This window comes from Enterococcus sp. 125944 (assembly GCF_051909435.1).
GTDB lineage: Bacteria > Bacillota > Bacilli > Lactobacillales > Enterococcaceae > Enterococcus_D > Enterococcus_D gallinarum.
Window position 1 is genome coordinate 1 of sequence record NZ_JBQASY010000014.1, and the last position, 103,124, is coordinate 103,124.

General features: G+C 40.6%; 85 protein-coding genes, 1 tRNA gene, 2 pseudogenes and 1 riboswitch. Of the genes and pseudogenes, 65 read left to right on the forward strand and 23 right to left on the reverse strand.

All coding sequences use genetic code 11. The annotated features are described in order from the left end of the window. The 8 genes and pseudogenes from ACTFWY_RS12055 to ACTFWY_RS12090 form a co-directional block, all read left to right on the forward strand. Positions 1–1,787 (forward strand): annotated as a pseudogene (locus ACTFWY_RS12055) (phage tail tape measure protein); the annotation flags it as partial. Next, positions 1,784–2,503 (forward strand): hypothetical protein, encoded by a 720-nt coding sequence (locus ACTFWY_RS12060; protein WP_123836385.1) that lies wholly within the window; start codon positions 1,784–1,786, stop codon positions 2,501–2,503. The pseudogene ACTFWY_RS12055 and the gene ACTFWY_RS12060, both read left to right, overlap by 4 nt. After that, a complete protein-coding gene (locus tag ACTFWY_RS12065; protein WP_439939953.1) occupies positions 2,500–6,315 on the forward strand; it encodes a phage tail spike protein in 3,816 nt (1,271 codons plus the stop codon). The genes ACTFWY_RS12060 and ACTFWY_RS12065 overlap by 4 nt, the downstream gene beginning before the upstream one ends. Before the next feature lie 14 nt (positions 6,316–6,329). Next, a complete protein-coding gene (locus ACTFWY_RS12070) occupies positions 6,330–6,740 on the forward strand; it encodes a DUF1617 family protein (protein ID WP_311828221.1) in 411 nt (136 codons plus the stop codon). A 35-nt stretch (positions 6,741–6,775) separates the two neighbouring features. Continuing rightward, complete coding sequence (locus ACTFWY_RS12075; protein WP_171917418.1) at positions 6,776–7,051, forward strand: hypothetical protein; 276 nt, start codon at positions 6,776–6,778, stop codon at positions 7,049–7,051. Positions 7,052–7,084: 33 nt separating this feature from the next. Next, positions 7,085–7,315, forward strand: coding sequence for a hypothetical protein (locus tag ACTFWY_RS12080; RefSeq protein ID WP_113849465.1), 231 nt, complete (start codon positions 7,085–7,087; stop codon positions 7,313–7,315). Then, on the forward strand, positions 7,308–7,622 hold the full coding sequence (locus ACTFWY_RS12085) for a phage holin (protein ID WP_171917417.1): 315 nt from the start codon (positions 7,308–7,310) through the stop codon (positions 7,620–7,622). Before ACTFWY_RS12080 ends, ACTFWY_RS12085 begins: the two co-directional genes overlap by 8 nt. After that, positions 7,619–8,329 carry an NlpC/P60 family protein gene (locus ACTFWY_RS12090; protein ID WP_205223751.1) on the forward strand — a complete coding sequence of 237 codons (711 nt, stop codon included), beginning with the start codon at positions 7,619–7,621 and terminating at the stop codon, positions 8,327–8,329. The genes ACTFWY_RS12085 and ACTFWY_RS12090 overlap by 4 nt, the downstream gene beginning before the upstream one ends. A gap of 109 nt (positions 8,330–8,438) precedes the next feature. Here ACTFWY_RS12090 and ACTFWY_RS12095 read toward each other — a convergent pair whose 3' ends face one another. The 4 genes from ACTFWY_RS12095 to ACTFWY_RS12110 form a co-directional block, all read right to left on the reverse strand. Next, the gene (locus ACTFWY_RS12095; protein ID WP_113849466.1) at positions 8,439–8,804 is read right to left on the reverse strand and encodes a transcriptional regulator, BlaI/MecI/CopY family protein; all 366 of its coding nucleotides are present in this window, start codon (positions 8,802–8,804) and stop codon (positions 8,439–8,441) included. Positions 8,805–9,088: 284 nt separating this feature from the next. Beyond that, the gene (locus tag ACTFWY_RS12100) at positions 9,089–9,646 is read right to left on the reverse strand and encodes a GNAT family N-acetyltransferase (protein WP_137264352.1); all 558 of its coding nucleotides are present in this window, start codon (positions 9,644–9,646) and stop codon (positions 9,089–9,091) included. 17 nt (positions 9,647–9,663) lie between these two features. Next, a complete protein-coding gene (locus ACTFWY_RS12105) occupies positions 9,664–9,846 on the reverse strand; it encodes a hypothetical protein (protein ID WP_137264353.1) in 183 nt (60 codons plus the stop codon). Positions 9,847–10,486: 640 nt separating this feature from the next. Further along, a complete protein-coding gene (locus ACTFWY_RS12110) occupies positions 10,487–10,996 on the reverse strand; it encodes a Panacea domain-containing protein (protein ID WP_113849467.1) in 510 nt (169 codons plus the stop codon). Positions 10,997–11,284: 288 nt separating this feature from the next. Between ACTFWY_RS12110 and ACTFWY_RS12115 the strand changes: the two genes are divergently transcribed. Beyond that, on the forward strand, positions 11,285–11,536 hold the full coding sequence (locus ACTFWY_RS12115) for a hypothetical protein (protein WP_113849468.1): 252 nt from the start codon (positions 11,285–11,287) through the stop codon (positions 11,534–11,536). Positions 11,537–11,801: 265 nt separating this feature from the next. Beyond that, positions 11,802–11,875 (forward strand) — tRNA-Ile (locus ACTFWY_RS12120). Positions 11,876–12,652: 777 nt separating this feature from the next. On the opposite strand, the gene ACTFWY_RS12125 is transcribed toward ACTFWY_RS12120, so the two are convergent. Then, positions 12,653–13,387: an NADPH-dependent oxidoreductase gene (locus ACTFWY_RS12125; RefSeq protein ID WP_195957014.1), complete on the reverse strand. Its 735-nt coding sequence runs from the start codon at positions 13,385–13,387 to the stop codon at positions 12,653–12,655. A gap of 348 nt (positions 13,388–13,735) precedes the next feature. Here ACTFWY_RS12125 and ACTFWY_RS12130 point away from each other — a divergent pair, with 348 nt between their 5' ends. Continuing rightward, the gene (locus ACTFWY_RS12130) at positions 13,736–16,393 is read left to right on the forward strand and encodes a cation-translocating P-type ATPase (RefSeq protein WP_311828254.1); all 2,658 of its coding nucleotides are present in this window, start codon (positions 13,736–13,738) and stop codon (positions 16,391–16,393) included. Between the two features lie 96 nt (positions 16,394–16,489). On the opposite strand, the gene ACTFWY_RS12135 is transcribed toward ACTFWY_RS12130, so the two are convergent. From ACTFWY_RS12135 to ACTFWY_RS12155, 5 genes are read right to left on the reverse strand one after another with little or no spacing between them, the layout of a single operon-like run. Beyond that, positions 16,490–18,643 carry a DUF4129 domain-containing transglutaminase family protein gene (locus ACTFWY_RS12135; RefSeq protein WP_311828222.1) on the reverse strand — a complete coding sequence of 718 codons (2,154 nt, stop codon included), beginning with the start codon at positions 18,641–18,643 and terminating at the stop codon, positions 16,490–16,492. Continuing rightward, entirely contained in the window at positions 18,640–19,668 is a 1,029-nt protein-coding gene (locus ACTFWY_RS12140) for a DUF58 domain-containing protein (protein ID WP_439926967.1), read from the reverse strand. The genes ACTFWY_RS12135 and ACTFWY_RS12140 overlap by 4 nt, the downstream gene beginning before the upstream one ends. Further along, positions 19,668–20,606, reverse strand: a complete 939-nt coding sequence (locus ACTFWY_RS12145; RefSeq protein WP_003125938.1) for an AAA family ATPase — start codon at positions 20,604–20,606, stop codon at positions 19,668–19,670. The genes ACTFWY_RS12140 and ACTFWY_RS12145 overlap by 1 nt, the downstream gene beginning before the upstream one ends. Before the next feature lie 58 nt (positions 20,607–20,664). Next, positions 20,665–21,138, reverse strand: a complete 474-nt coding sequence (locus tag ACTFWY_RS12150; RefSeq protein ID WP_439926969.1) for a hypothetical protein — start codon at positions 21,136–21,138, stop codon at positions 20,665–20,667. Then, complete coding sequence (locus ACTFWY_RS12155) at positions 21,135–22,508, reverse strand: FAD/NAD(P)-binding protein (RefSeq protein WP_439926970.1); 1,374 nt, start codon at positions 22,506–22,508, stop codon at positions 21,135–21,137. Before ACTFWY_RS12155 ends, ACTFWY_RS12150 begins: the two co-directional genes overlap by 4 nt. A 292-nt stretch (positions 22,509–22,800) precedes the next feature. Between ACTFWY_RS12155 and ACTFWY_RS12160 the strand changes: the two genes are divergently transcribed. Beyond that, complete coding sequence (locus ACTFWY_RS12160) at positions 22,801–23,181, forward strand: VOC family protein (protein WP_003125943.1); 381 nt, start codon at positions 22,801–22,803, stop codon at positions 23,179–23,181. Positions 23,182–23,290: 109 nt separating this feature from the next. Here ACTFWY_RS12160 and ACTFWY_RS12165 read toward each other — a convergent pair whose 3' ends face one another. After that, positions 23,291–24,286 (reverse strand): ROK family protein, encoded by a 996-nt coding sequence (locus ACTFWY_RS12165; protein ID WP_311828225.1) that lies wholly within the window; start codon positions 24,284–24,286, stop codon positions 23,291–23,293. A gap of 166 nt (positions 24,287–24,452) precedes the next feature. Here ACTFWY_RS12165 and ACTFWY_RS12170 point away from each other — a divergent pair, with 166 nt between their 5' ends. Continuing rightward, the gene (locus ACTFWY_RS12170) at positions 24,453–25,262 is read left to right on the forward strand and encodes an HAD-IIB family hydrolase (RefSeq protein WP_311828226.1); all 810 of its coding nucleotides are present in this window, start codon (positions 24,453–24,455) and stop codon (positions 25,260–25,262) included. 10 nt (positions 25,263–25,272) lie between these two features. Here the strand turns inward: ACTFWY_RS12170 and ACTFWY_RS12175 are convergent, their stop codons facing one another. The 3 genes from ACTFWY_RS12175 to ACTFWY_RS12185 all read right to left on the reverse strand — a co-directional run bounded on the left by ACTFWY_RS12175 (position 25,273) and on the right by ACTFWY_RS12185 (position 28,788). Further along, on the reverse strand, positions 25,273–25,443 hold the full coding sequence (locus tag ACTFWY_RS12175; RefSeq protein ID WP_311828227.1) for a hypothetical protein: 171 nt from the start codon (positions 25,441–25,443) through the stop codon (positions 25,273–25,275). A 78-nt stretch (positions 25,444–25,521) separates the two neighbouring features. Next, entirely contained in the window at positions 25,522–27,699 is a 2,178-nt protein-coding gene (locus ACTFWY_RS12180) for a GH92 family glycosyl hydrolase (protein ID WP_311828228.1), read from the reverse strand. An 18-nt stretch (positions 27,700–27,717) separates the two neighbouring features. Then, on the reverse strand, positions 27,718–28,788 hold the full coding sequence (locus ACTFWY_RS12185; RefSeq protein ID WP_103299463.1) for a GntR family transcriptional regulator: 1,071 nt from the start codon (positions 28,786–28,788) through the stop codon (positions 27,718–27,720). 158 nt (positions 28,789–28,946) lie between these two features. Here ACTFWY_RS12185 and ACTFWY_RS12190 point away from each other — a divergent pair, with 158 nt between their 5' ends. The 15 genes from ACTFWY_RS12190 to ACTFWY_RS12260 all read left to right on the forward strand — a co-directional run bounded on the left by ACTFWY_RS12190 (position 28,947) and on the right by ACTFWY_RS12260 (position 48,904). Continuing rightward, positions 28,947–30,236, forward strand: a complete 1,290-nt coding sequence (locus ACTFWY_RS12190; RefSeq protein ID WP_113849476.1) for a glycoside hydrolase family 125 protein — start codon at positions 28,947–28,949, stop codon at positions 30,234–30,236. A 32-nt stretch (positions 30,237–30,268) separates the two neighbouring features. After that, positions 30,269–32,953 carry an alpha-mannosidase gene (locus ACTFWY_RS12195; protein ID WP_103299464.1) on the forward strand — a complete coding sequence of 895 codons (2,685 nt, stop codon included), beginning with the start codon at positions 30,269–30,271 and terminating at the stop codon, positions 32,951–32,953. Between the two features lie 5 nt (positions 32,954–32,958). Then, positions 32,959–33,816 carry an ROK family protein gene (locus tag ACTFWY_RS12200; RefSeq protein WP_005470873.1) on the forward strand — a complete coding sequence of 286 codons (858 nt, stop codon included), beginning with the start codon at positions 32,959–32,961 and terminating at the stop codon, positions 33,814–33,816. A 249-nt stretch (positions 33,817–34,065) separates the two neighbouring features. Continuing rightward, complete coding sequence (locus ACTFWY_RS12205) at positions 34,066–34,947, forward strand: ABC transporter permease (RefSeq protein ID WP_086269301.1); 882 nt, start codon at positions 34,066–34,068, stop codon at positions 34,945–34,947. Positions 34,948–34,960: 13 nt separating this feature from the next. Next, positions 34,961–35,881, forward strand: coding sequence for a carbohydrate ABC transporter permease (locus ACTFWY_RS12210; protein ID WP_003125954.1), 921 nt, complete (start codon positions 34,961–34,963; stop codon positions 35,879–35,881). 22 nt (positions 35,882–35,903) lie between these two features. Further along, complete coding sequence (locus ACTFWY_RS12215; RefSeq protein ID WP_003125956.1) at positions 35,904–37,376, forward strand: ABC transporter substrate-binding protein; 1,473 nt, start codon at positions 35,904–35,906, stop codon at positions 37,374–37,376. Between the two features lie 206 nt (positions 37,377–37,582). Further along, positions 37,583–38,203, forward strand: coding sequence for a YesL family protein (locus ACTFWY_RS12220; RefSeq protein ID WP_003125957.1), 621 nt, complete (start codon positions 37,583–37,585; stop codon positions 38,201–38,203). Continuing rightward, positions 38,196–39,941 (forward strand): sensor histidine kinase, encoded by a 1,746-nt coding sequence (locus tag ACTFWY_RS12225; protein ID WP_003125959.1) that lies wholly within the window; start codon positions 38,196–38,198, stop codon positions 39,939–39,941. Before ACTFWY_RS12220 ends, ACTFWY_RS12225 begins: the two co-directional genes overlap by 8 nt. Next, positions 39,925–41,415, forward strand: coding sequence for a response regulator transcription factor (locus tag ACTFWY_RS12230; protein ID WP_176333019.1), 1,491 nt, complete (start codon positions 39,925–39,927; stop codon positions 41,413–41,415). Before ACTFWY_RS12225 ends, ACTFWY_RS12230 begins: the two co-directional genes overlap by 17 nt. Positions 41,416–41,522: 107 nt before the next feature. Next, a complete protein-coding gene (locus ACTFWY_RS12235) occupies positions 41,523–42,107 on the forward strand; it encodes a YczE/YyaS/YitT family protein (RefSeq protein ID WP_003125961.1) in 585 nt (194 codons plus the stop codon). A 368-nt stretch (positions 42,108–42,475) separates the two neighbouring features. Continuing rightward, positions 42,476–43,687, forward strand: a complete 1,212-nt coding sequence (locus tag ACTFWY_RS12240; protein ID WP_029486566.1) for an MFS transporter — start codon at positions 42,476–42,478, stop codon at positions 43,685–43,687. A 113-nt stretch (positions 43,688–43,800) separates the two neighbouring features. Beyond that, positions 43,801–45,120, forward strand: a complete 1,320-nt coding sequence (locus ACTFWY_RS12245) for an APC family permease (protein WP_081131484.1) — start codon at positions 43,801–43,803, stop codon at positions 45,118–45,120. Further along, a complete protein-coding gene (locus tag ACTFWY_RS12250; RefSeq protein WP_113849478.1) occupies positions 45,117–46,082 on the forward strand; it encodes a D-2-hydroxyacid dehydrogenase in 966 nt (321 codons plus the stop codon). The genes ACTFWY_RS12245 and ACTFWY_RS12250 overlap by 4 nt, the downstream gene beginning before the upstream one ends. Before the next feature lie 340 nt (positions 46,083–46,422). Beyond that, positions 46,423–47,145: a metal ABC transporter ATP-binding protein gene (locus tag ACTFWY_RS12255; protein WP_439926976.1), complete on the forward strand. Its 723-nt coding sequence runs from the start codon at positions 46,423–46,425 to the stop codon at positions 47,143–47,145. 1 nt (position 47,146) lies between these two features. Then, entirely contained in the window at positions 47,147–48,904 is a 1,758-nt protein-coding gene (locus ACTFWY_RS12260) for a metal ABC transporter solute-binding protein, Zn/Mn family (protein ID WP_081131482.1), read from the forward strand. Between the two features lie 66 nt (positions 48,905–48,970). Here ACTFWY_RS12260 and ACTFWY_RS12265 read toward each other — a convergent pair whose 3' ends face one another. Both ACTFWY_RS12265 and ACTFWY_RS12270 read right to left on the reverse strand, forming a co-directional pair. Then, positions 48,971–49,831, reverse strand: coding sequence for a metallophosphoesterase (locus tag ACTFWY_RS12265; RefSeq protein WP_005470881.1), 861 nt, complete (start codon positions 49,829–49,831; stop codon positions 48,971–48,973). 360 nt (positions 49,832–50,191) lie between these two features. Continuing rightward, on the reverse strand, positions 50,192–50,872 hold the full coding sequence (locus ACTFWY_RS12270; protein ID WP_252711473.1) for a hypothetical protein: 681 nt from the start codon (positions 50,870–50,872) through the stop codon (positions 50,192–50,194). A 187-nt stretch (positions 50,873–51,059) separates the two neighbouring features. Between ACTFWY_RS12270 and ACTFWY_RS12275 the strand changes: the two genes are divergently transcribed. The 14 genes from ACTFWY_RS12275 to ACTFWY_RS12340 all read left to right on the forward strand — a co-directional run bounded on the left by ACTFWY_RS12275 (position 51,060) and on the right by ACTFWY_RS12340 (position 65,020). Continuing rightward, the gene (locus ACTFWY_RS12275) at positions 51,060–51,833 is read left to right on the forward strand and encodes a TatD family hydrolase (RefSeq protein WP_423118834.1); all 774 of its coding nucleotides are present in this window, start codon (positions 51,060–51,062) and stop codon (positions 51,831–51,833) included. Next, positions 51,823–52,398: a ribonuclease M5 gene (gene rnmV / locus ACTFWY_RS12280; protein WP_005470883.1), complete on the forward strand. Its 576-nt coding sequence runs from the start codon at positions 51,823–51,825 to the stop codon at positions 52,396–52,398. Before ACTFWY_RS12275 ends, rnmV begins: the two co-directional genes overlap by 11 nt. Then, positions 52,395–53,297: a 16S rRNA (adenine(1518)-N(6)/adenine(1519)-N(6))-dimethyltransferase RsmA gene (rsmA, locus tag ACTFWY_RS12285; protein ID WP_423118833.1), complete on the forward strand. Its 903-nt coding sequence runs from the start codon at positions 52,395–52,397 to the stop codon at positions 53,295–53,297. Before rnmV ends, rsmA begins: the two co-directional genes overlap by 4 nt. A 253-nt stretch (positions 53,298–53,550) precedes the next feature. Continuing rightward, positions 53,551–54,165 (forward strand): hypothetical protein, encoded by a 615-nt coding sequence (locus ACTFWY_RS12290; RefSeq protein ID WP_003125974.1) that lies wholly within the window; start codon positions 53,551–53,553, stop codon positions 54,163–54,165. Positions 54,166–54,379: 214 nt separating this feature from the next. Then, a complete protein-coding gene (locus tag ACTFWY_RS12295) occupies positions 54,380–55,150 on the forward strand; it encodes a C39 family peptidase (protein WP_373368121.1) in 771 nt (256 codons plus the stop codon). Positions 55,151–55,722: 572 nt separating this feature from the next. Then, a complete protein-coding gene (locus ACTFWY_RS12300) occupies positions 55,723–56,676 on the forward strand; it encodes a homoserine O-succinyltransferase (protein WP_170081274.1) in 954 nt (317 codons plus the stop codon). Between the two features lie 321 nt (positions 56,677–56,997). Beyond that, a complete protein-coding gene (locus tag ACTFWY_RS12305) occupies positions 56,998–58,089 on the forward strand; it encodes an aminotransferase class I/II-fold pyridoxal phosphate-dependent enzyme (RefSeq protein WP_081131476.1) in 1,092 nt (363 codons plus the stop codon). A gap of 266 nt (positions 58,090–58,355) precedes the next feature. Then, the gene (locus ACTFWY_RS12310; RefSeq protein ID WP_103299481.1) at positions 58,356–59,171 is read left to right on the forward strand and encodes a MetQ/NlpA family ABC transporter substrate-binding protein; all 816 of its coding nucleotides are present in this window, start codon (positions 58,356–58,358) and stop codon (positions 59,169–59,171) included. Between the two features lie 15 nt (positions 59,172–59,186). Then, positions 59,187–60,767, forward strand: a complete 1,581-nt coding sequence (locus tag ACTFWY_RS12315; protein ID WP_423118832.1) for an ABC transporter substrate-binding protein — start codon at positions 59,187–59,189, stop codon at positions 60,765–60,767. Positions 60,768–61,077: 310 nt separating this feature from the next. Continuing rightward, positions 61,078–62,025 carry an ABC transporter permease gene (locus ACTFWY_RS12320; RefSeq protein WP_439926979.1) on the forward strand — a complete coding sequence of 316 codons (948 nt, stop codon included), beginning with the start codon at positions 61,078–61,080 and terminating at the stop codon, positions 62,023–62,025. An 11-nt stretch (positions 62,026–62,036) separates the two neighbouring features. After that, the gene (locus ACTFWY_RS12325; RefSeq protein WP_003125985.1) at positions 62,037–62,867 is read left to right on the forward strand and encodes an ABC transporter permease; all 831 of its coding nucleotides are present in this window, start codon (positions 62,037–62,039) and stop codon (positions 62,865–62,867) included. A 5-nt stretch (positions 62,868–62,872) separates the two neighbouring features. After that, a complete protein-coding gene (locus ACTFWY_RS12330; protein ID WP_103299485.1) occupies positions 62,873–63,745 on the forward strand; it encodes an ABC transporter ATP-binding protein in 873 nt (290 codons plus the stop codon). Beyond that, positions 63,742–64,638 carry an ATP-binding cassette domain-containing protein gene (locus tag ACTFWY_RS12335; RefSeq protein WP_103299487.1) on the forward strand — a complete coding sequence of 299 codons (897 nt, stop codon included), beginning with the start codon at positions 63,742–63,744 and terminating at the stop codon, positions 64,636–64,638. Before ACTFWY_RS12330 ends, ACTFWY_RS12335 begins: the two co-directional genes overlap by 4 nt. Further along, a complete protein-coding gene (locus ACTFWY_RS12340; protein WP_060813947.1) occupies positions 64,628–65,020 on the forward strand; it encodes an OsmC family protein in 393 nt (130 codons plus the stop codon). The genes ACTFWY_RS12335 and ACTFWY_RS12340 overlap by 11 nt, the downstream gene beginning before the upstream one ends. A 68-nt stretch (positions 65,021–65,088) precedes the next feature. Here the strand turns inward: ACTFWY_RS12340 and ACTFWY_RS12345 are convergent, their stop codons facing one another. Beyond that, positions 65,089–65,745: a Crp/Fnr family transcriptional regulator gene (locus tag ACTFWY_RS12345; RefSeq protein WP_003125990.1), complete on the reverse strand. Its 657-nt coding sequence runs from the start codon at positions 65,743–65,745 to the stop codon at positions 65,089–65,091. 258 nt (positions 65,746–66,003) lie between these two features. Here ACTFWY_RS12345 and ACTFWY_RS12350 point away from each other — a divergent pair, with 258 nt between their 5' ends. From ACTFWY_RS12350 to ACTFWY_RS12365, 4 genes are all read left to right on the forward strand, one after another. Next, a complete protein-coding gene (locus tag ACTFWY_RS12350; RefSeq protein ID WP_113849489.1) occupies positions 66,004–67,227 on the forward strand; it encodes an MFS transporter in 1,224 nt (407 codons plus the stop codon). A gap of 20 nt (positions 67,228–67,247) precedes the next feature. Further along, positions 67,248–67,430 (forward strand): hypothetical protein, encoded by a 183-nt coding sequence (locus ACTFWY_RS12355; RefSeq protein WP_003125992.1) that lies wholly within the window; start codon positions 67,248–67,250, stop codon positions 67,428–67,430. 183 nt (positions 67,431–67,613) lie between these two features. After that, positions 67,614–67,712, forward strand: a riboswitch (THF riboswitch). A gap of 26 nt (positions 67,713–67,738) precedes the next feature. Then, a complete protein-coding gene (locus ACTFWY_RS12360) occupies positions 67,739–68,269 on the forward strand; it encodes a folate family ECF transporter S component (RefSeq protein WP_029486579.1) in 531 nt (176 codons plus the stop codon). 152 nt (positions 68,270–68,421) lie between these two features. Next, positions 68,422–69,606, forward strand: coding sequence for a glycoside hydrolase family 3 N-terminal domain-containing protein (locus ACTFWY_RS12365; protein WP_103299491.1), 1,185 nt, complete (start codon positions 68,422–68,424; stop codon positions 69,604–69,606). A 104-nt stretch (positions 69,607–69,710) separates the two neighbouring features. Here the strand turns inward: ACTFWY_RS12365 and ACTFWY_RS12370 are convergent, their stop codons facing one another. After that, on the reverse strand, positions 69,711–70,598 hold the full coding sequence (locus tag ACTFWY_RS12370; RefSeq protein WP_423118830.1) for an Rgg/GadR/MutR family transcriptional regulator: 888 nt from the start codon (positions 70,596–70,598) through the stop codon (positions 69,711–69,713). Between the two features lie 457 nt (positions 70,599–71,055). Further along, complete coding sequence (locus ACTFWY_RS12375) at positions 71,056–72,537, reverse strand: helix-turn-helix domain-containing protein (protein ID WP_439926982.1); 1,482 nt, start codon at positions 72,535–72,537, stop codon at positions 71,056–71,058. 777 nt (positions 72,538–73,314) lie between these two features. On the opposite strand from ACTFWY_RS12375, the gene ACTFWY_RS12380 reads away from it, so the two are divergent. Continuing rightward, a complete protein-coding gene (locus tag ACTFWY_RS12380; protein WP_423118788.1) occupies positions 73,315–74,361 on the forward strand; it encodes a hypothetical protein in 1,047 nt (348 codons plus the stop codon). 250 nt (positions 74,362–74,611) lie between these two features. On the opposite strand, the gene ACTFWY_RS12385 is transcribed toward ACTFWY_RS12380, so the two are convergent. Then, the gene (locus ACTFWY_RS12385; RefSeq protein ID WP_138372156.1) at positions 74,612–76,297 is read right to left on the reverse strand and encodes a sensor histidine kinase; all 1,686 of its coding nucleotides are present in this window, start codon (positions 76,295–76,297) and stop codon (positions 74,612–74,614) included. Next, on the reverse strand, positions 76,294–77,811 hold the full coding sequence (locus ACTFWY_RS12390; protein ID WP_423118787.1) for a response regulator transcription factor: 1,518 nt from the start codon (positions 77,809–77,811) through the stop codon (positions 76,294–76,296). The genes ACTFWY_RS12385 and ACTFWY_RS12390 overlap by 4 nt, the downstream gene beginning before the upstream one ends. Positions 77,812–77,979: 168 nt before the next feature. Between ACTFWY_RS12390 and ACTFWY_RS12395 the strand changes: the two genes are divergently transcribed. The 6 genes and pseudogenes from ACTFWY_RS12395 to ACTFWY_RS12420 all read left to right on the forward strand — a co-directional run bounded on the left by ACTFWY_RS12395 (position 77,980) and on the right by ACTFWY_RS12420 (position 84,184). Beyond that, positions 77,980–79,266 carry an ABC transporter substrate-binding protein gene (locus ACTFWY_RS12395; RefSeq protein ID WP_423118786.1) on the forward strand — a complete coding sequence of 429 codons (1,287 nt, stop codon included), beginning with the start codon at positions 77,980–77,982 and terminating at the stop codon, positions 79,264–79,266. 154 nt (positions 79,267–79,420) lie between these two features. After that, positions 79,421–80,296 (forward strand): carbohydrate ABC transporter permease, encoded by an 876-nt coding sequence (locus ACTFWY_RS12400; protein WP_021150076.1) that lies wholly within the window; start codon positions 79,421–79,423, stop codon positions 80,294–80,296. Next, positions 80,293–81,114, forward strand: a complete 822-nt coding sequence (locus ACTFWY_RS12405) for a carbohydrate ABC transporter permease (protein ID WP_138372152.1) — start codon at positions 80,293–80,295, stop codon at positions 81,112–81,114. Before ACTFWY_RS12400 ends, ACTFWY_RS12405 begins: the two co-directional genes overlap by 4 nt. A gap of 25 nt (positions 81,115–81,139) precedes the next feature. Beyond that, the gene (locus ACTFWY_RS12410; RefSeq protein WP_439926984.1) at positions 81,140–83,329 is read left to right on the forward strand and encodes an alpha-galactosidase; all 2,190 of its coding nucleotides are present in this window, start codon (positions 81,140–81,142) and stop codon (positions 83,327–83,329) included. 355 nt (positions 83,330–83,684) lie between these two features. Continuing rightward, positions 83,685–83,906: pseudogene (locus ACTFWY_RS12415) on the forward strand ((4Fe-4S)-binding protein). Between the two features lie 5 nt (positions 83,907–83,911). Then, entirely contained in the window at positions 83,912–84,184 is a 273-nt protein-coding gene (locus ACTFWY_RS12420) for a GNAT family N-acetyltransferase (protein ID WP_003126008.1), read from the forward strand. 78 nt (positions 84,185–84,262) lie between these two features. Here the strand turns inward: ACTFWY_RS12420 and ACTFWY_RS12425 are convergent, their stop codons facing one another. After that, on the reverse strand, positions 84,263–86,017 hold the full coding sequence (locus ACTFWY_RS12425; RefSeq protein WP_103299508.1) for an ABC transporter ATP-binding protein: 1,755 nt from the start codon (positions 86,015–86,017) through the stop codon (positions 84,263–84,265). Beyond that, a complete protein-coding gene (locus tag ACTFWY_RS12430) occupies positions 86,014–87,738 on the reverse strand; it encodes an ABC transporter ATP-binding protein (RefSeq protein WP_195957034.1) in 1,725 nt (574 codons plus the stop codon). Before ACTFWY_RS12430 ends, ACTFWY_RS12425 begins: the two co-directional genes overlap by 4 nt. 414 nt (positions 87,739–88,152) lie before the next feature. Here ACTFWY_RS12430 and ACTFWY_RS12435 point away from each other — a divergent pair, with 414 nt between their 5' ends. From ACTFWY_RS12435 to ACTFWY_RS12490, 12 genes are all read left to right on the forward strand, one after another. Further along, complete coding sequence (locus ACTFWY_RS12435) at positions 88,153–89,214, forward strand: LCP family protein (protein WP_081131461.1); 1,062 nt, start codon at positions 88,153–88,155, stop codon at positions 89,212–89,214. A 564-nt stretch (positions 89,215–89,778) separates the two neighbouring features. Next, on the forward strand, positions 89,779–91,191 hold the full coding sequence (arcD, locus tag ACTFWY_RS12440; protein ID WP_003126013.1) for an arginine-ornithine antiporter: 1,413 nt from the start codon (positions 89,779–89,781) through the stop codon (positions 91,189–91,191). Positions 91,192–91,202: 11 nt separating this feature from the next. Beyond that, a complete protein-coding gene (locus tag ACTFWY_RS12445) occupies positions 91,203–92,318 on the forward strand; it encodes an aminotransferase (protein WP_021150069.1) in 1,116 nt (371 codons plus the stop codon). Between the two features lie 42 nt (positions 92,319–92,360). After that, positions 92,361–93,584, forward strand: a complete 1,224-nt coding sequence (gene arcA / locus ACTFWY_RS12450) for an arginine deiminase (RefSeq protein WP_029486596.1) — start codon at positions 92,361–92,363, stop codon at positions 93,582–93,584. A 51-nt stretch (positions 93,585–93,635) separates the two neighbouring features. After that, positions 93,636–94,658, forward strand: a complete 1,023-nt coding sequence (gene argF / locus ACTFWY_RS12455) for an ornithine carbamoyltransferase (protein ID WP_171917423.1) — start codon at positions 93,636–93,638, stop codon at positions 94,656–94,658. 16 nt (positions 94,659–94,674) lie between these two features. After that, the gene (gene arcC / locus ACTFWY_RS12460) at positions 94,675–95,610 is read left to right on the forward strand and encodes a carbamate kinase (RefSeq protein ID WP_003126017.1); all 936 of its coding nucleotides are present in this window, start codon (positions 94,675–94,677) and stop codon (positions 95,608–95,610) included. Between the two features lie 23 nt (positions 95,611–95,633). Then, complete coding sequence (locus ACTFWY_RS12465) at positions 95,634–96,323, forward strand: Crp/Fnr family transcriptional regulator (protein WP_156232261.1); 690 nt, start codon at positions 95,634–95,636, stop codon at positions 96,321–96,323. 184 nt (positions 96,324–96,507) lie between these two features. Next, positions 96,508–96,969, forward strand: coding sequence for an arginine repressor (locus ACTFWY_RS12470; RefSeq protein ID WP_225585845.1), 462 nt, complete (start codon positions 96,508–96,510; stop codon positions 96,967–96,969). Positions 96,970–97,316: 347 nt separating this feature from the next. Continuing rightward, positions 97,317–98,261 (forward strand): cation diffusion facilitator family transporter, encoded by a 945-nt coding sequence (locus ACTFWY_RS12475; protein ID WP_439926986.1) that lies wholly within the window; start codon positions 97,317–97,319, stop codon positions 98,259–98,261. Between the two features lie 807 nt (positions 98,262–99,068). Beyond that, a complete protein-coding gene (locus tag ACTFWY_RS12480; RefSeq protein WP_208774924.1) occupies positions 99,069–101,723 on the forward strand; it encodes a cation-translocating P-type ATPase in 2,655 nt (884 codons plus the stop codon). Positions 101,724–101,867: 144 nt separating this feature from the next. Further along, complete coding sequence (locus ACTFWY_RS12485; RefSeq protein ID WP_081131456.1) at positions 101,868–102,269, forward strand: MarR family winged helix-turn-helix transcriptional regulator; 402 nt, start codon at positions 101,868–101,870, stop codon at positions 102,267–102,269. Between the two features lie 14 nt (positions 102,270–102,283). Beyond that, complete coding sequence (locus ACTFWY_RS12490; protein ID WP_257602233.1) at positions 102,284–102,922, forward strand: nitroreductase family protein; 639 nt, start codon at positions 102,284–102,286, stop codon at positions 102,920–102,922. Positions 102,923–103,124: the final 202 nt, after the last annotated feature.

Here is a 103,124-nt window from a genome sequence, read left to right on the forward strand (position 1 = left end):
CATTAATTGAAAGCAATAAACGTATTGTTGAGAACGCAAGAACATTATCATCTGAATTGGCAAAGAATGCTGAGGCAAATGCTGAGAAGATGGCTTGGACTGCTTCTGAAGTAAGTGCATCAGGCAAGAAAGCAGCACAGACATGGAATGACTTAGTCTTTGATGAAAAAACAAGTGAATTAAAATCCAATGTTCGTGAAACAGTCATTGAAGCAACCAAGGATTCAAAAACATGGAATGATTTAAAATTAGTTGTTCACGATGCAGATTTGGATTCAAATGCTAAAAAAGTAATTGGGGAAGCTGCGATTGTCAATGGATACTGGGATGGGATGGCTTGGGAAGATAAACAAGCTATTTTGGAAGATGAATTTAGCCAAACAATGTATAAGGCATTGGATGATTCAGGTAAATGGAATGAGTTAAGCATTGATGCCAAAACCGCGTTGTTATATTCAAATACTCCAGAAACAATGGCTGAAACTATGTTGAATTTAGGGTTGTGGGATGATTATCAACCTGAGATAAAGGATTTAGATGCTAAGAACTATAAATTTCTTACTACTCTGAGCGAGTCAGAAGACAAGTTGAAAAATTGGAATGACTTACCAGACGAAACAAAAGAGCTATATGCTGATAACTACGATTTCTTGACTAAGATTTATGAATCCGAAGATTCGTTTAATCGATGGAATCAACTACCGAACAGCGATAAAAAGTTGTTAGCTGATAATACTGATTTTCTCAATAAGATACTTACCTCTGAATCAAGTTGGAACCAATGGACGGCGCTACCTGAAGCGGAAAAGAAAATTTTAGCAGACAATTCCGACTTAATGACAAAAGTATTTTCTTCTCAAGAATCATATAGTGCGTGGTCAGCGTTGCCGGACAACGTAAAACATATGCTTGGGGATAATGTTGACTTAAAAGCAAAAATTGAGGATGGTACATTATCGCTGGCTGATTACCAAAAAATTGAACCGAAACTTAAACAATTACTTGGTGATGCAAGTGGAGTAAATAGTGCTTCTGCTAGTGGTCAAAACTCTTTAAATATGTTTAATAGAAATAACCCAGCCATGAAAAAATTATTGGGGAATTCATCTAGTGTTAGCAGCGCAACCAAAACAGGTGGAAGTGCGTTGAATATCTATTCGCGAAATAATCCAGCACGAAAATATTTAAAGGCAACGGATAATGCGAGTGGTCCCGCTTCACGAGCGACAGAGGGTGTTCGAGCTTTTAGGCAACAAAGAGACCATACCGTCACATTGACAAGTATTGTTAAAAATGTGACACAATGGATCACTGAAAAGATCTCTGGACATGCCACAGGAACAAATTTCCACAAAGGTGGACACATGATGGTCAATGACCAAAAAGGTCCGCTCTACAAAGAACTAATTGTTGAACCAGACGGCAATGCGTATATTCCAGAAGGTCGGAATGTCATTATTCCTAATGCGAAAAGAGGAACAAAAGTATACACCGCAAGACAAACAAAACAAATGATTCCACAGTATAAAAATGGTGTTGGAGTTCCTAGAGATGCTACATTGATTCGCAATTTGCAGTCTGTTCGCAATAGTGAAAGCACACAAACAATTACTGTTGATAATAGCGATTTAGTGCAATTGATGCGTCAAATGTTGAACGCAATCAGTCGTTTGACGCCAGAAATAAATGTGTATCCACAAAACTGGGATACTAAAAATGATATTCGGCGAACTGCGCAAGAATTGGCTTTATTAACTCAAATCGAAGGGAGAGGAGCATTAGAATGACCTATGGATATTTTGAAATTGACAATCAGAAGTCAAGTGATTTTGATTTGTATATCGATACAGAAATCTCTTTTGCCTCTCCTGAGGTCAAAGGTGAATTTGTCGAAGTAAGTGGCCAAGATGGTGAGCCGTTTTTGACAGATGGTAAGCTGAAAAATGTGCCGAAAAGTTTTCCGGCATACTTGATGCCTACGGAAGTATCTCAGCAGCAACGAGCAACAGATATATCTAATTGGCTTAAAAATAATGTGGGGTGGAAAGAGCTATTCTTTAGCGGAGACAAGGAATATATTTATCAAGCAATTTATACAGCTGAATATGAGGTAGAAGCGAATATTGTTGGATATGGGAAAACTATACTAACGTTTAACGTTAAGCCATACAAATTCCTCAAAACAGGACTAACTGAAGAAGTCTTGGCAACATCGATTACTAACCCTACTAATCGGATTTCACGACCTAAAATCACAATCAAAGGGACCGGCAATATTACGTTACAAATTGGCAAATCAACATACAATCTAAAGGATGTCGATAGCGGAGTGGTTATTGATGTATTGTACGATCAAGTGAAGTCTCTTGATGGTACTCGTCCACAGTGGAACAAGATCACTACTTATCCTTTGCCGGGGATCAATCCTGGCCTTAATAATGTGCTGACTACTGGATCAGTAACTGAGATGAAAATTGTTCCTCGCTGGGAGGTGATTGTGTGACCTATCCAATTTTGTATGAGGCAAACGAAATAGATTTTTTTAGTTTGGGTTTAGGTCCAATCAAAACAGCAACAGAAGCTTTTGTCACAGAAGAAAGAAATGGTACCTTTATTTTTGAAGCTAAAGTGTTAGTTGATGATGAAATCTATCCGTTGTTGCAAGAGAATCGAATTATCAAAGCTGACTCAAGTCCAACGCTAACTGATCAACGGTTCAGAATCAAACGGATTGTACCAAATCATGACGGACAAGCTAAAATCTACGCAGAACACGTTAGCTACTTGAGTCAAGAATTACCAATGAAGCCAGAAGTATTTATCAGTGGAAACGCAAGTGCAGCTTTAAATGCTTGGAAGTTAGCAATTTTAGACAACAATCCATTTATTGTGGACTCGGATATTGATACAAGCAACAAAACGAATTGGCGAATCGACAAAGTGGAAAATCCTCGACAAGCATTAGGTGGCGTGGAAGGTTCTATCTTAGATGTTTGGGGCGGTGAATATCGTTTTGACAACTATCACATTAGTTTGTTAAAGAAGCGTGGAACTACCGCCAACACTATTCTAGCATACGGTCGTAATATTACGGATTTTGAACAGGAACGTAATATCATGACGACTTATACAACAATTTATCCGTATGCTATTTATACGGATGACGATGAAAATGAACAAATAGTTACTATTGATGGATATGTAGTTGATTGCGAGAATATTAATGAATACCCAAACCGTAATGTGTTGCCAGTTGATTTTAGTAATAAATTTGAACATGATGAAGTTCCAACCAAGGTAAAACTAAAACAATTGGCTCAGGATTATATCAAAGATAATGATATTGGTATTCCAAAGACATCAATTAAGGTGTCTTTTTTGGATTTGGCACAGACCGCTGATTATGCTGATATTGCTACATTGGAGACTGTCGAGCTATGCGATGATGTTCGAGTATATTATGAAAAGTTAGGTGTAGACACGACTGCTAAAGTGATCAAAACAAAGTGGAATGTGTTGCGTGATGCCTATGATGAAATAGAAATCGGTGAAAAACGTACTACTTTATCATCGATCATAAATGACACTCAAACATCGATCAAAGAAATAGGAAATCAAATGGATTCAGCAATTACTGCTGCGAATGGAAAGAACATGATTTTCCATGGTCTCTTTGGTAAAAATGGTGAAGGAGAACCAACAGCAACACGTGTCGGGGATATGTGGTACAAACCAAGTGGTGAGGATATTGAATTTTATATTTGGGATGGAACTGTTTGGACATTCATTATGTCTACAGCGAAGTTTGATGAAATCGCTAATAAAGTGAGTGAGGTAGAAAGTGATACAAAACGAGCTGTTGAGAAAGCAAATAATATTCAAATCAATGTTAACCATCTTGTCTCTGATATTTCTGCGATGAATCGGGATATCAGTACAATCAGTTTTAAAGCAAGTGAAGCATATAGTAAGGTACGATCCGTAGAGGGCAAGACTGTTTCAATAGAAAAGTCAGTTGATGGTTTAAAAGGAAGGATCACGACAGTTGAGACTACATCAACAAGTACAACAAAGAAACTCAACGAGTTAGAAATCACAGTAGATGGGCAAAAGCAGACTCTTGCTACTATGCAAACGACAGCTAATAGTGCGTTAAGTAAAGCTAACGTTCTACAAACAACAGTTGATGGTGTAACCCAGACTTTGGCAAGTGTCGAACAATGGCAAAACAATTTTCAAGTTGGTGGTAGAAACTGGGTTAGTGAATCTGAATCTCCAAAATTTAGACCATATCAAGGTGCTTCAATTACTCATTCAATAGTTCAAGTTCCTGAATGGAATGCAAAAAATGCAGTTAGGCATGTTGTTACGGGCGGTACTGGTACAATTTGTGGTACTCTTCCCGGAAATATTATTACTTATGTTAAAAACAATACGAGCTATGTTCACTCTATATATGTTAAGAACAATGGAGACAAACGTATTAGGTTTAGTAATAATTTAGGTAAGACTGATTATGTTGAACCAGGTCAATCTAAACGTATTTCACTGGTAGCTAAACACCTTGAGAATTTAGCAGCAATGCAATTTGTACTATATCGATCCACGAATGCTGACAGCCTGGATTTTACCGTGTGGCGTGCTCAGATTGAAGAAGGAAATCAGTTGACTGACTGGTCTCCAGCACCTGAGGATAAGGCTCAAACAACAAAAGTTAACGAGATTGAAACAACAGTAGACGGCGTCAAAACTACAGTAACTTCTGTAAAAACGACTGCAGACTCAGCTCTCTCAAAAGCTACTCAAACTGAAACAACAGTGAGCGGCTTAAAGACAACTATTTCAAGTGTTCAGACTACAGCAAACTCAGCACTGACAAAAGCTACGCAGCTTGAAACTACTGCCAATGTTATTAGACAGACAGTTACAGAAATTCAAGGAAATATTACGGATATTACAAACAAATTTCCTAATCCAAACTTCAAAAAACAAGATCCAAAGCCAGCTGTTGAAGGAACAGGAATTCACATAGTTTATGATAGTCAAGGAATGACTATTAATAATAACGGAGGAGCAACAAGAAACAGAGCTTACTGGGGATCACCACCACTTTCCTTAGAAATTGGGAAAACGTACAATATTAAAATGTATGTAAATGTGGGGGTTAACTCTGGGAGGAAACCCATAGAGGTAGGAACGAGTGATGGAGAAAATTTTACGTTCTCTCTTCCTAATACTAATCCTGGATGGATATATGGAACAATTAAATTGACAAGATGGACTGGCTTGTCATTTTGGCTGCCACCAGCAACTACGATTAAGATTCGTCAGTTATATATTTATGAGGCAAATACAAATATTACTTCATCACAGATTACCCAACTATCAGATACAATTAATTTAAAAGTTTCTAAAAATGATGTTGTTAATCAAATCAATATATCTAATGAATCAATATTGATTGCTGGTAATAAGATTCACATTACAGGTCAGACATCAATTGATAATGGAGTGATCAAAACCGCTCAAATTGCGGATCTTTCAGTATCGACAGCTAGAATTGCGAACGCAGCAATTACTGATGCAAAAATTGCGTTTGTCGATGCTGCAAAAATTACAACGGGCTATCTTTCTGCACAACGGATTCAAGCTCGATCAATTACTGCAGATAAATTAGCAGTCAATGCGATTCAAGTTGGTTTTAATAATTATAGCCAGAATTTAAAGATAGATCCTTACACCCTAAGTTTCTTCAATAAAAATCAATTAAGTGGGAAGTTAACCAGTGAAGGAATGGAATTTTGGCATGGAACAAGAAAAATAGGAAGAATAGGTGAAAATTCAAAAATAGGAAATGAAACTATCCGTGGGATTGCAATGAACTTAGATCACGAGGGGGATTATATCTCATGGTCTTATCGAAAAGCTCAAAATGATAGTGCATTTACTTCTATGTTAATGCTTGATCCTCGTGGAAAATTTTCAGGAAAAGCAGGAATTCATATGGATGCAGATGTTCATATGATCAAAGTTAAGCCAGGAATTCCTAGTGCAAGAGAGTTTTTACGATTTGGTGTAGTGAATTATAATAATACCTTTTATTCTGCTCTATTAAACGATAGCGGAAAAAGTGGTGTAATGTTTGGTAGTGGTTATTTGTATCTTCTGCATAATAATGTTGTATTACCTGTGGAAGATATAAGAAATATTGTTCGTGCATTAAAAGGATTGGGCACATTACAACTGCCAACTTCTATTCGTACCTCTGGTCAAGGTAGTGGAACGGTAGCGTCTTTTAAAACAGTAAAATTATAAAAGGAGATAGGAGAATGAAAATTACATTGAAGAATAATGAGTTAGTACCAGCAATCAACTTTTTGGAATCTATCGAATTATCTACAAAAGATAGCCGACACCGAACAAAGTTGATAAAACGTATTCGAGAAGCGCTCATAGAACTTTCTGACGAGGAGAAGTCTTTGATGGAAAAATTCAATTTGCTTGATGAAAACGGTCAACTCAAAGATAGCAAAGAACAAGACATAAAAGATGTAGCTATATTTAATAAGGAACAAGCGATATTACTTAATGAAGAAGTTGTGATTGAGGGAGGGCTGTATGCCCGAAATTTTGATGAAATTCCACGCATTTTAGAGGAGTATGATGGAATGATATCTGGAAAAGATGCCGAGATCTACGATCGTTTATTAGATGAGTTTGAAAAGGAAGATATTAAGTAATCATCATTTTTTATAAAAATTTGGAGGGATGTATCATGGCATTAGAAGTAACAAAATCAGTTACTTTATCTGGACAATCAATCATTGATGAAAAAACAGTAGTATATCTTTCTGCAAGTGTTTCTACAGAAAGTATGGGGAATACGAATATTTCGCAAACTATCCAAGATGCTAAAAAGTATCGTGAAAATCGTACACAATGTCGAAAAGATATTCAAGCTTTCCAAGATAAAGTATACGAAGTAGAAGATCAATTAGCTACAGAATTAACAAAAGAAAAAGTGGAAGAATCAGATGAACTTAGTCAATAGACTGAGTTCTTTTTTATAGAAGAGGTGAATTCTATGCGTTTATTTGGTTTGTCGATTACCGAGTTTATTGCCATAGTAGGATTAATCGGAAGTATTCTCTTTGCTTTGATGAAGTTTCATCATGTATTTTCAAAATTAGAGGAAAGCCTACAGGAATTGAAAGATGCGGTAAATCGATTGAATAATCATGAGATTCGAATTACGCGATTAGAAGAACAAAATAAAACGATTTTTAAAAGTATTGGAGGAAGAAAACATGAATAAGATTAATTGGAAAGTAAGAATTCAGAGTAAAGTATTTGTGATCAGTCTTTTAGGACTGATTTTTTTATTACTACAACAAATCTTGTCAATTTTCGGTATTCAGTGGGACTACACTGTTTTAAATGAGCAATTAACTCAAATTATTAATACTATCTTTTTGTTATTGGCATTGATTGGTGTTGTTAAAGATCCTACTACAGAAGGTTTGTCAGATAGTGATCAGGCAATGACCTATGATAAACCCAAAAAAGACATTATTGATTCCGGAGATGGACAGGAGTTTACAGAACGGAGAGATAAAAAATGAGAGGAAGCATAAAAAAATTTATTGAACGCATGAACTATTGGTGCCAAACAGTTAGCCTTGGCTACGACCAAAGCAATCGGCAAGATTTCCGAGATGGTGGAGAAACGGATTGTTCTGCATTAGTGATTCATGCGTTGAAAGAAGCAGGCTTTGACACTGGATCAGCTACATATACCGGCAATATGCGCTCTAATCTGACAAAACGTGGCTGGAAAGTTATAGCAAACAATGGTCGACCTCAAGCAGGAGATATCTTGTTAAACGATGTAAACCATGTGGCAGTGTATATTGGCGGTGGAAAATTGGCGCAAGCATCGATTGATGAGAGAGGTCGAATCACAGGTGGTCGCGGTGGGGATCAGACAGGATGGGAAACCAATGTCCGCTCCTATTACAACTATCCGTGGAATTGTTATTTGCGTTACGTTGCCGCAACAACCAGCTCTAAGCAAGCCACAGGAGGATGGATTGCGGAAAAGGGGCATTTTAAATTGAATGCAGCAATCAAACTTCGAAAAGGTCCATCAACGAGTGATCGAGAAATTGCGATAATAGGCGCTGGTTCTGTGATCATTTACGATGCGTATAAAATCGATCCGAATGGTTACGTGTGGATTCGTCAAAAACGTGGAAATGGTTATGGCTATATGGCGACTGGAAGAAGTAAAAACGGAAGACGTATTGACTGTTGGGGAAGATTTTACTAAAATATTTTTTTACTTTTCCACATGAAAGAACCACACTCTTTTAAAGGGTGTGGTTCTTTTTACTTATAACTTTTTCTAAAATGACTCAGACAGTTTATTTGTGTTAGAATTAATAGGTTTTAACAATCCTTTTTCTTTCTTTTATAAGCTGTAGAAATTGATCTAAACGCGCATTGTCTTCTATCGAGTTTATCGTATAAGCGATCAATTTTTGTATCGCTTTTTCTCCATAATGCTCTTTTAAAAACTCAACAATAGAAAAACTAGGTACATAAGCTCTAGCTAAAACAGTGCGAGAGTATTTTACTTTATTTACTTCTAAATAGCCTTTTTTTAATAAGCCGGCAAGCGCAAGAGCAGTAGTATTGCTGTTTAAATCAGGTACTCTTTCTACTAATTCTGTCTTAGTTAATGCCTGATCAAACTTGAATAAATAAGTTAAAATTTGATATTCTGACTTTGTTAACTCTAACATACTATTCCACCTTTAGCTTTTTATTGATTTAAAATATTTTTTATTATACACCTAATAGCTGATTCTATGAATTCCCTTTCAATAAAAATTAAAAAATTATAGAAAACGATTCCAGTTTCTATTGAAAAAACTTATTTTGTGTTTTAAAATATGAGTATCTAAAAAGTGTTCATTTATTCTTCTTTCAAAATCGCCCACTCCGAAGAGTGGGTATTTTTTATAAACAAATAGCCCGCTTCGGCGGGCTTGTACATAATAAAAAAAGATATTCAAGGGAATATCTTTTAATCTTCGATAAAAAGCTGATTAGTTGTGTAGGCCATACTAATGTTACAATCTCTAGTTTCACCAGTTTTTTCAAATCCTATTTTTTTATAGAAATTCTGGACATCTTTTTCACTTTGAACTGTGATTAAGCATGAGCCAACATGAGGCAAAATTGTATATTTTATAAACGAAAAAATATAAAACATTAAATTGATACCATAATTCTGTTTTTGCAATTCTTTTTTTACAGCAAAATGATGAATTTGAATCCCTGGTATAGACTGTCGTTTTACAGGATTATCCCATTTTTTTAAATTTTTATGTATGTTTGACTTATTAGTAACCAGAACTCTATCAGTTGTTAAGGTGAAATACCCCACTAATTGTTTGTTACCTTTAATTTCCATAAAAAATAGAAAAGTTTTTGTAATGCCAAATAGTAAATCTTCTAGAGCATCATTTTTCAAGTAATCATCAATATGAGGTTTTCCACAAGAAAAAGCCTGTACTAAGGCTTTTTCTTCGTCATCAATGTTTGAAAGCTTCTTAATTTGTACTTCATTATCAATAAACATATGATTTTAGTAACCTCTTAGATTTTGTAAGATTTTCCATCGATATTGAGTGTTTTAATAGCATTCACTCTTTTTGCTGTTTTTTTTGCATTTTCATTTGTAAATTGTTTATCTTTGCCAAAAATACTATCCATAAATCGGTTATAGCTTTTAGAGTCAGTAAAAACCATTTCTGTACATTTGATAGATGTATTGGCCATATTATTTCTCCCCTTTCTATTGTATTAAGAATATCATCGGTAAAAAAAATAATCAATAATTTTTCATCGCCTAAAGACTACTTGTTGATTTTACTGAAAACGCTGATTTTTGATAAGATCGATATTGAAAAAATTCATTTTGTATTTTAAAATCTAATTACCCAATAAACAATTTTTTCATTAATCTCCTTTCAAGGAAGCCCACTCTTTGGAGTGGGTATTTTTTATAAACAAATAGCCCGCTTCGGCGGGCTTGTACATAATTTTAAAATAGAGTATTGATAAAAGTTAAATAGCAATCAATTACACGATTATAGGTATCTGGATATTCTAAATCTAAATGAACTGGTGCACTACAGTACATAGTTGAACTATTCAATGTCATCACTTTGTGAGTTCTGATGTATTGTTTAGGATATTGCATGTTTAGTCTAGGATGGTTATGAGTAGTTATTTCGACATCGTAATTTGGATTGATTCGATTTGAACAAGTTACTCTTGAAATAGGTAAACAAGTATAGTCACATTTACCATCTATATCTTCTTTCCCTATAACTAAAATAGGTCTAATACAACTTTTATTGCCTATATTTAACATGCTTGCACAAATAGTCCCTACTGGAATTTCGTGACGTCGCACCTATGTTAAAATCCTTTCGTGAGGAATTTCATCAAATTCATCTAAATACATATCATAGTTATAATCGTATACTCTAATGTTAGCTGCATCAAACTTTATATCATCAATAGATATATCAACATTGCCATTTTCATTTTCGTCTAGACCTTGCCTCGAATTTTTCCAAGAGGTTTCCTCATGCGTTAAATCTACCAATGATCGAGCAGTCATATTGCCGAATTCGTAGATTACACTTTCGATAATGAATTTTTCCTCAACTGTCAATTCGCCCTGAATTTCATTTGGAATGGTATTATGTTGAAAACATTTTCGTAACTCCGGAAGCACAGGACCTAAAATCCATCCTTTAAAACTTTCTTCAAAAAGGGGCTCGTTTTGTAGTGCTAAATGTTGTCTTTGAACGAGATACATTAATTTTTGTAATTTTAATTCACTATCGCCAAAGTCATGTCCGTAAATTTGTTTGTAAGACAGCAAAAGAAAGCTTGCAACATCCATAACTTTTGACATTTCAATTCCTCCTTTGTTTCACAAGTGTTCCACACCTTTATTATATATATCATATGACTAATAGTAAATTAAAATACGCAAGTTATACAAAAAATATATTTGTAAATCTTTCTAGAAAATAATTCCACCCCATCCTACTTCTGAGTGGGCATTTTTATTTATCTAACATGACATAAATACAGTAAAAATCATCATAAGAAAACCCTCACAAGTGCTAGTATTTCATTTGCAAATAAAAAGCATCGGGAGTACACTTTAGTTACCAAATACTTAAGGAGTGTGTCAATTATGTCAAACTATGAAGAAAAAGAAGCAAAAGCATTGGTCAAAATTGGAGAAGTATTGAACAAGTTAGACCGCGATTTAGAGGAACTAGATTCTCTAAATGATGATGCGAAGAAACATAGTATGAAGAAATGGATTGTAGAGAAAAAAGCAATGCATGAGATCAAAAAGATTGCGCACGAAGCAGGTAAGTATGAAAAGTATGATGAGAAAGAACTCCAAAAAGAGATTGAACACGTAGAACAATACATGTAATAAAAAACATGTTATTTTTAATACGAATATGTATTGAAAGAATAAAACGTGCGAGTTAAAATTTATGTACCAGTCCTTTCTGATTAACTCTCTGTTTACCCACTCTACGAGTGGGTATTATTGTTTCTTTAAAAGCTATAAAAAAACGTATATTTTAAAAAAACTGATATTGAAAAATATAATTTCACGTTTTAAAATATACTCAGCTGAGATTTTTTCATTAATCTCCTTTCAGGGAAGCCCACTCTTCTGAGTGGGTTGTTTCGTACCTTTAGCTCAGTTGGTCAGAGCAGACGGCTCATAACCGTCCGGTCGTAGGTTCGAATCCTACAAGGTACATAAAAACTCTTGCTCAGTTAGAGTTTTTATTTATCACTTTCTAGTGGTCTATTAATAGTATTTTTAGAATCATCTAAAGGGGATAGAAATACAAAACTTCATAACTATCTTTGTCTGTGAGTGAATAGAGCATATCAAAATCATAAATTTTGTCTTGATAAGTAAAATTACCGATTGCACTATAAACATTTTTGTACTCTTTACCAGTATCGGAGTTTTTATCATACGGCATACGGTACACTTTAAATGTATCATTAATAAAATTAACTTCCAAATTATCTATCTTATAGTGTTTTTTCAGAACATTCTCTGCAATTATTGAAGCCTCGGATCGTTCCTCATTGTCAGTTTTTTTCACTATTGAATTTGTCTCACTGTAATTTCTAGATTCTTCTGCTGAGTCGGAGTTAGTACAAGCGCTCAGAAATAAAACTGAAAGTAATAATCCAGCGACTAATTTTTTTCACTTTTATCCCTCAATTCATTTTTTCTTTTATTTTATTAAATATTCACAATTGATGTAAAGGTAAAAATAGTTTGTTTCAATCCATAAAAATGAAAAGCATTTTGTCCAGGAAATTTAGTGTGATTTTGGTGTGATAAAATAATATTTTTGGGTTTAATCGTTGATTTATTAACGTTTATATAGTTTTGCTATCTACCGTTTGGCAAAATAAAACAACTCGAAACACCTCATGAAGAACTTCTTCATGAGGTGTTTTTTTGATGGAGATAGTCTAGCGACCGATAACAAGGAGCAGGTGCTTGTTTTCGTACTTACTGTGTCAAAAAGCCTTGCCTTTTCAAAAATTTTTCTACGTCCGGACGGCGAGGTTCTTGGAAAAAGCCAGTCATTTTGGTTTGCCAATCCGTTTTTTGTTGATTGCTTCTCCGATGGGCATAGTAGTCCGCGGTAGTTTCATTGTAGCGAGCAACGAGGTCTTCGGTCAGGGGCTGATAGTGGTCGACACTTAACACAGCGGATTGCGGTAAGCGAACTTTCGGCTCATTTTTCGTTGCGGGATAACCGATAGTCAACCCAAACAATGGCAGTGTATACGGGGGCAGCTCCGTGAGTTCAGCGATACGGAACAAGTCATTCCGGATTCCGCCAATGTAACAGATTCCCAGACCTTGGGTTTCTGCAAAGGCTGCCATATTTTGAGCGGCGATGGTGGTATCTACAACCGAAACCAAGAGGGCTTCCATATTCGACAACCCATCACTAGGCAAATTTGCTTGCTGCAACAATTGATGGTGTTTATATAAATCTGCTACGAACAGATAAAAGACACCCGTCTGTGTGATATAGTGGGGAGCACCGGCGATTTTCTCGATTTCTGCCAATCTTTTAGGATCTTTGATCTCGATGATTGAATAGGCTTGAACGAAATTTGAACTTGAACCGCTTTGTGCTACTTTGACAAGTTGTTGCTTCATTTCTGCTGATAAAGACTTTTTTTGGAAGTCTCTAACCGATGTGTGACTTGTAAAAAAATCAATGGTTTCCATTATTGTTCCTCCTCTGTCACGCTTGTTACGCTGTAGATTAGTGTAACAGAAAAAAGAAGCTTTTTTCAAAAAAATATATCTGAGAAAAGACAAATTTGTGCATAAAGGTTGCTATCTTCAAAAAATTTCGTTATGATGATTCTACATTCTGATAAACCCTTAGGGGAGTAACCAGTGGCTTCGGCTGCGATAATATCAACAGTAAGTAAACTGGCGACAGTTTTCTGGTATTATATGAAATGGTGAGACCTAAGACAAGCATCCACTTGTCTTAGGTCTCTTTTTTTCTAAAAAAGGACTCATGCAAGGGATAGCAACTATGAAGGAGAGAAATCATTGGCAAAAGAAATGTATCAAAAAGAAATCACAGAGGTTATGAACGAGGTAAACAGCAGTCCATCTGGATTGTCCCAGCAAGAAGCGGCAAAGCGCTTAGAAAATGGCTTGAATCAGCTGAAAGAAGCTCCCAAAAAATCAAGTTTGATACTCTTTTTAGAAACCTTCAAAGATGCGATGGTGATCGTTTTGCTGATCGTGGCTATCGTTCAGATGATCATGGGCGCCCATGTTGAATCGATTGTCATTTTTGCTGTTTTGCTACTGAATTCGGTTGTTAGTGTCATCCAAACGAAAAAAGCAGAAGGATCGTTAGATGCATTGAAAAGCCTCTCGGCACCCAATGCAAATGTCATCCGAGATGGAAAGGAACAAACGGTACCGGCAAAAGAATTGGTAGTGGGTGATATCGTTATTCTAGAAGCAGGGGACTATGTACCTGCTGATGGCCGTCTGATTGAAGAAGGGGCATTGAAAGTCGATGAAGGAATGCTGACCGGTGAATCGACACCTGCTGAAAAAGAACTTGGGGTTATTGACCGCACAGCGCCTATTGGAGACCGCGATAACATGGTCTTTAGTGGAACGATCGTGACTTACGGCCGTGGACGTTTCATTGTGACTGCCACAGGAAATGTGACAGAAATCGGGCAAGTCGCTGGTTTATTAGAAAACACAGTGGAACACAAGACGCCATTACAACGCGGGCTGGATCGCTTCAGCAAAAAATTGAGCTTGGCGATCCTCGTTCTTTCCTTGATTATTTTAGGTGTCCAAGTTGCTCGGCTATTTTTAGGTGATGGGTCTGGCGATATGACCGCCGATCTAGTCAACGCTTTTATGTTTGCAGTCGCTGTTGCGGTGGCTGCTATTCCTGAAGCACTCCAATCGATCGTTACGATTGTTTTATCGATCGGTACCAAACAAATGGCTCGTCAACATGCGATCATTCGTAAGTTGCCGGCAGTTGAAACACTAGGATCTACTAGTATCGTTTGTACAGATAAAACAGGAACATTGACCCAAAATAAAATGACGGTCGTTGATTTTTATTTGCCAAATGGACAGATGGGTGAATTTTCTGAGAATCCTTCTGAATGGACATTGCCTGAACGTCGCTTGATCGAGATCAGTGTGCTTGCAAATGATGCGGCAATCAGTCCCGAAGGAGCTAAACTAGGAGATCCCACAGAGATTGCCTTTCTTGATTATACAGAAAAATTGAATCAACCGTATCGTGAGATTCGTCAACAATACCCGCGATTACAAGAATTGCCTTTTGATTCCGATCGGAAACTGATGTCCACATTGCATACCATTGATTCGGAACAACTCCTTTTGACAAAAGGGGGACCGGATATTGTGATCGGAAGAAGTACAAAGGTTCTTATCAATGACGAAATCGTTCCACTGACTGAGGAAATCAAACATCAGTTGCAGCATCAAAATGAAGAATTCTCTAAACGCGCGCTGCGGGTTTTGGCTTTTGCTTATCGTCCGCTGACAGTGTCTGAAGACGAAGAACTGCATTTAGGTCTCGAAGAAGAGTTGATCTTTGTTGGTTTGATGGCGATGATTGATCCCCCTCGGAAGGAAGTCAAGCAAGCCGTGGCAGACGCGAAATCGGCTGGCATCAAAACAGTGATGATCACTGGTGACCACAAAACGACGGCTGTGGCCATTGCTCAGGAGATCGGGATTGCGCAAGAAGGTGACTTAGCATTGACCGGTACAGAGCTTGATGCACTGTCGGAAGAAGAACTGACGAATCAATTGGAGAAAATCACTGTCTACGCCCGCGTCTCTCCTGAGAATAAAATCCGCATTGTGCGAGCATGGCAAGATAAAGGGAAAATCTCTGCTATGACCGGTGATGGCGTAAATGATGCACCAGCATTGAAGCAAGCGGATATCGGGATTGCGATGGGGACCGGAACGGACGTTGCAAAAGATGCAGCAGCAATGGTCTTGACAGATGACAACTTTGCTTCAATTATTCGAGCGGTAGAAGTTGGCCGCAATGTGTTTGATAATATCAAAAAGGCGATTTCTTATCTTTTTGCTGGTAACCTCGGCGCGATTATCGCCATTGTGTTTGCTTTAGTAATGGGCTGGGACAATCCATTTACAGCCTTGCAATTGCTGTTTATCAACTTAGTGAATGATTCGCTTCCTGCTATCGCTTTAGGGATGGAAAAAGCGGAACCAACTATCATGCAAAGAGAACCTAGAAATCCTGATGCTGGCATCTTTTCTGGTAAAACGCTGATCTCAGTTACTTATCGTGGGATCTTGATTGCGGCAGTGGTGATTATAGCGCAATGGATCGGGATGAATCAATCGCCGGAGTTAGGTGTTGCAATGGCATTCTCAACTTTGATCTGGAGCCGTACATTACAAACATTGCCTGCTCGTTCCAATACAGAGACTGCTTGGCAAGCTGGATTGTTTGCGAATAAAATGGTTTGGCTGGCGATCGTGGTTTGTGGTCTGCTTTATAGTGTGACATTGCTACCTGGAATTCGGGAAGTCTTTGCGATTCCAGAAACCTTTACAATGAACCATGTTGGGTTAAGCATAGCTATGGCAGCTGGTGCTGTCTTGATGATGGAAATCACAAAACTGATTATTTTAGCGGTACAATCTCGAGGGAACAACACGAACTCATGATACTTGCGGGAGTGTTTTCGCTAATCAGATGAACAAAATAAGAACCGAAGGCGCAGCATGCAGCACTGCGTCTTCGGTTCTTTTTCTTGCTTTCATTTAATGGACTTGATTGATTTTCTTTAATTGACTGATTTGCTGGGCGACATGAAGAATCAGCTGTTGTTGGCCGTCTATTGGTTTCCCACCGTAAAGATAATCTTCATAGGTTGCCGTCAGTTGGATAAAACTCCCGTGGAAAATAGGATAAACAGCTTCCAATCGGCTGGCGTACTCACTAAGAGGTTCCGAATCAGCATGGAAAAGAACTTTTGCTGCTTGTTTCATCAAGACAGGATAGGCGGTTGGTAATGGTTCGGAGCGAAAGCGAGCAATCAACCAGATGCGAATTCGGAAAAAGTAGCGGCGCAAAAGATACAGTAATCCCAAGAAAACCAAGCATGCGATACCTTGCAGAAAAGAACGGATCCATTGCCATGTTTCAGGTGAGAAAAGGTGTTCTTCTGCTGGCGCAACAGTTGCCGTCATTGTTGTGGAACTGCTGGTCTCACTACTGCTGCTGGTAGAAGACTCGCGACTAGAACTGCTCGTTTCAGGTAATACTTCAGAAGAGACAGTTGTTGTTTGCAATTCGGGACGATCAGGATTTTGAAAGTTCGGCGTCGGCTCAAACGGTACCCAGCCAAAACCGGCAAAATAGACTTCCGCCCACGAATGCGCGTTGCGGTTTCTCACGGTAAATGTTGTCAGGCCATTTTCAGTTTGAGCATCTCCTGGCGAAAAACCCTTGACCCAGCGCGCCGGAATATCGAGCGTTCGTAATAATACCACCATCGCAGTCGAGAAATTATCACAATAGCCAACTTTTGATTCAAACAAAAATTGATCGACATAGTCTTGTTCTTCTGCTGGATAGACGGCATCCGTTTTTGAATAACGGAATTCAATTGAATTTTTCAAGTGATTTTCAATGGCTGTGACTTGTTCGAAGATGGTACTTTGATCTTCTGTGATTGAGCGCGCAAGCTGCCGAATCCGAGCAGGAAGGTTCTCTGGTAATTGTGTATAGTCAACAGGAGTATCTGGCTGTTGCAGCGGCAAGGATTGCAATGTTACAGCGGCATAGTCCGCTGGCTGCCAAGCCAGTGAAACTTCAATCTGTTGTTGCGGCTCCATTAGATCGACTCGTTGAACCGCATCATCCACAATAAATCCAGTGGATCCTTCTTTAATAGTCAGTTGACTACTTCCATAGGGTAATGGCAAATAATCTCCCTGATTCTGCAAATAAAGCTGGACTGTTTCTTCTTTAAGATAATCTTGTTGATAATTATCATCTGCAATCCGCAGGGAATCAGGCACTGTTCGCAGATCTTCTTCTCGTATCGTGTTGATCCAACCCTTGCCAGAATAAAAATCTTTGCTTTCTACTCGCCAATAATGGCGGGTATCTTGTTGTGCTGTAAATAACACGGTATCATCGTCTAATAAAGGACCGCCTAATTGCCGATCATTTTCGCTAAAGCCTGTACGGGACCCGCTAGGTGCACCATGTTCTTCGATAAACTGATAAAAGCCGCGTTGATTCGCTTGTGTGCGTATACCAGTGGTAGCTGCTACCAAGTGATCGCGAATCGCGGTTCTTGGCAGCAGTGTTGCTCCAACCAACAGCAACGAACATAGCAGGGTGAGCCCCAGCCAGAACGACCATTCTCGTACTGTTTTCAGCTGTTGGGTTTTGATCAGGCTGCAAAGAACTCCGCAAAAACACACCCCCAACAAATGCCACGTTAGATTGAAATCATTAAAAATCACGACAGTCAGCAGATAGAGACACATTGCACCGTAGACAATATAAAAATGCTGAATGTAGATCGAGAACACAGCAAACAGAAGAATGCCGGTGACGATAATGGTCACTGCAACAAGTTCAGTGATATAACCGACTTTGCCAGCCAGAATCTCGCTGAGAGCTGTTTGCAAATCATAAAAATATCTTTGGAACCAAGTGAAGGAAAATCCTTCACCATAAGGAAAAAAGCGGTAAAGAGTGACAAACCAGCCTACGATGTAAAAAGGCAGACTGTAGCGAAGACGAGGACTTAAAATACTCACGAAGCAAATCAGAAAGGCGTACAGAAGCAACGTAGTTTGGTGCCCCAAGTGGTAGACTGCTAAAAACGGCAGTACCGTCAAAATGATCGCAATGTAAGTCAGAGCTCCGATTATGGCTTTTTTGATCAAAGGATTCATTCAGACACCTCTTTGTTCGACAGTCGTTGGATCAGGTCATGATACGTATAAACTTGCAGCATGTTGCTTGGCGTCAAGGATTCCAGATAGACTTCTAAGGATTGCGAGACAGCCGGTGTGATGATAATCACCTGACGCCCTGAGATTTTGGGCAATGGTTCTGGGACTGTGATAAATGGCTGAATCGCTGCGAAAGCTCCAGCATGGATTTGATAAGGAGAATCCAGGTCCTCGCCGATCAATAGTTGCTGAAAAGGCATCTTTTTAAGCAAGAGATTTTGGAGCGAAAAGAAGATCGCCAATGTGTCTTCAAAAGCAGGGTGAGATTCACCCCAAAACAACAAAGTCAACTCCTGTTGTTGTTCCGTTTCATGTTCTCGATAAATCAGTTCTTGCTGTTTACTGGAGAGCTTCCAGTCAATATGCTTTAATGAATCCCCTTGCTGATAGTTACGGTAGTTTCGAATGGTGAAATTTGATTCCCCGTAAGTATATTTTAGCGGCTTTTTTTCAAAAAGTGTCATCAAGGATAGGACCTCGGGTCGATATTCTGGCAAAATGAGGATTTCTTGTTGGATTTTCATTTGCCGCCTTTTTCTGAAGAATCCCCAAAGTTCCTGGCTTGTGAGGGTCAATGGCAGTCCATTATATGCTCCTCGAGCGGTAGGAAGCCACAGCACCTCTAAGCGGATGGATTCGCCCCGATAAAAAGTGAGCGTCTGTTCCTGATTTTGAAAGAGCAAAGACAGCTTTGGGATTGGCAACAGCGTTGGCCGATACTTGAAAACTTGCAGCGGCAAAGGCGTTTCTTTGTTTATTTGTGTTTGGATCGATTCTTCAAGAGTCACTTGGATTTTATTAAGGGAAGGCAGAATGAATAACAAGTCTGCTAGTACCAATAAAGTAACAAAAAAGAAGAGACTCCAACCTGCTTCATTATTGAAAACGATACAATAGCTTAGTAAAAGAAAATAAGTAACAAAAAATACCAGATATTTTCCGAATAACCGCTGTTTGCTCATCATCAGCGCCTCACTGGTACAGGAACGCGTTGGATCATTTGCTTCATGATCTCAGAGAGACTTTCCTGGCTGGCGGTAATCCCGCCTTTTAATAATAAGCGATGACCAAAAACGGCTGGCAAAATTCGTTGCAAGTCTTGCGGTGTCACATAGGTTCTTCCTTCGGTCAAAGCCAATGCTTTTGCCCCTTTCAAAAAGGCAATACCGCCACGAGGGCTGATGCCTAAATCAATGGCATTATGGTTGCGGCTAGCTTGGACCAGCTGCAGCGCATAGCGAGCAACTTGATTGTCCACGAAAACTTGATCGACCATTTGTTTCAATGCGGTAACTTCCTGCGAGGTCAATATTGTCTGAATTTGATTGAGGGATTGCTGGCGTTGTCCAATCAGTAAAGCAAGCTCATCTTGAAAAGCAGGGTAGCCAATGTGTAATCGAAACAAAAAACGATCCAGTTGTGCTTCCGGCAAAGGATAGGTTCCTTCATATTCGATTGGGTTTTGAGTCGCCAACACAAAGAAGTGAGGGCTTAGCGCGTAGGTTTGATTATCGATGGTCACGTGATTCTCAGACATTGCTTCCAATAATGCTGCTTGTGTACGAGGTGTTGTCCGATTGATTTCATCTGCTAATAACACAGAAGTAAAGATAGGTCCCGGTCGAAATTCAAATTGCTGGTTTTCTGAATTGAAGATCGATACACCTAAGATATCATTGGGCAAAAGATCTGGGGTAAACTGAACACGCTTATAGTCGCTTTGGATGGCTTTTGCCAATGATTTGACTAGCATCGTTTTCCCTACTCCGGGAATATCTTCAAACAAAACGTGACCACCTGCCAATAATGCCGCCACAGTTAATTGGATCACATCACGTTTTCCTAAAATCACTTTCTCGACTTCATTGATCAACGCATCGATCTTTTGTAGTTCATCTGCCATTTTTCAACCTCCTTGAGCCTTTTCTTTTATTGTATCGGTTTTTATTTGCAATCGCAATTTATTGAAGGCAGCTCCTATCTCCAAGAAGAGAACTAGTCAAGCAATGGGCAGCAATCTGATCTGCTTGTCGTAAATTAAAAGCATTGGTTCCCGGTTGTGCTGTGGCGGCGGTTAGCCAGTGAATGCCTTCTGTTGGGATACCAAAACAGTAAAGTCCTTCTTGAATCTGATCATTTGTATCAAGCAACTGGCTTGTGGCCGGATCAATCGCAATGGCACCTGTGTAAAACGGAGCCTCCTTAGGAATGTATAACTTATGAGGACTGGCAATGCCATCAGCTAGTAATTGTCTTAACAATGGATTAGCGGTACGACGAATATCCGTCGATTGAATCCGAGCTTCCAATATCTGCTTAGCGGCGTATCGTTGTTGGGGATAGCAGGCTGAATAGGCCACAAAGGTGCCGCTTTCTTCAACGATCATCTTTGGACCAAGAATCGTGACGATATCCGCTTCGATCAGTGCGATCAATTCACGAATGCGCTGAAGTGGGGGCCAATCGATAAAAAGGCGTTCAATGGAACGAAAGACTGCCAGAATTTTTCTTTTAATGCTTTTGGCGAAAACAATTGCTGATTAAGCATAAAGCGAACCGGATCACGCAAATCTTTTAACAATTCAAACATACTACTGATCGGACTTGTTAAATTTCCTTTGGCCGCTTCTGTAACATCCCAAGTAAGATAGGTCATCAGAAAGTCGCGAACCGATTGGCTTTCTTTTCTTTTGTAAGGATCGAAGATATAGCGCCAGTCCAACCAATTTTGGCGAGGAATTTGGAAGTCTGTCAAAACATCGGCGGCGCCATTTTGGCGGACAAATTGTTCAGTAAAAGCCGCTTGATCATCTTCAGACTCTTGAGACAGCCAGCGTTGATAATAAACAAGTTCCATTTCTTTCTGCAAATAAAAGAAAAACTCAGTGGACTGATCTTGCCCTTTCGCTTGCCAAGAGCGGAGTCGTTCCGTTGTCAAGAAGCGAGGCAGAATCTGTTCTGTTGGATGTTTCTGATTGGCTCCTCGTGCGTGGTATGGCAAACCTCTTCCTGATCCGGCAATGATTGTTGGTTCATTGCCAGAAGGAATGTAGCGAAGGCGATCAGAACCAATAAAGACACCGCCGCGATCAGTGGTCAAACGGGTGACATAATCAAAGAACGCCAATCCTAGACCTCGGAGAATAACGTGTTCTCCGCCTTTAACTTTATTAAAATCGACATCCGCTGCATTCTGAGGCGGAGAATACAAAAAGCCTTTTTGGCGGGCGAATTCGTTTAATCGATCTTCTTCTTCAGTGAGCGAGACTTGATGATGCCCAACTGCCAGAATCACTCGGTCCGATTGAAGAGAATGCCTGTCTGTTTTTAGTAAATAGTGCGTTTGTTTCGGTATTAGGCCAATGGCGTTTTCCTGCAAATACGTGAATGTGATGAATGGGGGCAATGTTTCAACCAATTGCTGATAAAACCATTTCTGATACAGCCCGTATAATGCGCGAGAACAATGACCGTCAGGATCCAACTTGTCAATTTCTGATACCAGTGAGGGCTGATTTTTTTTAGCAAAATTCCTACCGTCTTTTTTTGCCCATTCGTAAAGACTGGGACCGGGGTTGATCGGGCCGCCAGTTTCTAGCGTTTCGTCAGTAAAAAGGGTGACTTGACTGGTCACAGAATTGAGTAGCAAACTTTGCGGTTGATTCGTTTGCCAAATAGCGCCTCCAGGGGGATAGGGATCAATCAATGTGAGAGATAGGGACTGCTGATTGATACTTGCTTGAGCAATCAACCTTTCACATAGTGACAGTCCTCGTGGTCCAGCACCGATGATTGCGATGTTCATTTTCATTCCTCCTTCGCAAACTGGAGAATCTTTTTTGATCGATGACTTATTTTCTTTCACTTTAGAGAAATTTTTGAGGAACTGCAACTATTGCGACTGGTTTCAGAAAAACCATTCAAGTAATGGCTTAAAATAAGAGGAAATAAGAAGAAAGAGGATTGCTCTGTGATAGGAATAAAATTGCTGGAAAGAAGAAACTTCGATACAATGAATAAGAGAAGAATTTGGATGTGCATGATTAAAGGACAAGTAAAGTGGATTCTTTTCATAAAAAAGCGAAAAGAGGGATACAATGTTTGTGGAACACATTGCCATTTGGGTTCGTGATCTAGAAAAAATGGCCGAATTTTATGAAACGTATTTTGGTGCCCAACGTTCTGAAAAATATCACAACACCAAGACTGGGTTTCAATCTTATTTTTTGCGTTTTGATTCTGGCAGTCGTATCGAATTAACGACAAAGCAGCATCTTCACCCTGGTGGAACAGATACACTGGGTTACACGCACTTAGCGATGGCTCTGAAAAGCCAAGCGGAAGTGGATGCTTATGCCCAACGTTTTGTTTCAGATGGCTTTCCTCTGCTGAGCGGTCCCCGCACAACAGGGGATGGTTATTATGAAGCGGTGATCCAAGATCCTGAAGGGAATTTGATCGAAATTACTGTTGCGTAAACAAAAAACGAACGGTGATCCCCTGATTTGGCGTAACTTTTCGCCTGCAAAAAGGAGAGATCTACTCGTTCGTTTTTTTGGCGCAACTCCCAATGCCCAACGGAAAGGTTTAGCAAGATAGATCGTAGGGGGTATTGCGGAAAAGCAGCCAGTGCATACCCAAGATCATGGCTTGGTCGAAGTCGTGAACAAAGGTATATACAGGATGATTCGGCTGTTTGGTAATAAAAGGGTCGTGAGTGATAGCCGCTAGCAAGTCTTCTTCTATTGCTGCTGTACTGGCAAAAACAAAGCGATCAGGAGCAAAAGCAGCATTATAAAAAGGCACTAAAGCAGATAAGCGGGTCACCAATTCTTGAGTACTTTTTGGAGCACCTTTGTCGATAAAGCCGGGTAAGTATTTTGCTTCTCCAGCAAGCGCATTTTGGCCTTCTAACAGAGAAGCATTGAAGATCAACGTGATCCCTGGCATGCTGTTTTCGGGATTATAAATACCTACGATGTTTTCCGAGAGAGAAATCTGCTTGGCGATACAATGGCCAACGGTCAGCAAATGGGCATCATTTTGATAAAAGCAAGGAATAGGCGTAATCTCCTTGAATAACTGGTCAAGATCCCATCCATCAAACTTTTCATACCAGCTGGAAGTCACGACACCCTCACTGATTTTTCCTGGCAACAGCACAGCGATCTGTTCGACATCAGCGAAAGCTTCGATAGATTGTCGGACAAGATTCTGAAAGGCTGTCGGTGTGATCTCGGAAAAAGCTTGGTGCTGCGCAGCTAAGATCGTTCCTTTCAAATCGATGTGGTAGCTTCTCAACTCCAATTGACGATTTACTTCTATCAAAGCGAGCAACAATGATTTTGAGTACTTATAGTTAAAGCAATATTCGATAGCTGGGCGCCCAATCTCTCTTTGAACGAGCTTGCCTTTCGTTACCATTCCCTTTGAAACAAGATCTTTTAATAAAGAATTGATCGTCACCATGCTGATGCCGGTCTCTTTTACCAGATCGGATGCAAAAGAGGTCCCTTTTTGAAACAATTCTTTTAAGACGACTTGAATATTCTGGTGGCGAATCAAGTTTTTATTGGCAGACATGTTATTGCCTCCTTTAGTGAACCTGGTTTATTAAGTATAGCGATGAAGCGCAGCAATGTAAAGAAAGTTCCTAAAGCGATTGACGGTTTTCAGTTAAATAAGTATATTTAATTAAGGTAGTTAAATAAATAGAGCGGCAGCGACGCGGCGAAGGATGTGGAATGAGATGATCAAACTGATCATTACAGATTTAGATGGAACATTTTTAAATAGCCAGGGGGTCTTTGATCAAACCTATTTTGACAAAGTCAGCCAGATGATGGAACAAAGAGGGATAGCCTTTGCCGCTTGTACTGGCAAGCAGTGCGAGCGCGTAGAAGAACTGTTTGGGGATCAAGCAGCGAAAATCTGGATATTAGGGGATAGTGCCACACGAATCAAACATCAAGGAGGCTATGTTTTTGAATCCTTACTCCCAAATGCATTGGGGCAGCGTTTGATCCAACGATTAGAAAAAATAGCAGATGACCATGTGATCATTGCTTGTACCCCAACAGCCGCTTATATCAAGGAAACGACAACGGAAGAAAATGCAGCCCGGGTTCGAGGTTCTTATCGTGTTGTCAAAACGGTCACCAGTTATAGTGAGATCCAAGAAGACTTCGTGAAAGTGACGGTATATGATCCTAAGTTACGTTGTTTCGATAGCGTCAAGCAGCTGTCTTCTTTTGCAGCAGATGCCTACATCGTTGCTTCAGAAGCTGCGTGGATCGATATCACTAATCAAGGTGTCCATAAAGGGACAACAGTAGCCCAATTACAGAATTTGCTGGCAGTGAGTCCCCAAGAAACGATGGTCTTTGGGGATGGATTGAATGACAGCGAATTAATGGCCGCTGGCACCTACAGCTTTGCAATGAAAAATGCTTTTGAGGAAATCAAGGAAGCTGCAGCTTTTGTGACCCGCTCCAATGATGAAAATGGTGTGCTGCGAACCATTGAACTGATTTTGGCGTTACAGGAATCTAAGCATTGATCTAATCGATTTAGGCTATCGGTTCATTGATTGATAGCTGCAAAAGAGCAACCAGCAAAAAAAAGGTCTGCAACATAAGTTCTTCAACAAACTGACTATCTGAAGGTTGTTGTAATTGTCCTGCGGTCAGCAGGGTATCTCCATAAGGGGGAAATACCTCGCGCAATTCAATTACTGTCATTCAGATAGTTTAGTTTGGTTGATCCTTATGTCGCAACCTTTTTTTCTTTCGGTATTGCTCGTTCTTTAAAAAAGGTACCTACCGATTTTCATTATGGTCTTCATTCGACTCTTGACTATGCGACAGACTATAAGGATAAGCTTGCGCTGACCAAGTCTTACTGCGGGGAACGATGCCTAGAGTATAGCGGATCGTCGAACCAGCGATCAGTTCATCATGAGTAAAGAACAACCGAGAGTGTTGTTTACCATTTAGAGTCACATTGTCGATAAATTGCTGCTGCGGCTGATTTGGCGTGCTGTGGATTTTAAGTTCTTTTCCATTCGACAAAAAGAGTGTCGCTTCGTCAAGCAAAGGCATCCCCAAAACGTATTCGCCGGTACCAGGAGTGACAGGATAGAAACCTAATGCGTTAAAAACATACCAACCGGACATGCTGCCATTGTCCTCATCTCCAGGATACCCTTTTGGAGAATCATCGAAACATTGGGTCAGCAATTGTTTAATCAATGGTTGTGCCATTTCTGGTTTGCCAATGTAACTAAAGAGATAAGGATAGTGGAAACTAGGCTGATTCGAGATAGCTAACTGACCAAAATCCAAGGCCGCCATTTCACTCATTTCATGAATCTCAAAACCGTAGCCCTCGGTAGTATAATGGGGAGCTTGATTGCACAAATCCACCAGTTTTTGTTCAAAGGATTGTTTGCCGCCATGAGCTGCGATCAGGCCAGCAAAATCATGGAACACAGCAAAGCTACTTTGCCACGCACTCCCTTCTGCATAATCACGACCCCAACGATAGGAATCAAAATCCGTCCGAAAATCACCGGCTTTGTCTTTTGCTCGCATAAAGCCTGTTTCTGAATCAAAGATCGCTAAATAGTTTTTTGCTTGCTGCTGATAGTAGCTTGCTTCAGGGTCAGCCAGAGAACTTGCCACTTGGGCAATGCAAAAATCACTGTAACAATAATCAAGGGTATGATTGACAGATTCATGGTACTCACTAGGAACATAGCCGTATTTCAAGTAATCGGCAGTTCCTTGCCGGCCGTAATTTGGATTTGGACTCTGAATGGAGGCTGCTTTCTTCATAGCTGTTAAGAACTCTGGCATCAAGTCAGGTCGAATTCCTTTGACGCAGGCATCAGCGATCACAGCATCGATCAATGTACCTGGCATCAGCCCTCGCTCATCAGGTGATAACCATTTTGGCAAGAATCCGCTTTCTTTAAAGCTGTTCAAAAATCCTTCCAACATATCTTCTAGCTGCTCGACCGCAATCAGAGAAAAGAGTGGGTAGACTGTTTTGTAAGTATCCCAGAAACCATTGTTTGTATAAAGCGGTCCTGGTTTGATGGTCTTGGCAAGTGTATCGTAATGGATTTTTTGACCAGATTGATCTCGTTCATAAAAAGTCTGCGGGAATAAAAACAACCGATAAAAATTATGATAAAAAGTTGAAACTTGTTTTGGATCGTGGTGCTTGATATCTATTCGATTCAAGTAGTTTTCCCATGATTGCTGCGCATTAGACAAGTAGTCAGCTGTTGTTTGATCCAACTCACGGCTGAGATTCAGAAAGGCTTGCTGAGAACTTAAAAAGGATGTCCCAAAACGGATCGTTTGCTGATTTTTTTCTTCAAAACGAATCACCACAAAGCCATTTTCTCCTGATAATTCCCCTTCAATCGCATGAACAGCTGTTTCAAAACGCAAGATGAAGTGAAAAGCAAAGTCATTGTCTTCACAGCCAGAGTAATTGATGACCTGTCCTTTGACGGTCTGTTCGTCGACTTGCTGCAGCTGATAGCGCCCAGGCAAAGAGATTCCTAAGCCAGGATCAGTCACTGCACCATCTAGAGCCAGAATGCCTCCGTACATGCTTGGGATCAATGTTGTAGTGAGTTGGTAGCGTTGGCTTTTCACTTGTAAACAAGCTGGATTGAAGACACTTTCTTCTGGACGATAGGAACTTTGGGCATGAAATAGTGTATTTTCTGATAACTTCCCATTAATAGGCAAAAAAGTAAGGTGACTAAAATCGCCCATCCAAGGGCTTGGCTGATGGGTCAGTCGAAATCCTTGAAACGTACGGTCTTCAGGATGGAACCACCAACTTCCACGTTGGTCGCTTGTTTGAGGGGCAAAATAGTTCATGCCAAACGGAACCCCTGTATAAGGGAGACAGTTGCCGTGAGAAAAGCTGTATTGATTATCTGTCCCATGCCTCGTATCGATCATTGTTACTTTCATTTTGTTTGCTCCTTTATGTCATTGTTTTTGGTCAATTGTTGAATCTCTGACAACTAAAGTGACTGCGACTTTCTGATTCGCTGTTGCAGACTCATCTTCTTTGGCGAGCGTAGATAAGTCGGCAGCAGTTGACTGAATCAACTGTACTAATTTTGTACCAGCCAAACGACCCAACTCGGCAAAATTTTGTTTTACAGTGCTGAGAGGTGGATCCACCAATGCAGCCGCTTGAATGTCATCGAAGCCGATCACAGCAAACTCTTTTGGAACCTGAACCCCAACTTGTTTCAATTGGCGCATCAATTCGATGGCGACAAGATCATTCTCGCAGACAGCCCCAGTCAACTGATTCTCTTGAATATAACTAACAGCTGATGACAAAAGTGCCTGAGGATCATCAAGTTTTGTTCGAAAAGACGACTGTTGCTTTTTTAATTGATCCACATAGCCTAGATAACGTTGGCGGACAGACTGTGGATGGTGACGTTCACCAAAAATATAGCCAATGCGTTGATGACCTTGTGCCAAAAGATGTTCAGTCGCTAACTGTCCTCCTTCAAAGTTGTCTGCCAAAACAGCTGGGAATGAGAACTCATGCAGTGCTTTATCAAGTGTGACGACAGGGAACCCTTGTGAAGCCAGTTCGAAAAGCAGATCATAATTTGAATTCGTGTTGTTAGCGTAGTAGATCATTCCGTCAAATTCTTCTGTCAAAGCTTCGGCCGTGGTTTGCTCCAGATAATCAACAGGTGTCAGCATCAATTCGAATCCCTGTTCCTGCATGACTGGATAGATGCCTTCCGTAAAATTGCCAAGGGAAAGGTCATTCGCGAAGGGTAAAATAAACAGCACTTTCCCCTTTGATTGTGGTTGGATCGGTCTACGAACAAAACTGCCACTTCCTTGAATACGATAGATCAGCTGATTTTGTTCCAATTCAGTTAAGGCTCGCTTGGAGGTGATGCGACTCACTTGGTATTTCTCTGACAATTCCTTTTCAGTAGGGACACGGCTTTCCGGAGCTAACTCACCGCTTTGAATCTGCTCATACAATTCGTGATAAATTTTTTTGTATAATGGTTCTTTCATGAGTTGATCTCCTTTTTTTTTTGATATATCATATTCACAGGATAGCATATTCGTTCAAAATTGAAAATAGAGTTTTGTCAAATTGCACTAGACAATGCTGAGAAACATCGTTATACTGAATTCGTAAAATGATATATCAAATTTAGGACGGTGACCAAATGGCTTATCAAGAAATACCAAATTCAGTTGCAAACTTTATGCAGGAAATAACCGAACGTTGCGGAAGTGAACATGCGGATTGGGCAAAAAACTTCAATGCTGCTTTTGCTAACACATTGTTGACAACGGTCAAACGCCATGAAGATGGCACAACATTTCTACTGACAGGGGACATTCCGGCGATGTGGTTGCGAGACTCAACCGCGCAGGTACGACCTTATTTAGTAATTGCCAAGGAAGATGAAGAGCTGGCAGCGATGATCAGCGGATTAGTCAAGAAGCAATTTTTTTATATCAATATCGACCCTTATGCCAATGCCTTTAATGAAGCAGCAAATGGCGCCGGGCATCAAAGCGATTTGACAGAGATGAATGATTGGATCTGGGAACGAAAATATGAGATCGATTCTTTGTGTTATCCCATTCAATTGGCGTACCTGTTGTATAAGAATACTGGCAGAACAGATCAGTTTAATGACGATTTTGTGGGCGGTATCAAAAAAGCCCTTCATGTTTTTGCCACGGAACAAAATCATCAAGAATCTCCTTATCGCTTTGAGAGAGAAACATGGCGTAAAGAAGATACCTTAATCAATGACGGGAAAGGAGCGCCTGTCGTACCAACTGGTATGACCTGGTCGGGATTTCGTCCCAGTGACGATGCATGTGCTTATGGTTATCTGGTTCCTTCGAATATGTTTGCTGTAGTGGTTTTAGGCTACATTGTTGAGATTTTTAGTTCTATCTTGAATGAACCAGCGATTGTTACTCAAGCAAAACAGCTCCGATCAGAGATCCAAGCAGGGATCGATGCGTTTGGCAAAACCACCAATCAAGCGGGTCAAACGATCTATGCCTATGAAGTCGATGGTCAAGGCAATGCCACTGTGATGGATGATAGCAACGTACCGAATTTGATTGCCGCCCCTTATTTAGGTTACGGATCAGATCAAGATGAAACCTATTTAGCCACACGCAAAACGTTGCTCAGTTCCGAAAATCCTTACTTCTATGAAGGAAAATATGCGAAGGGGATCGGAAGCTCTCATACACCAGAAAACTATGTGTGGCCGATCGCGATGGCAATGGAAGGCATGACGACACCAGATAAGGCGGAGAAAGAACGAATCCTCAATCAATTAGTTGCAACCGATGCTGGCACCCATTTGATGCATGAAGGATTCGATGTGGATGATCCGACGAAATATACCCGGGAATGGTTCTCATGGGCCAATATGATGTTTTGTGAGCTTGTCATGGATTACTTTGATATTCGAGTAGAAAAATAAGCATCTCCGGCAAAAACGAGAGGAGTTAGACAATGAAAAAACAAATTTATATCGTATCTCATAGTCATTGGGATCGTGAGTGGTATATGCCTTATGAGCAACACCATATGCGCTTGATTGAATTGATGGATGATCTATTGGAATTGTTTGAGAAAGATCCTGAGTTCCACAGTTTTCATTTAGATGGTCAGACCATTATCCTAGATGATTATTTGGAAGTTCGTCCGGAAAAGCGGGCAGCGGTCAAACGAGCAATTGATCAAGGAAAATTACAAATTGGTCCCTTTTATATTCTTCAAGATGACTTTTTGATTAGTTCAGAGTCCAATACCCGCAACATGTTGATTGGGATGGCTGAAAGCAAAAAATGGGGAACACCCGTCATGCTGGGCTATTTCCCGGATACATTCGGGAATATGGGCCAAACACCGCAAATGATGAAGCAAGCCAACTTACACAGTGCAGCTTTTGGTCGAGGAGTTAAGCCAATCGGGTTTGATAACGAAGTTTTACCGGATGATCAGTTTACCTCCCAATACTCAGAAATGAATTGGCGAGGTCCAGATGGCAGTGAGATCTTTGGTCTACTTTTTGCCAATTGGTATTCCAATGGCAATGAGATTCCGGTTGATCGGGAAGAAGCACACCAGTTTTGGACCCAAAAATTGCAAGATGTTGAGAAATTTGGTTCGACAAATCATTACTTGATGATGAATGGGGTGGATCATCAGCCTGTCCAAAAAAATATCAGTGAAGCGATCCGCTTAGCGAATGAATTGTTCCCTGATTATGAATTCAAGCATGCTGGGTTCACAGAGTACCTTGCAGCAGTTCAAGCGGATTTGCCAGCAGACCTTGGGACCGTGAGCGGCGAATTGACAAGTCAAGAGACAGACGGCTGGTATACGCTAGCCAACACGGCCTCCTCGCGGGTTTATTTGAAACAATGGAATACGCGCGTCTCACGTCAATTGGAAAATGTGGCTGAACCATTAGCAACGATGGCGTATGAGGTAACGAAGAAGTATCCCCACGATGTGCTGGACCACGCTTGGAAACTGTTGATGCAAAATCATCCTCATGACAGTATTTGTGGCTGTTCGGTGGACGAAGTGCATCGGGAGATGATGCCGCGGTTTGAAAAAGCCAATGAAATCGGCAAATATGTCGCTGATGAAGCAGTAGCACAGTTGCTAAATGCCATCGATACTTCCGCTTTTCCAAAAGAAAGCCGACCATTTGTAGTCTTTAATACCTCAGGGACGACACGTTCGGGCATCGTTGAAGTGGAAGTAGAACTGAGCCGGAAAACATTCCGAGAAGGGCTTCCTAGCCGGTTATATCAAGAGTTGCAGCAACAGCCTAAAGGTTCTTACCAAATCATTGATTCTGAAGGAAAGATCTTACCGGCAAAAATCAGCGAAGAAGAAGTGCTTTTTGACTATGAATTACCGAAAGACGCTTTTCGGATTCCTTTTATGAAGCGTTTTGTCAATGTACAAGTCCAAGTGGATCAAATGCCGGAATTTTCATGGCAGACCTTTGCACTGATTGAGGCTGACAAGCCACAAGTAGCATCTACGACAGAAAAAATCGTTTCAGCAGATGGTCGTGTTTTAGAAAACGCGTTTGTCCAAGCAACGATCACTTCAAACGGCAGTCTGACCATCAAAGAAAAAGCAACCGGGAAAGAATTGACGGATTTATTGGTTTTTGAAGATGTTGGCGATATCGGCAATGAGTATATTTTCAAACAACCTGAAGGGGACCGCGCCATTTACTCAACAGCTTTTCCTCATCAAATTGAGGTCATCGCAAATTCTGCTCTTTATGGCGTCGTTAAAGTAACGCAGATGATGCAAATTCCAGTATCGGCTGATGAGCAATTACTTGAAGAACAAAAAGCAGTCGTCGATTTCCGTTTCCGTAAAGCACAAAGGGTGCAACAAACAGTGCCATTTACCTTGGAAACAGAAATTCGCTTGGACTGCAACAGTAAACGAATCAGTTTTAAAACGACAGTGAACAACCAAAGCAAAGACCACCGGTTACGGGCGCTTTTCCCTACGGGTATCCATACGGATCAACATGAAGCTGATAGTATCTATGAAGCAGTTAGAAGGCCGAATCAAGTCTCTAGTCATTGGCAAAATCCGACAAATCCACAGCATCAACACGCATTTGTTAATTTACATGAGGAAGATTTCGGCGTCACAGTTTCCAATACTGGTTTAAATGAATACGAGATCGTAGAAGACAAAATTTGTTTGACATTGTTACGATGCACAGGAGAACTTGGCGATTGGGGCTATTTCCCAACACCAGAAGCGCAATGTATCGGTAAGCATACGTTTGAGTACGGGATTGAGTTGCATGCTCAAGCCAACGAACGCTACGAAACCTATCGACAAGCACAAGCAGCTCAAGTGCCTTGGATCGCCCGGCAAACAGCCATCCACTCAGGTCTATTAGAAAAACAGTCACAATTCGTGGAAGCCAATGGCGCTACAGTGGCGATCACGGCTCTTAAACGTCGTCGCCAAGATGACTTGCTCGTTCTAAGAGGGTACAATCTTGCCGATACAGCAACACCTTTTGTCGCGAAGAAAGAAAAGACAGATCGTTGCCTGCTTAATTTGTTGGAAGAAGAACAGCCTCAATCAGTCGGAGAAACACTGGCTGCTTATGAAATTCGAACAATCGGTTTGAAGGAGTGAAAAAGATGTTTTATGGTGCAATTGAAGCCGGTGGAACAAAAATGAATTGTGCGGTCGCTGATGAACGATCTATCATTGATGAGTGCTCACTACCTACGACGACACCAGAGGAAACGATGGCTGCTATTTTTGCTTTTTTTGATAAGTACACCTTAGCCACCATGGGGGTAGGATCATTTGGTCCGATTGGGATCGATCCTCAACAAGAAACGTATGGCAAAATCTTAGCAACACCCAAAAAAGGCTGGCAGCAGTTTGATTTTTTAGGGACTTTGAAAAAACGGTATCCCGCCACTCGTTTTGCCTGGACGACAGATGTCAATGCTGCGGCTTTTGGGGAACTGAAACAAGGTGCAGCACAAGGAATGCGCAGCTGCGTGTATCTAACTATTGGCACTGGTATTGGAGCTGGAATCGTAATCAATGAGGAAATCTTCCAAGGCGCAGGTCATCCGGAAGTTGGACATACTTTTGTGAAACGGCATCCGCAGGACGATTATGTCGGCACCTGTCCCTATCACAAAGATTGTCTGGAAGGGTTAGCAGCTGGTCCCTCACTGGAAGCACGGACAGGTATCAAAGGACAACATTTGCCAAAAGATCATGAGATTTGGGATTTACAAGCCTTTTATATTGGGCAAGCACTTGTGAATATCACTTTGACAGTTGCCCCTGATCGAATTGTATTAGGAGGCGGAGTGATGAACCAACCGCATCTTTTGACGAAAATCCACGATCAGTTTACTGAGCAAATGGCTGGTTACATGGAAACACCGACAGTCACAGAATACATTGTTGCTTGGGGGCTGCCGAACAAAAGCGGCATTATTGGCAGTCTGTTATTAGGAAAAGAAGCTCAATAAAAAAAGTAAAACAAGCAGCAATACGTGCTGCTTGTTTTTTTTGTGAAGAAAAATCGTCTTTTGATCGATGGGGAAAATCATACAAAAGATAATAGAAAAGACAAAATCTTTAATTTGTTTCTTTTTACCTTTAGTTTGTTCCTTAATTATTCACAATGAAAGCGTTATTCTTATAGCAGAAGGAGTTGATCAAATGTGAAGAAAAAGGGATTTTGGAAAAATGTGTGGCAATTTAAAGCACTTATCTTAATGGCACTTCCCGGTGTCATTTGGTTCATCTTTTTTTTCTATATTCCAGTATTTGTCAATGTCGTTGCATTCAAAGATTTTCGTCTTTCACCAGACGGATTTTTTGCCAGTCTGCAACAGAGCCCGTGGGTCGGGTTTGATAATTTCAAATTTTTATTTGCATCAAATGATGCTTGGCTGATCACTAGAAATACATTGCTTTACAATATCGTGTTTCTAGCATTCAATCTATTTTTTGCCATCGCCTTTGCGATCGTGATGAGTGAATTGCGGAACAAGCGATTGGTCAAAGTGTATCATACCATGTCATTGCTGCCTTATTTTCTTTCATGGGTAGTTATTTCCTATTTTGTCTATGCCTTTTTGAGCCCTGACAAGGGAATTATCAATCAATGGATCACCAACATGGGTGGTGAAGGAATCAACTGGTATGCCGATCCAAAATGGTGGCCATTTATCTTTGTTTTCATGAACGTCTGGAAGAGCTTGGGCTACAACAGTATCATTTATTACGCATCGGTGATGGGTATCGATCAAACCTATTATGAAGCAGCGATGGTGGACGGGGCCAATAAATGGCAGCAAATCAAAAACGTGACACTGCCGCAATTATTGCCGATGATCTCTGTCTTATTGATTTTGAATATCGGCGGGATCTTCCGGGCCGACTTTGGTCTATTCTACCAAGTTCCTCGCAACTCAGGTGCATTGTATCAAGTTTCTTCCGTTTTAGATACCTACATCTATAATGGCTTGACGGCCACAGGTGACTTTGGCATGACTGCTGCCGCCGGACTTTATCAATCCGTAGTGGGTATGTGCTTGCTCTTAGCTGCCAACTTAGTGGTACGTAAATTAGAACCAGATTCAGCATTATTCTAAGGAGGATGGACGAATGAAAAAGAAAGTAGCAAAGGTCGAAGTCCGTTCCTTTAATCCAACGGTCAACCTGATTTTCAATATTGTTTTGGCGCTATTTGCCTTTTCTTGTGTCTTACCATTTTTATTTGTAATTGCAATTTCTCTGACGAGTGAAACCTCGCTAGCTGAGAATGGCTACCGCTTTTGGCCCGGTGAATTTTCTTTTGCCGCCTATAGCTATCTCTTTAGTGGCGCCATGAGCAGTAAGATTTTTCAAGCATTTGGGATCTCCGTCTTTATCACCGTCTTCGGGACAGTCATCAATGCAACGATGACTTCATTGTATGCCTATGTGATTTCTCGTTCCAATTTCCCATTTCGGCGATTCTTTACGCTCTTTGCGTTGGTAACGATGCTTTTTGCCCCAGGAATGGTAGCCAATTACCTAGTAATGGTTAATTTGATTCAATTAAAAGATACGATTTGGGCATTGATTTTACCGATTGCATTAGGTCCTTTCAATATTTTAGTGATGCGGACTTTCTTCAAGAAGACTGTGCCAGACAGTATTATTGAGTCAGCTCGGATCGATGGTGCCAGCGAAATGAAGATTTTCATCTCGATCGTCTTACCATTAGCGGTTCCAGGAATCGCTACGATCAGTTTATTTGCGGCACTTGGTTACTGGAATGATTGGTTCAATGCATTGTTATACATTCAAAAGGATTCACTAGTGCCGTTACAAGCACTATTGATGCGGATTCAATCGAACTTGGATTATTTAGCTAAAAGTACCGGTATGGCTGCTCAAGTTCAAGGTGGATTGGCCGCATTGCCAAACGAGACTGCTCGGATGGCAATCGTTGTAGTAGCAACATTACCAATTGCCATTACTTACCCATTTTTCCAACGATATTTCGTGGGTGGCTTGACAATTGGCGGTGTCAAAGAATAATAAGGATATAGGAGGAAAACAAATGAAATCGTGGAAAAAAACAATGTTTGCAGGATTCGCTTCAGCAATGCTGTTGAGCTTAGCTGCTTGCGGGTCAAACGGGGAGTCGTCGGATTCTGATTCTAATAGTGCGGATGGCGTAACGACTTTGTTGATGTATCAAGTCGGGGACAAACCAGAGAACTTTGATCAATTGATGGAGATCGCCAACAAACGGATCGAGGAAAAAATCAATGCACGGATCGACCTACAGTACATCGGCTGGGGCGATTGGGATCAAAAAATGAGTACGATCATTTCTTCTGGCGAGAACTATGATATCTCTTTTGCATCTAATTTTGTGGCAAATGCCCAAAAAGGAGCATATGCGGATCTGACCGACCTCGCACCAAAATATGCTAAGGAAGCTTATGATCAATTAGATGAAGCATATATCAAAGGCAACACCATCGATGGGAAGCTGTATGCCTTTCCTGTTAATGGAAACGTGTATGCGCAACAAGTATTGACATTCAACAAACAATATCTCGATAAATACGACATTGATATCAGCAATATCAATTCTTATGCTGATGCAGAAGATGCCTTGAAAAAATTCCATGAGAAGGAACCGAATATTGCCAGCTTCGCAATTGGTCAAACCTTCAACATTTCAGGGAACTATGACTATGTCATGGGGAAAGACTATCCATTTGCGGTCAAACTTGACGGAGACACTACAAAAATCATCAACCCATATGAAGATGACGAACAAATGGCAAACTTGAAATTGATGCACAAATGGTATAAAGAAGGATTGATCCCAACAGATGCCGCAACCAATACCACTGGCTATCCATTAGAAGGAAATACTTGGTTTATGCGTGAAGAAACCCAAGGACCAATGGATTACGGCGATACAATTTTGAACAATGCTGCCGGTCACGAATTGATTTCTCGTCCGCTTACCAAACAATTGAAATCAACAGGGCAAGCCCAAATGGCGAACTTTGTGGTGGCAAATGTTTCTAAAAACAAAGAAAAAGCTGTCGAATTCCTTGGTTTGTTAAACAGCGACCCTGAATTGTTGAATGGACTTGTCTGGGGTGTTGAAGGAGAAGCATGGGAAAAAGTGGAAGGGCAAGATAACAAAATCAAATTGTTGGATGGCTACAAACCAAACACTCACATGGCGGCATGGAATACTGGGAACAATATGATCTTGTATACGCAAGAATCGATCACTGATGAAATGATCAAAGAACGTGACGAAAACATTGCTAAAGCCGAAGAATCACCAATTTTAGGTTTCAACTTTAAAACAGATAGTGTGAAGACTGAAATCACCAACATCGCCAATGTGATGAATCGTTACAAAGCAAGTCTAGCAACAGGGACCATTGATCCAGAAGAAAATGTGCCAAAACTAGTGGAAGAATTGAAAACAGCTGGTTGGGACAAAGTTCGTGATGAAATGCAAAAACAATTCGACGAATACCGTGAATCTGGAAAATAATTAGTTAAAATAAGCGGAGCAACTGCGCGTAGGAGCAGATGAGGAGTAGCCGATGAATGATTTCGTCACTCCTCATTTGTTGTACATAATAGAATAAGATAGAATAAGCGGCGATAAGCGACAGAAAAAGTAAAGACTCGCATTTTGAGAAGTGACAAAAAAACGCTATAATAAAACGGGCAAATACCAAGAGGGGATGAGGAAGAATGAAAGAGACAACAAGTGGAGGATTAGTGAAGGCTTTTCGTCTGATTTGGGCGGTCATTAAACTGAATCTTTTCTTCGTATTGTTTACAATGATGGGCGCAGTTTTGTTTGGGGTTGGTCCGGCATTTCAAACCATCAGTGATTTGATCGAAGAAGAGGGCTTATCTTACGAGGACCAAACGTTTAGGAAGGCCTTTCGCTGTTGGAAGCAAAACTTTTGGCGAGCCAACGCCCGTTTTTATTTATTTTTCGGTTTGCTAGCGATCGCAGCGTATAATTTGTATCTTTCCAGTCAGATTCAAGGACTACTGTGGCTGATGATCGACTTTTTGCTAGTAGTAGTAAGTGGTCTCTTGGTTTTACTGTATTTGTATAGTTTATTGTTTGAATCAATTTATGAAACCTCTTTATTGAATACGATCAAACTGGCATTTGTCAGTTTATTTCTAAATTTTGGCACCTTCGCTAAAGTCATTTTTGGTCTCGTAGGTATTTTGGTGTTTACTTGGAGCATGAAAGGATTGTTTTTATTTGGTACCTTCAGTTTGATCTTATTATGGGTCCATTCTGCTTCCCGGAAAGACCGTGCATTGATCGATGGAAAACTGCAATATGAATAAACGAATCTTAGCCCTTTTCAAGCGTGACTTCCTGATCAATCAATTGATGCAGCTTTATAGTGCCTTGTTGATTCTGATTTCGATTTTGATCATGTTAGGGTTGAGTGTCTATACGGGTGTGGATCGGTTTCGGATGAGTAATCGACTCGTCGATGCAACAAGCACGTATTTAGATACATATATCCAAGAGCGTAATACGATTGTTTCTGAAGTATTAGGAGAATTCACCAGTTCGGATGCCACCTTTGAATCATTGCGCAACTATTTACAGTTATCGATCGCCGATTATTTTTCCTATAGTAATGATATGTTTCGACAATCAGGACAAAATATTTATCTGCCGAATATCCTTTACCGTTTGATCAGCAGTCATCCTGACATTGAAGAAATCATCGTTCAATTGGATGAAAGCAAAGAATATTTAGTTGCTACACCAGACAGACCTTACGGAGAGAAACTGCGGGGCGACCAGATCCAATTGAAAAATCGCCTATATTTTGCGCGGTCGATCGCACAACCGAGTAATTTTGCGCAACCAATGGGACAAGTGTTTGTGGTGTTTAATGAAGAAAACGTATTAGCTAATCGTAGTGATGAAAATAGAGAACACGGTATCAAAAGTTTCATATACACAAGCAGTGGACAGCGTCTCTATAAAGATGCACCGAATCTGAATCAGGCGATGATCGACAAAATCGATCAAGCAATGGCCAATAATCAAAAAGAGATCGTGCCGAAATTGTCCCATGATTTTTACATAAAAAAACAAGGGAATATCAACGGAGAAATCACGCTGGTTTTACTAGATAAGCAAGTGATTTGGCGGGATGTCCTAAATTATACATTGTTGATTTTTGGTTGCGGTACGCTGATTCTTTTTGTGCTGCTATTGATTTTGCATCGTACGTTCAAGCGTTACACCCAGCAGGTCAAACAGATCGTTCAAGCAACCCAAAAAGTCAGTCACGGAGATTTTAATGAGCGTATTGATACCACGGGGGTTCAACAAGAATTAAAAACAATCGCCGAGGCGATCAATCAAATGACAGGCAGTATCAATGACTACATTGAGGACATCTATACCCTGGAAATCAAGCAGCGGGATGCGGATATGCGGGCATTGCAGGCTCAGATCAATCCTCATTTTTTATACAATACACTCGAATACATTCGGATGTACGCATTGAGCCGCCAGCAGGAAGAATTAGCGGATGTCGTATACGCTTTTTCGGCACTTTTGCGCAACAATACGACACAGGAAAAGATCAAAACATTGGCAGAAGAAGTGACGTTTTGTGAGAAATACGTTTACTTGTATCAAATGAGGTATCCGGATAAAATCGCCTATCACGTAACTATCGAAGAAGATCTGAAACATCTGCTCTTGCCTAAGTTCACTTTGCAACCTTTAGTAGAAAATTATTTTGTGCATGGAATCGACTATCAGCGAAATGATAATGCCATCAGTATCAAAGCCTTCCGACAAAATGGCAAGATTCTTTTGCAAGTACGGGACAACGGAAAAGGAGCAGATCCAGAGCAATTAGCGATGATCCGCCAAGAGCTTGCAGATGACCGAGTCGTCGTACAAACATCCATAGGCATGAAAAATGTTCATGAACGATTAAGGGGGATGTTTGGCGATCATTATCAGATGGAAGTTGAATCTGAAAAAAATCACGGATTCAAGATTTCCATTGCGATCGATGAGGAGATGTTGAATGATGAGTTTATATAAAGCCATGTTTGTGGACGATGAGTACATGATTCTAGAAGGCCTAAAGATGATCATTCCTTGGCAAGAATTAGGCTTTGAAGTCGTTCACACAGCTAAAAGCGCTTCTGAAGCGTTGGAATATTTAGAAACACAAGCCATTGATCTACTGATCACTGATATTCGCATGCCGGAAATGAATGGGATTGATATGATCGCTAAAGCACAGGCAAAAGGCAATACCTTTTTTTCCATCATCTTATCTGGTTACCAAGAATTTGCATTTGTGAAGCAAGGCATGCAGTTAGGAGTCCGAAATTATCTCGTTAAGCCAGTCAACAAGGTCGAACTCTATGAAAGTGTGCAGGCAATTGCGGAGGAACTGGCACATCAGCAACGAATCGATGAACAAAATGACTTGTATCGAGAATCCAGCTTGTTGCTTTGGCTGAATGATGAATTAAATGAAAGTGAGTACCACTTATTATTGGAACAGTCCACACAACCCATCCATCCGCCTTATACGATTCTACAGCTGACAGGGACACCTGAAATCTTAGAAAATGGGTTTCGTTTTTTTGTCGAAAAAGAACAGCCATTGCTACTGCCAGGACGATTGGGAGAGAATCAGTTGCTGATCGTTTTTTATGGTGAACGTCAACGTCTCTGGTGTCTGCTCAAAGAACTGTCAGCGATTCTAGCAGGAAATTGGCAATTGGTGGTCAGTGAAACGATCAATGAATGGGAAAACTTATACAAAGGGTATGAGAAAATCAAGCAAGTCCAATCACTGCAGACCTTTTATCCGGATTTGCTGCTTAATGAACAAATCATTCAAGTCGATATCTTAGACCGCAACGAAGCGCTACCTTTTCTCTCTTTCAATAAAGCATTGACGATCGGGGATACAAAAACCGTTCAAGATGAATTAGACAAAATCTTTTCAAGTCTCGAGGGGATGCAGGCTGACCCTGAGCATGTCCGTTACGTAGCCTTTCTATTATTCAATGATATTTACCGCCAGTTCCCTGTTTTGACTAGAGAAAATTATGATCGCATCATCACTCGGATTCGAGCATCGAATACGATCCAGGTACTGCGGCAACTCTTCAACGAGATTTTGCAGTTGGCCAAAGACCAGCCTCAGCAAAAGCGTTATTCTGAGATTGTTCAAAAAGCGGTTGGCATGATTGAAGAGCACTATACGCAAGAGCTGACGGTTAAATCGGCTGCCGAAGCTCTGCATGTTAGTGTAGTCTATCTGGGACAAGTGTTCAAAAAAGAAACGGAATTAAGCTTTAATCAATACGTCAATTTTATTCGGATCAAAAAAGCTCAGCAGCTTCTGCTGCATACGGGACAAACAATTAATGAGATTGCCGATGCGATCGGATACAATAATACGAATTATTTTTCAAAGATGTTCAAGAAATTGAATGGTCTGACGCCAAAAGAATTTCGAGAGAAGTATGAGCAAAGTTACGAATCACTGGATTGACCGCTTGAAGGGTTTTTTAGACAGATAAAAGAAATAGTAGTAATCTCTGAAACGGCAAGGTACACTAAGAGAGTCTAGAAAACTAAATTGGAAAAGAGAGTGATGTCGTGAAAAAAATTTGGCAAATCTTGTTAGGTACGTGTTTGATTGCGTTAGCAATTTCATTGCTGATCACTGCCCATCAGGGGTATGATACGATCAGTACATTTTTGCTGGGAATCTTGAATTATGTGTCTGTTCCGTTTTGGATCGCCAGTCTATGTTTTAATCTGGTCGTCTTATTGATCGTAGCTATTTTCGATCGCCAGGAGCTTGGAATCGGCAGTTATATCAATGGGATCGGTCTTGGTTTGCTGATTGGGATTTTTGAGCCGGTTATGGATAAGATTTTTGTTCATTTGCCATTCTATTCTTGGTTGGCGATTTTCATCGCCCCCATCTTGTTCGGCGTTGGGGCAGGGATCTATGTCTCTTCAAATCAAGGATCAGCAGCATTAGAAGCACTAACTGCGCTGATTTATAAACGTACAAAGCTGACCCAAAAGACGATCCGGATCGGCTTGGATGCAGCGATGGTCTTGATTGGCTTTGGTTTGGGTGCCAATGTCGGTATCGGTACATTGCTCTGTATCATCTTTATTGGACCAATTTTTGAAGCCACAGTCAAAATGCTGGCAGCACATTCCAACTAATCTGCTGTCTCGGAAAAGCGCAAGTATAATCCTTTTCGGACAACTTATTCAAAATAAAAGAACTGTTGGACAGAATTAGTACAACGACCAAGGATCTTCAGCCAGTAGAGATCTTCAATCGTTGTGTTTCAAAAAAAAAACGATATTTCCAGATTGCTGAAATCGGCAGGGGAGATTCGTTTTTTTTTATGATACTAGCACTTATCACCACTAGCTTTATTGAGATCTGACTTGCAATACCAGTAGGGAGCATTTTTCAACTGATAATACACCAAAAAAGAGAACATACTCTAGCAATTTGAATAGCATTTTCCATGGCGATTGTGAAAGTTCTCTTGCTATACTAAACAAATCTGGAGGAGGTAAAAATGAAAAATTATCAACGAACGATCATTGCTTGCTTTGCTGGGTATATTGTTCAAGCAATCATCAATAACTTTGCACCTTTATTATTTTTGACATTTCAAACACAGTATCAGATTCCGCTAAGTCAAATCACGCTTTTGGTTACATTTAATTTTCTAACGCAGCTGGGTGTGGACTTTGCAGCGATCTTTTTTGTCGATCGGATTGGTTATCGTATCTCGATTGTCGCGGCGCATTTTTTTGCGGCTGTAGGATTGATTGGGTTGGCTGTTTTTCCACTTATCTTTCCGACCCCTTTTACCGGTTTATTGACGGCAGTCTTCCTCTATGCAATTGGTGGCGGACTTCTGGAAGTATTAGTGAGCCCAATCGTCGAAGCTTGTCCAACCCCGAATAAAGAAAAAACCATGAGTATGCTGCATTCGTTTTATTGTTGGGGATATGTTGGGGTCGTCTTAGTCTCAACACTCTTTTTCTTTGTCTTCGGTATTGCTCGTTGGCCATTTCTTACATTGATCTGGGCTATTTTGCCGCTGGTCAATTTGGTTGTTTTTACTCAAGTTCCATTAGCACCAATCGTAGCAGAAGGCGAAGTAGGACTGAAGAATCGTGAACTGTTCTCATTGAAAAGCTTTTGGCTGTTTCTAGTCATGATGGTCTGTGCCGGGGCAAGTGAACAATCAGTTAGTCAATGGGCATCCACTTTTGCAGAGCAAGGACTTGGTGTGTCCAAAACGGTCGGTGATCTTGCGGGTCCAATGTTGTTTGCGATCATGATGGGACTTGCTCGTCTGTATTATGGGAAATTTGGCGAACGTATCGATCTACGGAAATTTATGTTTGCAAGCTTATTGCTATGCTTGGTGGCGTATTTGCTGATCGGGTTATCAAGTGTCCCAATTCTAGGCTTTATCGGTTGTGGATTGAGTGGATTTGCTGTCGGTATATTGTGGCCGGGAATTTTTAGTTTAACGACAAAATACATTCGTAATGGAGGTACAGCAATGTTTGCTTACCTAGCCTTAGCGGGTGATTTAGGTTGTTCATTGGGACCTTCATTGGTCGGTTTGTTGGCAGAAGGCAGCGACAAAGGTTTGCAGCAAGGAATTTTGGGAGCGGGGATCTTTCCTTTGATCTTGTTGCTTGCAGTTTTCTTAGTGAAACGAATGCACCAAAGGCGTACACAAGTTTTGGTTTCAACAGTAAATAAATAAAAGGGATAGCTGTTGAAAAGCAGCTGTTTTTTTGTGGTCCAAACGAATCACTCTAGCCAACAAAGCATCTATCCGCTATACTTTGATTTAGTCAAAAAAAGGAGCGTGAGTATTTGAAGAGTCAACTAAAGAAAGAAATCACTTTTTTCGGAGCACTTTCGACAGTCATGGGAACTGTGATTGGAGCCGGGGTGTTCTTTAAAGCGGCTGCAGTGGTCCAACATACGCAATCCTCTGGCTTAACATTGCTTGTGTGGTTGATTGCGGGCTGTTTGACGATCTGTGGCGGACTAACGGTAGCGGAGCTAGCAACAGCAATACCAGAAACTGGTGGTCCTATTCGTTACATTGAACGAATTTACGGGAAATTGCCTTCTTTCTTGCTAGGATGGGCTCAAAGCATTATTTATTTCCCTGCCAATATAGCAGCGTTGAGTATTATTTTTGCCACTCAGTGTTTGAATCTGTTTCATTTGCCCGCAAGTTATCTCTTGCCGCTATCGTTGATCACCGGTACCAGTGTTAGTTTGATCAATCTATTAGGGACAAAAACCGCCGCAGGCGTACAGTCATTTACATTATCAATCAAATTGATTCCCATCGCATTGATCGTTTTAGTGGGATTGATGACACCAGGACGAGTGTCAGTCTCGGTAATCAATTTTTCTACAACAAGTGATGGTTCGATCATCGCAGGAATCAGCAGTGCATTACTAGCGACTCTCTTCGCTTATGATGGCTGGTTAGGTGTTGGAAATATTGCTGGTGAAATGAAGCGGCCGGAAAAGGATCTTCCGAAAGCGATTATCTTTGGATTAAGTTTTGTAACCTTGGTTTATCTCCTGATCAATCTTGTTTTCTTGAAAACATTGCCCTTAGAACAGATTGCTGGAAACTTAAATAGTGCTTCAGAAACCGCATTGCAGTTATTTGGTGATTTTGGGGGCAAACTAGTGACGATTGGTATTTTGATTTCAGTTTATGGCGCACTCAATGGGTATACGATGACCGGATTGCGGGTGCCTTATGCCATGGCACTCGAGAATGAAGTTCCATTCAGTTCGACCTTTGTTAAATTAACAAATAAAACCAAGGCTCCTTATGCGGCGGTTTTTTTCCAATTGGCAATTGCGTGTTTAATGATGTTGTTGGGTAGTTTTGATCTCTTAACGGATATGTTGATTTTTGTGATGTGGTTTTTTAGTGTGTTATTGTTTGTAGGTGTGATCTTGTTAAGAAAAAAAGCACCTGAGCTCAATCGTCCATACAAGGTTCCGTTGTACCCGATCACACCGATCATTGCTCTTTTAGGGGGCGGATTCATTTTAATAATGACGATACTTACGGCCCCTGTGCTTGCATTGATCGGTATTTTGATCACCTGTTTAGGGATTCCAGTCTTTTATTTCCAACAGAGAGGAGCAAAAAAATGAAAATTGTTGTTTTAGACGGCTATGCGTTGAATCCAGGAGATTTAGATTGGCAGCCATTAGCTGGATTAGGGGAAATCACGATTTATGATCGCACTTCCTATACAGATACGAAGGAGATCATTGAGCGAATCGGCAAAGCAACGGCTGTTTTTACGAACAAAACGCCCCTTACAAAGGAAATACTACAAGCATGCCCTAACATCGATTATATCGGCGTGCTGGCAACTGGCTACAATGTTGTGGATTTACAAGCTGCAGCATCTCAAGGGATTACCGTCACAAATATTCCCAGCTATAGTACGAATTCAGTAGCGCAAGCTACATTTGCTTTATTACTTGAGGTAACGAATCAAGTAGGGCGGCACAACCAATCCGTCCATCAAGGAGATTGGCAAAACAGTCCCGATTTCTCTTATTGGCAAACGCCACTGACTGAAATTGCCAACAAGACGATCGGTTTGATCGGCTATGGTGCGATTGCTCAGGCAGTCGCTGAAATTGCTCATGCGTTTCAAATGAAGGTCATCTATTACAATCATCGACCAAAAACGCCGCAGGCTGAATGGGCAGAACAAGTTTCGTTGGAGAGACTCTTTCAACAAGCAGATGTGATCAGTCTCCATGTACCGCAATTTCCCGATACTGAGAGGATGATTGACGCCCGTGCATTGTCTCAAATGAAAAAGGATGTTATCTTGATCAACACTGCTCGCGGTGGATTACTAGATGAACAAGCGGTAGCAGAAGCGTTGTCATCTGGACAAGTTGCTGCTCTGGCAGCTGATGTCGTTTCGAAAGAACCAATCACGGCTGACAATCCATTGTTGCATGCGCCTAACTGCTATTTGACGCCGCATATTGCGTGGGCACCATTAGAGACCCGGCAACGATTGCTAGCTATCGCTGTCTCAAATTATAAGCATTTCTTAGAGAATCAACCAGTCAACGTAGTATCTGAGTAGTGACGAGTATATTGCCGACAATTGGTACTCCAGGTTGATTCTTCATCACAAATTTTGAAAAAAACAGCGAATGCTGATTAGAAAGTTTTCTTTTAAAAAGTTTCCCTCAAAGGAGTGGAAACTTTTTTTGTTTGGTCACACTAAAAGTAACGGCGAATGAATAAAACGATCTGCTAGGGGCAAGGAAGTTGAAGGGACACTTTATTTTTTCTTATTGGATTTTATTTGTGTAAAAAATCCCTTGCATTCAACAGGAGAATCGGTATAATTGGAAATAAGTTAGGCATACCTAAAAAATAAATAAACGATACTTTAACATAAATGTAAAGGAGCGCAAACTATGATCACATTTTCAAAAATTTCCGCCAGCTATGATGGGAAAAATCAAGCTGTCTCTGGAGTATCTTTCTGTGTTGATAAGCCGGCCATTGTAGGGATCATCGGACCGAATGGTGCGGGAAAATCTACCTTCATCAAAGCTGCACTGCAGCTGATCCCTTCTGAAGGACATGTCACATCGAATGGAATGGCACTCAATAAGTTCCAAAAAAAGATAGCCTACGTGGAACAAAAGACTGCAGTCGATTATACATTTCCGATTACAGTAAAAGAAGTGGTGTCATTAGGACTCTATCCGCAGCTTTCTCTGTTTCAACGAATAACGGCCAAAGATTGGCAGAAAGTCGCCGCTGCATTGGAGTCTGTCCAAATGGCTGACTTTGCTGAACGGCAGATCGGCGAACTATCTGGCGGTCAGTCCCAAAGAGTATTGATCGCTCGCACATTACTGCAAGAAGCGGAATTTATTTTTTTAGATGAACCATTTGTAGGAATCGATGCGATGAGTGAAGCAATTATTGTAGGACTTCTGCGTGAATTTCGCCAACAAGGAAAGACAATTTTTATTGTTCATCATGATTTAGGCAAAGTGACTGAATACTTCGATGAACTAGTGATGATGAATCAGCATTTAATCGCATATGGTCCGACGACGACTGTTTTTACTGAAACAAATTTGAAAGAAACATTCGGCGATACGATCATCGTGAAAGGAGGGGCTTAAGATGATTAGTCAGTTTATTGATGGATTAGTTCATTACCATTTTCTGCAAAATGCCTTGATCACCGCCGTAGCGATCGGTGTTGTTGCAGGGGTGATTGGTTGTTTTATTATTTTGCGGGGAATGTCATTGATGGGAGATGCCATTTCTCACGCCGTACTTCCCGGAGTAGCATTATCCTATATTTTAGGGGTGAACTTTTTTGTCGGAGCAATTTTCTTTGGTGTTCTTGCATCGATCATTATCACCTATATTTCTAACAATAGTTTGATCAAAAGTGATACGGCGATCGGGATCACCTTCAGCTCCTTTTTAGCTTTGGGAGTTATCTTGATTGGCGTAGCTAACAGTTCTACGGATTTGTTTCATATCTTATTCGGAAATGTGCTCGCAGTCCAAGAGGGGGATAAATGGGTCACGATTGCGATTGCTTTACTGGTCATTGCACTGATTATGATCTTCTTTCGGCCATTGCTGATCACTTCTTTTGATCCGATGATGGCAAAAGCTTTTGGAATGAATGTACAGGTATATCATTACTTGTTGATGCTGCTTTTGACATTAGTTTCCGTTACTGCGATGCAAAGTGTCGGTACGATCTTGATTGTAGCTTTGCTGGTTACGCCAGCAGCAACTGCTTATTTATTTACAAAACGCCTTAGCCATATGATGGTGATTGCAGGGATTCTAGGCGGTGCTTCTTCTGTGATTGGGTTATTTATCGGTTATTCCTTTAATATTGCAGCCGGATCAAGCATTGTCCTCACTGCAGCTGTTTTGTTTGTCTTAGGATTTCTCTTTTCACCAAAACAACAAACGAGTCCTGCCAAACGCTGGCTGACCACGGCAATGGTTTCTGCTGCCGCTGTTGCAGGAGGATTCTTGATTTATCAGCAAGCAGAGCAGGCGGCAACCGTTGATGACAAATTAAATGTTGTAGTGACCAATTCGATTTTAGCAGATATGACCAAAAACATCGCCGGGGACAAAATCAATCTCCACAGCATCGTTCCTGTAGGGCGTGACCCTCATGAATATGAACCACTGTCAGAAGATGTCCAAAAAGCCACTGATGCAGACATTCTATTTTATAATGGCTTGAATTTAGAGACGGGCGGCAACGGCTGGTTTACTAAATTAATGAACAACGCCAACAAAAAAGCGGGTGAAGATTATTTTGCCGTCAGTGATGGCGTGGAAGTCCTGTATCTATCGGATGATGCTGATCATACAAAGGCAGATCCTCATGCATGGCTTAATTTGGAAAATGGGATGATCTATGCGCGAAATATCGCCCAACAATTGAGTAAGAAAGATCCTGCAAATCAGGGGGTCTATCAAGAAAACTTGGAACACTATCTGCAGCAGCTTTCCGAATTAGACCAACAAGCGAAAGATAATTTTGCTTCAATTCCTGAAGAAAAGAAATTGATCGTGACAAGTGAAGGCGCCTTTAAGTACTTTTCGAAGGCCTATGGTGTGCCATCCGCTTATATCTGGGAAATCAACACCGAAGAAGAAGGAACGCCTGCTCAGATCAAGAATTTAGTCGACCAATTGCAAGCATCGGCAGTTCCTTCATTGTTTGTCGAGAGTAGCGTTAATACTCGCCCAATGCAAAGCGTGTCTCGGGATTCAGGTATTCCGATCTACGGCACTGTCTTTACAGACTCCATCGCTGAACCTGGACAAGATGGCGATAGTTATTATGCGATGATGAAGTGGAATTTGGAGACGATCTATAACGGATTACGCCAATAACGAAAACAAGCTCTTAAGTATCCTAACTATCCAAATGAAGATAGGAGGATCACTTAAGAGCTTGTTTTAGGCTACAGCATGTTTTTCGGCGGGCACGAGATGATAGTATGTGATTTCTGGCGGCACAGCAAAGCGCGCTGGAATCGCCGTGGTCCCCACACCATTGGACACACTTAGAAGTGTGTTCGCGGCCAAAAGATAGAGACCATCTGTGTATTTGAGGGCGCCTTTCGTTTTCGCACGATAAAAGGGCACACGAATCTGGCCCCCATGGCTGTGACCGGATAGAACGAGATCATAGTCACGAATGTTGTCTACTCGAGAGACATAGTCAGGTTCATGGATCAAGAGAATCTGCCATTCTGCTAATGTTGGCTCGTAATGGTAGTGGGCACTTTTGCTTGCACTATCGATCCCTACGATATTCATCGAGGTTTTCTCATCAGAGCCAAATACAGATTCATTGTCCAACAAGGTGAAATTGGCGTTTTCATACACTTCATTCACAAAATATTGCCCATCATTCAAATGATCATGATTTCCTAACACAGCGATTTTCCCCATTGGCGCATTCAATTTCTTTAACTTTTCAATGAGGCGGCTGGTTGAACGGTGAGGCCACTTACGGTAATTGTCGATCAAGTCACCCGTGATGATGATCAAATCAGGTTTGTTTAAGATCGTGGAACGGATGATACGATTGATGCGTTGCGGTTTGAACCAACGAGAAAAGTGTAGATCACTGATATGTGCGACTACTACATTCTGTTCATTTTGATAAAGATCATAGGCTTTGGAAATATCAAGGACCGTTTGCTTTTCTTTTTTGATCAAATAATGCCGCTGTTTTAATCGGCGCGGCTCAATAATAAAGGCGTAAAAAAGCAAGCCCACAAGGAAGGAAAAGATAAAAATGAAGGTCAGCATAGCGGGTCTCCTTTTTTGTTTAGCTAACTAATAGCATAGTAGATTCACCCCAAAAAAGCAATCAAACAAAAGACATTCAGTAAAAAATTTTTTCCTTTTTTTTATTGATTTTCAAAATATAAAAAAACAAATCCTCTTTTTCTATTGTTTTTGTTTAACGATGAAAATATCCAGCTTAGATAACAAGAGCAGCAGTCAAGCACATCTTAAATAATAGGCGAAGGGCTCCTGCATTGCAGAAGCCCTTTGTAGGAAGTCTAAGTGTTCATGTCCGCGTCCTTTTCCACTAGGCATGGATCTTAAATGTTGGCAAATCAGTTTCAATGTCAGCGTGGAATCAAGTTTTAGGTTCCGCAAAAATCATTTGTTTCGCAGTCGTTGTAATCGGCGTCCTTTCTTTGAAGGAATCAATGCAGTCAAACAATCATAAGGAGTGGTGATCAGTCGCCAAGCAACTGCTTTACTAGAGGCAAACTGATAATTTCGCTTAAACAAAAGATGCCCGCTGATCAAGGCAAAAATAACCGCTGCAATCATGATCCATTGATCATCGAATGTTGTAAAATGATGAATCGCTGTGATCAAGAAAGGGTAGCTGTAAAAGTACACGGCTGTAAAAATAAAGGTCAAGTTTCTTGTCAACTGCCTGAGAGTGAGCAGAAAGAAAAGCGCTGAAAGCAACAAACCAAGAGGAGGAAAGAGTGTCACTAGAAACGAATAGACAACTCCCCAGAGAATCATTCCAGGACCTTTGACTAGTGCTGCAATGACAAAAACAAATAAAAGAAATAAGAGCTGTTGGGTAAATGTGGCTACAGTCACTAAACTAAATAGAATCAGTAAGAACCAGTGAGAAAATGTCGCGGTTTGATCTTTGGCAATCGGCTTTTGCTGCAATTTAAGCCAGTTAGCAAAACTTGGGAAATCTTTTTGGAAGTTTTGTTGAAAATCCCCGTTAAATTGTTGATGAGCATTTTGCTGACGATAATAGTGATAGCGTTGCCGTAAAGTACATTTTGTAAATGGTTTTGATTTTTCCATCTTTTCACCTCCGAATCTGATGGATCATAGGTCTATTATAATCGACTGGCTTTTTTTCTCCCTCCACCTTTGGGCTGATTTTTCTTGATTGCTGAAAACTTTCTTTAGCAAATGAAAAAACAAGAAGGATTCGTTTCTTAAAGCCGCAAAATATGCTAGAGTATAGAGGAAACAAGGAGGAAGTTTTATGATTTTTGATTCACATACGCATTTAAATGCAGAACAATTTAATGAAGAGATTCCCGAAACGATTGCCAGAGCTCACGAGCTAGGAGTAACGAAAATGGCAGTTGTCGGATTTGATCAACCTACGATTGAAAAGTCATTGGCATTAAGTCAAGAATATGATGGGATATACAGTATCATTGGATGGCATCCAACAGAAGCGGGATCTTACACAAAAGAGATTGAGGCATTCATCCAAGAGCGCCTGACACAACCCAAAGTTGTAGCTTTAGGAGAAATTGGATTGGACTATCATTGGATGGAAGATCCAAAAGAGGTACAATCGGCTGTCTTTCGTCGGCAAATCGCGATCGCTAAAGAGATGCATTTACCTATCAGTATTCATACCCGAGAAGCGATCGAAGACACGTACCAGATTTTAAAAGAAGAAAAAATCACTGATATCGGCGGCATCATGCATAGTTTCAGTGGTGATGGCGAATGGGCAAAGCGCTTTTTGGATCTAGGTATGCACATTTCATTTAGTGGTGTAGTGACCTTCAAAAAGGTGTTGGATGTCCAAGAAGCTGCGCAAGTGGTTCCGATCGATCGTCTATTAGTGGAAACTGATGCACCTTATCTTGCGCCAATGCCTTACCGAGGAAAACGTAATGAACCAGGGTATACCCGCTATGTAGTCGAAAAAATCGCGGAACTGCGTCAGATGTCTTTTGAGGAAGTCGCCAAGCAAACGTATATCAATGCTGAGAAGTTGTTCAACCTTTATGAAGGATAGATGGAGAATCGAAGAGATCATTGTCGTCGAAGGGAAAGACGATACGCGCCGATTGCAAGAAGTGTTTGATGTCGATACGATTGAAACGATCGGATCAGCGATTGACGAAACCATCTTAAGTCAAATTGAACATGCCCAAGAGACTCGTGGCGTGATCGTTTTTACAGACCCTGATTTTTCAGGTGAAAAAATTCGTAAAATCATAATGGAAGCTGTCCCGGCTGCCCAACATGCCTTTTTGCCTCGAAGCCAAGCTGCACCAAAGAAAAAGGGCAGTTTAGGAGTGGAACACGCTAGTGATGAAGCGCTTAGAGAAGCACTTCGCAAAGTCGTCACGCCAGTCAGTCAGCAAGATGAAGACGAGAGTGAGAAAATTTCTCGTCAAGTTTTAGCAAGCTATGGGCTGATTGCTGGTGAGCAAGCACGAGCAAAACGGGAAAAACTCGGAGATGTTTTACGAATCGGTTATACGAATGCCAAACAGTTGGAAAAACGTCTTGCCATGTTTCGTATTACTGAAACAGAATTGGCTGAAGCAATGAAGATAGTGGAGGAAGAATTGTGAAAGAACAAAGGGATATTGCAACCCCATCAAGAACGAAAGAAATATTAGCAAAACATGGCTTTACCTTCAAAAAGAGCCTGGGGCAGAATTTCTTGACTGAACCTAATATTTTGCGCAAAATCGTTGCGACTGCTGCAATCGATGATCAAACAAATGTGATAGAAGTCGGACCGGGGATCGGCGCTCTGACCGAGCAATTGGCGAAACATGCGCGTCAAGTCCTGGCTTTTGAGATTGATGACCGTTTGATTCCAGTTTTACAAGATACATTGGCTCCTTATTCGAACATTCAAGTGATTCATCAAGATGTTTTACAAGCAGACTTGTCTACAATGATCAGAGAAGCTTTTACCGATGAACGGCCAATCAAAGTCGTAGCGAATCTTCCTTACTATATTACGACGCCGATCATGATGCATTTCTTAGAATCACAGGCACCAATCCAAGAAATGGTTGTCATGATGCAAAAAGAAGTGGCTGACCGTATTTCAGCTGTTCCAGGAACGAAAGCGTATGGCTCTTTATCGATCGCTGTCCAATACTACATGGAAGCAGAGCTTGCTTTTATTGTCCCTAAGACGGTTTTTGTGCCCCAACCAAATGTGGATTCCGCAATCTTGAAGCTGACTCGTCGTGCAACTCCTGCGGTTGAAGTAACAGATGAAAAAGAATTCTTCAAGTTGACGAAGGCGGCCTTCCAATTACGACGGAAAACGTTGTGGAATAACCTGCAGAATTCCTATGGAAAAGATGAAAAAACGAAAGAATGGCTTAAAGCGAGTTTAGCTACCAGTGAAATTGATCCAACTCGTCGCGGAGAGACATTGTCATTAGCAGAATTCGCACGTTTGAGCAATGAAATGCTGGCGCACAAAAAGGGACTTGAAATAAATGAATAATGAAACAGCAGGGGCTGTGGCATAAGTGAGGCAACAAACTGAATATCTGAAGGAAAGGGGAAAGGACCTATTCCAACCGTATCGTTGGTTCAAGGGGCACTTTTAACAGAATTCGCTACCTTATCTCCTTCAGGTATTTTTGTCTGTTCATACTTAGGTCATCGTCCTGTTTTTTGTGTCTTGACACCTTGGTGTTTTCAAGCTACAATGAGCGAGATAAATGTGTCAAGACACATTGAAGGAGGAATTATTCATGAAGAAACATTCAGTACGTCATTTAACGATTGCAGCACTTTTGATTGGTATGGGAATCGTTATTCCAATGGTGATGCCCAAGATCGTCATCGGGCCGGCTTCCTTTACTTTAGCTAGCCATGTGCCATTGTTTGTGGCGATGTTCTTTTCACCAGGGATGGCGATAGCAGTAGCTTTAGGTACCACATTTGGCTTTTTTATCACATTACCGCCGATCATTGCTTTGCGGGCATTGTCACACGTTGTTTTTGCCGTGATCGGGGCATTTTATTTACAAAAAAATCCAAGTATTTTATTAAAGAACGGCAAGCCAACATTATTCAATGCTCGTTTTCAAGCCTTTAATCTTGTGATTGGCCTTATCCATTCTATTGTGGAAATGCTTGTTGTAGCTGTTTTCTATTTTACCGGCAATGTACCAGGCACCGCGTTTGATGGCAATTTTTACTACTTCTTGTTTGTCTTGATGGGTATCGGTGGCTTGATCCATAGTTTGATAGATTATAATTTAGCCTATTTTGTTGCAGGAGCACTAAGCAAACAGTTCGATATTCGTTCCTTTTCAAGCGCAAAAAAACTATTACTAGGAAAAAAGAAACAAGTCCTTTCTTGATTTAGACAACAAATACAAAGCGTAATGGTAAATGCTAAGGGAACTTTCTCCATGTTCTCTTAGCTTCTTTTTATGCTCATTTAGGGATGGTCTAAATCATTGGATTCAACGCTTTGAGAAGCATTGTTTTCCTAAATTATGGTTCTAAAACATAAATTCTTTTCGTTCCTTTGACATTCAAGGTATAATAGTCAAAGAAGAAAGGAGTAAACTGATGAAAAAGAAAAGCATTCGTTTGCTTTTAGGTCTGCTCACCTTTAGTTTGTTCTTTATCTTGCTTTTCTATGATAAAGCTGGAGCAACTCCTTATGTGAAGAAGCAAGAACAAGCGGCACAATCGGTGACTTCGATATCAGGACTGGATCTGACTGCAGAAAAAGAAGAGCCCGTGATTCGATTAGATGTACCATTGGAAAGCCAATTTGATCCAGAATATTTAGGGAATGGCTGTGAAGTCACTGCTTTATCCATGCTGTTGAATTTCTACGGATATGATACAAATAAAAATGAGCTGGCTGCCAAATTAGACTATGTCCCTGTTTACGCAGATGAAACTCATCGAGGAGACCCACGAGAAGGTTTTGTAGGGAATATTTATGGCGGCGATGGAGCAATGGGGGTTGCGGTAGAACCAATCGCCAAAGTTGCGAGCCAGATGGTAGGGGCATCCTATCAAGTGGTAAGTGGTCGAGGCAAATCTTTTGATGAGATTATTGAAGTTTTGGAGCAGGGCACGCCTATCTGGATGATTGCTACCCTTGAATTGCAAGTACCAACCAATGCTGATTTTTTTGAGTGGCCGACGCAATCGGGAATGATCTACGAAACGACATTGATCCATTCCGTTGTTATTACTGGAATAGATGGAGACAAAATGTATGTCAACGATCCTTATGGCTACAAGGATCGTGAAGTTTCACGAGATGATCTGCAAGAAATCTATGAACAAATGGATCAACAATATCTCTATCTTTCAGAGAAATAAGCCAAAGTCTTAAAAGCGGATTGACATTGAATGGAAGAACGATTATAATTCTTAGAAATTACAAATAGAGATGAAACGTTGAAGAGAAGAGTAAGCGCTACGTTGAAGGTACAGAGACTCCGGTTGGTGAAAAAGGAGACATGAGACAGGCGTTGAAGATGAGCTCTGAGTTTTTATTTGGTTCACGCCAAATAGACGGTATGCGCTCGATAACGCGCCAAGTATCATTGGTACTGTTGAGGTGCACGCCTGCAAAGGCAGCACGAATTAGGGTGGTAACACGAGTCAGTCGTCCCTTTTATCGTTATTGTAACGATAAAAGGGACGACTTTTTGCTGTGAATCACTGCGACTGACATGCAAAGCATGGCAGAGCAGATGATGAACAGTACTAGGGGACCGAAGGGAACGTAGTCACCACGTCTCGAATCACTGCGACTGACATGCAAAGCATGGCATGCAAGTCACACTGAACCAACCATGTTCAGAAGCAATGATAGGTGAAACCACGAGAAACGATAAGGTAATAAAAAGTAAATGTTCATAGGAGTCGATTGAAAAAGGAGTGAGAAGATGCCAATCATCATCCCCAAAGAATTACCGGCAGCAGCTATTTTGCAGCACAACATTTTTGCTTTACAACAAGAGCGAGCTATCAAACAAGAAATTCGCCCTTTGAAAATTGCGATCGTCAACTTGATGCCGCAAAAAATCACTACAGAAAATCAATTGTTGCAGCTTTTGTCCCAAAGTCCTTTGCAAATCGAAGTAACATTATTGAAAATGCAGCAACATGAAAGTAAAAATACTAGCTCGACTCATCTAGACAAGTTTTATGTCGCATTTAAGGCAGTCAGTGAGGAACGTTTCGATGCCTTGATCATTACAGGAGCACCAGTCGAAAAAATGCCTTTTGAAATGATTGATTATTGGCAGGAACTTCAGGAAGTCATGGCTTGGAGTCAAACAAATTGCACATCGGTATTGCATATCTGCTGGGGAGCACAAGCTGGGCTGTACTATCATTATGGTATCGAAAAAGTGCTTCATAAGCAAAAACTTTTTGGTATTTTTGAACAGCGAGTGATCGAGGCTCATCCGCTGATACGAGGGTTTAATGATTCCTTCATGATGCCCCATTCTCGTTATACGGGGATCAATGAGGCGCAGCTGCAACTTGCACCTCTGAATGTGCTTGTTACAGGAATAGAGACCGGTCCAGCACTCTTAGTTTCCCATGACCATAAAAATAGTTTTCTTTTAGGGCATTTGGAATACTATACAGAAACGTTGAAAGAAGAATATTTGCGAGATAAAGCCAAAGGGCTCAAAACGGCACTCCCCAAAAATTATTTTTCCGACCAGCAAGGAACGGTCATCAATCGCTGGCGAGGGCATGCGTCCTTGTTTTTCAGTAACTGGATCCACGAAACCTACCAGCGCACGCCCTATGATTTACAGATTCTGCCAACGCGTACTGGTTATTATATAGGTAATGAATGGGAGGGCGGACATAGGCGGCAGTGACTTTAGTCAATGTTTTTTTCAGTGAAACAAAAGAGCGCTAGACAAAGAAGGTTGATCTGAAAAGCCCGCTAGTTTTAAACCAGCGACTGCTGTACTCATTTACTGCTACCCTCCATCAATGGTCAGGTTTTCCACAGCGAATGATCAAAACAGCTCATTTTGCTTCATTGTTTCACAAAAGGCTATGATTGCTTCATTCAACTCATCAACGAACAATTTGGCAGTTAAGGCAACTAGTTTCACTACTATCGTCAGAATCTTGCGACAACGGCTTTATCCCTCTTCATCGAGCACACTAAACAAAGAAAGGAAAATACGATTATGACTGTTGATATGACGACTTTTTTAGCACAACTAGGCAATCGTTCGGATCAAGCGACGGGAGCTGTCAGTGCACCAATCTATCTCTCTACCACCTATGCGCATCCTGAATTAGGTCAAAGTACCGGTTATGATTATACACGTACCAAAAACCCGACGAGAGAGCTATTAGAATCCGGGCTGGCTACCTTAGAAAATGGCGCTCGAGGAATCGTCACGAGCTCAGGTATGAGTGCGATCGCATTGATTTTTGAACTTTTCCCAAGCGGCAGTGAATTTCTCGTATCAAGAGATTTATATGGGGGTAGTTATCGTTTTTTTGAAGAGTTACAAGCGCGCCAGATTGCTTATTTTCATTATTTCAATACGCTAAACGAACTTGAAGAACAAATCAGTTCAACGATTGCGGCGGTCTTTTTAGAAACTCCGACAAATCCATTGATGACAGAAATCGATGTGTCTGCGGTCGCCGAGATCGCGCATCAAGTCAATGCTTTACTCATCGTTGACAATACTTTTTTGACACCATTGAGACAAAAACCGTTGGAACTAGGCGCAGACCTCGTTCTTCATTCTGGGACCAAGTTCCTGACAGGTCACAATGATATTTTGGCTGGTGTGATCATTGCAAAAGAAGTCTCCCTTGGTGAACGCTTGACCTATCTTGCCAATACCACTGGCCCAACTTTAAGCAGCTTCGACTGTTGGTTGTTCATTCGCAGTTTAAAAACGTTGCCGTTACGGTTTGAAAGACAAGAGCAAAACGCAAAAGAAATCGCTGCGTTTTTAAAACGCCAACCAGCAATCAAAGACGTACTGTATCCTGGTGTAGGAGGTATGATCAGTCTTCGGTTAAAGGAGGCAGTGAAAGTCCGTTCATTTTTGAAGGAACTCTCAATTTTTACATTTGCTGAAAGTTTGGGCGGAGTTGAAAGTCTCATCACTTATCCTACGACGCAGACACATGCAGATATCCCTAAAGAGTTACGGGAGTCCTATGGTTTGACGCCGGATCTCTTGCGGCTCTCTATTGGGATCGAGAATAGTCAGGACTTGATTGCGGATCTTACGCAGGCATTGTCTTACATCTAAAAAAACCCCTTTTTGCGAGTACTATAGAAAGATATAGCGCAAGTCTTTACTAGAGTTTCTTTATTGACAGTTTTTGGTGTATAAGATAAAGTTACACTACATATGAATAGTTAGTCCGATGATCAACTGACTACAGCAGGAAATGTAAAGTTGTAGTTAAGTACTAAGTATTCTATCCAGTCATTGCGTCTATTTGCGACAATCACAAGAAAGGGATCGTTGCTTCTGTAGGCTTCGCTCAAAGGGGGAAAAAGGGGAAGAAAAAAATGAAAATAAGTTGGAAAAAATGGGTTAGCGTATTTTTAGGCGTATTGGTTTTTGCTTTGGCAGGCTGCAGCAAACCTGCCTCAGAGGCAACTACAGTAAAGCTTGGGGTTGTTGGAGAGCAAAATGAAGCTTGGGAATATGTTCAGGAACAATTGTTGGAAAAAGAGCAAATCAATCTACAGCTCGTTAAATTTACTGATTATCGTCAGCCCATCCTGGCACTAGAGGACGGTTCGATTGATCTGCACGCAGCCTTGACAGAGATTTTTATGGATAATGTCAATCAGGAAAGCGGATATTCCAATACAACGATTGCTTATACCACACTCAATCCACTGGGGATTTATTCAGACAAAATCAAAGACATTGCTGAATTGGCTGATGGTGCTACTGTCGCGTTACCAAATGACGTTTCAAATGAGAGCCGCGCATTATTGTTGCTGCAGACGGCCGGGGTGATCACATTGGATCAATCAAAAGGTCTGCTGCCAACGACGAATGATATCACCGATAACCCGAAGCAGCTGACGTTCAAGTTGCTGGATGCCAATCAGACCGCGCGAGCAATAACGGATGTCGATATTTCATTGATTAACAATGGGATGGCTGTTGATGCCGGATTTGTGCCAACAGAAGATGCGATTTTCTTAGAGCCTGTCGCAGATTCGTCCAAACCTTATTACAATGTGATCGCGGCCCGAGCGGAGGAAAAAGAAAATCAGACGTATCAGACGATCATTGAGTATTATCAAACAGATGAAGTCAAAGAAATTATTGATAAAGTAACAAAAAAATCAAGTATACCTGTATGGTAAGAAAGTAGGAGAACGATGAAAAATTGGAAAAAAGGATTGATTGGGACAGCGATTATCAGTATAGGTTTATTCTTAGCTGCGTGCTCCTCATCCAGTACACAAGATTCAACAACAAAAACTTCAACTCAAGCAGGAGATAAAGAAACGTTCACATATGCGATCAGCGGTGATCCAACGTCAACGAATCCAATCAATACGAGTGACCGTTGGGGGCTGACTGTCACCAACATGATCTATTCTCCTTTAGTGATTGTTGAAGCGGATGGAACAACCCAAAATGCACTAGCAGATTCCGTTGAGCCAGCTGAGGATGGCTTGTCCTTGACGGTTCATTTGAAAAAAGATGTGAAATGGTCAGATGGCGAAGCCTTTACCGCAGAGGATGTTGTTTTTACTTATGAACAAAAAGTGAAAAAAGAAAACGGCAATGCAGATGCGTTATGGGTAGATGGAAAACCGGTCAGCATTGAAAAAGTTGATGATTATACAGTGAAGTTTGTGTTACCTTCTGCAAGTGCAGCGGCATTAAATAATATCGCAACTGAAACGTATATCATTCCTGAACATATTTATAAAGATGTGACTGATTTTTCTGTTAGCGAATTGCCTGAAACCCCCGTAGGAACAGGGCCTTACAAATTAAAGGAATACAAGCGCGGCGAATATTTTACTTTTGAAGCCAATGAAAACTATTACGGCGGCGAAGCAGCAATCAAAAATGTGACGTTGCGGATCATTGAAAGTACTGATACGGCTAAAGTCGCTTTACAAAAAGGCGAAGTAGATGCGGCAGTTGTCTTGCCTTCTGATATTGAAGATTTGGATGAATCAATGATCTCAGTATATCCGTATACTGAAAATCGGGTTGGTTATCTAGGATTGAATACTCATTCTGATGCCCTCAAAGATGTCAAAGTAAGACAAGCGGTTCTTTATGCTTTGAACAAAAATGAAATGAATCAGGCAGCGTATTTGAGTGATGAATATTATGATACGCCATATTCTTTCTTGCCACCGAACAATCCTTACGCGACCGAAGACGTGGAAAAATATGAAACAAATGTGGAAAAAGCCAAAGAACTTTTGCAAGAAGCGGGTGTATCCAATCTCCAACTGAATCTAGCATTTACTTCAACGGATCCTGCACAAACGATTCAGGCAACATTGATTCAACAACAATTACAGCAAGCAGGTATCAACGTTTCATTGGAAGGCGGCGATGGAACAGCGATCTTTACAGAATTGAAAAAAGCCGGTTCGACAAAATACAATTTATTTTTAGGCGGTTATATCATGGGAAATGACCCAGATCTTTATGGTATGCTTTTCAAAACGGATGGCAGCTCAAATTATTTCCAAACACAGAACAAAACTACCGATAATTTGTTTGCTAAAGCAGCGGTCGAGTTAGATGAAACAAAACGGAAAGAGTTATATGACCAGCTGCAACAAGCCATTGCCGATGATGCTCGAATCTATCCTATCGTAGATAATAAAAAGATTTTAGCCGTCAACAATCGCATTGCCAATGTCGAAGAAGCTGGCTTGATTCCAATCTACACATTTGAAGATATGTCAAAATTGACGATCAAGTAACATGAATGGTTGTGACAGAAGTCAAAGAAAGACGGAAAACATAGACGGATTCGCCTTCTTTAAAGTTGGCGGATCTGCACCAAGAAGTTGGGCTGTGCCCTAAGTAACATCCAGATGAAAATGCCTGAAATGGTTGAGATAGAGGTAGACGCTGAAGGTACAACCGCTCTTGTATGACAGGAGCCATCTCAAGTTTCTTCGGATATCAGTTGGATGAAATACTTAGGTTCTTGCTCCTCTGGTGCATGCGATTTGTTATCTGTCTAGCTGCCTTCTGTCATGATTTTTTTTGAGAGAAAGAAGGGAAACTATGTTCCGATATATTATGAAGCGAGTATTGCAGGCTATTCCTCTGCTATTCGTTATTTCATTCATCGTTTTTTCACTGATTCATATCGCACCTTATGATGTGATCGATTCAATCACAACGCCAAATATGACACAAGAGCAAATTGATCTGTTGCGGCAACGCTATGGATTGGATCAACCATTTCTAGTGCAATACTTTCTATGGATCAAAAACATCCTTACAGGGAACTTGGGATTTTCATTAGTATCCCAGAACAGTATCGCACAAGAATTAGCGGTCAGAATCCCTAATACGATTCGACTGGTTCTGCCAGCGTATCTGACTGCATTGTTGTTAGCAATTTTACTCGGACTGTTGGCGGCAGCAAACAAGGGAAAAGTATGGGATCGTCTGATCGACGGTATCGCTTCTTTAGGAATCGCGGTGCCTACATTCTGGTTTGCAATGATTTTGATTTATCTTTTTGGGTATCGGCTGAATCTGTTTTCTATCATTGGGATGTATACTGTTGGAAAAGAAGGAGATTTCAACGATTTTCTGCAACATTTTATTTTACCTTATGCAACACTGACGGTCGCTTTTTTCCCAGAATTAACTCGGTACATTCGCGCCTCAGCTACGCAACAAGTATCAGAAGATTATGTCGTTGTACAGCAGGCATTTCACGCTACGAAATGGCAGATTTTTAGCCGTCATATCAGTCGCAATGTGTTGATCCCGATCGTGACGCAAATTGGTTTGGCACTGCCAATGCTGGTCACAGGAGCAATCATTACAGAAACCATCTATGGCTGGCCAGGGGTCGGTCCTTATTTGATGAGTGCTACGAAAAGTTTGGACTATCCCGTGATCATGGCAATCATGTTGCTGTCAGCGACCTTAGTTATTTTAGGCAATCTATTGGCGGATGTTCTTTATTCGATTGTTGATCCAAGAATACGTAAATGAGGGAATCGTTCATGAAACGATTGAAGAAAATCAGAAAGGCGATTTTCTCTTCTCCAGTTTACGCCTTTTCTTTTATCTTTTTGACGTTGCTGATTTTGTTGTCATTAGCGGCACCTTTGATTCCAATCGATCCGAATGCGACGGATGTCAGCAATATGTCCCAAGCACCTAGCTGGGCCCATCTGTTCGGAACGGATGAAGTTGGACGAGACTATTTCATTCGAGTTGTCTACGGCGGTCGGGTCTCGTTATTAGTGGGAGTACTAGCGATGATTACAGCGACATTGATCGGCACGATGGTCGGTTTAGCTGCTGGATACTTTGGCGGTTGGGTGGACAGTCTTTTGATGCGTCTTGTTGATGTCTTGTCTTCCATTCCTTGGTTGGTATTAGTGATTGTTTTAAGTGTCTTTCTGCGTCCGGGATTGACGACGATCATTATTGTGATTGGCGGCTTTTCGTGGATGAATATCGCTCGTCTGATTCGGGGAGAAACACTTGCTGCGAAAGAAAGAGAATATGTTGTCTATGGTAAGTTTATTGGTCGGACATCCTTTAGTATTATTTTCCGCCATATTTTTCCAGCAGTTTTACCTACGCTGATCGTGGCAGCTTCTGCCAGCATCTCAGGAGCGATCATGACAGAATCTGCGTTGAGTTTTTTGGGAATGGGAATCCAACAGCCAATGGCTTCTTGGGGGAGTTTGCTGCAAAATGCCCAAAGCAGTTTGCAACGAGCCCCTTATATGGCAATTCTGCCCGGCTTATTCGTGATTTTTACCATCTATTCATTTAATAATCTGGGGGACATGATCAAACGTGTCTTGCAGCGGGAGGTGTAGCAAGCATGACAGAGCCATTACTGACGGTGAAAAACTTAAATGTGTTTTTTCATAGAAAACAAGGAGATCAGCAGCTGCTGAAAGAAATCGACCTAGTCATTCCTAAAGGACAAGTCGTGGGGATCGTCGGTGAATCAGGCAGTGGCAAGAGTATGACGATGAAAAGCGTGATGGGGATCTTACCAGAAAATATCTCCGACTCCTTTGACTCGTTTGTTTTTGAAGGCAAACCAGTTGTTGATCGCAGCAAATTACCGCTAGCCATGATTTTTCAAGATCCAATGACATCATTGAACCCTTTGCGAACCATTGGGTATCACTTGATTGAAGTCATTCGCAGACATCAGAAGATGTCAAAAAAAGCTGCGCAAACAATTGCCATTGCGGAGTTGAACAAGGTAGGGATCCCCCTTCCTGAACAGCGGATGAAGCAGTATCCCCATGAATTATCAGGGGGGATGCGGCAGCGGGTCATGATCGCTATGGCACTGTTGGCACAGCCGAAGTTGCTGATTGCAGATGAACCAACGACTGCATTAGATGTAACGATTCAAGCTCAGATCTTGGCATTGATCAAGCAATTGCAGCGAGCAGAGAACCTTTCGGTCGTTCTGGTGACCCATGATTTTGGGGTTGTCGCTGGCATGTGTGATTTTATCAAGGTGATGTACCAAGGAAGAGTGGTAGAGGAAGGGACTACTGAAGAAATTTTCTATCAACCTCAGCATCTCTATACGAAGCAACTGCTCGAGGCCGCCCACTTAGGGGATAAAGAAGAAACAGTTGTCTTTGACTATCAGGAAGAACTTCCTGATGTGTTACACGTTCGGGAAATCTCTGAGACGCATCGTGTTTGGGAAGGAGGGGCAAGCAATTGAAGGAATTGATACGAGTCGAAGAGGCCAGCAAAACGTTTCGAAGCAAAAACTGGCGTGGGGTAGTGACAGAAGTGCGCGCAGTAGAGAATGTTAGTTTGACGATCCATCGGGGCGAAACTCTAGGCCTTGTAGGAGAATCAGGCAGTGGTAAAACAACATTAGGCCGTAGTATTTTGAATCTGGAAACTTTATCTGCAGGCAAAGTTTTTTTTGAGGGACAAGAGCTGGCAAGTTTGTCACCAGAGGAACAAAAGAAACGCTATCAGCAGATGCAAGTAATTTTTCAAGATCCTTATTCTGCGTTGAATCCACGAATGACTGCTTTGGAGTTAGTGATGGAGCCTTTACTGAAAGAAACGAAAGACGCTGCACGAGCAAAGGCTAAAGAGATACTTGCGATCGTTGGAATCAAAGGAGAGGACATCCATAAATTTCCTCGGAATTTCAGTGGTGGACAACGTCAACGGATCGGGATTGCTCGAGCAGTCGTTAATCGACCAGCCTTTGTCTTGTGTGATGAACCAACTTCTGCATTAGATGTGTCGATTCAAGCGCAGATCATTCAATTACTTCTAAAGCTGCAAAAAGAATTTTCATTGTCCTATTTATTTATTTCCCATGATTTATCCGTGATCCGTCATATCAGTGACCGCACCGCAGTCATGTATCAAGGAAAATTGGTTGAATTGGCGCCAACAAAACGACTCTTTGAAAGCCCTCAGCATCCTTATACAAAGAAACTATTGGCAGCAGCACCAATCGCTGATCCAATTCTGGCTCGAGCAGCAATGGATCAGAAAGACATCCAAGAAACGATCACTTTAAGTCCTCTTTTTGAATGGATAGAAGTAGAAAAAGAACATTATGTAAGGAGAGAAAAAAATGACAGTTGAAACCTTAACACTGGTTCAAGGAAAAGATAAATTAGAATTACCACAGCAAAATGGCAACTGGGTCTTGGCTCGAGAACTAGGATACTCACCGGTTCAGATGCTTGTAACTGCAGCCGCAGCTTGTGGCGGTTATGTGTATACTTCTGTTTTGGAAAATTCTCATGTGCCTGCTGAGATTGAAAAAATCGAAGTCAGTTATACGAGAGATTCTACGAAGAAAGCAGAGCCGATCTCTTCGATCCAGATCGATTTTTATGCGCGGATTTCAGCGGAATATCAAGAAAAAGCCATTCGCTGTCTCAAACTCGTTTCTCCGAATTGTCCAGTCATCCAATCATTAGATCCAACGATCACGGTAGCAGAAACAGTTCATTTCATTTAATTCAAACAACACAAAACACGTTAAACAAAAAGGCAGCTAGTCAAAAGAAATTCGACTAGCTGCCTTTTTTAATAAATAATATTTTCGCGAATTGACCCGATATCTAAAACCAATAGTTTCCGGTCTTGAGTTTTGATAGCACCGCTTTCTCTCAACCGCTGCATCATTCGATTGACACTACTTGCTGAAGTGATACCGCAAAAGCGGGCGATTTCCTCATTGGTTACCTCAAAATCAATCAAGGTTCCTTCACCCACTGGTACCCCAAAGGTTTCGTATAATTCATTCAATTGTGTACAGACCGCACCAAATTTGCCATTCATCAGCATTTGCTGCATTTTTTTCATGGAGTACATTAGATTTTTGCGATAGTACTCTTTGACATAATCTTGTAACGCCCGATTTTGATTGACATCTGTCCAGAATTGATCGCGCACGATCTTATATAATTCGGCTTCTTCTGACTCGACACGCACATTGAAGGGCGCTTCGACTTCTTGTGAAGATTCATCTTTAAAAAGAGAAACAATATCGAAATCATTCATATAGCGCAAATTGAATTCACGCCCCTCATGAGTGACGACACTTGTCTTGATGATCCCTTTTTTCAAAATATAGACATAACGATCAGGGATTCCTTCATACGTCAAATAACTTCTTTTTTTACGTATGACTACTGGAATATTATTTTGTTCTAAATAGTCCATTAATAGCTGTTTTACCAAACAAAGCACTCCTCTTATTCCTATAGTGTTTCCTTTTCAATGAACAGTCACATTCGCCAAATCTGGGTGAATATTCTTTTTTAATTAAAGAACATTCTAACTCAAAAAGCAATAACAAATGTTAATGTATTATGTTTTTGCGTTTTTTCAGCAACAAAAGCGAATTTGCGCTCTTGAAATATCAGGTATAGTTAGACCTGTCATCTGAGAAAGAGGATGATGAAACAAAGAAACAATAAAAAAGGAGCAAAACACGACATGTCAGAACAGGAGCAACAAACAGAAAAACTATGGAACAAAGGTTTTATTACTATTACATTGATTAATTTTATTGTTTTTCTGGTCTATTATTGTTTTGTCGTCATCACGGCAAAGTTTGCTACGCAAGAATTAGGGGCTTCCGCTGCACAAGCTGGGTTTGCAGCAGGGATCTATATTATAGGAACATTGATTGCCCGCTTGTATATTGGTAAGGTATTGGAGCTAGTTGGACGAAAAGCCATCTTACGTTGGGGAATGATTTTTTATGTCATAACTACGGCGGCTTATTTGATTTCATCGAATATCATGATTTTGGATGGTGTCCGTTTCTTGAATGGTTTCGCCTATGGAGCAGTGTCTACAGCGGCAAATGCAATTGTTACAGCGTACATCCCCTCTTCAAAACATGGAGAAGGAATCAACTACTATGGATTAAGCACGAGTTTAGCAGCTGCTGTCGGTCCATTTATCGGAATGCTGCTGTTACCCTCTTTTGGTTTTGATTTTATTATCCTATTAGCAACTGCTCTTTCGATAGTAACAGCCATTGCTTGTTTCGCTTTCCCAGTGAAAAATATTTCCTTAACACCAGAACACCGAGCAGAACTAAAGAAATGGTCATTCAGCAGTTTTGTTGAGCCAAAAGTCTTGTTTATTTCAGGTCTGGCCTTTTTGATTGGGTTGTCTTATTCCAGTGTATTAGGTTTCCTTTCTATCTATGCTGGAAATCTTGGCCTAGAAACCGCAGGCGCATTCTTCTTTGTTGTTTATGCATTATCCGTAACCTTCACTCGACCAATGACAGGTCGCTTGTTTGATCGTCGTGGTGCAGATGCAGTGATGTATCCAAGTTTTATCTTCTTGACATTAGGATTGTTCTTGTTGAGTATTACTGGCAATAGCTTGATGCTGTTGATTTCTGGCTGTTTTGTTGGACTTGGCTATGGTACATTCATGTCTAATGGACAAGCCGTATGTCTAAAAGAAGTCGATTCTCATCGGATCGGTGTTGCACTTTCTACTTATTTCATTGGTCTAGACTTAGGATTAGGTGTCGGTCCTTATGCATTAGGTAGCTTAAACGGGATGTTTAATTATTCTCAAATCTATATCATTTGCGGAGTGATTCCAGTCGTTGTTATTGTACTGTACAAATTCTTTTATAAAACCAAAAAAGTCGTCGAAAGCGCCGCTATTTCAGAACGTTCGAGAGAAGACTAAAGACAAGGAGTGTAGGAATAATGGACAGCAATCAATTGATTTTAGAAGCACTGAAAAATTTGGTAAACAATGTCAATGAATTGAACAAAGAAATCCATTCGATGGAAGAAGTAAATCAACGTTTGACGATCGAGCAAGTTGAGATTGCTCACGAATTGAAAAACATCAAGCGTGTGTTGATCAACGATAATATCATTGGCTGATCAACGTTAATCAAAGTGGCAGAGCAGTAGTATTGGGTTCCACTACTGCTCTGCCTTAATTTTTGCCCAAGATACGGCAAAAAAAACGAACGATTCTTAAAAAACAGCTGTCATTAAAGGGACTAAAATTGAAGACCACTAGAATCTGTGCTATAGTTTGTCTGGGTAGAGATACCTAAATAAATCAGAGTAGGAAATAAAGCGTTAAGTGCCGAAAGGATGGGATGTTGCCTTTTGGACGAAGAACGATTCGTTCGCGGTTTTATTTTCGCATTCGCTGCATGAATTTGTAGCAGCTCTAAAAGGAGATGCTCGTTATGAAAAGAAAAGTCGACGCACACATGATCGCGGTCATGGGGCTTTTGATTGCCCTGATGGTGGTCTTGTCGCAAATCTTGGGGTTTGAAACAGCCTATTTGAAACTCACCTTCACTTTTGTTCCTGAGTTGATTATGGGGATGCTTTTTGGGCCATTCTGGACTGCTGTAGGGGCTTCGGTCGCTGATATAGCAGGAATGATTTTATTCCCTAAATCCGCTTATTTCTTCGGATTTACGATCAATGCATTCGTAGGTGGGTTGATCTACGGTTACTTTTTTTATAGAAAGGAAGTAACTTGGAAACGGGCAGCAACAGTGGTCTTGCTGAATACCCTTCTGATCACATTGATTTTGACACCGATCTGGTTGGCAATGATGCTGAATATTCCATTAACAAGCTGGGCAATTTGGTCGGCTCGATTGATGAAAGCTGTTATCATGTTTCCTATTCAGACAGTTTTGATCTACTTTGTTGGGCGCGCAGTGCCCTATAAACGCTTGACTCGGCGTTTTACCTAATCATTTTAGCAACAAAAAAAGAATAAAAAACAAACATCCATTAAAGCGAACAGTACACTTGAGTGTGTCGTGTTCGCTTTTTTTACCTTAAAAGGCATGCTAAAATAGGCTGATGTAAAATAAGACGAGGAATTGATGAACTGGAGGAATTTATGAATAAAAAAGGAATCCTTATGGGTGGCTTTATTTTGCTTCTGTTGCTCATTATAGGAGGAATGAAGTGGCTGATGGACCAACAGTCAAATGGGGAAGAACCGACAAACGCTTCACAAACAACGTCAACAAGTTCTCTAAGTACCGAGTCGAGTATTCCCGAACAATCAACTGAGGAGGAAACGACGATTGATAAGCGGATTGACCAAATGAGTCTAGAAGAAAAAGTCGGGCAACTATTTTTTGTACGAGTGCCTGAAATCAATCAAGTCGAAGATATACAAACCTATCATTTAGGCGGCTATGTCTTATTCGGACGTGATACGGAGAATGAGACAGCTGAGACGTTGAAGCAAAAGATTGCTGATTATCAGCAAGCCAGTTCCATACCTTTGCTGATCGGAATGGACGAAGAAGGGGGAACTGTCACTCGAATCAGTCGCAACCCTGCATTGGTACAAACACCATTTTTATCCCCTCAGCAACTTTACCAACAAGGGGGCTGGCAAGCAATTGAAGAAGATACTGCTCAAAAGGCAGCTATTTTCCACGAATATGGCATTTCTACCGGTCTGTTTCCGGTCGCCGATGTATCCACTGACCCTAATTCATTTATCTATGATCGGACCATAGGTTTAGATGCAGCAGGAACCAGTGAATTTGTTCGTAGAAACATTGCCGTTTTAAAAGAGAATCGGATTGGTTCGACATTGAAGCATTTTCCGGGTTACGGCAATAACCGTGATTCACATGTAGAGATCGTTACCGATGATCGTCCGTTAGAAGAGTTGGAAACGAATGATTTCTTACCTTTTGAAGCCGGGATCAAAGCAGGAGCTGACAGTATTTTAGTCTCACATAATATTGTCACAAGTATTGATGACAGCGCACCAGCCTCTATCTCGAAGCCTGTCCATGAATTATTGAGGAAGCAGCTGGGGTTCAAAGGAGTAATCATGACGGATGACATGGATATGGCGGGTCTAGCTGACTTTATTTCTCAATCAGAAGCAGGGCTGAGAGCATTAGAAGCAGGGAACGATTTAGTGATGTCATCTACCTATCAGCAACAGATCCCAGTGATTGTGGATGCTGTCAGAAGTGGTAATTATCCGGAAGCAGCCATCGATGCTTCCGTCAAACGAGTACTTGAATGGAAAGCTTCCATTGGATTAATCAATTAAAGAAAACGATCTGAAAGACACTTTTTTCTGCTAACAAGTATTGGCGCAGAAAGAAGACTTTCAGATCGTTTTTTTATCCTATACAGATTTTTCCGGCAGCAACATTATAAAAAAGGTTCTTCAGATGGTGCCACTGTCAAAAGGACTTTGGTTGCTAATTCTGATAGTTCAGCAGCGTAGGCAGATTGACCTAAAAAGTGTAGGATCTCAATTGCTTTTGTGATTGTTTGTTTTCCAGTTTCGATTTCACCATGGAAGATCGCGATGATCCCTTCGAAATAGCGGATCATCAATCGAATCCGGTCGTTATCCAATGGAATATTTTTGGTCATATAAAACAAAATTTGTTTAAGATGATCGATCTGATTGCGGTCAATGAAAAGAAAGGCAGCGTTAGTCAACAACTTAGAATAAATATGATAATTGAGACTAAGCAAATTATTATAAAATTCCTGCTTGTTTAGTTGCTCGATTTGAAACAAAATATATTCGTCCGTGAAAAGAAACATTAGATTTGCAAATATGGTAATCTCAAATTTTCCCCAGGTTTCTATTTTGTCGAGGTAGCTCTTTATCGCTGCCTCGATTTTTTCTGTTTCATCGATGGTATGTAGAAAACCCTTTTTCTTTAGGATCAAATAGTACTGGCTATAAAGAAGATAGTAGAAAAAGTCTTGTGTTTCTTGGTAGGTTGTTTTTGACTCGTCAATCAAGATTGCTAGCTGATCATAATCATGTTGGTAATAAGCATTGTGAAATTGTTTCGAGAGTTGCTTCTTTTCATTTAATTGATTGTTTGTCAAATGATACTCAAATTCTTCGAGAGTCACATTCAAGCGATCAAGGTATTTGTAAAGAATATCAAAAGCAATTCGATGACCTTTTTGTTCAAAAGTAGCTAACGTGCTCCGCTCAGATATATCGGCTGCTAACTTTCTTTGGGAAAGATTACGTTCAGTACGTAACTTTTTCAGTAATAGATTGGCTTCCAAAAAAGCACCTCCTAAATGCACCTAGAAAATAGGTGGACGAAAAAATAGTCCAAATCAACTATAGTACTATTTTCCAATTAAACTGAAGGAAAGTCAATTAAAGGAGGAAAAGAAAATGTTTCAATTATTTGGGTTTCCATGGGAAGTTGTTGAAAATATGATCAACATTTTTTCTTTCTTACGCTAAAAGTTCGTTCAGTAAATCTGATCAACATCAGATTTCAGTAACGCAAAAATAGGTGGTTTCTAGTAATAATTTACTATTTGCTCCTCCAAGGTCGTTGACCTCTCCCCAAAGTCCTGCTTAGCAGGCATTCCAGGCTGTCGATCTTAGGAGGAAACAGGAACTTGAAGTAGGAAAAAGCAGGAAAACAGCGATTTCTGCTTTTTCCTATGTTTAAATCAAGAATGATAGACAGAAAACCAGTGGCATTCCAAAAAGGAAGCCACTGGTTTTTTAGTTTATCGAAAAGTCGTTGATTGTCAGATATTCCTCCCATAAAGCGTCAAATAATGGCGACAACTCTTTTAGAGTCTCAGTTTCTTCCATGACATAAGCAGGATACTCAATTGCTGGCAACAATCTATTTGCTGGAACGATGTAATAGTCAAAGTCTTTTTCGTGGTTTCTTACGATATCATAGTCAACAAATTGAATTTGATCTAATAAAAAACTGATTTGCTGAATGGCTGATAAATTCAATGAAGGAATGATTCCCACCTGTAATTTTTGTAAATGATGCTGTTGATAAAACGGATATATGAAAAAAGTCAGATAGTCTAGGACTAGCGATTTGGCTTTTTTGAGCCATTCATAACCAACACGTCGAGTGTATTTTGTCAAAAATGGACGAATCTTTTTCTGTAGATTTGTAAATCCTTTCTTTTGAAAGGATAGATTCAACTCATTTTGAGACCAAAAATCAATCAATAGGCCATTGTTTGCATAAAAAATATACAGAATAATGAAGCTATCTTTTTGAATTTCAGAAAATACTTCTTCATCAAAAGGGATCCCAACGATTTCCGGTAATAATACGTGACTAAAATCAGCCATAAACTCATGAAAAATAGGATCATCTTCTTTGATCTGTTCATAGAAATCACAAAGTAGAGCAGCTCTTTCTGGTGTTGGCTCAGCGAAACGGACTAGAAAGAACAGCATTCCTTTGACATAATTGATCTGATAAGTTACTTGTTTTTCGTCAGTCATAAATGCCGTAAAATAATTTTCTAGGGGATGGTTCATCTCTGAAAATAATTTTTCAAAACCATTGATTGGGTTAAGCAAATAGCCTTGTTCGAATCGAAGTTTGGATACAAATAAAATGACTAAGATCAGTCGTTGGTTAACAGGAGAAAACTTTTGTAATGCTAATTCGTTGATCAAAACCGTTTGATCACTGAAGTCCGTTAAGTAATCCGCTTCTAATGGTGAGTTCTCTAGATAAGTTAAAATTTGAACGTAAAATGAACGGATATTGATTTCATTTCCAGTCAGTTTCAACTGAGAAACATTCAAATGGATTTCTTTTCCCAATAAATAAGTCTTCAGTGGTTTAAGTGCCCGGGTGATCGTTGAATGACTGACAAAATGAACAGTTGAAAAATCATTGATGGTCATTTCCGGGTTCATGATCGATGTAAGTAGAAGTTGGAAAGCAAGGCTTTCCTGAATCAAATACTTCTGATAAAGTGAATAGGAAAGTGGTTCTTCTAATGAACGAACCTTGAAACCTTTTTCACATAACGAAACTTGGTAAAGCGTTGAAAACTCTTGTTGCATTTCCTCTATGAGTGGTGCTATCCCGTGATAAGACAAGCCCAGATGCTCGGCGATTTTACTGATATTGATTGGTTGATTGGTATTCTCATTTAAATAAGTCAAAATTGCTAATTTTTTCTTTGCATGATTGGTGAGTAACAGATCTTCAAACATAATCATCCTCCTTTTAAAAATATTATCATAAATATTATTTAATAATAAATCAAAAATGTAAGTTTGAGATGCCAATTTTTGATTAAAAAAGTTCTTCTTTTGTCGTGTTGTGTAATTAAATAATCTCGGTGTAAAATTATCATTGGATTTTATGTGAAGAAAATCGCTATTCAAAAATAGCAGATTTTCTCTTTTTTTTATGCGTTTTTTTAGAGTAAAAGAATCACTATAGAATAATTATTCGGTCTTTAAATATATGTACGTAATTAATAAACGAACGATATAAGAAGATTTTTTGTTTTTAAAATAACACATAATACCTGTTCCTACAAGTTAAAAAACAGTGACAAGTGCGTGTACTTATTTTTATCCATGTGATTTCAGTAAATAGACGATGCTGATCCTTAGGAAATCCTACATGCTGAACTTAGAAAAAGGCGGTACAAAAGCTTTTTGACGATTATTCTTAGCGAACAAGAGAGATGTTAGTTGTGCTTTTTTTGTTTACATGGAAATAATCTGAAAAATTGTTGTCCATTTAGGAGTGAGAATGGTTAGGAGACAATTGAGAATGGCGTGGGTTTCTTCAAAAACGATTATTTTTATTATCTTTCACGAAATGGTGACAAAACCTAATAAATATAAGTTGAAAAGCTAGTGCTGATGAATAGAAAAACAAATGTATTTTTACTTCTGGGCGAGGGATAAGTCGTCTTGATTGATAAAAAAACGTAGGGTTGTTAGACTGGTTTTAGAGGAAAAAAAGGAGGACGTAAAATGAAACACGGATTTAGAGATTATTTAGGAGCAAATGAGCGGGAGGCCGGTTATAACTTATCTTGGGGCTCAATTTTCGCAGGAGTCGTGACGTTTATTGCATTATTCATGACATTTTCATTAATCGGCTCAGCGATCGGCTTTGGAATGGTAGAACCTACTTCAAACAACCCGCTGGATGGTGTGGGAACAGGCTTGATGATTTGGACTGTTGTGACACTGATTCTTTCATTATTCGGCGCAGGATTTGTTTCTGGTGTAGCAGCTAGACGCGTTGGTTTGGTACATGGATTTCTTACTTGGGCAACCAGTATGATCGTTACGATCGTTATGTTATCATATTTAACGATTGGGGCTTTTTCTGTAGTTGGTTCACTATTGGGCAATATCGCTTCAGCTGTCGGAAGTGGCGTAGAGAATGTCGCATCGGGAACAGCAGATGTCGCATCAAAAGCCTTTGATGAAATTACAGGAAACATGGGAGATATTGATACAGATCAATTGCAAGCGGACGTCCGCGACGTATTAAAAGACACTGACGTTCCTGAATTACAGCCAAACTATTTGCAAGATCAAGTTTCTGATGCAACGAGTGATATTACCGATGCAGGTAAGAAAATCGCTACGGATCCAAATAAAGCAGACGAAATCATCGATGATCTTTCAACAAAATTACAAGATCGGGCAACGAAAATCAGCGATTCCGTTGATGAAGATGCCATTTCAAATGCGGTAGCAAAAAATACCGATCTAAATCAACAAGAAGCACAAGAAGCTACCCAAAATATTGTCAATGGGTTGCAAAAAGCTTCTGACGAAGCACAACAGCAAATTGAAACAGCACAACAAAATCTTGAACAAGCAAAACAAGATATCGATCAAGCAGTCAAAGATGCGCGTAAAAAAGCTGATGAAGTAAGTGATGCAACTGCTAAAGCATCAATTTGGGGCTTTGTAGCAATGGTCTTAGGACTAGTTCTAACATCGATCGGCGGCATGGTCGGAGCGAACTTAGTCAAAACTGCCGATCATGAAAATCGGATCTAAAGGAAAAAGGCAAACACGAAAATAGTAGTGAGTGACCAATCATCGATGCAGTATCTCCATGGGAGACGGATCATTGATGGTTGGTTTTTGTATCAACAAGTCATTGCCTCCAATGGTGAAAACTTAAACGATTACTATCAAAATATATCCAACCATAAGCCCTCTGAAGAAGCTGTTTTTCTAAAAGTTGAGAAAAATAGCCGGAGTGCTAATGGTTGGATTTTTTATGTTCTTTCAATAGTTATACTGCTTACTGGTTTGGTAGTAATAGGCGTACAGTAGTTCCTTCATTGACGCGAGAGACAACGGTCAAGCCATATTTTTCCCCGTAGAGTAACTTGATTCTTTGATCGATATTCTCCAATCCGATACCAGAATAATGTTCGATCGACTGATTCTTATTCAACGAGGATGCTTCATCAAAGCCGATACCTGTATCAATGATTTCGATGATTAGCCCTGATTTACTGATGCGAGAAAAGATTTGAATATAGCCTTTTTCTTCTTCAGGAAACGCATGCAGATAAGCATTTTCGATGATTGGCTGCAAGATCATTTTAGGAACCAAACAATTTTCACATTCTTCTGCGGAGAAGATCGTTGATTGAATCCGGTCACCATAGCGAACGTTCATCAGGATCAGATATTCTTCTACGATGGCTAGTTCATCCTTTAATGGAACGATCTCTTTGCGGTTGAATGTATGGCGAAGCAATTGAACGAAACTATCGATGGCTTGAGTTGCTTTCTCTTGTTCATTTTGCCAAATCAAAAATTTGATTGCTGTTAGTGTATTATAAACAAAATGGGGTTGAATCTGCATCTGTAAGGAACGGATCTCAAATTTGCGTTTTTCCGCTTCGGTGATCATCAAATGGTCGACATAGGATTCTAAATCCTCCAGCATCAAATTATAGGCACGACCTAGTTCTTGCGTTTCATACGTGCCATTGATTGAGACTTTATTGCTGAAATCACCTTGTGTGACTGCCGGCAGCTTGTCGATCAATTGATAGATAGGTTGTGTGATTGTTCGAATGATCCAGAAAGCGAACAGACTAAAAAGCAAAATACTAAGAAAAGCGATCAGTACGGCTGGTTTGATCAGATTCATATTGCGTACTAAATGAGATTCATCTAGCAGATCATAAAATGTGAATTGATAAGAATAAAGAGGCATTTGATTAACAGAATCATTTTTCACTTCGATCATTGCTGGATCAAAAGCTGTTCCTAATTTTTGTTCTTCAGAAGTGGACAAGATCTGTCCTTGATCATTGACCACGTAGATGGTATGCAATGTTGTGTCTAACAACTGCCGATAAATAGAAGAAAAATCAGATTCTTTCAAAAAAATCAATGCGTAACCGAATAAAGCATCGTCTTTCATTAATTTCCGCACGTACATCAGTCCTGGTGAATGGCTCGTAGAAGTGCTCAACCCTTGCTCCAGAAAATAGTATTGACTAATAGCCTCATTTTCATTGATTTGCTGCGTAAATTCACTTGCCAAAAAAGTTTCAACCGACTGGTTTCGGACAGCATCATTTTGAAAGAATGATCGTCCGTTCGTTCCAATCAATACCAAGTTGGAAGGAATCGTTTGAAAAAGCGAGCGAGTATCTTTCAACTGTTCATTGAGTTCTAAAATCGTTCTTCCCTGATTTAGCTGTCCTTTTAAATAATTTTCTACGGCTTTACTCTCATCGACGACATCAAAAATACGATTGATATTCTCATTCAAGCGCTCATAATCTTCCTGGATCTTATCCAAAAGCAAGCGGTTCGAGCTCTGATACGAAGCCACATAAGCATCTTTGGACCGTCCATAGATAACGATCACTGTCAGTAAACAAACACTGATTACTCCTACCACAACAAACAAAAAGATTCGGCTGAACAATTCATTTTTTTTGAGCCACTGTTGGATTCTCATAATTGGTTCAACCGCCGATACTTAGAAGGAGTGACTTGAAATTCTTTTTTAAAGATTCGAGAAAAATAGCTGATATCGGAATAACCAACTGCTTCACTGATTTCTGACAAATTCAACTCAGATTGGGTCAGCAACTCTTTGGCTTTTTCTAGACGTGTATTTTTTAGATAATCAGAGAAACTCATTTTTAATTTTGAAGAAAGGAAAGCTGACAAGTAGGTATAACTAAAGTGGAACGTTTCTGCCAACTCAGATAGTGAGAGGCTCTTCATATAATTGTCTTGAATAAAGCGCTGGATCGAGACCAGTAAGTCATCTTCATCCATAGGGGAAAGAGTCGTCAATTGCAGACGTATCTCATCGATCGTTGACAATAACAAATCGGAAAAATCTTCTAAATACAAGACATGACCGATCTCATGGAGAAATTCCGCTCGCAAGCGACTAAAGCGGGAAGCTGTTGGAAATTCTTCTTCTAAACGGGACAACAGCGTATAAAAAATACTGCTGGCCTGCTGCTTCAGAAAGTTAGGATCGACATTTGATAGAATCATCTCATTGAAATAGTCTTCGATACGTGTAATCCCCAATAAAAAATTATTGTCTAATAATGCCCGTAAAAATTTTTTTGTATCAAAACGATCACTTTCCATATACAAAAAAAGCTCTTGTTCCAAGACAAGCCGCTGCTGCTTATAAAAAAAAGATTGTTCACGACTTTTATCTTTTAGAGTCAGAAAAGCCGAACGCAAGTCTTCAATCGATTCAAACGGGCATCCAAGGGTAAAAAAGGCATTCGGTTCGGTATAGTTCAACTGGTCCAAACAATTTTTCAAAGAAGCAAAAAAATCACTTTCTTCTGCGTAACTGATCAATAGTCCCGCATCATTATTACTGGTCTTGAACGCCAATGTTTTCAAGCGAGAATTCGATTGCGAAAATTCTGTCAATGCATGAAAAAGCTGTTCAGTAGAACGAAAATAACTGACATTCGTATAAAGAAAACATAGTTGCTGTTTCATAGCTATTTCAAGATAGTCAGCAAAAGGAGTAAGTGGTTCTTCATACCCAGCCAGATAGCGATTCAAAGATTCTTGTAATGGGACCTCAGCGGTTATTTGGCGGGTATCAGATTTTTTTTCGCGGATGGTGTTTAGGGCTTTCAGCAACAAAGCAGGCGTCAATGTTGGCTTTAGCAAGTAATCAATGGCACCGTTCTTAAAAGACTGACTGACATAGTGAAAATCATCATAACTGCTCAATACCAGAAAATGGATAGATGGGTATTGTTGTTGAATGATGGTTGTTAATTGGATGCCGTCCATTTGCGGCATTTTTAAATCTGTGATCACGATCTCTGGCTGTAATTGCTGGATCAGGGTTAGAGCCTCCTGTCCGTTTGCTGCATCTCCTAGCAAGCGAAAACCTTCTTGCTCCCAACGAATCATATGTTTTAAACCATCACGAATAGTGGTCTCGTCATCCACAAGCAAGACTGTATGTAAATGATGCATGGTATCCCCCCTATTTCTTTATTCTAGTATAAACGCTTTCATAAAAGAAAGGTATTGGTAAAAATTTTCTATTTTTGGACTATTTTAGTAAGCTCTTCCACGCGTATTGTATCCGTTTACAACTCCAGTGTATAGTAAAAATGTAATTAAAAGGAAAGAGGGAGAAAAATGAAAAAATTGCTTGCATCACTTGTGACTGCCGCTACTGTATTGACATTGACAGCTTGTGGCAGCAACAACGAAAGTACTGGTGACACTGGAGGTTCTTCTGATAAGGTTACAGTTTGGGCTTGGGATGAGACTTTCAATATCAAAGCTGTCAATGAAGCGAAAAAGGTTTACGAAAACAAGGATGTTGATGTGGAAGTAGTGACCATGTCACAGGATGACATCGTTCAAAAGTTGAACACTAGTCTAGCATCAGGCAATACGGATGGCTTGCCAAATATCGTTTTGATCGAAGACTATCGTATTCAAGGCTATTTATCTTCCTATCCGGATGCTTTCAGCGACTTAACTGATATTGTCAATGAAGATGACTTTTCCAGCTACAAATTCGCCGTCAACAAAATCGATGATGTGATCTACGGTGTACCTTTTGATAGTGGGGTAGCAGGGCTGTTTTATCGTACAGATTATTTAGCAGATGCAGGATATGAAGCTGCTGATCTCCAAGATATTACCTGGGATGACTTTATTCAAATTGCCAAAGATGTCAAGGAGAAAACGGGACATGCCATGATGTCTCTGGATCCAAGCGATTTGGGATTGGCACGGATCATCATGCAGTCAGCTGGTGAATGGTATACCGGTGAAGACGGCACCACAGTAACGATTAAAGACAACGAATCATTCAAAGCCGGCTTGAATGTATTGGCGACACTACTGAATGAAGGATTAGTTGAACAAGTCTCTGATTGGGATGGCGGCGTCAATGCAGTCCAATCCGGAAATGTTGCTGCAGCACCAACAGGCGCTTGGTATTCTAGTACGATTCAAGGGGCTGAAGATCAAAGCGGCAAATGGGCGATTGCATCGATTCCGGCACTAGCTGGTGGCAATTCAGTGAACGCATCAAGTATTGGCGGAGCAGGATGGTATGTCATTAAAGGCGTAGCTGGTGAAGAGAATGCGAAAGACTTTTTAGCGAAAACGTTTGCTTCAAATAAAGAATTGATGGGAACATTGGCAACTGAAATTGGGCTGGTTTCAACGATGAATGCTGCCGAAGAGACAAAAGAATATACTTCAGGACTTGATTTTTATGGAGGACAAAAAGTTTTCCAAGACTTCTCTCAATGGTCACAAGAGATCCCGGCCGTCAACTACGGCAATCATACTTATGCGATCGAATCTGTATTGACAGAAAGCTTGCAGCGAGTAATCAATGGGGAAGATATCGATAAAGTACTAGAAGATGCACAAACACAAGTAGAAGCACAAATCGCAAACTAAGCAAATCATTTAGCTATGGTTTCATAATCAACAAATCAGATACGAACGATAGCTGCTGGTACCAATAATTTCCCATTAGAGGAGATTGTTAAGCAGCAATCGTTCGTATAGTCATTAGATTGGTGCCATAGTGTCGTTTGAAGGAGGAATCACCATGAAAAATAAATCGAAAAATTGGTTTGCGAATGGAAACGCGTTTATTTCTTTGCCTGTGATCTTGATTACACTATTAGTATTTGTTCCTATGATTTCAGCTCTTTTTACGTCTTTCCAGTCGGGACCGCCGACAACGATGTCATTCAACGGTTTGGGAAACTATCAGCGGATGCTGAGTGACTCAACCTTTAAGAAAGCTTTTGGTAATACATTTTTATACTTATTGATCCAAGTACCGATCATGCTGTTTTTGGCTTTGATCGTCTCGAACATACTAAATGACAAAAAATTAAAATTCAAAGGTCTTTTCCGAACGGCCTTGTTTTTACCTTGTATCACTTCATTGGTCTCTTACTCGTTGATCATGAAAAGTTTATTCTCAGCGAATGGGTTAGTCAATAATTTTTTAATGCAAATTCATCTGATTGAGGTGCCGATTCAATGGCTAACGGATCCTTTCTGGGCAAAAGTCTTGATTATTTTTGCCATTACTTGGCGCTGGACAGGCTATAATATGATTTTCTTTATTTCTGGTATGCAAAACATTGATCCTAGCATCTATGAAGCTGCTGAAATTGATGGTGCGACTAAATGGGATCAACTTTTCAAGATAACTATTCCTAATTTGCGGCCAATCATTTTATTCACGACAATTACTTCAACGATCGGAACATTGCAATTATTTGACGAAGTACAAAATATTACAGGTGGGGGACCTGCCAATGCAACCACCACGCTCTCGCAGTACATTTATAATTTAAGTTATAAATTCACCCCGAACTTTGGCTATGCGGCGGCAGTATCCTTTGTGATCGTGATCGCTATTGTGGTCTTATCCGTCATCCAAACAAAATTAGGAGGGAAAGAAAATTGAAAACACTCTCTTTAAGCTTAAAGTATCTTTTCTTAGGTCTTTTGGCCTTTATTTCCGTCTTTCCATTTGTCTGGATGGTATTGGGAATGACCAATCAAACCTTTGACATTGTGGCAGGAAAAATCATGATCGGTGATCAGTTGGTGATCAATTTCCAAAATTTATTTGCTTCTGAACTGAACTTTACTCGTGCTTTGGGCAACTCTGCAGTGATTGCGGTCATTACGACCGTCTTCGCGTTGCTGTTTTCTTCCATGGCGGGCTATGGGTTTGAGATCTATCGAACCAAAACAAAAGATCGCATTTTCAATATTTTACTCTTATCGATGATGGTTCCTTTTGCGGCTTTGATGATTCCGTTATACCGCATGTTTAGTCAGCTTAGCGGAACCCCAATCGGAATCAATACTTTTGCAGTGGTCATTTTACCTTCTGTTTGTACAGCGTTCCTGATTTTCTTTTTCCGCCAAAATATCAAAGCTTTCCCTAAAGAATTAGTAGAAGCAGCCCGCATTGATGGGCTAAATGAGTTAAGTATTTTCTTTCGAGTCTATATGCCTACTGCTAAAAATACTTATGCAGCAGCAGCGATCATTACCTTTATGAATAGCTGGAACAACTACTTGTGGCCATTAGTTGCCTTGCAATCACCGGATAAACGGACAGTTCCGTTGGTTTTATCTGCGATGGGGGCTTCCTATACACCGGATTACGGCATGATGATGTGCGGGATCGTGATCGCCACTTTGCCAACAGCGATTATCTTTTTCGTATTACAAAAACAATTCGTACAAGGCATGTTAGGTTCTGTGAAGTAAAGAAAAGAGAAAACGAGGAAATGAAATGATCCATTTTGATAAAAAAAACCATATTTTTCATTTAAGCAACAACAAAATCAGTTATGTGATGCAGATCGAAGAAGGTGGAAATTTAGCGCATATCTACTTTGGAAAGAAAATTACCCATTATTCTGGCCATTATCGTTACCCGCGATTAGATCGTTCTTTTTCGCCGAATCCAGCAGGCAGCAAGGATCGCTTATTCTCGCTGGATACGCTGATGATGGAATTTCCTGGGAATGGGTTCGGTGATTTTCGTGAAGCGGCATATGATATCCAACTGCCAAATGGCAGTCATGTTGCGCATTTTATCTATCAAAGCCATGAAATCAGTCAAGGCAAACCAGCACTTGCGGGGTTGCCTCAAACTCACGGTGCTCCGCAAGAAATCGAAACGTTGCAAATCATATTGCGAGATGAAGTTGCCGCGCTTGAATTGGTTTTGAACTATAGTATTTTTACTGATACATCAGCAATTATTCGTTCAAGTGCCTTAAAAAATGACGGTCTTGAACCAATCGTTATCCATCAACTAGCCAGTCAATCACTGGATTTTCCCAACCGACCGCTTGATTTGATCCAATTGAATGGTGCATGGGCGAAAGAACGGCAAATCAGTCGAGAACCAGTTCAGACAGGTATCAAGAAATTGGACAGCAAGCGAGGTTCCAGCAGCCATCAACAGAATCCTTTTGTTATTTTGGCAGATCCCGCTACAACAGAATTCTCGGGAGAATGTTATGGCGTTAGTTTACTGTATAGCGGCAATCACGAAACGATTATCGAAAAAGATCCTTATGATCAAACGCGGCTCATCATGGGCATCAATAGTTATCGATTTGCCTGGACAGTACCACCTCAGGAAAGCTTCCAATCACCAGAAGTGGTTACAGTTTATAGTAATCAAGGGCTCAACCAAATGTCACAAACCTATCATCGCTTTTATAATAGTCATCTTATTCGTGGACAGTATCAGCTGACTGAACGTCCGACGTTGATCAATAACTGGGAAGCCACTTATTTTGATTTCGATGAAGAAAAACTGGAGCAGATCGTCGATGAAGCGAAGGCATTGGGAATTGAATTGTTTGTTTTGGATGACGGTTGGTTTGGTGCACGAGAAAATGATTTGACTTCTCTGGGTGACTGGTATGAGAATGAAGGAAAGTTAGCTTCTGGTCTGCGAGGGTTTGCGGAAAAAGTCCATCAGAAGGGTTTGAAATTCGGTCTCTGGTTAGAGCCGGAAATGATCTCAGAAGTGAGCGAGTTGTATCGTCAGCACCCCGAGTGGGCCTTAAAAGTACCTGGACGTTCTCCCGCATTAAGTCGCAGTCAGTTTGTACTGGACTTTTCTAGAGAAGATGTTCGGAAACATATTTTTGATCAGTTAGCCCTTCTATTTAACGAAGTACCCATTGATTATATTAAGTGGGACATGAATCGCAACATGACGGATGTCTATTCATTGTTGTTAGATCCTACCCAGCAAGGGGAGGTGTTCCATCGCTATATTTTAGGTCTGTATGACTTTTTAGAACGATTGACAGCTGCTCATCCCACTATTTTGTTTGAAGGATGTTCTGGCGGGGGCGGTCGTTTTGATGCAGGTTTCTTGTATTACATGCCGCAGATATGGACGAGTGATAATACCGATGCGGTAGCCCGTTTGAAAATCCAATATGGAACCAGCCTGTCATACCCGGCTTCTAGCATGGGTTCGCATGTTTCAGCAGTGCCTAACCACCAAACACAGCGGATCACTGACTTAGCGATCCGCGGAAACGTTGCAATGTCTGGTGTCTTGGGCTATGAGCTGGATTTGACGACAGTGACCGATGAAGAAAAAGCAGCCATCAAAGAGCAAGTTGCCTTTTATAAAAAACATCGACAACTCTTCCAATATGGCACGTTTATTCGCTTGTTGAGTCCTTTTGCAGGAAATGATACTGCGTGGATGTACGTTTCTGAAGATAAACAAGAAGCGATTGTTTTCTATTTCCGTGTATTAGCCGAAGCATCTGCACCGCTAATCACTCTCAAATTGGCGGGATTAGCGGCAGATACAGTGTATCAAATGGGGGGATATAAAATCGGCGGCGATGAATTGATGCAGATCGGTTTCTATATTGATCCTGCTTTATCCGGCGACTATGCAACACAAATGGTTCATCTAACAGCGATCAACAATGACTAAGGTTCTTTTCAGTAATCACTATCAAATGAAATCAAACGAATTGAGCTGTAACAGAAGCAAAAGCAGACGAAATGATCCAAACTGGACTTGAGAAAGAATTCTTCTCTCTGTGACTAGGGACGAGGATCGGATTGTAGAGAGGATTCGATGTGTCTTCGGATCGTTTGTTTGTTGAAGTGCTTATGTTGCAGTTTTTTCTAGTAGAGTTGTTTTTTCTGCTAAATCTTTTACGTATAAATGGCGATTGTTTTATTTTTTTGTTGATTTAGCTTATGATGAAGGCGGTCAATAAAAGTCAAGCAGTGACGGAGGGAAAACAACGACAGAGCACTTAAAAGAACACGCAGAGGAACAGTTGCTTGCTGATGGGTATCGCAAATATCATGGCTCAGCATTCGATGTTTATTCTCACAAAGACATTTGTATTCACAGTGGGAAGTGTGTTTGAGGTAATCCAACTGTTTTTGAGGTAGGACGTCGACCGTGGGTCATTCCCGATAATGCTCAAAAAGAACAAGTTGCTCAAGTGAACCAATCTTGTCCAAGCGGCGCATTAAAATTTATTCAAAGGGGATAAAACTAATGGAAATCAAGGAAGAAAAAAATCGTTTTGCCTTATTAGACGGCGAGAAAGAGATCGGCGAAATGACTTGGTCGAATGCAGGAACAAAACGAATGATCATTGATCATACATTTGTCGATCCAGCCTATCGTGGTCAAGGACTGGCAGAAAAGTTAGTGGCAAAAGGGGTAGAAAAAGCGCGCGCAGAAAAGAAAACAATCATTCCACTCTGTCCATTTGCAAAAAAAGAGTTTGAACGTAAACCGGAATATAGCGATGTTTGGAGTAAATAACAATTCTCAATTTTAAAAAAAGAAGTGGTTCTTTTAGGGAACCACTTCTTTTAGCGTTAATCTATCAACATGTGACTGTTAATGTTGAAATTGAGCATGGTAGAGACGGTAATAATACCCTTTTTCCGCTAACAATTCTTCATGAGTACCTTGTTCGACGATTTGTCCGGCATCCATAACCAAAATTTTATCAGCCGCACGGATCGTTGATAAGCGGTGGGCAATGACGAAACTGGTTTTTCCTTCCATCATTTTCAAAAAGGCATCCTGAATTTTCTTTTCTGTCAGTGTATCGACTGAACTGGTGGCTTCATCGAGGATCAGCATCGGGGGATTACTGATCATAGTACGAGCAATGGTCAGTAATTGCCGCTGCCCATCGGAAATCTTGATGCCTTGTTGCCCAATCGGCGTATCCAATTTATCTGGTAACCGCATAACGTATTCATACATATATGCATTTTTTAAAGCATCGTATATTTCTTCATCGGTAGCCGTGTCATTGCCATATTGGAGATTCTCTCTTAAAGAAGCATCGAACAGCCACGTGTCTTGAAGGACCATACCAAAACTCTTTCGTAACGCTGTTCGCTGCAATTGACGAATATCGACGCCGTCTACTCGGATAGTTCCCTGATCAACATCGTAGAAACGCATCAGCAAATTGACTAGTGTCGATTTACCGGCACCAGTCTTTCCGACAATTGCCACCGTTTCACCTGGTTCAGCTGTAAAAGAAAAGTTTTCGATCAGTTTTTGTCCTGGATCATAAGCAAAAGCCACATTTTCAAAGTCGATTTTACCTTTGATTTCCTTCATCGTTTGTGTTGCTGTGTCATCCGCACTTTCTGGCACTTGATCCAATAACTGGAAGGTTCGTGCCAAACCAGCTAATGCAGTCTGAATCTGAGTGGTGATGCCTGACAGTTCAATAAATGGTTTTGAAAATTGGCTAGAATAGATCGTAAAGCTTGAAATCATCCCAACTGTTACCAGCCCCGAGCCTGAAAAGTACAATAAACCACCGACGAAGCCGACAGACAGATAGGAAAGATGGTCAACAAAACGGGAAAGCGGATTGGTCAACGAGGAAGAAAACTGTGCTTTTCGGCCACGAAGGTTTAATTCGTCATTGATCATTTCAAACTGTTCTTGGTTGATTGCTTCTCGTTCAAATGCTTTGACAATTTTTTGATTGCCGATCATTTCGGTAACGAATCCAGAAATTTCACCGACGATCTCTTGTTGACGCGCAAAATCTGCTTGTGATGTTCGTGCCACGATCCAATTGACTAAAAAGATGATCGGTGTTGAAACAAGAACGACGAGAGTCAGTGGCACACTCATCTTAACCATGACTACCAAGGCAATCAGCACGACAGAGATACCGGAGAATAATTGGTTGAAGACAGCAGCAACCGCAATTGAGATATTATCCATGTCATTGGTAAAACGACTGACGATATTCCCGTGAGACGTTTGATCGTAATAACGCAAGGGTAGTGTATTTAAATGAGCAAAACCTTCTTTGCGCAGATCAGCGACAGACAGATAGGCCACTCGATTCCCTAATCGTTGGATCAGCCATTGACTGACAACAGTAACGATCACTACACCGCCAAACAACGCGAGAATGCGATAAAGTTCTTCGAAATGAACCTTGCTAGGACCAATCATTTTATCGACAGCCTGACCTATTTCATAAGTCATAAAAACCGTTGAGATGCCAGCAGCGATCCCTAAAACGACAGCAGTCCAAGTTTCTTTGGCATACACAGCGAGATAGGGGAGGTAGCGGCGGAAGGCAGACCAATCAAATGATTTCTTTTTCATTTTTCTTCCTCCTCTTGAGATGCCACAATTTCTTGATAAGCTTTTGAAGTGATCATCAACTCGTCATGGGTGCCTTTGGCGACCAGATTTCCCTGATCTAACACTAAGATCTGCTGTGCGTCTTGAATCGAACGAACACGCTGAGAAATGATGATGATCGTTCCGCGAATTTTTTCTTTTAAAGCCATCCGCAGATCCAGATCTGTTTGGTAATCTAGCGCACTTAATGAATCATCCAAAATCAATATATCAGGTTTAGCAATAATTGCTCGAGCAATCGTTAAGCGTTGTTTTTGCCCACCAGAAAAGTTCTTGCCTCCTTCAAAAATCGGCGTATCCAACTTTTGCGGTAGTGCTTCGACGAAGTCGCGACTTTGGGCGATCTCTAATGCTTGCCAGCATTCCTCGTCTGTCGCATCTTTTTTTCCCCATTGTAAGTTTTCACGAATCGTACCAGTGAACAGAACAGCCGTTTGAGGAACCATGGCAATTTTTTGTCTTAATTGTTTCAGCGGCCACTTGCGTACATCCTGTCCATCAACGATCACTTTACCAGCAGCTGTGTCATAAAAACGCGGGATCAGTTGCGTTAATGTCGATTTCCCACTGCCAGTTGGACCAGTGATGCCCAAGGTTGTGCCAGGAGCAATCTCAAAATCGATATTTTTTAATGCTAAGCCATAGTTAGGTGAAAAGCGAAAGTCCACATGTTCGAAACGAAGGGCACCTGCCTGTTTTTGTTGATCCATAAAAACCTCAGATAAACTATCATCAATCGACGGTTCTGTATCAAGAACTTCATTGATCCGTGAAGCCGAAGCAGCAGCGCGAGTAAAAATGATGACGAGATTCGATACAACGATCAGTGCCAACAGCATTTGGTTCATATAATTGACCAACGCCAGTACTTCCCCCTGTTCCAAGTTTCCGATGTTCACTTTGAAACCGCCAAAGTAAAAGAGTGCAATAATTCCTAAGTTCATAATCATGGTTGTAGCCGGGGTCAATAATGCAGAAAGATTGGTCACACGAATATAGACATTGGTCAAATCATCTGTGGCTTGGTCAAAACGTTTGGTCTCAGTTTTTGATCGAGCAAAAGCACGAATCACGCGAATACCGCTCAAATTTTGGCTGACTAGTTCATTTAGTTCGTCCAAGCGGATCTGGACTTTCTTATATAATGGCACTGTCTTGCTAATGATCCAAAATAAAATGATACAAAAAAGTGGCAGCACACATAAGAAAATCAAGCCCGCTTGCCAATCGATGACAAACGCCATGATCACTGAACCAATACTCAAAAAAGGTGCTCTGACGACTAAACGGATCAACATAGCCAATGCAACTTGCATTTGGTTGATATCATTGGTCATTCGAGTGATCAACGTATCTGTTCCAAATAGATTCAATTCATTGTGGGACAACAAATTGATTTTTTTCATTAATGTATTGCGTAATTCCGTGCCAAAACCTTGAGAAGCAGTGGCTGCATAGTATTGACAAATGACCGCACAGATCATCCCGATGACGGACATCGCAATCATCCAGAGGGTCATTTCAACTACTTTCGACCAATTGTTTTGGCGAATTCCCTGGTCCACGAGTGCAGCCATTTGGAGTGGCAAAACCAGTTCAAACACAGCTTCTAAAAACTTAAAAAAAGGACCTAAGACGATCTGTTTACGATAGTCTTTGGCATAGCGTAATAATCCAATCATAAAAACCTCCTGTAAAAATAAAATAGTCAATGAAAGAAAAAATGCATCAGGAGAGGAATTCTCCACTGTGAATTTACGAATAAAAAATCTTTCGTTTCTAGCATATCTTACCATAGTTCCAAACTGAGGGGGAGCAATCAAGAAAGAAAAGAAAGTTTCATTTTTATTTCAGAAACAAACAATTAGTTTTCAATTTTTTTGATAATTATACGATAAATACTGCGTATGATACTTTACTTGGCTATGATCTTTTTAGATTTTTTCAAGGAAAAATCATAGGAAAATTTTTTCGAACAAATTTGCATTAGCATAAAAATTCACAGCAAAAATATAAAATATCTTAAAAAAATAGGCGCTGAAAACAAAATCTGGTACAATCGGGGAGAGTGAAGTAGGAAACATGAAGGAGGCACTATGGATAGAAAGTCGAAATTTAGCAAACAGCGGGCCCGCAAAGCTCGTAATAAGCGCCGAATCATAGGAGGCGTCGTACTTTTTGCGATTGCAGGAGTCTTTTTATTTGCAGGATATACGTATTATGCTGCAAAAAATTCTGTGGATAAAATGTTTAAAGAATCCGCTGTGATCAAATCCAATAAAGAAAAAGACAATTCATTGAAATCAGCAAATGTTGATTCTAAATTTGGGATCCTGTTAATGGGGGTCGACAATGATGCTGAACGAGAAAAGAAAGAGCATCTAGATACGACTCGAGCAGACAGTTTGATCTATATGGTCTATGATGGCGAAAATAAAAAGATCGACATGGTAAGTTTACCTCGAGATATTTGGACAAATATCTACGATGGTACCGGAAACGGGACGGTCGTCAACACGGCAAAAATCAATAGTGCATTTGCGATTGGTGAGGAAGATGCAACGATTGAAACGGTGCAAAACTATTTGAACTTGCCAATTGATTATTATGTCAATATCAATTTTACAAGTTTTGAGAAGATCATTGATGCAATCGGCGGTGTTACCGTAGATGTTCCTTATGACATTAATGAAAAGTATACTTCGGACAATTCTGGTAAAACACTGATTCCAAAGGGCCGACAGTCGTTGAATGGAGAGCAAGCATTGATTTTTGCTCGAATCCGTAAAATGGATACTGACGTGGACCGTGGCAATCGGCAGCAAGAAGTCATTGAAGCAGCCATTAGTCAAGCATTGAAAATCAATAATGTCACAAAATATCAGGAGATTCTTGACTCTGTCAGTGACAATGTCAATACCAACTTTAAGTTTGAAGACTTGGTTTCACTAGCTGGGAATATGCTTTCTGGTTTTACTATCGATAAACATACTTATGAATGGTATGATGGTGAATCTTATGATGGCCAGTCAATCGTTTATATTCAAGATTACTCCTATAATGAGATCCGTAATGATATGCTGAAAGCATTGGGTCAATTAGATGAGACGACATCAGAAAATCAAGGGACGACTACGGATACAAGTACAAACTATTAATGAAATGATGTTCTTTTATAATAGGAAATAACAAAAAAAAAAAGAAACGCTGCGGCGTTTCTTTTTTTTTGTTTCTAAAAGGGCCGTTTTTGGCGGTCGTATGCAATAAATTCATAGGTCTTTGAGAAGAGAGTGGTTTTTGACATGTAGTTAGAAAATGATTGATTTTCTTCAAAAAATAGACACTATTCAATTTTTCTAATGAAATTCTTAGAAAAAAATATCTGAATGATTATGAGCTAGAGGAGAAAAAAATGGGTAAAAAAAGAGGATAAAAGCGATTATTCATTACGGATGAATAATGCCAATTTCTTGGCATTTGAAATGATAACTGAGCCACAATGTAAGCGTTTTTAAATCGTTATCATATACATGTACCTGATAAATAATTGTTATTTCTCAGGAAGAAGAGTGATTGATTTCAGCTGAAAAAATCAATAAATAAAAGGAAAGAGGCGAGAGAGTATTTCATTTAGCTAGATTGGTTTTAATGCTTTTTGTGATTTTTTTTGCAAGTGGGATTTATGCAAGTTACTACACAATACTAAAGAAAGTTGGAGAACAATGGAAAAGAAAAGAGGAATCAGTAAAATCGGCTTGATTGCCTTAGTAGTCAGTTCATCCATTGGTAGTGGAATCTTCGGTATCACGAATGACTTAGCGATGTCCGCTGCTCCTGGACCTGCAATCATCGCCTGGATCATCGTCGGAATTGGCATTCTTGCATTAGTTTTATCATTGAATAATTTAGGCGCCAAACGACCAGATTTAGACGGCGGTATTTTTGGGTATGCAGAAGCGGCATTTGGGAAATTAGGAGGTTTTATCAGTGGCTGGGGCTATTGGCTCTCTGCCTGGCTGGGAAACGTCGCCTTTGCGACAATGCTCATGAGTGCAATTGGTGAATTTATACCCGCATTCAAGGGAGGACAAAACATTCCGTCAATCTTACTAGCAAGTGTTTTTATTTGGGTATTGACCTTTCTGGTGAATAACGGAATTGAGAGCGCTTCATTTATCAACACAATTGTTACGATCTGTAAATTAGTTCCTTTGTTTTTATTTATGGTTATCGCACTCGTTAGTTTTCATGTCGATATTTTCTCAGCAGATTTCTGGGGAAATGTCAGCAGCTCACTACAAAGTGGTGCTTCTGTCAGTCTCTGGTCACAGATCAAAGGTTGTCTAATGGTGATGATGTGGGTCTTTGTTGGGATTGAAGGGGCAAGTGTTTTAGCCAATCGTGCGGAAAAACGGTCAGATGCCCAAAAAGCATCAGTCATCGGTTTGCTTTCCTTGCTAGTCATCTATGTGCTAGCTTCCTTATTGCCATACGGCGTCATGTCGCAAGCTGAATTGATGGCGTTACCACAACCAGCAATGGCCAACATTTTGCGCTATATGGTTGGAGAGTGGGGTGCAGCCTTTATCAATATCGGTCTGATCATTTCCATCATTGGTTGCTGGCTGTCATGGACGATGTTACCAGTAGAAACAACCTTATTGATGTCCCGCGATGGGATGCTGCCAAAAAGTTGGGGCAAGGTCAATCGAAAACAAGCACCAAGTTATTCATTGTTTATCACTGCTGCATTGACGAACGTGTTCTTGTTAACGTTCCTTGTGACCGATTACGCGTATCAATTTGCTTATTCAATGTGTACCGCAGCGATTTTGATTTGTTACTTGCTCGTGGGGATCTATCAAATGATTTATTCCTATCAGCAAAAAGACAATAAACAATTGTTTATTGGTGCAGTCGCAACGGCCTTTCAGATCATTGGGATCACATTAGCAGGCTTTGCCTATGTTCTCTTATGCAGCATCGCCTATTTACCAGGATTCTATTTCTACTTACGGGCATGTAAAGAGAACAACTATCAAATCAGCAATAGGCAAAAAATGGTCATGGCTGTGGTCAGTTTAGCAGCAGTATTATCGATCGTAGCAATCGCTACTGGAATGATCTCAGTATAAGGGGGTTGATTATGGATATTGCTAATTTTGGTGTCGAGGAATGGTTGAATATCTGGGAGAAAAAAGCAACCTATGACATTGCCCAAAGTTCTATCGAAGCACTGACGCTAGAGGAAATCATGGCCTTCAGTGGCAAAACGAGTACAGATTTTTTGAAACGTGTCGCGCAGCAGCCTTTAGATTATGGCTGGATCGAAGGATCGGATCGGTTCAAAGAACTCGTCGCTTCATTATACCAACACATGACACCAGCGAATATTTTACAGACAAACGGAGCTACAGGAGCAAATTTCCTGGCACTATTCGCTTTGATCGAAAGCGGGGATCATGTTGTCTCCATGCGGCCAACGTATCAGCAACTCTATGATTTGCCAAAAGCATTTGGGGCAGAAGTAGACTTTGTTGAATTAAATCAAGCAAACTGGCAGCTTGATCTAGCAGTTTTGAAAGCCAAAGTGAAACCTGAAACAAAAATGATCTGCTTAAATAACGCGAATAACCCCACCGGTACGCTATTTGATCAAGAGCAATTACAGCAGATTGTCGCCATCGCTAAAGAAGCGGATGCCTACATTTTAGTAGACGAAGTCTATGCACCATTAACAGAAGAAGGCACATTTTGTTCCATCGTCGATTGCTATGAGAAGGGAATTGCCACCAACTCTTTGTCAAAAACCTACTCAACGCCAGGTATTCGTATCGGTTGGACTGCCGCTAGTGAAGAACTCACGGAACATTTTCGTAAATACCGAGATTATACGATGATTTGTGGCGGTGTTATCGCTGATGAAATAGCGATTCAAGTATTGGAAAACAAAGAGCAGATTATCGCACGAAACAAGAAAATCGTCGCAGAGAATCTTGCCATCGTCAAGCAGTGGGTAGACCAAGAACCGAAAGTGGAATTAATCGTTCCCCATTATGTTTCTACGGCATTTATCAAGTTGAAGATCCAACAAGAGGACTATCAATTCTGTGTGGATCTATTAGAAGAAACTGGGGTCTTGCTTGTTCCGGGAACAGCTTTTGGGGTACCAGGGCACGCCCGCTTAGGTTATTGCTGTAAGAAAGAGACGCTAGAAACTGGTTTGAGATTACTCTCAGACTATTTAAAAAAAGTTTCATAGAAAAAGGGAAACAAATTGTATAGGAATGAGGAGGATGAAAAAATGAATGAACCTATTCACGTTTTTTCAGAGATTGGACGATTAAAACAAGTGATGCTTCATCGTCCAGGAAAAGAATTGGAAAATTTAATGCCGGATTATTTGGAACAATTGCTGTTTGATGATATTCCTTTTTTACAGCAAGCGCAAAAAGAACATGATTTCTTTGCCGAAACATTGCGAAATAAAGGGGTTGATGTGCTTTATTTGGAAGATTTAGCAGCTGAATCTTTGACCTCTACAGGACTCAAGGAACAATTTGTTGCAGAGTACTTGCAGGAAGCAAACATCCAAAGTGAAAACACCCGCAAAGTGATTGAAGAATATTTACTATCGATCTCTGATAATCGTGAACTGATCGACCGAACGATGGCAGGATTGAGAAAAAATGAAATGAAGATCGCTGGCCATCAGAATCTGACCGATCTTGTAGACGATCAGTATCCGTTTCTGATCGATCCAATGCCGAACTTGTACTTTACCCGCGATCCATTTGCTACGATCGGAAATAGTGTTTCCTTGAACCGAATGTATTCAGAAACGAGACGAAGAGAAACATTGTACGGCAAGTATATCTTTAACTATCATCCAATTTTCAAAAAAGAAGCCGAGCATCTTTTATACAATCGGGATGAATCCACACGAATCGAAGGTGGCGATGAATTAGTCTTGTCATCAAAAGTGTTAGCTGTTGGGATTTCACAACGTACAGATGTCGCTTCAATTGAAAAATTGGCGAAAAAATTATTTGAGAAAGAACCGACTTTTGAACATGTGCTAGCTTTCAATATCGGTGAAGAGCGTAAATTCATGCATTTGGATACGGTCTTTACAATGGTGGATTATGACAAGTTCACTATCCATCCGGAAATCGAAGGCGAGTTAACGGTTTATTCCATCTCCAAACAAAATGACCAAATCAAAATCTATGAAGAAAAAGAAACATTGGAACGGATTCTTTGCCGCTATCTTGATTTAGATGCAGTGGAACTCATTCGTTGCGGAGGTGGAGATATCACAGCAGCTGCCAGAGAACAATGGAATGATGGTTCGAACACGTTGACGATTGCACCAGGAGAAGTAGTCGTCTATGACCGGAACTTGATCACGAATGAAAAACTAGTCGAAGCAGGGGTCAAACTTAATTACATCCCAGGAAGTGAACTCGTTCGCGGACGTGGCGGCCCTCGTTGTATGAGCATGCCATTTATCAGAGAAGATCTTTGAGCAACCTGAAATTTACAAAAATAAAGACTAACGGTATCATAGGAGGAATGAATAATGGAACAAGTATTTCAAGGAAGAAGTTTATTAGCAGAAAAAGATTTTACGAAAGAAGAAATCGAGTATCTGATTGACTTTTCGATTCACTTAAAAGGACTCAAGAAAAAAAATATCCCGCACCGCTATTTAGAAGGAAAAAATATTGCCTTGCTCTTTGAAAAAACATCGACTCGGACACGGGCGGCCTTTACGACAGCTGCTATCGATCTAGGTGCTCACCCAGAATTCTTGGGCGCCAATGACATTCAGCTAGGTAAAAAAGAATCTGTAGAAGACACCGCTAAAGTGTTAGGCAGTATGTTTGACGGAATCGAATTCCGCGGCTTCAGCCAGCAAGTCGTCGAAGATTTAGCGAAGTATTCTGGTGTTCCTGTATGGAACGGATTAACAGATGAATGGCATCCAACCCAAATGATCGCTGATTTCATGACGATCAAAGAGAACTTTGGCACGTTGAAAGACATCACGTTGGTGTATGTGGGAGATGGCCGTAACAATATGGCGAATAGCTTGTTAGTTACTGGTGCGATTCTTGGGGTCAATGTTCGAATCTGCGCACCTAAATCCTTATTCCCAGAAGACGACGTCGTTCGTTATGCCAATGAATTTGCCAAAGAATCTGGCAGCCAATTGATGATAACAGATGACACTGCTGAAGGTGTTCGTGGTGCGAATGTCCTTTATACGGACGTGTGGGTATCAATGGGTGAAGAAGACAAGTTCACCGAACGGGTCAATTTGCTAAAAGACTATCAAATCAATATGGATTTGATCAAAGCGACAGGTACACCAGACGACCGCTTGATTGTTTTACATTGCTTGCCTGCCTTCCATGATACGAATACTGTCTACGGAAAGAAAATCGAAGAAGAATTCGGGATCAAAGAAATGGAGATCACTGATGAAGTCTTCCGCAGCAAATATGGTCGTCAATTTGAAGAGGCTGAAAATCGGATGCATTCGATCAAAGCAATCATGGCCGCTACTTTAGGAAATCTATTTATTCCAAGAGTGTGAGAGGACGAGGGATACCATGACGAATAAAAGAACAGTAGTCATCGCATTAGGTGGAAATGCGATCTTGACCGATGATCCTAGCGCAAGAGGGCAGCAACAGGCGCTTAGACAAACAGCCAAACATTTAGTATCTTTGATCAAACAAGAGATCCAAGTAGTGATCACCCATGGAAATGGACCGCAAGTTGGGAATCTCTTATTACAGCAACAAGCAGCAAACTCTCCCAAAAATCCTGCGATGCCATTAGATACCTGTGTCGCTATGACTCAGGGAAGTATCGGTTATTGGTTGCAGAATGCATTAGAAGAAGAATTAGCAGCAGAAGGCTTACCAACAAAGGTAGCAACGCTGGTCACTCAAGTAGTAGTCAGTGAAAAGGATCCAGCATTTGCCGATCCGACAAAACCAGTAGGACCTTTCTTGACTGAAGAGCAAGCCCAGCAGATGATGACAGAAACCAATGCGATCTTTAAAGAAGATGCCGGTCGCGGTTGGCGCAAAGTCGTTGCCAGCCCGAAACCGATCACAATCCATGACCAAGCCAGCATTCGTGCATTGGTCGACAACGATTTTATTGTCATTTGTGCAGGTGGCGGAGGGATACCCGTTACTGAATCAGGACAAGGAGTCGAAGCCGTGATTGACAAAGATTTTGCTTCAGAGAAACTGGCAGAGGTCTTGGAGGCAGAAGAGTTGATTATTTTGACAGGTGTCTCTAAAATTGCCTTAAACTATGGAAAAGACAATGAGCAATGGTTAGACCAAGTCAATTTGACAGAACTGGAACAATACATCCAGGAAGGTCACTTTGCGCCAGGAAGTATGTTGCCAAAAGTTCAAGCAGCGATGGATTTTGTGCAGGTTAGCAAAAACAATGTTGCGATCATTACCTCGTTAGAAGACCTAGCTGATTTTGATCACGAAACAGGGACTCGTATCATTTCTGATTAACTGGCAAACAAAGTATTGGAGTGATGGATATTAGTGGAAACATGCGAGAATACGTAAAAGACAATTTTGATTGTCTAAAAGTGCTGACGCAAGAAAACAGGGAACGATTGGAAGAAAATATGTATTACCGAACCTTTCCTAAAGGGCAGATTCTATTCAACGATGGAGATTTGCGTGATCGTATTTTTGTTCTGTGTAGCGGACTGATTCGTATCGAAAAAAATGATCAAACCGATTCTTTCTTTTATACGGATTTCATCAGTGAAGGTGAACTGTTTCCGGTAAATGGCCTTTTTGAAGCAGCGTGTTATGACTTTTCTGCCATTGCGGTGACAGAGATCGAAGTCGCGTATGTGGCAACTGCTGTTTTGGAACAATTGATGGTAGCGGATCGAGAATTATTGAAAATGATCGTTAAGAAACAAGGTCGAGTACTGGAACAGCAAGTGACCAGAATGCAATACTGTATTACTTCCAGTGCCCATGATCGTGTCATCAATACACTAGCGATCCTTATGAAAAAGCATGGAAAGCTAGATGAGTCTTGGTATATTCCTTATCCGATCATGATCAACGATCTTGCGAAATTCAGCGGTACGACGAGAGAAACGGTTAGTCAAGTGCTGAAACAATTGATCAAACAGAAAAAAATTTCCTACCAATATAAAGAATTGATATTTATCGATGATGCGTTTTTCCAATTAGATGAATAATAAAAGCACTGTGACGACAATCATTAAAGGGTGGGATCGATTTTCCAAACAACTACTGTGGCAAGCAGCTGATTTACGGATGATCGATCTCGCTTACTTTTAAATGACTCGAGTGTCCATCAGTGATAATTTTTTGAATGCGGATACATGACGTATCCGCAGATAATGGATAGAGTAGAAGCAGGTGATCATTTTGAAGAAAAACCAGCGACAAGCGATTATCAAGCGTTTGATCCTCAACCAAGAAGTAGAGACACAAGAAGAATTGATGCGCTTATTGAACGAACAAGGCGTGTGTTCCACACAAGCGACCATTTCAAGAGATATGCGGGAGTTGAATATCGCAAAAACTTATACGAAAGAAGGCAAAACGAAGTATACGATGATTGCTACGGCGGAAGCAGATGTGACCGAAAAGCTGAAGCTATCGATGAATGAATACTTGAAATCAATTGAACAAGTGGAGTTCATCACAGTGATCCATACTGTCAGCAATGGGGCAGATGTTATTGCGAATTATCTAGATGAAATGGATCTTGAAGGGATTGTTGCCACGATGGCTGGCTTTGATGTATTATTGATTCTCTCGCCATCTAAAGAGCAAGCCACACAGTTGATTCATCATTTAGAAAAATATATCGACTAGCGGCGACGATGCCCATCACCAATGCTTTACCACCATTGCCTCTCGGCACGAACAAGCATGGAACAAATGAATACAGAATCAACCAGAGACAAAAAAGCAACGCGATTCACTCGGAACGACAAGCCAGAGAATGACAGTTACTGTCGCAATCCTCTCACTTGTAGCCAGCTTTCGAAGGAGAATGCAATGCTCACTTGTCTCTTTTTTTTGTATTAAAAAAGTTAACTTCTATTTCTGGGCCTCGTCAGCGCTAAGCGCAATTGTTTTCCTCCTCTATTGGAAGGTGCTATTCTTAAATAAGCAGAAGGAAACACTTGATAAAAGTGGACAGAACGGAGACATAGAAAATGAAAGAGGCCGATCAAGAAAAACGACAGGCACGAGGGATTGTCTTAGTCACGCATATTATTGCAGCAGTGGTCAAAATCATTGGATTTCTTTTCAGCGGCAGTGCGGTGTTGATGAATGAAAGTATTCATAGTGTCATTGATTGTCTCAATCAGGGATTACTAGCAATCGGCGAAAAACGAGCACGGCGCGGCCGAAGTGAACTTTACCAATTTGGTGAGGGGCGCGCGACTTATTTTTTTAGTACGGTTGTGGCAATGACGGTCTTTTTCGGTGGCGGCCTGTTGGCAATCATGGAGGCAAGTCAGGATCTTTTGGATCCTACCCACGAAGTGGAGAACATCCAACTAGTTGCAGCCATTCTTTTTGCTGGTTTTTTTATTGAAAGTTCAGCAGTCCAAAGTGGATGGCAAGAAATCAAAGAGCAAAACACGGATAAACAGCCGTTGATCGCTTTTTTGAAAGAAAGCCGAGAGAGCGAGATCCTTTTAGGCTTTACAGAAGACTTGTTTGCATTGATCAGTGTGAGCATTGCATTGGTGGGTATTTTATTGACAGCAATCACCAACAACCCCATCTTTGATTCTTTAGGGGGCGTCATTGGTGGGGTCCTTCTAGTGATCGTAGCTGGTTTTTTAGGGAAAGAATTTTATAGTTTATTGATCGGAGAGAGTGCTTCGAAAAGTGATCTGAAAAAAATTCGTCAAGTATTATCATCTAGGGAAATAGCTGAAGTGATTGACCTGCGTACTCTGCATTTAGGTCCAGATGAATTACTGATCGTTGCTGAATTGACGATTTCTCCTAAAGCAACTTCGAGTGACTATGAGGTGATCGATCAATTGGAACAAGAAATTCGCACGGTATTAGCTCCGAAAAAAACATATATTTACTTAGAGACAGAAAGACAGCAGCAAGAACAGGTAAAAAAACCGATTCCATGAGGGGAAGAAGACCTCAAAGGAATTGGTTTTTTTACTAAGCAGTGGTTAGTTTTCCTCTAGATGATAAATATTTGGGGTTAAATGATCTTCTGCTACTCTCAAACCCGTTCGTAGTATTTCAAATGAATACTTGCGGCAGGCTGATTTCTTCAAGAGGATCACTTCTTTTTCTGGGTTGACTTGGATTGAATTGTGTTGACTTAAAACGAATAAATTCAGGTGGAAAAGCGCGAGCGAAAGAAATTTCTTATTAAAAAAAGTTGTTATTTTTTATTTATTTCACAAGGAAAGGGATTGCTCTATCAGATTTATTTGTGAAAAGAAATCGGAAATCTTGATTCTCTTTATTTTAAATTCAAATTTACATAAATTTTGTTCTTTATCTTAATGATATTGATATTTTTCAAGCAAAATAATTTACCTGTCTTTTAATCCATGATAACTTAAAGATGGAAAGATAGTTTTTTTCACAAAGTAAACATCCTTATCTGCAGACAACCTTTTACGAAGTACCCAGATCTCCCTTTCTAAAACCAATGATTTTCAATTGCTGTGTTCCAATCAACTCGTAAAAAACTTGTGGAGGCGTTTTCCCATCTGTATTCGCATTCGATCAAGATTACAGACACCCTCACAACATACGAAAGAAGCAATCCTTGCTTGATTTTTCCGTTTTGTCAATCATACGCCCTGACTCCAAGCACAAGTGACACAACTTTACTTGAAGCCATAATTTGTCATGGACAAAATCTCACTATAAAAACAGAGCTATAGACATAGAAGATACTTATACAAGGAGGAGAATAGATGGAAAATTTTTATCAACGAACACCGACAGAAACACTTGAATACTTTCATTCAGATCAGACGAAAGGGCTTAGTAAGCAAGGCGCAAAAGAGGCGCTAGATACATATGGTGAAAATACGATTCAGCAACAAGAATCGACCTCCCCTTGGAAATTGTTATGGCACAATTTAAATAATCTGATCGTTTATTTATTACTAGCCGCCGCATTGCTCTCTTTTGCGATGGGAGAAACGATAGAAGGAATTGCTGTGTTGATTGCGGTGGTAATTGCCGTGATGACTGGTTTTGTGACAGAGTTGCGTGCACAGAAGTCAATTGATTCCCTTCAGGAAATGATTTACACTACCGCAAAAGTGATTCGTGATGGGCAAGTGATGGAAGTCGAATCTGCTGCGATCGTTCCAGGGGATATTCTCGTTTTGGCAGAAGGTGATGCGATCGCTGCCGATGCACGTTTGCTGGAAAGCCGCAATTTAGCCTGTATTGAGTCCGCATTGACGGGCGAGTCCGAAGCTGTAGAAAAAAATGCGGCAGAACAATATGATGAAGACGTCCCTTTAGGTGATCGCCGCAATGTTGTTTTTGCAGGAACAGCAGTGACAAGAGGAAATGGCTATGCCGTCGTTACAGCCACCGGGATGAAAACGGAAGTCGGAAAAATCAGCGATATGCTGACTGGAAACAAAAGCGCGAAAACACCTTTGGATATCGAGCTGGATAAATTAGGGAAAGCAATCATTATTGCGGCACTCTTTGCCGCCGTGACGGTCCTAATTGCAGGTCTTCTAACGGATCAGCCTTTGGTAGAAATGCTGCATATCTCGATCATCCTTGCAGTAGCAGCCATTCCAGAAGCAATGCCCGCTGTCTCAACCATTACTCTTTCTCGCGGCATGCGGATCATGGCTGAACACAAAGCATTAGTCAAAACCCTCTCAGCGGTTGAGACTTTGGGCGCTACGAGTATCATTGCCAGTGATAAAACCGGGACATTGACAGAAAATCAGATGACGATCGCTGAGATCATTCTAAGTAATGGAGAGCAATACACTGTGACCGGTAATGGGTACGAACCGACGGGGAGCTTCCATAAAGAAGGACAAGAAATCTCAGTCAATGAAGAGCCAGCACTTCAAGCGATGATTGAAAACGGTGCACTATGTACGTCCGCTTCTTTGAAAGAAACGGATGGCCAGTTTGAGGTCCTAGGAGATCCAACCGATGGAGCGTTTGTTGTATTAGGAAAAAAAGAAGGCATCGATCGTCAAACACTGATGGATCAAGGCATTGAAAAAATCGCTGAGCTTCCTTTTGATTCAGAAAACAAATTTATGATCACCGTCTATGAAAAAGAACAGCGAACGTTGATCATGAAAGGTGCACCAGATGTTTTGATCGAGAAAGCTGCCGTCGATCCGTCTGTGAAAGAGCAGTTGAACGACATCAATCATACACTAGCTTCCAATGGGCAACGAGTGATTGCGGTGGCACAAATCAGTAACTATCAGGGTGGTTTGTCGGAGTCTGAGCTGACAGAATCATTGGATAATTTAGAGATCCAAGGTTTTGTTGGCATCATTGATCCCCCACGAACAGATGTTAAAGAAGCTGTCAAAATCGCTCAAGAAGCGGGGATTCGTGTCAAAATGATCACAGGTGATCACCCGCAAACTGCCTCCATGATCGCACAAGAAATTGGTTTGATCGATTTTGATAAGACGATGACGGGAAAAGAGATCGACGCCTTGGCAGGTAAAGAAGCGTTTAATGAACGGATCGAAGAAGTGGCTGTATTTGCTCGGGTTTCGCCGGAAAATAAACTTCAACTAGTCAAAGCACTGCGGGAAGAAGGAGAGATCGTGTCGATGACCGGTGATGGCGTGAATGACGCTCCTGCTCTTAATGGTGCCGATATTGGGATCGCGATGGGCATTCGCGGCACGGAAGTAGCTAAGGAATCTTCTGATATGATCTTGACTGATGATCGCTTTGGGACGATCGTCAACGCAATCAAAGAAGGAAGAATCATCTTTGACAATATCAAAAAATACGTTTCTTTCCTTTTTTCTTGTAATATGGTCGAAATCGTGACAATCTTTCTAAGTGTCATTTTTCTTCTTCCCATGCCGATTCAACCGCTGCATATTTTGTTCTTGAATCTAGTGATCGATATCGCTCCTGCGATGGCGTTGGCCTTTGAACCTGCAGAAGAGGACCTGATGAAACGTCAGCCTCGTTCCAAAGAAGACAGTTTGGTCAATAAACGATTCTTAGGTCGAATTATTTTAAGCGGGATAGTGATCGGATTGACGGCATTTGGTTTTTTTAGTTTTTTGATACAAACAAATCATGAATTAGCTTATGCCCAGACCGCTACGTTTACCTTTATGGCAATCGCACAACTGATGCATATTTTTAATGTTCGCAAGCAAAGCGGATTTGGATTAGACAAGTCTTTCTTTAAGAATAAACCGTTGATCGGCGCACTGATCCTTTCGATGGGATTGCAGTTGTCAGCTGTTTATCTCCCTTTCATGAATGAATTATTAGGGACTTCACCATTGCAAGCTGGCACATGGGGAATCATTTTCTTAGCGGCTAGTCTTTCCACACTGGTTGTAATGGGATTAAAAAAAGCCTTTCAGTTGAAGTGAAAAAAACAGCAAGAAAACCAACGATGATGTTGGTTTTTTTGTTTGCTTTTTGTCTATCGCAGGAAATTATTTACAAAAGCAAGAAAAAAAGTTATTATTGACGAGTCAACGATTGATGAGTCAATTATTAGAGAGGAGTATTCCATGCAGCTAAGAGAAATCAGCCGCCTGCTTTATCAGTTGAAAATTGCCAATCAAGAATTGACGGCAACTTTTGAAAAAAGCACCGGATTCAGTCTGACCCGATATGAATTAATGATGTTCATCAAAGAAAATGGACGTTGTTCGCAATCTGACTTACAGACTGAATTGAAGATCGATAGTGCAGCAGTTACAAGACATCTAAAAATTTTAGAACAAAAGAATTATGTAGTGCGGGAAAGGAACAAAGACAACAATCGTGAAGTCTTTGTGGAAATAACACCTAAAGCCAAACAAGAGCTGTCTGCTTGCGAGAAACACCAAGAGAAGGAAGCATTCGCCCTATCGCTGACCGAAGAAGAAGCAGCTGCGTTTTTGCAGTTGTTGAATAAATTAATGAAATGAAAGAGGCTACTAATATGTCAACCAATAGAGTAAACAACGATTTTTCAGATATCACTTTTGGAAGAAAATCCGTCCGTGTCTATGATGAGACGGTCAAAATCTCTCATGAGGAAATGTTAACGATGATTCAAGAAGCAACGACTGCCCCCTCATCTGTTAACATGCAACCATGGCGTTTCGTTGTCGTTGAAAGTGCTGAGCAAAAAGCAAAACTAAAACCACTGATCCGCTTCAACACACGCCAAAACGACACATCGGCAGCCATGATCTTGATTTTTGGTGATTTAGCTTGTTATGAATACGGGGAAGAAATTTACAATCAAGCAGTTGAAGCAGGAAAAATGCCGGCAGAAGTCAGAGACCAACAATTGGCAACGATAATTCCTTACTACAAGAGCTTCACGAAAGATCAAATGACCTCCATCGTAAAAGTTGACGCCAGCTTAGCGGCAATGCAGCTGATGTTAGTCGCGCGTGCCCATGGCTACGAAACAAATCCAATTGGTGGCTTTGAAGCAGACCAATTAGCAGAGGCTTTTGATGTCGATTCAGAACGCTACGTTCCAGTTATGATTCTATCAATTGGTAAAGCTGAAGAATTAGGCTATGAATCCATTCGTTTGGATGCAGAAAAAATCACGACATTTAAATAAATCTACTCTTACTTTCTATGTGGTCTTCCGTTTGTCTTTGTGTTCGCTAGAAGCATGAAGGACGGAAGATTGCTTGGTTTACTTTATAATAACGCCGATTGTAAAATTAAGCTAGACAACTAAAAAAGTCATTTGTGCTACACTCAAAATAGTTCCGACCAAAGAATTATAAGGAGTGAGTACAAATGACCTATACCCATCT

What these genes read in the sequence shown, in the direction of transcription:
- ACTFWY_RS12410 (WP_439926984.1), top strand. Translation starts at nt 81,140, where the DNA reads ATGATCCATTTTGATAAAAAAAACCATATTTTTCATTTAAGCAACAAC.
- ACTFWY_RS12480 (WP_208774924.1), top strand. Translation starts at nt 99,069, where the DNA reads ATGGAAAATTTTTATCAACGAACACCGACAGAAACACTTGAATACTTT.
- ACTFWY_RS12295 (WP_373368121.1), top strand. Translation starts at nt 54,380, where the DNA reads ATGAAAAAGAAAAGCATTCGTTTGCTTTTAGGTCTGCTCACCTTTAGT.
- ACTFWY_RS12180 (WP_311828228.1), bottom strand. Translation starts at nt 27,699, where the DNA reads ATGAAAGTAACAATGATCGATACGAGGCATGGGACAGATAATCAATAC.
- ACTFWY_RS12300 (WP_170081274.1), top strand. Translation starts at nt 55,723, where the DNA reads ATGCCAATCATCATCCCCAAAGAATTACCGGCAGCAGCTATTTTGCAG.
- ACTFWY_RS12445 (WP_021150069.1), top strand. Translation starts at nt 91,203, where the DNA reads ATGGATATTGCTAATTTTGGTGTCGAGGAATGGTTGAATATCTGGGAG.
- ACTFWY_RS12325 (WP_003125985.1), top strand. Translation starts at nt 62,037, where the DNA reads ATGAAACGATTGAAGAAAATCAGAAAGGCGATTTTCTCTTCTCCAGTT.
- arcA (WP_029486596.1), top strand. Translation starts at nt 92,361, where the DNA reads ATGAATGAACCTATTCACGTTTTTTCAGAGATTGGACGATTAAAACAA.
- ACTFWY_RS12430 (WP_195957034.1), bottom strand. Translation starts at nt 87,738, where the DNA reads ATGATTGGATTATTACGCTATGCCAAAGACTATCGTAAACAGATCGTC.
- ACTFWY_RS12265 (WP_005470881.1), bottom strand. Translation starts at nt 49,831, where the DNA reads ATGCTGACCTTCATTTTTATCTTTTCCTTCCTTGTGGGCTTGCTTTTT.
- ACTFWY_RS12260 (WP_081131482.1), top strand. Translation starts at nt 47,147, where the DNA reads ATGATTAGTCAGTTTATTGATGGATTAGTTCATTACCATTTTCTGCAA.
- ACTFWY_RS12400 (WP_021150076.1), top strand. Translation starts at nt 79,421, where the DNA reads ATGAAAAATAAATCGAAAAATTGGTTTGCGAATGGAAACGCGTTTATT.
- ACTFWY_RS12435 (WP_081131461.1), top strand. Translation starts at nt 88,153, where the DNA reads ATGGATAGAAAGTCGAAATTTAGCAAACAGCGGGCCCGCAAAGCTCGT.
- ACTFWY_RS12145 (WP_003125938.1), bottom strand. Translation starts at nt 20,606, where the DNA reads ATGGCAGATGAACTACAAAAGATCGATGCGTTGATCAATGAAGTCGAG.
- ACTFWY_RS12390 (WP_423118787.1), bottom strand. Translation starts at nt 77,811, where the DNA reads ATGCATCATTTACATACAGTCTTGCTTGTGGATGACGAGACCACTATT.
- ACTFWY_RS12270 (WP_252711473.1), bottom strand. Translation starts at nt 50,872, where the DNA reads ATGGAAAAATCAAAACCATTTACAAAATGTACTTTACGGCAACGCTAT.
- ACTFWY_RS12230 (WP_176333019.1), top strand. Translation starts at nt 39,925, where the DNA reads ATGATGAGTTTATATAAAGCCATGTTTGTGGACGATGAGTACATGATT.
- ACTFWY_RS12200 (WP_005470873.1), top strand. Translation starts at nt 32,959, where the DNA reads ATGTTTTATGGTGCAATTGAAGCCGGTGGAACAAAAATGAATTGTGCG.
- ACTFWY_RS12190 (WP_113849476.1), top strand. Translation starts at nt 28,947, where the DNA reads ATGGCTTATCAAGAAATACCAAATTCAGTTGCAAACTTTATGCAGGAA.
- ACTFWY_RS12425 (WP_103299508.1), bottom strand. Translation starts at nt 86,017, where the DNA reads ATGAAAAAGAAATCATTTGATTGGTCTGCCTTCCGCCGCTACCTCCCC.
- ACTFWY_RS12275 (WP_423118834.1), top strand. Translation starts at nt 51,060, where the DNA reads ATGATTTTTGATTCACATACGCATTTAAATGCAGAACAATTTAATGAA.
- ACTFWY_RS12385 (WP_138372156.1), bottom strand. Translation starts at nt 76,297, where the DNA reads ATGAGAATCCAACAGTGGCTCAAAAAAAATGAATTGTTCAGCCGAATC.
- ACTFWY_RS12375 (WP_439926982.1), bottom strand. Translation starts at nt 72,537, where the DNA reads ATGTTTGAAGATCTGTTACTCACCAATCATGCAAAGAAAAAATTAGCA.
- ACTFWY_RS12355 (WP_003125992.1), top strand. Translation starts at nt 67,248, where the DNA reads ATGGACAGCAATCAATTGATTTTAGAAGCACTGAAAAATTTGGTAAAC.
- ACTFWY_RS12130 (WP_311828254.1), top strand. Translation starts at nt 13,736, where the DNA reads ATGTATCAAAAAGAAATCACAGAGGTTATGAACGAGGTAAACAGCAGT.
- ACTFWY_RS12070 (WP_311828221.1), top strand. Translation starts at nt 6,330, where the DNA reads ATGAAAATTACATTGAAGAATAATGAGTTAGTACCAGCAATCAACTTT.
- ACTFWY_RS12225 (WP_003125959.1), top strand. Translation starts at nt 38,196, where the DNA reads ATGAATAAACGAATCTTAGCCCTTTTCAAGCGTGACTTCCTGATCAAT.
- ACTFWY_RS12100 (WP_137264352.1), bottom strand. Translation starts at nt 9,646, where the DNA reads ATGTTTATTGATAATGAAGTACAAATTAAGAAGCTTTCAAACATTGAT.
- ACTFWY_RS12105 (WP_137264353.1), bottom strand. Translation starts at nt 9,846, where the DNA reads ATGGCCAATACATCTATCAAATGTACAGAAATGGTTTTTACTGACTCT.
- ACTFWY_RS12320 (WP_439926979.1), top strand. Translation starts at nt 61,078, where the DNA reads ATGTTCCGATATATTATGAAGCGAGTATTGCAGGCTATTCCTCTGCTA.
- ACTFWY_RS12490 (WP_257602233.1), top strand. Translation starts at nt 102,284, where the DNA reads ATGTCAACCAATAGAGTAAACAACGATTTTTCAGATATCACTTTTGGA.
- ACTFWY_RS12210 (WP_003125954.1), top strand. Translation starts at nt 34,961, where the DNA reads ATGAAAAAGAAAGTAGCAAAGGTCGAAGTCCGTTCCTTTAATCCAACG.
- ACTFWY_RS12360 (WP_029486579.1), top strand. Translation starts at nt 67,739, where the DNA reads ATGCTCGTTATGAAAAGAAAAGTCGACGCACACATGATCGCGGTCATG.
- ACTFWY_RS12085 (WP_171917417.1), top strand. Translation starts at nt 7,308, where the DNA reads ATGAATAAGATTAATTGGAAAGTAAGAATTCAGAGTAAAGTATTTGTG.
- ACTFWY_RS12250 (WP_113849478.1), top strand. Translation starts at nt 45,117, where the DNA reads ATGAAAATTGTTGTTTTAGACGGCTATGCGTTGAATCCAGGAGATTTA.
- ACTFWY_RS12420 (WP_003126008.1), top strand. Translation starts at nt 83,912, where the DNA reads ATGGAAATCAAGGAAGAAAAAAATCGTTTTGCCTTATTAGACGGCGAG.
- ACTFWY_RS12160 (WP_003125943.1), top strand. Translation starts at nt 22,801, where the DNA reads ATGTTTGTGGAACACATTGCCATTTGGGTTCGTGATCTAGAAAAAATG.
- ACTFWY_RS12155 (WP_439926970.1), bottom strand. Translation starts at nt 22,508, where the DNA reads ATGAACATCGCAATCATCGGTGCTGGACCACGAGGACTGTCACTATGT.
- ACTFWY_RS12485 (WP_081131456.1), top strand. Translation starts at nt 101,868, where the DNA reads ATGCAGCTAAGAGAAATCAGCCGCCTGCTTTATCAGTTGAAAATTGCC.
- ACTFWY_RS12290 (WP_003125974.1), top strand. Translation starts at nt 53,551, where the DNA reads ATGAAGAAACATTCAGTACGTCATTTAACGATTGCAGCACTTTTGATT.
- ACTFWY_RS12315 (WP_423118832.1), top strand. Translation starts at nt 59,187, where the DNA reads ATGAAAAATTGGAAAAAAGGATTGATTGGGACAGCGATTATCAGTATA.
- ACTFWY_RS12095 (WP_113849466.1), bottom strand. Translation starts at nt 8,804, where the DNA reads ATGTTAGAGTTAACAAAGTCAGAATATCAAATTTTAACTTATTTATTC.
- ACTFWY_RS12365 (WP_103299491.1), top strand. Translation starts at nt 68,422, where the DNA reads ATGAATAAAAAAGGAATCCTTATGGGTGGCTTTATTTTGCTTCTGTTG.
- ACTFWY_RS12205 (WP_086269301.1), top strand. Translation starts at nt 34,066, where the DNA reads ATGGCACTTCCCGGTGTCATTTGGTTCATCTTTTTTTTCTATATTCCA.
- ACTFWY_RS12340 (WP_060813947.1), top strand. Translation starts at nt 64,628, where the DNA reads ATGACAGTTGAAACCTTAACACTGGTTCAAGGAAAAGATAAATTAGAA.
- arcD (WP_003126013.1), top strand. Translation starts at nt 89,779, where the DNA reads ATGGAAAAGAAAAGAGGAATCAGTAAAATCGGCTTGATTGCCTTAGTA.
- rnmV (WP_005470883.1), top strand. Translation starts at nt 51,823, where the DNA reads ATGAAGGATAGATGGAGAATCGAAGAGATCATTGTCGTCGAAGGGAAA.
- ACTFWY_RS12195 (WP_103299464.1), top strand. Translation starts at nt 30,269, where the DNA reads ATGAAAAAACAAATTTATATCGTATCTCATAGTCATTGGGATCGTGAG.
- ACTFWY_RS12175 (WP_311828227.1), bottom strand. Translation starts at nt 25,443, where the DNA reads ATGACAGTAATTGAATTGCGCGAGGTATTTCCCCCTTATGGAGATACC.
- ACTFWY_RS12310 (WP_103299481.1), top strand. Translation starts at nt 58,356, where the DNA reads ATGAAAATAAGTTGGAAAAAATGGGTTAGCGTATTTTTAGGCGTATTG.
- arcC (WP_003126017.1), top strand. Translation starts at nt 94,675, where the DNA reads ATGACGAATAAAAGAACAGTAGTCATCGCATTAGGTGGAAATGCGATC.
- ACTFWY_RS12395 (WP_423118786.1), top strand. Translation starts at nt 77,980, where the DNA reads ATGAAAAAATTGCTTGCATCACTTGTGACTGCCGCTACTGTATTGACA.
- ACTFWY_RS12090 (WP_205223751.1), top strand. Translation starts at nt 7,619, where the DNA reads ATGAGAGGAAGCATAAAAAAATTTATTGAACGCATGAACTATTGGTGC.
- ACTFWY_RS12465 (WP_156232261.1), top strand. Translation starts at nt 95,634, where the DNA reads ATGGATATTAGTGGAAACATGCGAGAATACGTAAAAGACAATTTTGAT.
- ACTFWY_RS12080 (WP_113849465.1), top strand. Translation starts at nt 7,085, where the DNA reads ATGCGTTTATTTGGTTTGTCGATTACCGAGTTTATTGCCATAGTAGGA.
- ACTFWY_RS12135 (WP_311828222.1), bottom strand. Translation starts at nt 18,643, where the DNA reads ATGAATCCTTTGATCAAAAAAGCCATAATCGGAGCTCTGACTTACATT.
- ACTFWY_RS12350 (WP_113849489.1), top strand. Translation starts at nt 66,004, where the DNA reads ATGTCAGAACAGGAGCAACAAACAGAAAAACTATGGAACAAAGGTTTT.
- ACTFWY_RS12240 (WP_029486566.1), top strand. Translation starts at nt 42,476, where the DNA reads ATGAAAAATTATCAACGAACGATCATTGCTTGCTTTGCTGGGTATATT.
- ACTFWY_RS12380 (WP_423118788.1), top strand. Translation starts at nt 73,315, where the DNA reads ATGAAACACGGATTTAGAGATTATTTAGGAGCAAATGAGCGGGAGGCC.
- ACTFWY_RS12330 (WP_103299485.1), top strand. Translation starts at nt 62,873, where the DNA reads ATGACAGAGCCATTACTGACGGTGAAAAACTTAAATGTGTTTTTTCAT.
- ACTFWY_RS12075 (WP_171917418.1), top strand. Translation starts at nt 6,776, where the DNA reads ATGGCATTAGAAGTAACAAAATCAGTTACTTTATCTGGACAATCAATC.
- ACTFWY_RS12060 (WP_123836385.1), top strand. Translation starts at nt 1,784, where the DNA reads ATGACCTATGGATATTTTGAAATTGACAATCAGAAGTCAAGTGATTTT.
- ACTFWY_RS12255 (WP_439926976.1), top strand. Translation starts at nt 46,423, where the DNA reads ATGATCACATTTTCAAAAATTTCCGCCAGCTATGATGGGAAAAATCAA.
- ACTFWY_RS12125 (WP_195957014.1), bottom strand. Translation starts at nt 13,387, where the DNA reads ATGGAAACCATTGATTTTTTTACAAGTCACACATCGGTTAGAGACTTC.
- ACTFWY_RS12215 (WP_003125956.1), top strand. Translation starts at nt 35,904, where the DNA reads ATGAAATCGTGGAAAAAAACAATGTTTGCAGGATTCGCTTCAGCAATG.
- ACTFWY_RS12220 (WP_003125957.1), top strand. Translation starts at nt 37,583, where the DNA reads ATGAAAGAGACAACAAGTGGAGGATTAGTGAAGGCTTTTCGTCTGATT.
- ACTFWY_RS12140 (WP_439926967.1), bottom strand. Translation starts at nt 19,668, where the DNA reads ATGATGAGCAAACAGCGGTTATTCGGAAAATATCTGGTATTTTTTGTT.
- ACTFWY_RS12110 (WP_113849467.1), bottom strand. Translation starts at nt 10,996, where the DNA reads ATGTCAAAAGTTATGGATGTTGCAAGCTTTCTTTTGCTGTCTTACAAA.
- ACTFWY_RS12475 (WP_439926986.1), top strand. Translation starts at nt 97,317, where the DNA reads ATGAAAGAGGCCGATCAAGAAAAACGACAGGCACGAGGGATTGTCTTA.
- ACTFWY_RS12305 (WP_081131476.1), top strand. Translation starts at nt 56,998, where the DNA reads ATGACTGTTGATATGACGACTTTTTTAGCACAACTAGGCAATCGTTCG.
- ACTFWY_RS12170 (WP_311828226.1), top strand. Translation starts at nt 24,453, where the DNA reads ATGATCAAACTGATCATTACAGATTTAGATGGAACATTTTTAAATAGC.
- ACTFWY_RS12115 (WP_113849468.1), top strand. Translation starts at nt 11,285, where the DNA reads ATGTCAAACTATGAAGAAAAAGAAGCAAAAGCATTGGTCAAAATTGGA.
- ACTFWY_RS12185 (WP_103299463.1), bottom strand. Translation starts at nt 28,788, where the DNA reads ATGAAAGAACCATTATACAAAAAAATTTATCACGAATTGTATGAGCAG.
- ACTFWY_RS12165 (WP_311828225.1), bottom strand. Translation starts at nt 24,286, where the DNA reads ATGTCTGCCAATAAAAACTTGATTCGCCACCAGAATATTCAAGTCGTC.